Below are 114,841 nucleotides of genomic sequence, written 5' to 3'. Positions count from 1 at the left end.
TTGCGACTGGCCCGGGCCATCAGCAGGCCCATCGCCCAGAGAAGAAAGCGGAATTTCATGCACAACGCCTCGGCAGAAAAATGAAATGGCCGGCGCAGTGTAGCGGTTTGTTCGAGGAGCGCCACCGATCTTCTTCGTTACAAGAAGATCGGTTGGCGTTTGCCACTTATGTCAGCATTTTCGTGACCAGACGGTCACTCAGACGTTCGGGCAAGGGACCGGAGCCCAGTCGCCCAGGTCCGGGTTCTTGCACATGCTGTTGACCTGCGACTGGCCGGTGGCAGCCACTTGCTGGCTGGCGGCTTTCTTGGCATTGGCGTCCTGGATGGTCTTCTCGGTCGCTACCGCTTCCTTCGGCACGGTAGGCAGTGGCGGCTTCTTGGCTGCCTTGACCGGCTTCTTGCCCTTGCCGGTGGTCGGGGCGATCACCGGAGCCGTGTCGGCCGTGGCCACGGTCACCACGTCGGTACGCTGCACGCCTACGTTCTGCAGGTCTTTTTCGTAGGCCTGGGTGTAGTTGTTCAGGTCTTCAGCGGCCTTGCCATTCACCGCGACGATCAGGTCGTTGGACTCTTTCAGGCCGGCAACGATTTCCGCCAGGCGCTTGCGACCTTCGGCATCGCCGATGGTCTTGGCCTTGCGGGCGTTGACCAGGCTGGTGAACTCACGCTGGTAGCAGCTTTGCGATGCCTGGGCATAAGCGGTGCTGCGGTCGATATCGGCGGAACGCTTGCTGACATCGGCAGCGTAGGAACCAATGCGCTGGTTGTCATCGGCGATCTGCTTCTGCTTCTCGGTGTAGTAACCCGCCGCGCCGCCCGCCAATGCGCCACCGGCAGCACCGATGGCGGCATTGCGACCGCGCTTGCTCGAGTCGTCGCCGGTCAGCGCGCCGAGCGCTGCACCGCCCAGGGCACCGATCACCGCACCGGTGGCGATCGAACGGGTCATGTCGGAGTCGGTGGTGCGCAGGTGCTGTACCGGCTCATAGCAGGTCGGGTAGTACTCGACCTTGGTGCTCTGGCCGACCTTGGAGGTCGCGGAGGTGGCGCAACCGCCCATCAGCACGGTGCTGAATCCGGCGGCAACCCACAGCGTGGCACGGCACCACGAGGTTGAAACAAGGGGTTTGCTGGAGAAAATCATGCTCATGTTTCCTTTCTTGGTTTGACTTGGCCGAGCGGCATGGACCGCCCGGTTCCCCTCTACACTCGCCGGATTCCGAACGCTCAGGGCTTCTGGGCGTTCGATGCGAGTAACGCTTTCAAGATCGTCGCCGGGTCGGCCCGCTGTTGCTTGCGGTAATCCTCGACATGACGAACGAACAAGGTAGCCCGTGCCACCAGGCTGTTGCCGAGCACGGGTTTGCGATTGAGTTCTTCTTTCACCCGCTGGAACTGCGCCTGGATCACCGCATCGGTGTAGCGCGTGGCCGTTGCCAGGTTGTCGATGTAGATCGACACGGCGCCGTCCAGCGCGCTGGTGCCGTTGTCAATGGCGGTGGCGAACAACGCGGCGCTGGCCTCGTCCTTGGCATCGACGGCCTGTTGGCGGCTCTTCTTCAGGTTGGTCAGGCGGATGTTGTAGTTGTTGACGGTCTCGGCGACCAAGGCAGCCGACTGGATCAGGTTGCCGGCGGCTTCCTCACGCTGGCGGGCGATCAGCGACACGTTGCGCTTGAGCTCTTCGTTGACCAGTCCCAGCTCGGCCTGCTGGCGTGGGTCGGTGGTGGCGGAGATGATGCTGTCCAGGCGCTTGGTCGGGTCCTGGGCATCATCGATCGCATCGGTCAGGGCCGCCAGGCGACCTTCCTTCTTCCACTGCTCGAACAACTCCTTGTAGCGCGAGCGCGGCGCCGACAGCGCACCGATGGCGACACGGAAACCGGTGGTCTCGTTGCTCTGCTCGGTGCCATCGGCGGCGAACAGCGGGTACTCGCGACGCATGCCGGTGAACAGCGTGCCTTCACCCTCCAGGTAGTTGCCACCCTTGACCACGAAGCCGCCATAGGCGCCCTGGCGGCGCCCGGCGTGTACCAGCTGGAACGATTCCTGGACCATCTGCGCGGCGTTGCCGATCACGTCGAACAGGCCGATCGGGTTGGGCAGCTTGGTGCCCACCGGCATCAGCCGCGGCGCCTGGCCAGTACCGCCGGCGACCTGGTTGAACACCGCATAATCGGACAGCGGCCCGTCGGTGTCGCTGCCCGGCTGGCGACGCGGGAACAACCGGTCCTCCAGCTCCTGGCGACCAACCGCCTGGGCGCCACGGGCGGCGTATTCCCACTCGACCTCGGTCGGCAGGCGCACGAACCCGGCACCGCCATCCTCGGCCGAACTGCCACGGCCGCTGACCGGCAGCCGGTCGTGGTGATATTTCATCAGCCAGGCACTGTAGACTGCGGAAAACCGTTCGGCATCGAAACGCGACACCTTGACCTTGGGCAGCCGCCCGGCGATACCTTCCGGCGCCTCGCAGGCCGGCGCCGGCTCGCCGCTGGCCAGCGATTGCGCCTGGGACATGACCAACGCGTACTGGCGCGCCGTCACCGGGTACTTGCCCATGAAATAGAACATCGGCTTCAACGGCGAGCCGGCATCGGTCTTCGGCAGGGCCGGGGAAATCGCCTTCTGCCAATCACTCGGCAGGTCCTTGAGGGTGAACTGGCCGTTGATGAAGTCCCGGCGATAGCCGGAAATGAATGACTGCTTGTAGCCCGGCTCGTCTTCGCTGAACGGGTAGCCGAGGCTGATCTCGCGGTCGTCCAGGGTGCCCTGGGCGAGGATGTAGACGTAGCGGAACACCATCTCGCCGTCGCACGGCAGCGGCAGGCTGATATCGCCGCTGAGGGGCTTGGGGTTGTCCAGCTTGTTGGTGTCGTCGTCGGCCCGCACCAGGCCAGCCAGGCCCAGGCCACCGATCAACACCATGAGGGCCGCGCTGCGCAGCTTAAACATCTCTGATTCCTTCCGAAGCTTCTATCTGTGCCACTCGCCAGCCACCGAGGGCCGCAGCCAGAGCACAGACCGCCAACACCGAAAAAAGTGCCAGCATGTAATGGCGCAATAGCAAATGGCTGGCATATTCACCGGCCGCCTGCATGAATAGATGGTTCAGGCCCTGCTCCGCAACGACGTACAGCACGACGCTCAAGCCGGCGGCAAACAACCCGCTGTAGAGAGCCTGCAGTACCACGAACAGCAACAGGGCCCCGGTACCCAGGCCCAGCAGGCGCAGCACCGACAGCTCGCGACGCTTGCGCTCGACCGCCGCCAGCGCGCCGGCAAGGATCGCCGCGAACGCCCCGGCCAGGGCCAGGATGGCGATGATCCAGAATACGATGGACAGGTTGCGACTCAGCGACTGCACCTGGGCGATAGTCTGGGCCTGGGTCGAAACCAGCAGGCCACGTTCGGCGAAGTAGCGGCGCAACGGTTCGACGTCACCGAGTTCGCGGGCATACAGCCGGAAAGCCGGATACACCCGCTGCGCAGCGGAGCCCGCCGGCTCGCCGCTCCAGCCCAGCAATGGCACGCCACGACCGTCGCGATAATCCTCGGCAGCCTCCAGCAGTGCCAGTGGCGCAAACAGCGCATCACGACCGAAGGCTTCCAGCGGCAACACCGCCTGCACGCGGATCTGCGTGTGCTGGCTTTCCACCCGACCGGCCACCTGGCGCCCGAAGGACACCTCGAGCCAGTCGCCAGCCTTCACCCCGAGCTTTTCCGCAGCGGTGTAGCTGAGCAGCATCGCCACCATGCCGGCCGGCGCCGGCAGGCCACCGAGCAACGGGTCGCCTTCGGCGGTCGGCAGCATCTCGACATTCAACGCCGGCCCCTGGCGACTGATGGACAGATCGGCGGTGGCGGCGATCTGCCGGGTCCGTGGCAGGGCGAACGCCACATCCTCGCGACGGCCCAGCTCGGCGATATAGGCCGCACCGAAACGCCCGCCGCCCAGGGGAATGATTTCGCGCACGGCCGGGTCCCGCTCCAGCCGCTCGGTGAGGCTGCTGACCAGGCCGAACTTGAGCCCGAACAGCACCAGCAACGGCGCGATCACCGCCACCAGCGCCAACACCGAGCAGGCCGACAGGCGCGCATCGGCGCGGTAGTCCTGCCAGGCCAATGCCGCCACCAGGGCGCTGCGCCTCATGAGTCGGCCCCCAGGGTCGCGGTCACGCCGCCATCGGCGTCACGCTGGCAGGCAATCCGCAACACGCTCATGCCCAGGTCGCGCACCAGCGACTCGTCGTGACTGGCGACCACGCAACAGGCGCCCTGCTCCCTGGCCTGCGCGAGCAGCAATTGCATGACCCGCCCGGCATTCAGGGGGTCGAGCGCCGCCGTCGGCTCATCGGCCAGCAACAGCCGCGGGCCGTGGGCCAGGGCACGAGCACAACCGACCCGCTGGCGCTGGCCAACCGACAGGGCCTGGGGCCGCTTGTCCAGCTGATCGGCGATCTCCAACTGCTCCGCCAGCCGGCGCACGCTGCCATCGTCGGCCATGCCCAGCAACTTGCGCGACAGCTCGATGTTCCCGCGCACGTCAAGAAAACCCAGCAACCCACCCGTCTGCAGCACATAACCGAGATAGCGGCTGCGCAACTGCGCCAGCGCGTCATGCTGCCCCTCCCTCCAGAGCGCGGCGATATCCTGCGCGCCAGCGGCGCCGTCGAAGCTGAACAGGCCGACGCGGTCAGGCGCCGACACCAACGCCAGCAGATCGAGCAAGGTGCTCTTGCCGCACCCGCTGGGACCGACCACCGCCCACTGCTGGCCGGGCGCCAGGTCCAGGCGCGGGATCACCAGGCTGTAGCGCTGGGCGCCCTCGCCCCGCGTCTTGCGCACCTCACGCAGGCTGAGCATCACGGCAGCGTCGACAACGGAACGCGATACAACGCGTCACCCGGCTCGGCATCGCCGAACCGGACCCAGTTGGCCACATCGTTGTGGAAGGTTTCGTAGAGGCGGATTTTCGACTCCAGTTCGTCAATGAAGTCTTCCTGTTCGGCGACGCTGAGCGACAGCCACAGGTCCTGGGTCATGCTCAACGACTTGCTGCGATATGGCAGGCCCTCGAGGTACTCGCCAAGCACCCCGCCATCGGCGAGGTTGCCGCCCTTGCGCAGGGCCGCCGGATCGCGGCTCATGTAGGCACTGGCGCTGGCGATTTCCTGGAAGAAGTCCTTGGGCGAACTCTGGGTCTTGCGCGCGGCATCGACGATCAGCTTCAGCGACTGCTGCAGCTCGTTGAGTTGCAGCTTGGTCAGCATCACGCAGACCTGGAACGCCGGCAGTGCCGGGTTGGTCAGGTCGCGGTCGGCCGTCCAGGCACTCACCAGCTGTGGCGCCTGGCTGGCGCCCTTGTGGCCGAGGAAGTCCATGTGCATGGCATAACCGATGGCCGCCGACTTGTCGGCCAGGCTTGGCGCCGCCGCCAATACCGGCGCCGCCTGGGCCTGATTGCTGCGCACCTGGTGCACCAGGTTGGCGAACACCGAGCCGATCTCCTCGACCCGCTCGCCGAGCTTGCGCACGTCGCCGCCCTGGACCGGAATGTAGAGATCGCCGATCTTCGGGTTGGCATCGGCGGTCAGGGTGCGGTACTGCTGCTCGGCGAAGGCGTGGTTCTTCTTGCCGGCCTCGCTGCGCAAATGCAGCGCGTAGATCTTGATCTGCTTGCTCAGCGCCGCCTGGCGAATCTCCGCTTCGTTCATCCGGGTGCTGCTGTAGGGATCGTTCTTGCGCAGCGAACCGGCGTCGCTGACCAGCAGGATCAGCCGCCCGCCGTAGCCGGACCAGTCCATGCCATCGACCGCCTGCATGATCCCGGCGAACGAGTCTTCGTTGAACGAATGGCTCGACACCGTGGACGCCTTGACCTGCCGCGCCAGCTCCAGAAAGCGCTCCGGATCGCGGCCCTGGTCGAGGGTGATCAGGGTCTTGCTCAGGTACTCCAGGCCCGGAGTCTTCTGGATATTGTTACGGAAGCCCACCAGGCCGAAGCTGACGCTGTCCAGCTCGCCGCGTTCGGCGATCTTGCTCTGCAGCTCATGGACCACGTCGCGGACCTGGTCGATATAGGGCTGCATCGACACCGTGGTGTCCACCACCAGCACCACGGCGGTACGGAACTTGTCCGTTGCCGCCGCGACCGGAGCCGCGCCACTGGCGGTTTTCTGTGCGGCGCTGCCGGGGTCGATCGAGGCGACATTGAGCAACTGCACCGGCTGGCCGTTTTCGTCGAAGCTTTCCCGCGAATCGAAGATCGGCAGCAGGTAGAACTGGTTCTGCGGCACCGCGCTGGCGGTTGGCTCCAGGGCCAGTACCCGTTGGTTGTCAGCCGGATTCTTCTGCGCAGTCAGCAACAGGTTTTTTGCCGACGCCGGGTTGGCGAGCAACTTGTCGATATCGGCGGCGTCACGCAGGAACATCACCGGCTCACGCCCGGAACGCTCGGTGAACTTCAGCACCAGGCTCTGTTTCCATTCGCTGACCTTCGCACCTGGCAGCCAGCCTTCGTCACGTCCATCGCTGGCGGCACCGACACGCAGCCAGGTGGCGCCAGCGACGGTCTTGCGCTGGTACACGTACAGCACCGAGAACGCCGGCAGTGCCTTGTCGGCCTGGCCGCCCGGCGAACTGTGCAACTGCGCGCCGGGCTGGCTCAACACGCGCTGGAACAGGGTCTTCTTGCCGACCATCAGCAACGGTCGGTTGCCGCCATCGACATCGCCTTGCGCAGGCTGGACCGGCGGCCTCGCGCTCACCGGGTCCGCTGGTCGGTCCGAGGCAGGCGGCATAGTCGATACCGGCGTGGTGGAAGTCGGCGGCGTGGCATTGGTTGCCACGGGCGGCTTCACCGGCTTGTCGCTGCCCAGCCACCAGTAGCCGGCACCGGCGACACCCATGGCGGCCGCCACCGCGACAGCCAGCAGTGCCAGCACCGGGCCGCGGCGCTGCTGCGAGTCGGCGCTGTCGCGCAACATTGGTTGTGGACTTGGCGGCGGTGCAGGCTGGGGAGCCGGGCGCGGCGCCGGTTGCGCCGGCGCCTGGCTGGGGATGTCGATCGAAACCGGGGTCAAGCCGCCGAGGTCGGGGGTCGCCGGTTTTTCGGTAGCAGCCGTGGGCAGAGCCAGGGGCTGAATCAGGGTCGATTCCAGTTCCTCGGCCGGCAGATTGTCCAGCGCCGTCTGCAAGGCGGCGGCATCGGCGAAGCGCTCGGCCGGGTCCTTGGCCAGCAGCCGCTGCAGGATGTGCTGGTAGCGACCGTGCTGGATGGGCAACTCCGGCAGCGGTTCGGTAAGGTGCGCCAGCGCCGTCGACAGCGCGTCGGTGCCGGTGTAGGGCAGCTTGCCGACGAGGATTTCGTAGAGCACCACGCCCAGCGCGTAGAGGTCGGCGCGCCCGTCGATCTCCTGGCCACGGGCCTGCTCGGGGCTCATGTAGCTCGGCGTGCCGACGGCGAACCCGGCCTGGGTGAACTGGGTGCGGTCGTCCAGCGACTTGGCGATCCCGAAGTCCGAGAGCACCGCCGTGCCGTCGGCGCGAAACAGGATATTCGCCGGTTTCACGTCACGGTGCACCAGGCCCTGAGCATGGGCGTAACCCAGCGCCGAGGCGATCTGCCGAATGTACTGCACGCCCTGCTCCGGGCTCAGGCCCGCAGCGATGCGTTCCTTGAGCGTACCGTTGGGCAGGTACTCCATGGCCATGTAGTACAGCTCGCCGACATTGCCGATATCGTGGATGGTCACGGTATGCGGATGCGACAGCCGCGCAAGGGTCCGGCCTTCGCGCAGGAAACGCTCGCAGAAGGTCGGGTCGGCGGCCAGCGCGGCCGCCATGACTTTCAGCGCCACCTTGCGCTCCAGCGACCGTTGGGTCGCCAGATAGACGGTGGCCATGGCGCCTTCGCCAATCTCGCCGTCTATGTCGAATCCGGGAATCAATATGTCCATGTAGGAAAGTGTCTTCAGGTGGCTTTGACGACGATCGCCGTAATGTTGTCGGGGGCGCCACGGGTCAGGCCCAGGTGGACCAGGCTGCGTACCACCGCATAGGGTTCCGGATGGCCAAGCACGTCGCGGATTTCCGCATCCTCGGCGGTCTTGTTCAGGCCGTCGCTGCACAGCAGGAAGCTGTCGCCGGGGAGCACCTGGAAGTTGCTCGTCGACAGTTCCAGTTGCGCCTCGACACCGATCGCCCGGGTGACGATATTGGCTCGCGGATGCACCCGCGCCTCGGCCTCGCTGAGCAGGCCGCTGTCCTGCAGGTCCTGGACGTAGCTGTGGTCGCGGGAAATGCTCTCCAGCTGGCCATCGCGCAGGCGATACAGGCGGCTGTCACCGGCCCACAGGCAGATGGCGGCGTCACCGCGCACCGCCAGCAGCACCACGGTGCTGCCCATCATCTTCACGCCACGGTTGCCCGCCTCTTCGCGAACCGCCGCATTGACCTCGGCCAGGCAGGTGCGCAGGGCGTTGCCGTAGATCGCCAGGGAGTCCGACGGCGGAATGCGCCGCAGGGTGTCGACGATCAGGCTGGCGACATAGTCGCCCGCCGCATGCCCGCCCATGCCGTCGGCCACGGCCCACAGGCCGGCGTCGGCCAGATCGAGGCAAGCGTCCTCGTTGATCTGGCGAACCATGCCGACATGGCTGTAGCTGGCGGACTTGTAGGTGATTGCAGGGGTATTGGCCATTTAGCTCGCCGCTCCCTTGCCCAGCAGGAAGCTGCCGAAATCGGCGGTGGCCGGCAGGCCTTCGCAACGCATCAGGCCTGCCTCGATCCGCTGCGAACCACGGCCCCACCACAGGCTCGCGCCCACACAAGCCTGCTCGGCCAGGGCCTGGGCGCGGCTCTGTGCGTCGAGCGCGGCGAATCGCCGCAGGCTGGCGAACTCGCTGGCCGGGGTCTTGTTGGCAAACGGCAGCTTGCCGAGATGCTGCACGCCGTGTTCGAAGGCCTCGAAACTGGCCCCCTCCTCCAGCGTTGCCAGCAACAGCGACTCGGCCCGCTCGAACCAGTCATCGGCACCCCCGACCACCGCTGCCAGGGCATGCCCGGCATCCAGCGGCTGGGCCACCGTCAGCGGAAAGTAGCGGCCGACCCGGTCGATACTCGGCATCAACACACCGGCGACCGATTCCGGACCGCAAACCCCCGGCGCCAGCACGAAGCGCCAGAGCGGGCTGACCAGGTAGACATTCAACCAGTCGCTGCCCAACTGTTGCTGGCTGGCATGCAGGCCGGACGCCAGCCAGGCATCCCACGGCTGCACGAAACCCTGGGGCAGCCCACGGCTGACAAAGTCGCCGCGGCTGGCCAGCTTGCCGTAGTAACCCACCGTCGTCATAGGCGCTCCGGCAGACTGAAGCCGCTGAGCACGCGGCTCTTGAACGGGTTGAAGGCACTGTTGGCGCGCAACTCGTAGGAAATGCTTGCACCATCGACCCGCAGGCGCAGGTTGAAGCGGTCCGGCGAATTGCCGGCCACCAGGTCCGACTGCTCCAGCAGGCGGAACCAGGCCCACGGCCCATCCAGGGTCACGCCGGAGCGACCGGTCGCCGACGGCGGCGAGATCGACAGGCGCACCACGCCGATACTGCCCGGATTCGGCCATTGCATCGCCACCGGCCGGCTCGGGCCGTGGTCGTAGCTGATCTGCTGGCCGTCGAGGTCGAGCAGGAACTGGGTGATCGAGGCATCCATCGCCACCGGCTTGAGCTCGAAGCGCACGATCGGCTGGGTGCCGCCGGAGCGGAAGAACGCATCGCGAATAGACGCGGCGCGCTGGAAGGTCTGCAGTACGCCTGGGGAGATGCCCAGTTTCTGCGCCGCCCCCGGCTGCCAGCGCCAGGTCGCCGTCGAGGTGTCGACATAAGGTTGCAGGTACTTGCGAAAGTAGTTGTCCATCACCCCGCCGACGCCGAAAAACTGGCCGAAGTCGTCGAGGGTCGCATCCCGGGCACTGCCGGGGGACAGCGGATAACGGCCGCTGAGGGACTGCCGGTAAACGTTGACCACCTCGCTGACCCAGGCCGCGTTCAGTTGATTGCGCACCCCACCCATCATGCTGTTGGTGGTCGAGCTGACCACCGACTTGACCAGGCCCTGGACCAGCGGCGGCTGCCGCTCGGCATTCAGGCTGACCCGGGCGGCGGCGCCCGCAGCCTGGTTCTTGGCCTCGCCGAGCAGCGCGTCGCCGCTGGCACCGACCATGGCGCTGACCTGCACGTACAACGCGTTCATGTCCGCCAGCAGGCCATCGATGGCCGCCGGCTCGCCCTCGCCCTTGCTGACCAGCGCATTGAGTTCGGCAAAATGCGCGCTGACCGGATCTTCCGCCGGTGCCGCCGGGGCGTCGCTGGCCGCTTGTTCCTGGCCCAGCATCGAGCCCAGGCGCTGCTTGATCTGGTCGACGCTGCTGTCGACCTTCTTGCCCTGGGCCGCCAGCAGGCGTTCTTCCTGCTGCAGGTCGGTTTCCTTGGCCACCGCCACCAGCAACTTCTTCAGCGGCGAGGTCGGCCCGGAAATCACCCGCAGCACGTCGGCGGCCTGGGCCACGCTGGTGATGGGCACGAAGTCGATATCAGCCAGCAACGCATCCCACTGGCGCAGGTAATCCTGGAAGTACAGGCGACGCACATCCGCCGCCAGGCTGGCGACATTCTGCTGCTCGCCCTGGTCGCGACCCAGCACCCACTGCTCTTCAGCCAGGGTCCCGGCCTGATTCAGGCTGGCCAGCAGAAATGCCTCGCGATAGCCCTTGGCGGTGAAAAAACCGCTCAGCGGCTCGCTCAGCGGCTTGCCGCTCTTGCGGCTGAACACCAGCGCGGCATCACGGCCGGCTGCGTCGCTGATGCGAAAGTCACTCACGCCGGCCGGCAGCTTCTGGCGCTTGACCCGGTCGTAGACCCGCTGCGCCACCGGCAGTTGCTGCAACTGGCGGCGCAGGTCGTCGATCAGTCGCTCGTCCAGCCGGGCATTCGGCGGGTGCCGGTCGAACAGTGCCTTGAGATGCTCGCCCAGGGCCAGGCGCTGATCCGGCGGCAGGTCCCGTGGCAGGTTGCGGTCCCAATCGAGGGCAATCCAGGCCTTGATGAACTCGGGGTCGTAGTGCTCGTTGTCGGCCATCATCAGGTAGGCCTTCAGGCCCTCGTAGAGGAAGTCCGAACTGCCGCCGCTGCGCAACTGCTCCTCGACACGGGTCACCAGCCGCGGCGCGAACACCGCGATCAGCAACTTGCGATAGACGCTGGCCGATTCCGCTTCGAGCATGTCGCCCTGGTACAAGCCCAGGCCTTCGGACCAGCCCGGCGCATCACCGGCCAGGTGCCGGACCGCGTTGAGCAGCGGCAGCACCGCCAGCACGTCGCGCTGCGCCGGGCTGAGGTTCTGCACGCTCTGGCCCAGCGGCGCGACCTTCTGGTCGACCTGGGCAATATAGGCCTGGTTGGCCTTGTAGCTGATCAGCCACAGGGTGCTGACCAGCACCACCACCGCCACCGTCGCCGCCAGCACACCACGGGCCAGCCACTTGCGCCGCCGCTCGACCTTGGGATTGACCCCGACCAGCCCGCGCTCGGCGAAGGCCACGGCGGTGAACAGCTTCTCGATGAAGTAACTACGCCCGGTGCCGCTCTGGCGGGCCAGGTGCTGGCGGTCCAGGCTCATGCTCTGGGCCATGGCGCCGATCAGCCGATCGATCGGGCTGCCTTCCTGGGTGCCGCTGGTGAAGTACACGCCGCGCAACAGCGCCCGGTCTTCATAGGCATTGGGCTTGAACACGCCGTCGAGGAAACTCTGCAGGCACACACGCAACGCACCGAACTGCTGCGGGAAGCCGTAGATCAGGTCGCGGCGAGCCGGGTCGCGCTCCTGCTGCAGACGCTCCACCAGGCGTTCGTTGAGCCGCTGCTCCAGTGCATCGAATTCGCCCTTGAAGTGCACCAGCGGGCTTTCGGCGTGCTTGCCATCATCGAGGGTGAAGGTCGTGCCCCACACCTGGGCCCGCTCTTCCTTGCTCAGGGAGTCGAAGAACTCCATGAAGCCCGGTACCAGGTCGAGCTTGGTCAGCATCAGGTAGATCGGAAAACGCACACCGAGCTGGGTGTACAGCTCCTGGATCCGTGCGCGGATCGCCGCGGCATGGGCTGCCCGCTCGGCGTCGGTCCCCAGCAACAGGTCGGACAGGCTGATGGCGATGAACGCACCATCGATCGGCCGGCGCGAGCGCTGGGTCTTGAGCAGGTCGAGGAAGCCCAGCCAGGCCGCCTTGTCCACCTGGGCATGGCTGTCTTGGGTGGTGTAGCGGCCGGCGGTATCGAGCAGCACCGCTTCGTCGGTAAACCACCAGTCGCAGTTACGGGTGCCGCCGACACCGCGGATCGCCCCGGCGCCCAACTGCGCAGCCAACGGGAAGTGCAGGCCGGAGTTGACCAGTGCGGTGGTCTTGCCCGAACCGGGCGGGCCGATGATCACATACCACGGCAACTCATACAGGTTACGGCGCTCATCGCCGCCGAGGCGGGCCTTCTTCAGCAGCACCAGGGCCTCGTCCATGCGTTGGCGCAGGGTCGCCAGCTCTTCGGCGGTGGCGACGCTGGCCGCGTCCGGCGGCGTATCCGCAGCCAGGCTCTGCATGACCTTCGCCGCCTGGCGACGGGCCTGGATCAGGCGGAACACGCGATAGGCGATCCAGATCGCGAAGATCAGGATGATCAGCGCCCAGCGCCGGCCTTCCGGCACCAGCACTTCGAGCAGCGGGCCGACGAACCAGATGATCAGGCTCAGGGCGATCAGCCCGAGCACCGGGATCACCCAGCGAATGACAAAACCGAAAAACGCCTTCACTCGACTCCCTCCGCAAAGACTGTGATCTCTACCCGGCGATTCTTCGCCCGGCCCTCGGCCGTGGCGTTCGACGCCAGCGGCTCGGTGTCGCTGCGCCCTTCGGCACTGAAGCGCTCGGGCTGGCCGGTCTTGGCGGCGAGGATCTGCAGCACCTGCTCGGCACGCGCCTGGGACAGCGCCCAGTTCGACGGGAAGCGCAGGGTGGCGATCGGACGGTTGTCACTGTGGCCGGTGACCCGCACCTGGCCCTTGACCTTGCGGATGGCGTCGGCGATGCGCAGCATCAGCGGCTGGAAGTCATCGACGATGCTGGAGCTGCCCGAGGAAAACAGTTCGTCGCCGCGGATAGTCACCACCGAACGGTCGACCTTGTCCTCGACCGCAACCTTGCCGGCCCTGATCTCCTCGGCGAGGAAACCGGCCAGGCGCGGCCGCTCCACCACCTTCGGCTGCACCACCGGCCGATCTATGGTCTGCACCGGGATCTCGCCCAGGGCATGGATGTTCTTGAACACCGGCTCGGCGTCGGAAGCCAGCTTCATGCGCAGGCCGAACAGCAAGGCCAGCAACAGTGCCAGGCCGATCGCCACGCCAACCCAGGGCGGCATGAACTGGCTGAGGCGATCACGGGCCACGGTCAGGCCGCGCCAACGTGGCGACAGCTCGCGCTCATGCTCGCCACGGGCGCTGCGAATGGTCGCAGCGGTGCGTTCACGCAGGGCCTCCAGCTGGCTGCGCCCATCGTTCATCACCCGATAGCGGCCTTCGAAGCCCAGGCACATGCACAGGTACAGCAGTTCCAGCAGGTACAGGCGTTCGCGCGGGCTCTGCAGGCAGTGTTCGAGCAACTGGAACACCTTCTCGCCGCCCCAGGCCTCGTTGTGCACGGTGATCAGCAGGCTCTGCTTGCCCCACTCGCTGGTACTGCCCCAAGGCGTGCTGAGTACCGCTTCGTCGAGGGCGGTGCACAGCGCATAACGCGCCAGCAGCACTTCGTTACGGGCGACGCCGGCGGCTTCGGCGCGCTCCTCGAACTGGCGCAGGTAACCCAGCAACTGCGCCCGCAGGCTCGCCGGGGCCGGATGGGCAATGGTGTTGCGCAACCGGGTGAGCAGCGCCAGCAGCGGGCCGGCGGCGCTTTCCAGCGGGTTCAGGCCCTGGGATTGGCCAATCGGCAGCGGCGCGGCCGGCATCGACAACGGTGCGGCCTGCTCGGCCCGCGGCGCGGGCTGGGCCTCGCGACCACCGGGGCGTGGCATGAACTGGGTACGGTCGTTGGGGACAGGTGCAGGCTGGCCCAGCGGATCTTCATTGGAGTGCATCGCCACTTATCCTCGAATGGCCCAGAACGCCAGGTTCAACCCCGGGAACTCCCCGGCGACGTGGAACGCGAAGCCGCCGGAGTGCATCAGTTGTTTCCAGTGCTCGCTGCCACGGTCGAGTTCGTAGTAGGTCGAGCCGGCATGGAACGGGATCTGCCGCGGTGCCACCGGCAACGGCAGCAGGCCGATGCCCGGCAGTTGCAGGTTGACCAGGTCGCGAATGTGTTCCACCGAGCCGATCTTGCTCTGTTGGGCGAAGCGCCCGCGCAAGGTTTCGCTGGGAATGTCGGCCCGTACCACCAGGATGAAGCTTGCGTTGTCGATGAGCGTCCGGTCGGCCAGCATCGCCACGTGGATACCGTAGGCCTTTTCGACGATTGGGATCGGCGTCGCCTTACTGTCGATCAACATCGACAGTGCCTCGCGCAGCGCCTGCATGACCGGCGCGAAGCTGAGCGCCAGGGCGTCGTGCTGGTACTGCGGATACTCGGCCGGGCGCCGGCCGCTCTGGGAAAAGGTGGAAAACTCGCCGGCCAGGCTCACCAGCTCGCTGTAGAAGCGCTCCGGGTGCAGCGGGCTGAGCTGGCTCAGGTGGCTGACCAGCGGCTCGGCGCGGTTGACCAGTTGCAGCAGCATGAAATCGGCGATCTCCGAAGCGCCACCAGCGCCCGAGGCGACCACCCGCCCGGCAAGGGCTTCGCCGCGCTGGTGCAGCAGCCCCAGCAGCTCGCTGCGGAACGCCGCCAGCGGCTTGCTCGCGGCCACGTCGAGCACGGGCGGGATATAGCTCTCGTCCAGCACCAGGGCGCGATCGGCGCGTTTTTCCTTGATCCGCACCAGGCCAATGGCGGCGTAGTCGCTCAGGCCATCGCCCTCGGTCAACAGGCGCAGGGCACGCGAGCCCACGGCCACCGGTGCACGGTTCTCGAACGGCGCGTTGTCGTCGCGCACCTCGCGCACCTGGCTCAGGTAACGCGCGCCACCGAGTTCCTCGCCCTCGTCCACGGTATCGCGGGCCCCGGCGCGCTTGAGCGGCAGCGCCAGGTAGACCACGCCGTCACGCAGGCTGTCGTCGATGCTCAGCGGGCTGGGCGCCAGGTCATCGTGGGGAATGTTGAACGGCGTGCCGTCCGGCAGCAGCCCCTTGGCGGAAACGATGGCCAGCTTGCCCTGGGCCAGCAGGCCCTGGTCGATCAACAGTTCGCAGAACCCCCAGGCCCCGGCTGACAGCGGACGGCTGCGGGCGTCGATCAGGTTTTCCAGGTAACGGTCATGCTGCTGGAAGTGCTGCGTTCCGATGAACATGCCTTCCGACCAGACCACTCGATTGTTCCAGGACATGGCTTCTCCGTTTGCCTAAGGGGCGGAGCCTTCGACGGCGCTGCGTACCGCGCGCACATCGAGGCTGATCTGATAGTCGGTGACCTGGCGGGGCGGCACGTCGAGCACATTGCGCCACAACGCCTGGTCGATCTCGCGATAGCCCACCACCAACCCGACGTGGCGGGTCGCGGGATTGAGCGCGCGCTCGACGCTCAGTTGCTCGCCGGGTTGCACCAGCACTTCGTCCTGGTCGACCAGGTCGGCCCCGAGGGTCGCCTGGGCCCGTTCGGCCAGGGCGAAATAATCGGCGCGATTGAAGTTGGCGGTGTTCTTCAACTCGAAAATGCGCACGCGCACCGGTGCCGGGGCCCCGTTGGCGCCGGGGTTGAGACCGTAGATGGCATGAAAGTTCAGCACAGCGGTGGCGCTGTCGGCAGCCGGCTCTGCAGCAGGCGCTGGCGCGGCGGCGTCCTTGCTGCACGCGTTGAGCAGCAGCATCATGGCTGCGGCCAGTAAAACTCGATGAATCATCCTTCGTCCTCAGTGACGGTCTGGCTTTCCGTTGAATCCTGTGTTGCCTGTCAGCCCTTGCCCAGCCGGGCACTGTGTTCCTCGTAGGCCCTGCTGAACTCGCGCCCGAACAGGTCCTGGAAATCGTCCTCGGCCTCGCGGGAAATCCGCGAGTACAGCTCGGTGAACTGTTGCCAGTTCTGGGCCTGGCGCGAACCGCCGAACAGGTTCGACAGGCCGCCCGGGCGGCTCATGCGGGCTTCCAGCTCGGTCGGCTCGAAACGCTTGAGCAAGTGCTTGATCGCCGCTTCCACGCCGGCCATGACCGCCAGCTGGTGCGCACGCAGATCGTCGAAGCTGTCCTGTATCGCCTGGTCCGGCGCCATGAACGCCTGGTTGCCATGGCGCAACAGCAGCAGCAGTGCCTCGTCGGCATTCGGGGCGAATTTCAGCGGATTGTTTTCCACCGGGCGGATCATCGTCTGCTGCATGCGGAACTCGCCTTTGAGGCTGCTGCGGGCACGCAGGACATCGATCAGTCCTTCGACCATAAGCCGGTAGCTGCGACCGACGGCCTCCATCTGTGCCTCGACCTGGGCAGTGTCCAGGCGCAACTGGTCGAGCCCGGCACCGCGCAGGAAGGCCTGCAACAGGTTGGCCTGCTGGCCCACCTCGGCAACCGGGGCCGGTGGTGGCGTGGGCGTGGGCACGGGCACGGGCGCAGGTGCGGCGACCGGAGCCGGAGCCGGAGCCGGAGCCGGAGCCGGAGCCGGAGCCGGAGCCGGGACAGGCTCCATCGCCACGGGCGCCGGCGCAATGATCTCGGGGATCACCACCGGTATCGGTGCAGGTTGGCTGACCGGGGCTTTCGGTGTGTCGCCGAACAGGTCCCAGTCCTCCGGGATCATGCCCGCGCCAGCCGCGGTGGCGGCTGGCACCGAGCTGATCTCCGGAATCGGCGGAATCACCGGTGCTGGTGGAATCACGGGAGCTGGCGGGCGGAAGTCATGCTGCTGCGCCGGCACATGGTCCGGCACGGTCGCCGGCGGCACGCTGGTGGGCGTCAGGAAATCGAACAGGTCGGGGAAGGTATCCATCGCCGAACCGCCCTGGAAATGCGCCGGGATGCTCGCCGGCTGCGGCGTTGGCACCGGTGCGGCCGCAGCACGCCCCATCAGGGCTTCGAAACTGTTGGAGGCATCCACCCCGGACAACGGCGAATCGGCCAGTTGCAGGTTGAAGTCGATACGTGCACGGATTTCGTACTCGCCAATGCGGATAACTTCGCCATCCTGCAACGGCTCACTATTACCCCGGCGCAGGCGAATACCGGCATTGACCAGTTCCACCCCATTGGTACTGTTATCCGTCAGGTAGTAACGGCCATCCTTGTATTGGATAACACAATGACGGGAGGAAACCAGCCGCTCAGGATCAGGCAGCACCCAGTCATTTTCCGAACTACGGCCAATTGCCATCACCCCCTTGTCCATTGTCTTTTCAGGACATTGACCGGGGGTGATCTTGTGATAACTAGTGATAGTCAAGCACAGCGACATTGCGCCTCCTTGCAGTACATCCACGCACAGCCGGCCCGCTGCACTGTTGGCGCAGCAAGCGCGGTCCGGGTCTTGCGACCCTGGGTAAAACCCTATTGTTTTCAGCCGTTTCGGCGAAACTGACAGATTCTACCCACAATTTTCTTACAATCGTACAGGTCATGACCCGGTAGTCGACGGCCTTGCCGAGCCCGTCACAACTGTAACAAAGGCTGGATAGCTTACCTTGACAAGGTCGAACTACTACACCAAAAATGCACAACTTCCCGTTTATACATGATGGCCGTGTGATATCAAAGGCCGTATATCCACGGCAATTATGAGATTTTTCCTTGGGAACTTTTCCAAGGAAATATGCTCAGGAAATACCTGGCACTTTGCCAGATGATAAGGAGATCGAACTTGCTGGACCTGCCGTTGTTGCTTGCTGCTGTTTCCGCGAACTCGCCCTGCGGCGAGGATCTGGAATATGACGCGCAATTCCTGCAATTGGAACGTGATGCCCAGGGCAAGCCCGAGCGCATCATGGGCGATTCCGTGCAACCGGCAGAGCCCCCTGCCTGGCGGGTCATCGAGCAGTCGAGCACGACCCTGCTGCAACGCAGCAAGGACCTGCGCATCACCCATTTCCTGGCGCAAAGCAGCCTGGCCCTCGAAGGCTTCGCCGGCCTGCGCGATGTCCTCGAACTGATTCACCAGTTGCTCCAGCAATACTGGGGCGAACTCTATCCGCAGCTCGACGCCGATGACGACAATGATCCCACCGTACGGATCAATGCCCTGTCCGGCCTGGCTTGCGAAACCAATATACGGCTGCTGCGCGAAAGCGTGCTGACCCGCTCCCGGGCCTTCGGCACCGTCACCTTGCGTGCCGCCCTGAACGCCAGCGGCCTGCAGGGCTTCTCCGACGAAAGCCTCAATGCCGATGAACTGAGCGGCGCCCTGCGCGATACCAATCCGGAAGATCTGGAAGCCGTGCGCAGCGCCATCACCGAGGCGCGCAGCACCCTCGACGCCATCGAGCGCTTCGTCTCCGACCAGGTCGGCTCGGCCCAGGGCGTCGACCTCAGCGCCTTGCGCCAGCCGCTCAAGCTCGCCCTGCAGGTGTTCAACGAATACGCCCCAGGCGGTGCCGCCCCGGCTGGCGAAGACACCGACGGCAGCCTCGAATCCACCGACTCATCGTCCATGGACGCGCTCGCCAGCCCGGCGCCCCGCGCCACCGGCGAGATCGGCAACCGCGACGACGTGTTGCGCAGCCTCGACCGGATTCTCGCCTACTACACCCGCCACGAGCCTTCGAGCCCGCTGCCGGTGCTGTTGAACCGGGCGAAGAATCTGGTCCACGCCGACTTCGAGGCGATCGTGCGCAACCTGATTCCCGACGGCATGTCCCAGTTTGAAAACCTGCGGGGCCCCGAGGGCGAATAAGCCCGAGAAGTCCGCGCAGTTACGTTAACGGCCTATACCGATGACGCCTACACCGTCGCAGCAGCGACCAGGAGCAGCAACGTGGCGAAGCAAAGTTCTCAGAAATTCATCGCGCGCAATCGCGCGCCACGGGTCCAGATCGAGTACGACGTGGAACTCTACGGCGCCGAGAAAAAGGTCCAGTTGCCTTTCGTAATGGGCGTGATGGCCGACCTGGCCGGCAAGCCCGCCGAGCCTCTGGCCGCCGTCGCCGACCGCAAGTTCCTGGAAATCGACGTCGACAACTTCGACTCGCGTCTCAAGGCCATGAAGCCACGGGTCGCGTTCAACGTACCGAACGAGCTGACCGGCGAAGGCAACCTGAGCCTGGACATCACCTTCGAGAGCATGGACGACTTCAGCCCTGCCGCCGTGGCGCGCAAGGTCGACTCGCTGAACAAGCTGCTCGAGGCGCGGACCCAGCTGGCCAACCTGCTGACCTACATGGACGGCAAGACCGGCGCCGAGGAAATCATCATGAAGGCGATCAAGGACCCGGCACTGCTGCAGGCCCTGGCAAGTGCGCCAAAGCCCCAGGACTCCGAGCCCAGCGCTTAATCAGGACGAACGACCATGACCCAATTGCAGCAAGACAACCAGCCTCTGCAAAGCGGCAGCACCGAACCCAGCGAGTTCGCCAGCCTGCTGATGCAGGAGTTCAAGCCCAAGACCGAGCGTGCCCGCGAAGCCGTCGAAGGCGCCGTGCGCACCCTGGCCGAACAGGCCCTGGCGCAGACCGACCTGGTCTCCAACGACGCGATCAAGTCGATCGAATCGATCATCGCCGCCATCGACGCCAAGCTCACCGCCCAGGTCAACCAGGTGATCCATCACCCGGACTTCCAGCAGCTGGAAAGCGCCTGGCGTGGCCTGCACTACCTGGTCAACAACACCGAAAGCGATGAGCAGCTGAAAATTCGCGTGCTGAACATCGCCAAGCCGGAATTGCACAAGACCCTGAAGAAATTCAAGGGTACGGCCTGGGACCAGAGCCCGATCTTCAAGAAGATGTACGAAGAGGAATACGGCCAGTTCGGCGGCGAGCCATACGGCTGCCTGGTCGGCGACTACTACTTCGACCAGTCGCCACCGGATGTCGAGCTGCTGGGCGAGCTGTCCAAGGTCTGTGCGGCCATGCACGCGCCGTTCATTTCCGCAGCATCGCCTACCGTGATGGGCATGGGTTCGTGGCAGGAACTGTCGAACCCGCGTGACCTGACCAAGATCTTCACCACCCCGGAATATGCCGGCTGGCGCTCGCTGCGTGAATCGGAAGACTCGCGCTACATCGGCCTGACCATGCCGCGCTTCCTGGCGCGCCTGCCGTACGGCGCCAAGACCGACCCGGTGGAAGCCTTCGCCTTCGAAGAAGACACCGACGGCGCCGACAGCAACAAGTACACCTGGGCCAACGCGGCCTACGCGATGGCGGTGAACATCAACCGCTCGTTCAAACACTACGGCTGGTGCTCGCGGATTCGCGGCGTCGAGTCCGGCGGCGAGGTCCAGGACCTGCCGGCGCATACCTTCCCGACCGATGATGGCGGCGTGGACATGAAGTGCCCGACCGAGATCGCCATCTCCGACCGTCGTGAGGCGGAACTGGCGAAGAACGGTTTCATGCCGCTGCTGCACAAGAAGAACACCGACTTCGCCGCATTCATCGGCGCCCAGTCGCTGCAGAAACCGGCCGAGTACGACGATCCGGACGCCACCGCCAACGCCAACCTGGCCGCGCGCCTGCCGTACCTGTTCGCTACCTGCCGCTTCGCCCACTACCTGAAGTGCATCGTTCGCGACAAGATCGGTTCGTTCAAGGAAAAGGACGAAATGCAGCGCTGGTTGCAGGACTGGATCCTCAACTACGTCGACGGCGATCCGGCCCACTCCACCGAAACCACCAAGGCCCAGCACCCGCTGGCGGCGGCGGAAGTGGTGGTCGAGGACGTCGAAGGCAACCCGGGCTACTACACCTCCAAGTTCTTCCTGCGTCCGCACTACCAGCTCGAAGGCCTGACCGTGTCGCTGCGCCTGGTATCGAAGCTGCCGTCGGCGAAGGGGGCATAACCCGGCCCCCATGGGCGCCGCGTTATCCGTAACAACGGCGACCCCGCCATGACGGCGGGGTCCCGGCTAACAACCTCGTGGTGCAGACCACACTGGAGAAAACATGGCTGTTGATATCTTCATCAAGATCGGTGACATCAAGGGCGAGTCCATGGACAAGGCCCACAAGGACGAAATCGACGTCCTGAACTGGAGCTGGGGCATGTCCCAGTCCGGCAACATGCACATGGGCGGTGGCGGTGGCGCCGGCAAGGTCAACATCCAGGATCTGTCGCTGACCAAGTACGTCGACAAGGCCTCGCCCAACCTGATGATGCACTGCGCCAGCGGCAAGCACATCGACAAGGTTACCCTGGTGGTGCGCAAGGCCGGCGGCGAAAGCCAGGTCGAGTACATGAAGATCGACCTGGAAGAAGTGCTGGTCACTTCCCTGAGCACCGGCGGCTCGGGCAGCGATGATCGCCTGACCGAAAACGTCACCCTGAACTTCGCCCAGGTCATGGTCGAGTATCAGGAGCAGAAGGCCGATGGCTCCAAGCAAGGCGGCCCGGTCAAGTTCGGCTGGAACATCCGTTCGAACACCAAGCGTTGATCCCCGTGCCCCCGACGTCTGGCGTCGGGGGTGCATGGCGTTACCCCCGAATTCGATTCATTGCCGGTGTCCGAGCATGGCCAAGCCTTGGTTTCCCGATCAGCGGAGCTGCCGCCCCGCAGCGTCCAGCCCCTGTGACGTTGCACGATGAGCAGCGTGCCAAGCGACTTCGCCCTGCGCGAACGCCTGCAACCGTCGCTGCTTGATCGGCTGACCGACGACGAGCCTGGCCACCTGCAGGAAGGCACCGACAAACGCGTGCTCTCGCTGAACCAGCTCAAGGCCTCGGTCCTGCGTGACCTGACCTGGCTGCTCAACACCACCTCGCTGCTCGATGCCGATGCCACGCTGCACACGCCGGCCGGCACTTCGGTGGTCAACTACGGCCTGCCGGCCCTGGCCGGCTACAGCGCCTCGAGCATCGATATCCCGGCGCTGGAAAGCCTGATCCACAAGGCCATCGCCACCTTCGAGCCGCGCATCCTGCCCAGCACCCTGCGGGTCCGCGCCCAGGTCGCCCATGGCGAGATGAACCACAACGCCCTGAGTTTCGAGATCGAGGGTGACCTGTGGGCCCTGCCGGCACCGCTGCCACTGCTGCTGCGCACCGACCTCGACCTGGAATCCGGCCATGTGCGCGTGGTCCCGGCCGAGCAACGGAGACGTTAATGAACCCGCGCCTGCTCGACCTCTACAACCAGGAACTGCAGCACGTCCGCGAGAGTGCTGCCGAGTTCGCCAAGGAATACCCGAAGATCGCCGGCCGCCTGACGCTGTCCGGGATCGACTGCGCCGACCCGTATGTCGAGCGCCTGCTGGAAGGTTTCGCCTATCTCACCGCGCGCGTGCAACTCAAGCTCGACGCCGAGTACCCGACCTTTACCCACAACCTGCTGGAAATCGCCTACCCGCACTACCTGGCACCGACGCCGTCGATGACCGTGGTGCAGTTGCAGACCGACCCCGACGAGGGCTCGCTGGCCAGCGGCTTCACCCTGCCACGGGACAGCGTGCTGCGCGCCACCCTCGGCAAGGACACCCAGACCACCTGCGAGTACCGCAGCGCCCATGCGGTGACGCTGTGGCCGCTGCAGGTCAGCCAGGCCGAATACTTCGGCAACCCGGCAACGGTACTCGGCCGCCTGGCCGCCAGCGAACCCAAGGCCAAGGCCGGCCTGCGCCTGACCTTGCGCACCGGCGCCGAACTGCCGTTCAACCAGCTCGACCTGGACAACCTGCCGCTGTACCTCAACGGTGCCGACGAGCAACCATTCCGGCTCTACGAACAGTTGCTGGGCAACGCCTGCGCGGTATTCGCCCGGGCTCCGGGCGGCGACTGGGTCGAGCGCCTGCCCCAGGACGCCCTGCGCGCCTGTGGTTTCGACGACCGCGAGGCGGCGATGCCGGTGGTTGCCCAGGCTTTCCAGGGCTATCGGTTGCTGCAGGAGTACTTCGCCCTGCCCCAGCGCTACCTGTTCGTCGACTTTTCCAACCTGGGTCGCGCGGTCAAGCGTTGCGCCGGCCAGGAACTGGAACTGATCGTGCTGTTCGAGCGTTTCGACCCGAGCCTGGAAGGTAGCGTCGGCACCGCGCAGTTCGTGCCCTTCTGCACCCCGGCGATCAACCTGTTCCCGCGCCGGCTGGACCGTATCCATCTGTCCGAGCGGGTCAACGAGCACCATATGATCGCCGACCGGACCCGGCCGATGGATTTCGAGATCCACTCGCTGACCGGCGTTACCGGCCACGGTACCGGGCCCGACCAGCCGTTCCTGCCGTTCTACGCCGTACGCGACCCGTCGCGCTATGGCCGTGACCAGGCCTACTACATCCTGCGCCGCGAACCGCGGGTGCTGTCCAGCGAACAGCGGCGCAAGGGCACGCGCTCGACCTACATCGGCAGCGAAACCTTCATCAGCCTGGTCGACAGCCAGCAGGCGCCCTACCGCCATGACCTGCGCCAGCTGGGCGTCAGCGCCCTGTGCACCAACCGCGACCTGCCGCTGTTCATGAGCGTCGGCAGCGGCAAGAGCGACTTCACCCTGGCCGACAGCGCCCCGGTGTCGGCGGTGCGCTGCCTGGCAGGTCCAAGCCGGCCGCGGGCCAGCCACGCCCACGACAACAAGGCCTGGCGCCTGATCAGCCAGTTGTCGCTGAACTACCTGTCGCTGAGCGAGGCCGGCCAAGGCGCTGCCGCCCTGCGCGAACTGCTGCGGCTGTACGGCGAGAGCAACGATGCCGCCCTGCAACTGCAGATCGAGGGCCTGCGCGAGGTCAGCAGCAAGGCCTGCACCCGGCGGCTGCCGATGCCCGGGCCGATCGTCTTCGGGCGCGGCCTGGAAATCACCCTGGAATTCGACGAGAACGCGTTCCGCGGCACCGGGGTATTCCTCCTCGGCGCGGTGTTCGAACGCTTCCTGGCACGCTATGTGTCGATCAACAGTTTTACCGAGACGGTGATCCGTACCACCGAACGCGGCGAGATCATGCGATGGAAAGCCAAGCCCGGACGCCGTCCGACCCTGTGAGTACGCTCACGGCGATGCAATCCGAGCCCTGGGAATACGATTTCTTCCAGGCGCTGCGGCGTATCGAGTGCGAATCGCCGCACCTGCCGCGCTTCGGCCATTCGTTGCGCCTGGCGGACGACCCGCTGCGCCTCGGCCAACAGCTGGACTGCGCCTTCGCCCCGGCCACCCTGGCCTCGATGACGCCGGCCGAAGGCACCGCACCGGCGCGCCTGGAGCAGTTCTTCTTCGGTCTCGGCGGGCCCAACGGCCCGTTGCCGCTGCACCTCACCGAATACGTGCGCGAGCGCCAGCGCAACAATGCCGATAGCACCAGCAAGCGCTTCCTCGATGTGTTCCACCATCGCCTGCTGAGCCTGTTCTACCGGGCCTGGGCCGAGGCACGGCCGACCGTCAGCCATGACCGCCCGGATGACGACTACTGGTCCGGACGCCTGGCCGCCCTGAGTGGCCGCGGCATGCCGAGCCTGCTCGACCAGGGGCGGATCCCGGCGACCGCCAAGCTGCACTTCAGCGGCCACCTCGCCGCCCAGACCCGCTACCCCGATGGCCTCAAGGCGATTATCAGCGAGTACTTCGGCCTGCCGGTGGAGATCGAGGAGTACGTCGGCCAGTGGCTGGAACTGCCCGAGCGCAGCCGCCTCGGCGTCAGCGCCAGCCAACTGGGCGTGGACTTCTGCCTCGGGCGCCACGTGTGGGATCGCCAGCACAAGTTCCGCATCCGCCTGGGCCCGCTGAAACTCGACGAATACATGGGCATGCTGCCCGATGGAGAACCCTTCCACCACCTGGTGGCCTGGGTCGCCGAATACCTGGGACACGAGCTGGACTGGGACCTCAACCTGGTCCTGGAACAGCCCGAGGTCCCCAGGCTGCAACTCAACGGCCAATTCCGCCTGGGTTTCAACACCTGGGTCGGCCAACCCAAAGAGGACGCCAGGGACCTGATCCTGGCCCGGCATTACGCCGAACACGCCACACCAGCCCACCACTCAAGGAGCACAGAGCATGGGTGAAATCAGTCGCGCCGCGCTGTTCGGCAAACTCAACAGCGTCGCCTACAAGGCCATCGAAGCCGCCACGGTGTTCTGCAAGCTGCGGGGCAACCCGTATGTGGAACTCGCCCACTGGTTCCACCAGTTGCTGCAATTGCAGGACTCGGACCTGCACCGCCTGGTGCGTCAGTTCAACATCGAACCGGCACGCCTGGCCCGCGACCTGACCGAGGCGCTGGACCGCCTGCCGCGCGGCTCGACCTCGATCACCGACCTGTCCTCCCATGTCGAGGAAGCCGTTGAGCGCGGCTGGGTCTATGGCAGCCTGATGTTCGGCGAAAGCCAGGTGCGCACCGGCTACCTGGTGCTCGGCATCCTCAAGACCCCAAGCCTGCGCCATGCGCTGCTGGGGCTGTCGTCGGAATTCGACAAGATCAAGGCCGAGGCCCTGAGCGAGCGCTTCGACGAATACGTCGGCGACTCGCCGGAAAACAACCTCGGCGCCAGCGACGGCTTCAATGCCGGCGCCGTACCAGGCGAGGCCAGCGGTGCCATCGCGCCGAGCGCCATGGGCAAGCAGGAAGCGCTCAAGCGCTTCACCGTCGACCTGACCGAACAGGCCCGCAGCGGCAAGCTCGACCCGATCGTCGGCCGTGACGAAGAGATTCGCCAACTGGTGGACATCCTCATGCGTCGCCGCCAGAACAACCCGATCCTCACTGGCGAGGCCGGGGTCGGCAAGACCGCGGTGGTCGAGGGCTTCGCCCTGCGTATCGTCGCCGGCGACGTGCCGCCATCGCTCAAGGATGTCGAACTGCGCAGCCTCGACGTCGGCCTGCTGCAGGCCGGCGCGAGCATGAAGGGCGAGTTCGAACAGCGCCTGCGCCAGGTCATCGAAGACGTCCAGGCCTCGCCCAAGCCGATCATCCTGTTCATCGACGAGGCCCACACTCTGGTCGGCGCCGGTGGCGCTGCCGGTACCGGTGACGCCGCCAACCTGCTCAAGCCGGCGCTGGCCCGCGGCAGCCTGCGCACCGTGGCCGCCACCACCTGGGCCGAGTACAAGAAGCACATCGAGAAGGACCCGGCGCTGACCCGCCGCTTCCAGGTAGTACAGGTGCCGGAACCCTCGGAAGACAAGGCGCTGCTGATGATGCGCGGCGTCGCCTCGACCATGGAGAAGCACCACCAGGTGCAGATCCTCGACGAAGCGCTGGAGGCCTCGGTCAAGCTGTCCCACCGCTACATCCCTGCGCGCCAGTTGCCGGACAAGTCGGTCAGCCTGCTCGACACCGCCTGCGCCCGCGTCGCCATCAGCCTGCATGCGGTGCCGGCCGAGGTGGACGACAGCCGTCGGCGTATCGAGGCGCTGGAAACCGAGCTGCAGATCATCGCCCGCGAGCACGCCATCGGTATCGACACCAGCAGCCGCAAGAGCACCAGCGAAGGCCTGCTGGCCGCTGAGCGCGAGCGCCTGGCCGAACTGGAAAGCCGCTGGGCCGAGGAAAAGAGCCTGGTCGACGAACTGCTCGCCACCCGCGCCGAACTGCGTGAAAGCACCGGCGTGGTAGACAGCGACACCGGCAGCGAACAGGGCCACGCCCTGCGCGAGAAACTCATCGACCTGCAACAGCGCCTCAGCGCCCTGCAGGGCGAAAGCCCGCTGATCCTGCCGACCGTGGACTATCAGGCGGTGGCCTCGGTGGTCGCCGACTGGACCGGTATCCCGGTGGGCCGCATGGCGCGCAACGAGCTGGAAACCGTGCTCAACCTCGACCAGCACCTGAGCAAGCGCATCATCGGCCAGGACCATGCCCTGCGCATGATCGCCAAGCGTATTCAGACCTCCCGCGCCGGCCTCGACAACCCGAGCAAGCCGATCGGCGTGTTCATGCTCGCCGGCACCTCCGGCGTGGGCAAGACCGAAACCGCCCTGGCCCTGGCCGAAGCCATGTACGGTGGCGAACAGAACGTCATCACCATCAACATGAGCGAATTCCAGGAAGCCCACACCGTCTCCACCCTCAAGGGCGCCCCACCCGGCTACGTCGGCTACGGCGAAGGCGGCGTGCTGACCGAAGCGGTACGGCGCAAACCCTACAGCGTGGTGCTGCTGGACGAGGTGGAAAAGGCCCACCCGGACGTGCACGAAATGTTCTTCCAGGTGTTCGACAAGGGCGTGATGGAAGACGGCGAAGGCCGGGTGATCGACTTCAAGAACACCCTGATCCTGCTGACCACCAACGCCGGTACCGAACTGATCTCGCACCTGTGCAAGGATGCCGGCAACGTCCCTGATCCTGAAGACATCGCCAAGGCCCTGCGCCAACCGCTGCTGGAGATCTTCCCGCCAGCGCTGCTCGGGCGCCTGGTGACCATTCCGTACTATCCGCTCAGCGACACCATGCTCAAGGCGATCACCCGCCTGCAGCTGGGGCGCATCAAGAAACGCGTGGAAAGTACCCACAAGGTCGCGTTCGATTTCGACGACGAGGTGGTCGACCTGATCGTCTCACGCTGCACCGAAACGGAAAGCGGCGGGCGGATGATCGACGCGATCCTGACCAACAGCCTGCTGCCGGACATGAGCCGCGAATTCCTCACGCGCATGCTCGAAGGCAAGCCGCTGGCGGGCGTGCGGATCAGCGTGCGGGATAATGAATTGCACTACCAGTTCAGCGACGTGGAGGCCTGAGCCGGCCTCTTCGCGGGCAAGCCCTGCTCCTACAGATCGGTGTTGTACGCAGAGCGTGTGTACGACGCAGTATCTGTAGGAGCAGGGCTTGCCCGCGAAAGCGCCCGCCCAGCCACCACAAGACCCAGAGATAACCGATGCTATTCACACAAGCCACCCGCCTGGCCCAGGTCCACAGCCCCCTCGGGCCGGATGTGCTGCTGCTCAAGGATATGGGCGGCGGCGAGGAACTGGGGCGGCCGTTCGAATACGAATTGCACCTGACCTCCACCGACGGCGCCATCGACCTGAACCAGCTGCTGGGCAAACCCATGAGCCTCTCCCTGCAATTGCAGGGCGGGGCCAGCCGCTATTTCCACGGCATCGTCGCGCGCTGCAGCCAGAACGTCGACACCGGCCAGTTCGCCAGCTACCAGGTCACCCTGCGGCCCTGGCTCTGGCTGCTGACCCGCACGTCCGACTGCCGCATCTTCCAGCACATGACCATCCCGCAGATCATCAAGCAGGTGTTCCGCGACCTCGGTTTCTCCGACTTCGAAGACGTGCTCAGCCAGCCCTACCGCGAGTGGGAATACTGCGTGCAGTACCGCGAGAGCAGCTTCGACTTCATCAGCCGGCTGATGGAACAGGAAGGCATCTACTACTACTTCCGCCATGAAAAGGACCGCCACGTGCTGGTCCTGGCCGACGCCTACGGTGCCCACCACCCGGCGCCCGGCTATGAGTCGATTCCCTATTACCCGCCGGATGGCCAGCACCGCGAGCGCGACCATCTCAACGGCTGGCAGTTGGCCCAGGAAGTCCAGCCCGGCTCCCTGGAGCTCAACGACTACGACTTCCAGCGCCCCAGCGCGCGAATCGACGTGCGCTCGACCATGCCGCGCCCGCACAGCGCCGGTGACTACCCGCTGTACGACTATCCCGGCAGCTACGTGCAAAGCCAGGACGGCGAGCATTACGCCCGCACCCGCATCGAGGCGATCCAGAGCCTGCACGAGCGCGTGCAGCTCAACGGCAACGCCCGCGGCATCGGCGCCGGCAACCTGTTCAGCCTGACCGGCTTCGGCCGCCAGGACCAGAACCGGGAATACCTGATCGTCGCCGCGCGTTACTACATCGCCCAGGAAAGCCTGGAGTCCGGCACCGGCAGCGCCGGCTCGCAGTTCGAGAGCAGCCTGACCTGCATCGACGCCCAGCAGAGCTTCCGCCCACTGGCGAACACCACCCGGCCGATCGTGCGCGGCCCGCAGACCGCCGTGGTGGTCGGCCCTGCCGGTGAAGAAATCTGGACCGACCAGTTCGGCCGGGTCAAGGTGCACTTCCACTGGGACCGCCACGACCAGTCCAACGAAAACAGCTCCTGCTGGATCCGCGTGTCGCAGGCCTGGGCCGGCAAGAACTGGGGCTCGATGCAGATCCCGCGGATCGGCCAGGAAGTCATCGTCAGCTTCCTCGAAGGCGACCCCGACCGGCCGATCATCACAGGCAGAGTCTACAACGCCGAACAGACGGTGCCCTACGACCTGCCCGCCAACGCTACCCAGAGCGGCATGAAGAGCCGTTCGAGCAAGGGTGGCAGCCCGGCCAACTTCAACGAAATCCGCATGGAGGACAAGAAGGGCGCCGAGCAGTTGTACATCCATGCCGAGCGCAACCAGGACATCGTGGTCGAGGTCGACGAAAGCCACTCGGTGGGCCACAACCGCAACAAGAGCATCGGCCACGACGAGACCGTGCTGATCGGCAACAACCGGGTGCGCATCGTCCAGCACCAGGACGTGCTCACCGTCGGCCAGAGCAAGACCGACAGCATCAGCCAGAGCTACCTGATCGAGGTGGGCGACAACCTGCGGCTGGTCTGCGGCGCCAGCGTGCTGGAGCTCAACGCCAGCGGCCAGATCAACCTGTGCGGCGTGCAGATCAGTTTCCACGCCAGTGGCGACGCGCAATTCAACACCGGCGGCGTCCTGCATCTCAATAACGGCAAGGGCGCCGACGCCACACCGGAAGGTGACGGCGTGAAAAGCACGATCGACGCCAAGGTGGCATCGGCTTTTCCAAAGGCCAAGTAAAAAGGACTTCATGCCATGACCTATCGCCTCAACGAGTTCCAGTTCCAGCTACCCGACAGCGAGTTGCTCGACGCCTCGATCAACATCCTCAAGTTCCCGGAACTGGGCACTTCGCTGATCGTCAGCCGCAGCCTGCTGGCGGAGGGCGAGGATCTGCGCAGCAACTTCGACAGCCAGCTCAAGCGCCTCGAACAGCAGGTCCAGGAGCTGCGCTACCAGCCGCGCCAGGACATACGCCTGGGGGCGGATCAAACCCTCGACGCCATCGAGTCGCGCAGCCAGTACAGCAAGGGGGCGGACAAGGTCTACCAGTTCCAGCTGGCCTTCGTCCTGCCCGGCACGCGCAGGATGACCGCCCTCAGCTACGTCAAGGCGCAGCCGCTGGGCGATGCCGAAGCCGCCCACTGGGCCACGATCAAGCACAGCCTGGCACTGGCCTGAGCCATGTCCGACGCACTTTGGGCCGCCCGCCTGGGAGACGGGCTGGAACACACTTCGGTGATGGCCGACATCATCGGCGGCGTGCTGGAGGTGGCGGCCAACGTCGCCATCGGTGCGCTGGCGACGGCCGCGGTGGTGGCGGCCACCGGTATCACGGTGGCCACCGGCGGTATCGGTGCCTGCCTGCTGGGTGCGGTGGTCGGGGTGATCGTCGGTGTAGTCATGAGCAAGACCGGTGCTGACAAGGGCCTGAGCGACATGTGCGAAGGGATCGGCAATGCGCTGTTCCCGCCCACGGTGCAGGCGACCATCCTGACCGGCTCGAAAAATACCCTGACCAACTCGATTCCCGCCGCGCGAGCCGCAGGGACTGCGCCACCGCCGGCACCGGCTGGCGGCGTGCCCGGCAGTGAAGCCGCCGAAGAACCTGAGGAAGCCGCGTCGGAGGAGGAAGGTCCCGGTTTCCTCGACATGGCCAAGGGTTTCTTCTCGCAGATGTGGCGGCCCACCGTCGCCAGCCCGGCCCCCGGCACCGAGCCCAAGCCACTGGACCTGGTGACCTGCACCAAGCATGCGCCGATGCCGCAGCAATACCTTGCCGAGGGCTCGGAAAAGGTCAGCATCAATGGCCAGCCGGCCGTGCGCAGCGGCGATCGCAGCACCTGCGACGGCAAGGTGGTGTCCTCCGGCACCATTTCGCCGAACGTGACCATTGGCGGCAACTCGGTGGTGGTGCGCGAGATCCGCAGCGGCAAGACCCCGGGCATCGGCCTGGCGGTCACCGTGTTGATGATGCTCAAGGGCGGCAAGGGCAAGTTCATGAGCAACCTGCCGTGCATGCTGCTCTCGGGGGTGAACTCGTTCGTCGTCAGCCAGGCCACCGGGGCCCTGACCCAGGCCATCGCCGGCTCGCCCAACCCGGTGCACGCCGCCACCGGCGCCAAGGTGCTGGGCGGCGAGGACGAACTGGACTTCGTCCTCCCCGGCATCCTGCCCATCGACTGGCAACGCTTCTACAACAGCCGCGATGAACGCCAGGGCAGCCTGCTCGGCAGCGGCTGGAGCCTGCCCTATGAGACCTTCGTAGACATCGAGCCCCATCCAGAGGGTGGCGAGCGACTGATCTACACCGACGAACAGGCGCGACGCATCGACATGGGCTCGATCCCACTCGGTGGTGCGGTGTTCAGTGCCGGCGAAGGCCTGGCGGTGCGACGCAACAGCAATGGGCAACTGCTGATCGAGAGCGATGACGGCTTGTACCGCCTGTTCGAGCCGACCCTGGCCAATCCTGCCCATCTGCGCCTGAGCCAGCTGGGCGATCGCAATGACAACCGCATCTATCTCGACTACGACGAGTCGGGAAAGCTAGCCCGGCTGCGCGACACCTTCGACCTGGTTCAGGTAGAGCTGATCTACAGCCCGCAGTGGCCACGACGGGTCGAACAGATCGAACGCCTATACCCCGATCAACAGCGCGAAGTGCTGGTCAGCTATGCCTACGATAACGGCGGCGACCTGGCCGAAGTCCGCGATGCCCTCGGCCAGGTCCAGCGACGCTTCGCCTATGACGAACACCGGCGGATGGTCGAACACCAGTTGCCGACCGGCCTGCGCTGCTTCTACCAGTGGGCGGAGGTGGGCAACCGCGAGTGGCGGGTAGTTCGCCACTGGACTGACGATGGCGACGAGTACCTGTTCGACTACGACCTGGACAGCGGTACCACGCGAATCACCGATGGCCTGCGCCGGATCAGCCTCCGGCGCTGGAACCCGCAGCACCAGATCACCGAATACACCGACAACCTCGGCCAGACCTGGCAGTTCGAATGGAACGACGAGCGCCAGTTGCTCGGTGCCATAGACCCACAGGGCGGGCAGTACCGCTACAGCTACGACGAAGCCGGTAACCTCAGCGACAGCCTCGATCCGCTGGGTCGCAGCGAATCGACCGTGTGGCTGGAACACTGGTCCCTGCCCCTGGTAGAAACCGACAGCGCCGGCCACAACTGGCAATACCGCTACGACCCACGCGGCAACTGCACCCACGAGACCGATCCGCTGGGCCAGGTCACCCGATACCGCTATGACGCCCGAGGCCAGGTGGTGCAGATCATCGACGCCAGCGGCAAGCGCAAGACCCTGCAGTGGAACGACCTCGGCCAGTTGACCGAGCATATCGACTGCTCCGGCTACCCGACCCGCTTCGGCTACGACCGCCGCGGCTACCTGCAGGTGGTCACCGACGCCCTCGGCGAACGTACCACCTACCAGCATGATGCCCAGGGCAACCTGCTGCAGAGCACGCTGGCCGACGGCCGCGTCGAACAGTACCTGCGCGACAGCAGCGGCCAGTTGACCGGCCATATCGACCCGGCTGGCCACACTACCGCCTACCAGTACGACCGTCGCGGCCAGGTGCGCCAGCGCATCGATGCCGTCGGTCGCCAGGTGCAGTTCAGCTATGACGCCTACGGCCGCCTGCAGGCGCTGACCAACGAAAATGGCGAGAGCTATCGCTTCCTCTGGGATGCAGGCGACCGCCTGGTCGAACAGCAGGACCTCGACGGCAGCGCACGGCGTTATGCCTACAACGGGCTGGATGACGTTACCCGCGTGGAGTACATGCCGGCCCCATTCGGCAGCGGGCTGGCAGCAGTGCCGAACGAGCCGGTCAAACCTATCGTCCACCAGTTGGAACGCGATGCCGTCGGTCGCCTGGTAGCCAAGGTCACCGACGATGGCCGCACCGAATACACCTATGATCCGGTCGACCAACTGACCGCCGTCAACTTCACCGACAACGCCGGGCAGGCCCAGAGCCTGGGTTTCGCCTACGACGCCCTCGGCCAGTTGCTGGAAGAACAGAGCGCTGCGGGTAGCCTGCAGCACCATTACGACGAACTGGGCAACCTGCAGCAGACCCAATTGCCGGACGGTCGCTGGATCAACCGCCTGTACTACGGCAGCGGTCACCTGCACCAGCTCAACCTCGACGGCCAGGTGATCAGCGACTTCGAGCGCGATCGCCTGCACCGCGAGGTCCTGCGCACCCAGGGCCAGCTCAGCACCCGCAGCGACTACGACCGCAGCGGCCGCCTGCGCTCACGCCTGCGCCGGCCCGCCGGCCCGCCCACGGCGCTGCCGGCCCCGGTACAGAAACACTTCGACTACGACCCGGCCGACAACCTGGTCGGCCGCCTCGACCAGCAGCCACGCGGCGACCAGCGCCAACTGCTGCACTACGACGCCACCGGACGGATCATCGCCAGCCAGGACAACGTCCAGGGCCAGAGCGAAACCTTCGCCTACGACGCCGCCGCCAACCTGCTCGACGGCCCGGCGGCCGGAGCCGGCCTGGTGGTGCACAACAAGCTGCTGACCTACCAGGACAAGCGCTACCGCTACGACGCCTTTGGCCGGATGATCGAAAAGCGCAGCGGCAGCCGACGGGTGCAGCGCTTTGCCTATGACGCCGAGCACCGGCTGATCGAAGTCCACAATCAGGAAGGCGCCCGTGAGACCGTGGTGCGCATGCGCTATGACCCGCTGGGGCGGCGTATCGAGAAGACCGAGCAGGACAGCAGCGGGTATCCGCTGGGTGAGACACGTTTTACCTGGGATGGGTTGCGGCTGTTGCAGGAGCATCGCAATAGCCAGAGCAGCCTGTACCTATATGCAGAAGGTTACGAGCCGATGGCCCGGGTCGATGGCCTGGGTGCACTGCAAAAGATTCGTTACTACCACAACGACGTCAACGGTCTACCGCAGCAACTGACGGAGAGCGACGGCCATACGCTGTGGCAGGCGCGCTACAAAGTCTGGGGCAACACCCTGGAGGAAGTGCGCGAACCGTATTACATCGAGGAACAGAACCTGCGGTTCCAGGGTCAGTACCTGGACCGGGAAATTGGGCTGCACTACAACACCTTCCGGTTCTACGATCCGGACATCGGGCGGTTCACCACACCGGATCCGATTGGGCTGCTGGGTGGCTTCAATCTTTATCAATATGCTCCCAACCCATTCGAATGGATCGACCCGTGGGGCTGGGCTCCTTGCAGCGCAACAACGAAAAAGCTGCAGGGGCACGCAAACGCCGCTCGCAAGGCAATATATAAGAACCCGCAACGTTCCTTGACCGTCAAACAACGTGCGGCGGTCAAACGAGCCTACGACAGGGGTGATCTTGGACAGGCCCGCTCACGCTACAGACGTTATGTGGGCCAGCGAATCGACGCCGAATTCAAACGTCGCGTCCAGGCGGACCCAGAACTGGCACATCTCAACGTTTCAAAATCGGGTCAACGATTACCCGACGTATATGATCCGAAAGACAAGTCCTGGTGGGACCTGACAACCAAAGCTGACTGGGCCAGAGGCACACACCAGCGCCGGTATGGCGACTGGGGAAATGGCTACGAAGGAGTAACGTGGTGAGCAACCGAACCGAATCGCAACTGCTGTCGGGAATCAAACGCGAAGACTGGGCACTGCCCGAGAAAACCCGCTTCGAGCAGACCCTGATCAGGGAATGCGAGCTGAAGAAGACCAATCTTGCCTATCCAATCTTCGATCAGTGCCTGCTGGAAGACTGCATGTTCGATAAGAGCGACTTTTCCAACGCACGTCTCTTCAACACCACCGAACTTGTGCGATGTACTTTCAAGAACATCGACTTCCGAGCCGCAGGCCTCAATGACAGCGTGTTTCGCCAGTGCACCTTCATCAAGTGCGACTTTCGCCAGAGTCCTTTCAATGACTGCGCCTTGATCGATTGCGTGTTCGACACCTGCAAAATCATCGATAACACTTTTAATGTGGGGAAGCTGGAAAACTGCAGTTTTTCCGGCAAGCTCCAGGAAGTGAACTTCGTCGCCGAGCAACCGAACACTACGCTCCTGGCTGATTTCAGTGCCTGCATCCTGGACTACGTCACCTTCAAGAACTGCAACCTGGAACATATCTCACCGCCCACGGACAGCCGGCACCTCTACTTCCAGGACCTGGCCGAGCGGGCCAAAAAGGCTCTGGCCCAGGTAATGGTCCAACCTGAGAGCCCGATGAACAATCTACTCAAGCGCCGGTTGAAGAACCTGGCTATCCAGCGTGGTGGTATCTTCAACCTGAAGAACCTGATGGAGATCGAGGGGCAGGAATTTGCCGATCAACTCATCGCGCTGCTGCGGCAGCCCGGCTAGAAACCTCACACCCAGGCGCTACGCAACCATGAAAAGCCAGACAACACTCCATGCGCTACTGGCCCTGATACTCTGCGTCATGTGCCTACCCACACACGCCGCCACCTGGCAGATCTGCCACCTGGACCTGCGCGTCACCGAGGTTGTGAAGCAGCCCTACCCGCAGCTACAGGCCCAGGTCCTGAAAGCCAGCCCGCAAGCGACAACGGTCGAGTGTCCGGAGACAGGCACGAGCCTCACCTTCACCCCGGAAACGCCCGACTACCAAAACACCCTGCCACGCAAGCGCTGGCCTGGAAAGGGACAGACGGTACGGGTCGACTACCGCTACCTGGACGGCATCTGCAAGGGCGATGGCAACAGCCATCCGTGCCGTATCAAGCACTACCCCGTCGTGGGTCGCTGACGTCGATCAACGGGTGCGACTTCACGTCCCGATGTTCTGTTTGCGGGTTGTTCACAATCGTGGTCTATTCTTGAGTCTTCGGCAGGATCGTCAACATGGGAGATGGCGTATGGATGCACGAGAAAGAGCGTTGATGCGGGCCAGCGTAGCGCTGGGGTTGCTGGTCAGCACGCTGAAGAAGCATGACCTGGGCGCCCCGCTATCCCTGGATGATCCCCTGCTCAGGGACATGCTCAGGCAACTGCAGGAGAACCTGCAGGAAGCCGAGGCCAATCATGCGGTGTCCAGCGCCATGATCCCGTTGAACAAGGCGTTCGCCCAGGGCACGCTGCTCAATGCCGGCAACGTCGGCGCCCTGCTCAATCACCTGAAGAAGGTCGACGCCCTGCTCAAGGACGCCGGCCACCCCGCACAGGCAATGACGGCCTAGTCAGGCATTGGCCGGAACGAAATCCGGCCCACCGAGCTTGTCCCGTACCATCAGCGCCGACCGCATCAGCGGCGTCCACATGCCATCCGGACTGTTCCAGGCCGCGCCCGCCCAGCGGGTGTCGGCCTGCAGGTCGGCCTTGCGACTTTCCAGCTGGCGCTTGAGCGCCACCGCCACGCTGCCCAGGTCAATGTCGAACAGGTCGCCATAGGGGCCCTGCGGCTGCTTGCGCTGCTTGTCCTGGCAGAAGCGGTAGTACCAGACCCAGTCATGGGCGATGTAGATCGCCCGGTTGCGATCCGGATAGGTCGCCAGGATAGTCAGCAGGGCCGCGACGAAACGCGTCGGGAAGCTCGCATCGTAGGTCTGGCGCCAGTAAGGCAGGATCAGTTGGTCGAAGGCCGCCACCACGTTCTGCGGCTCGTCGTTGTCGACCTTGGCTTCGAGGAAGTAGAACGGCTCGCCGACCAGGAACTTGTCCAGTTCGTCGTTGGCCAGGGCCAGTTGCAGCACGTTGTCGAGCGGGTTGTTCATTGGATTTTCACTACATCGTGGGTCGACATCAGCACATTGACGTCATTACCGTGGGAAATCGGCACATTGTCCAGCACCGCCTCGCGCATGCCACCCGGATGGGTCAGGCCGCCCGGGCGCCAGAGCGAGTTGACACCACCCTCGTTGCCGGTGGGCATCAACACCTTGGGGTTGTCCAGGCTCACCATGTAGATGTCCTTGCCCACCAGCGATCCGGGATCGTAGCCCAGGGCCGACTCCAGCACCGAGACATCGCCGGCCTTCTGGTACTCGGCCACCACTGCCTGCAGGTCGGATTTTGCCATGACGAACTTGTTCGGGTTGAACGAGCCGTACTTGGGGTTGGAGATGTCGTCGGCGGTGAACAGAAAGCCACCCCCCTCGTCCTTGAAGGTCTGCAGGTGCTTGTCGATGTAGGGCCCCTCAAGGTAGTCACTCGGCGGAGGCCGACTGCCCTTGGGAATCGCCATGATATCGGCTTCGGTCATGCCGGCCTTGTACGCCGCCGCACGCGGCGTTGGCGTCTCGGCGAGGCGGGCCATCTTCGGCCCCATGCCCAGCAGGGCCAGGCCGGCGACACCCTGCAGCAGGTCGCGGTAGCCCGGCCCCAGGCGGTCGCCCAACTGGCCCAGCAGCTCCATGCCACCCATCATCGCCCCGCCAATCACGACGAAGCCGCCCAGGGCCGCGAGCCCGGTCATCGCCGCCAGGATCGCCGCCCCACCGAGCGCCGCCAGGCCCAGGGCTTCCAGGCCGGTGTGCAACCAGCCCTCGATGTCCAGGACGAACGCCACGGCCACCGTCGGCCCGCCGATGAAGGTGTTCGGGCTGCCGGTCTTGATGTGCGCGCCGCAGCTCATCTTGCTCTTCAGACGGGCTGCCGGCTGGCCGTTGATGTAGACCGTCGCGCTGCCTTCGGCGATCTCGACGTTGAACGGCCAGTACGGATGGTTCAGCGGCAGGCCCGAGCAGGAGTCCGCCGCGTCGACCCCGGCACGCATGGCGTTGCGGCTGTTGATGAAGACGTCCTGGCTACCGAGTATCAACGTCCCGGTCGTCGGTTCGGGCAGGTCGAAAATGGTGGTCAGGCCCTTGACGATCTGGAACATCGACAGCCCGCCAGCGGCGATCGAACCGGCCATGATCGCCAGTGCCACACCACCGGTGGCCACCGTGGCGGCCACCACTGCGGCGCCGATCAGGGCGCCGGCGACGGCACCAGCGACCATCGCGGCCACGCCGAAGCCATGGGCTATCTCATCGCCGAGACGGGCGGCGGCCAACATGTCCATGCTGTCGAGGGGCGCCGGTCAGGTCTGGGGTTGCAGCTTGAGCGTCTGCAGTGCCGCCTTCCAGGCCGGCTCGTGGTGCACGAGATCGTTCGGCGTGGTGGTCAGGGTGGCGATCAGCCCCACCGGCCTGCGGTCGATGAACACCTGGCGCAGCATCAGTTCACGGCCTTCGCGCTGCCAGCTGTAGTCGAGCAGCACGGCGGCATGGTCGCTCAGGACGAAGTCCCAGCGCTTGATCAGGTTGAAACCGGGCAACTGCTGTCCGGCACTTTTCAGCTGGGCATCGACATAGTCGGCGAACGGCAGGTCACCGCGGCTCGGGTCGCGGCTGATGACGAAGCTGGCTTCCCGCGCGCCACCGACGGCGGGCAGCTTGAAGATATTGATGCTCTGGTCCTGCCAGGTCTCGGGAATGTCCAGCTCGGCTTCCTGAAGGCGGTATGCAGTCATGGTCGAAGACGCTTTTCCATGCAGGTGGATGACTCGATGAGCCGCGAATCTTCAAGCAATAACTGGTAACAATCAAGGTAGCCAGCGGCGAGCCATGACGCCGCTCTCATTTTTTGTGCGGGCAATGAAAATGGGCACCCGATCCGATCGGCGTGCCCATTTTTCCCCAACGCTCCCCTTGCTCCGGGAGTACTGCCGCTTACGGGTTGACGCTGTCTTTGAGCGACTTGCCCGGCTTGAACGCTACGGTGTTGCTGGCCTTGATTTTCACTGGCTCGCCGGTTTGCGGGTTCTTGCCGGTGCGGGCGCCGCGATGACGCTGCAGGAAGGTGCCGAAGCCCACCAGGGTCACGCTGTCTTTGCGGTGCAGGGCGCCGGTGATTTCTTCGAGAACCGCGTTGAGTACACGGTTGGCTTGTTCTTTGGTGAGATCCGCTTTTTCAGCGATTGCAGCGGCGAGTTCTGGTTTACGCATAGTGAAGCCTCTTTGACGGTTTTTTGTTTTTATGTCCGTGCTGTTCTTCCGGAACAGCGCCCAAAGCGCCGCAGGCTCTACGCTGCGACAGACGGGAGGAGAATGGCACGGCGCCGAGCCCCGCGCCAGTCTGCCTGCGACCTTTGTAGAAGCAATAACCGGGTGTTTACGACAGAAGGAGCGTCATTTACGCCAGCAGCGCCGGCAGTTCCTTGTTCAAGGCCAGTTTTTCCGCGACCGCACCGCCGGTCAGGGCGTAACCGAGCAGGCGACCGCTGGCATCGCGGCACAACGCCTTGATATCGGCCCCCTGCCCCTCGACGGTCCATACCCCTTCCGTTCCCCGTGGCGGCGGTGACACCACCAGCGGGCAGACAGGCGTCTTGACCGTGATCGGCATCGCCCCGTAGGTCACGGCGGCGGGGTTGCCGGCCAGGGTCTGGGCCAGGGCACGGGCGCAGCTCATCAGCGGCATCACGTACAGCAGGTTCAAGCCGTCGACTTCGGCGCAGTCGCCGAGGGCGTAGATGTTGGCATGGGAGGTGCGCAGATGGCGGTCGACCACCACCCCACGGTTGACCTGCAGGCCGGCCGCCGCTGCGAGGTCGATACGCGGGCGCAGGCCGATGGCCGACACCACCACGTCGCAGTCCAGGGTTTCCCCATCGGACAGGTGCGCCTGCAGGTGATCGCCGACGCGCTGCAGGCGGGTCAGCACCGGCCCGAGATGGAACCGGGCACCAAGGCTTTCCAGGCCGGCTTGCACCGCCGTCGCCGCAGCCGGATGCAGCAGGGTCGGCATGACCTGTTCGCAAGGCGCCACCAGGTCGACCTCATAGCCGCCCAGGATCAGGTCGTTGGCGAACTCGCAGCCGATCAGCCCCGCGCCGAGCAGCAGCACCCGCTGCTTGCCGGCCACCGCGGCACGAAAGCGTGCGTAGTCTTCCAGGTCGTTGATCGGGAAGATCGCCTCGGGCGCATCGCCCTCGACCGGCACCCGCACGGTTTCCGCGCCCCACGCCAGGATCAGGTCGCGATAAATCACCGCTTCCTCGCCGATCCACAGGCGCTTGTGGCCGGGATCGATGCCACTGATGCGGGTATGGGTGCGCACTTCGGCCTTGAGTTGCTCGGCCATGGTGCCGGGCTCGGCCATGCTCAGGCCGTCGGCGTCCTTGTTCTTGCCAAAGCCGGTGGACAACATGGGCTTGGAGTAGGAACGCCCGTCATCGGCGGTAATCAGCAACAGCGGGGTTTCGCCATCGAGCTTGCGAAACTCCCGGGCCAGGTTGTAGCCGGCCAATCCGGTACCGATGATCACGACAGGTGCGCTCATGCCTTTCTCCACGTCCATGGTTGTTTGAATTTTGCTCAATCAGGCGATTTCGATCATTTCGAAGTCCGCCTTGCCGACGCCGCAGTCCGGGCACAGCCAATCCTCGGGCACATCTTCCCAGCGCGTACCGGCGGCGATGCCGTCGTCCGGCCAGCCCTCGGCTTCGTTGTAGATCAGGCCACAGACCACACATTGCCACTTCTTCATGCGTTACTTCCTCGTTTCCCAGGCTTGGTTGGCACGGACGATCGATGGGTGCCGCGTTGTCGTCCGGCTCAGGGCGTTTTGTACTGACCGAAGCCGGCAGATGCAAGCATGATCTAGTGGCCTGCGTGGCTAATTGGCCGGATACCCTGTGGTAAGCTCGCGGCCTCACTGGCTGCCGATCAACTGCCCATCGTGTCGCACAACGCCCCCATTCCGGCCTCTCCCGCCTGGTTCACCCGGAACCGACTGGAGTCTCCACCCAGCACTCGAACCCTCGACTGGCTGTTCGACGAAGGCTCACTGACCCGACGCCTGACCCGACTGAGCGACAACGCCTTCAGTGTCACGCCGCTGTTCGAAGGCTGGCAACCGCTGCGCGACGACGAGTGCACCGCCCTCGAACTGCCGCCGCAGAGCCTGGGCTGGGTGCGCGAGGTCTACCTGCGCGGCCACGGCCAACCCTGGGTATTCGCCCGCAGCGTGGCGGCACAGAGCGTCCTGCGCCAGGGCGGCCTGAACATGGATGAGCTGGGCAGCCGCTCACTGGGCGAACTGCTGTTCTGCGACCAGGCGTTCGAGCGCCAGGCGATCGAGGTCTGCCATTACCCGGCGCCATGGCTGCCGCTCGAACATCGAACCGACAATCTCTGGGGCCGGCGTTCGCGCTTCAATCGCGGGCCGTTGAGTCTGCTGGTGGCGGAGATTTTCCTGCCAAGCCTGTGGCACGCCGTCGATGCCACCCAGGAGCCTTGCTGATGTACCTGAACCTGCTCAGATCGCTGAATCGCCTGCACCCACGCGCCTGGGACTTCCTGCAGCTGACGCGGATGGACAAGCCCATCGGCATCTACCTGCTGCTGTGGCCGACCTTGAGCGCGCTGTGGATCGCCGCCAAGGGCGTTCCCTCGCTGAGCCACCTGCTGATCTTCGGGCTCGGCGTGGTACTCACCCGCGCCGGCGGCTGCGCGATCAACGACTTTGCCGATCGCAAGGTCGACGGCCACGTCAAGCGCACGGAGCAGCGGCCAATCGCGGCGGGCCGGATCAGCGGCAAGGAGGCGGTGGCGGTGTTCGCCCTGCTGATGGGCATCAGTTTCGTGCTGGTGCTGTGCACCAATGCCACCACCGTGTGGTTTTCCTTCGGCGCGTTGGCCCTGGCGGCCTGCTACCCGTTCATGAAGCGCTACACCTACTACCCGCAGGTGGTGCTGGGTGCCGCCTACTCCTGGGGCATCCCGATGGCCTTCACCGCCCAGGACGGCAGCCTGCCGGCGGCGGCATGGCTGTTGTACATCGCCAACCTGATGTGGACGGTGGCCTTCGACACCTACTACGCGATGACCGACCGCGAGGACGACCTGAAGATCGGGGTGAAATCCACCGCCATCCTGTTCGGCGATGCCGACCGGGCGATCATCCTGACCCTGCAGGGGCTGATGCTCGGCTGCCTGTTGCTGGCCGGCTCGCGCTTCGAGCTGGGCGTCTGGTTCCACGTGGGGCTGCTGGTGGCGGCGGCATGCTTCGCCTGGGAATTCTGGATGACCCGCGATCGCGATCCGCAGCGCTGCTTCAAAATGTTCCTGCACAACCATTGGGCGGGGATGGCGATCCTTATCGGGGTGGTGCTGGATTACGCGCTGCGCTGAGCCGGGAAAGCCGGTGTAGGAGCAGGGCTTGCCCGCGAATGGGCCCTTGAGGCCGCTAACAGCTTCGCGGGCAAGCCCTGCTCCTACAGGGTTCGGGGGGCCCCTTCGCCCTCAGGGCTTGGCCACGTGCCAGACGCCACCTTTGCCATCACCGGTCTTGTCGCCGTCCTTCTTGTCAGCCTTGAAGGTGTACAACGGCTTGCCGTCATAGGCCCACTGCAGCTTGCCATCGTCGCGCTTGATCACACTCCACTTGCCCTCGGCCTTGTCCGCTGCGGCGGCAGCCAGCGGTGGCCAGTTGGTCTCGCAGGGGTCGCCGTTGCACACCGACTTGCCGGCGGTATCCTTGTCAAAGGTATAGAGGGTCATGCCGTGGTGATCGACCAGCATTCCACCCTTGGCCATGGCGGGCTCGGCGGCGGAGGCCAGCGCCGGCAGGGCCAGTACGGCGGCAACCATCAGGGCCTTGAGCGAAAACGAAGAGTTAGTCATCAGAACCTTCCTTTTGTGGTTGTAGATTCGAACCCCCAGCTTAGTTCATGGATGCGGCTATCGTTGGCCACGGGGAAAAGCTGTCACATGACTGCAATAATTTCGTTATCTAATGCGGCGCAAGACAGTTAAATGACAAGAGGATTAAGGGACATGGTTGGCAGGAGCATTCTGATCGTCGACGACGAAGCCCCGATCCGGGAGATGATCGCCGTCGCCCTGGAAATGGCCGGCTATGACTGCATGGAAGCCGAAAACTCCCAGCAGGCCCATGCGATCATCGTCGACCGCAAGCCTGACCTGATCCTGCTCGACTGGATGCTACCCGGCACCTCGGGCATCGAGCTGGCCCGGCGCCTCAAGCGCGACGAACTGACCGGCGACATCCCGATCATCATGCTCACCGCCAAGGGTGAGGAAGACAACAAGATCCAGGGCCTGGAAGTCGGTGCCGATGACTACATCACCAAGCCGTTTTCCCCACGGGAACTGGTCGCCCGCCTGAAAGCCGTGCTGCGTCGCGCCGGTCCGACCGACGGCGAAGCGCCGATCGAAGTCGGCGGCCTGCTGCTCGATCCGATCAGCCACCGCGTGACCATCGACGGCAAGCCGGCCGAGATGGGCCCGACCGAATACCGCCTGCTGCAGTTCTTCATGACCCACCAAGAACGCGCCTACACCCGCGGCCAACTGCTGGACCAAGTCTGGGGCGGCAACGTCTATGTCGAAGAGCGCACCGTCGACGTGCATATCCGCCGCCTACGCAAAGCCCTCGGCGACGCCTACGAAAATCTGGTACAAACCGTGCGCGGCACCGGCTACCGGTTTTCCACCAAGGGCTGAACCGACTTTCGCGCACTGACTGCTGACAAGGACGCATGTTGAAGTGAATCAAAACTGGCATGGCACCCTTATCCGCCATCTGTTGTTGCTCGTCACCGGCTGCCTGCTGGTCGGCCTGGTCACCGGCTACTACAGCTGGGCACTGGCCGCAGGCCTGGGGATCTACCTGGTGTGGACCCTCAAGCAACTGATGCGCCTGCACGAGTGGCTGCGCCTGCACAAGCCCGACGAAGCGCCCCCGGATGGCTACGGCCTGTGGGGCGACGTGTTCGACAGCATCTACCACCTGCAACGCCGTGACCAACGCGTCCGCGGTCGCCTGCAGGCGGTGATCGACCGGGTCCAGGAGTCCACCGCAGCCCTCAAGGATGCCGTGGTGATGCTCGACAGCGACGGCAACCTGGAATGGTGGAACCGCGCCGCCGAAACCCTGCTCGGCCTCAAGACCCCGCAAGACAGCGGCCAGCCAGTGACCAACCTGGTCCGTCATCCGCGCTTCAAGGAATATTTCGAGCAGGAAAACTACGCCGAGCCGCTGGAAATCCCCTCGCCGACCAATGATCGCCTGCGCATCCAGTTGCACATCACCCGCTACGGCAACAACGAACACCTGATGCTGGTACGCGACGTCACCCGCATCCACCAGCTGGAACAGATGCGCAAGGACTTCATCGCCAACGTCTCCCACGAACTGCGCACCCCGCTCACGGTAATCTGCGGCTACCTGGAAACCCTGCTCGACAATGTCGAGGAGGTCAACCCACGCTGGGGTCGAGCCCTGCAACAGATGCAGCAGCAAGGCGGGCGCATGCAGACCCTGCTCAACGACCTGCTGTTGCTGGCCAAGCTGGAGGCGACCGACTACCCATCGGATAACCATCCGGTACAGGTCGATACCCTGCTGCAGACGATCCGCAACGATGCCCAGGCGCTCTCCGGGCAACGCAACCAGACCATCACCGTCGAAGCCGACCCGGACATCCGCCTCAAGGGCAGCGAAGGCGAGCTGCGCAGCGCCTTCTCCAACCTGGTGTTCAACGCCGTCAAGTACACCCCGGCCGAAGGCAACATCCGCGTACGCTGGTGGGGCGACGAGCATGGCGCGCACCTGAGTGTGCAGGACTCCGGGATCGGCATCGACAACAAGCACCTGCCGCGCCTGACCGAACGTTTCTACCGCGTCGACTCCAGCCGCAACTCCAACACCGGCGGCACCGGCCTGGGCCTGGCCATCGTCAAGCATGTGCTGCTGCGCCATCGGGCACGCCTGGAGATCAGCAGCGTGCCGGGCCACGGCAGCACCTTCACCTGTCATTTCGCCCCGGCCCAGGTCGTGCGCGCGCAAAAGAACGAACTCTCCGTCTGAAGACGAGGTCCCAATAGTGCCCTGTACGGTTGATTCGAGTGTTCGAATTAGCCACACGGGCCACTAGTCAAGGGGCCCATGTGCCGCTACATTGGATGGCTGTGCCTACCATTCAGGCCAAGAAACACACCTTCAAATTGAAATATGGAACCCGTAAAACTCCATCATGGACCCTTCCCCTAGTAGTTTGACCCTCGCTTCGATATTCGCCGATTTCGGCATGATTCTGTTTGCTCTGATCCTGGTACTGCTCAACGGCTTCTTCGTTGCGGCCGAGTTCGCCATGGTCAAGCTGCGCTCGACCAGGGTTGAAACCATCGCCCAGGAAAACGGCTGGCGCGGACAGATCCTGCGCACCGTACACAGCCAGCTGGACGCCTACCTGTCGGCCTGCCAGTTGGGTATCACCCTCGCCTCCCTCGGCCTGGGCTGGGTCGGTGAGCCAGCGTTCGCCCATCTGCTGGAGCCGGTGCTCGGCGCCGTCGGCGTGAACTCCCCGGAAGTGATCAAGGGCGTGTCGTTCTTCACCGCCTTCTTCATCATTTCCTACCTGCACATCGTGGTGGGCGAGCTGGCACCCAAATCCTGGGCCATCCGCAAGCCGGAGCTGCTGTCGCTGTGGACGGCAGTGCCGCTGTATCTGTTCTACTGGTTGATGTACCCGGCCATCTACCTGCTCAACGCCAGCGCCAACGCCATCCTGCGGATCGCCGGCCAGGGTGAGCCCGGCCCGCATCACGAACATCACTACAGCCGTGAAGAGCTCAAGCTGATCCTGCACTCCAGCCGAGGCCAGGACCCCAGCGACCAGGGCATGCGCGTACTGGCCTCGGCCGTGGAGATGGGCGAACTGGAGGTGGTCGACTGGGCCAACTCCCGCGAAGACCTGGTCACCCTGGACTGCAACGCCCCGCTCAAGGAAATCCTGGCGCTGTTCCGTCGCCACAAGTTCAGCCGCTACCCGGTGTACGACGCCGAGCGCAACACGTTCGTCGGCCTGCTGCACATCAAGGACCTGCTGCTGGAATTGGCGGCGCTGGACCACATTCCCGAGTCGTTCAACCTGGCCGAACTGACCCGCCCGCTGGAGCGCGTCTCCAAGCACATGCCGCTGTCGCGCCTGCTCGAACAGTTCCGCCAGGGCGGCTCGCACTTTGCCCTGGTGGAGGAAGCCGACAGCAAGGTCATCGGCTACCTGACCATGGAAGACGTGCTTGAAGTGCTGGTCGGCGATATCCAGGACGAACACCGCAAGGCCGAACGCGGCATCCTCGCCTACCAGCCGGGCAAGCTGCTGGTACGCGGCGACACGCCACTGTTCAAGGTCGAGCGCCTGCTGGGTATCGACCTGGACCATATCGAGGCCGAAACCCTCGCCGGCCTGGTCTATGAGAGCCTGAAGCGGGTGCCGGAAGAAGAAGAGGTGATGGAAGTCGAAGGCCTGCGCATCATCATCAAGAAGATGAAGGGACCGAAGATCATCCTGGCCAAGGTCCTCAAGCTGGACTGATCACCAACACGATCTTTGTGGGAGCAGGCTTGCTGGGGATCCGCCGAAGACGGCCATCCCAGCAGGTTCTGCGGCGATATCGAGATTGCTATCGCCAGCAGGCCGGCTCCTACAGGGCCAGAGCTCAGCCAGTCATATCACTGCCCGCCCACTGCAAAGTTCGGCAGCGCCTCCATCGGCTGGCTGAACTGATATGGAATCGACACCAACCCCAGGCCGGTATTGCGCTGCACCACGAAATGCAGGTGCGGTCCGGTGCTGTTGCCGGTATTGCCCGACAGCCCCAGCGGGCTGCCCACAGCCACCCGCTGGCCCTCGCGCACGCTCACCGAGCCCTGTTTCAGGTGCAGATAGACGCCCATGGTGCCGTCGTCGTGCAGGATCCGGACGAAATTGCCCGCCGGGTTCTTGCCGCGCCCGGACTGCTCATTCTCGGTCTTGACCACCACCCCACCCCGCGCCGCAATGATCGGCGTGCCCACCGGCATGGCGATGTCCATCGCATAGCGGCTCTTGGCACCATGGTGGCTGTATTCGCCGTTCGGCCCCTGGGTCAGGCGAAACGGCCCGCCCCGCCACGGAAACGGATAACGATAGCCCTGGGCCTGGCCGGAGGGATCACCGAGGGAATAGCGGAACTTCGGGGTATACAGGAATGGTTGCCCGGCCTGGGTCGCGCTGAGCAGCGCCAGGCGCTGGTTGCTGCGCGCCGGCAACACCTTGCGAATCGGCTGCATGGGCGCGCCGCTGACGTTTTTCAGCGCACCGAAGCTCAACTCGATCTCCACCGGCGCATACAGGTCGTTGCGCACGAAAACTTCGTCGCCGCCCTTCTGCTTGCGGATATCCAGGCGCACCTGGCGCTCGAGGTGCTCGACCATCCGGTCGCGGAACACGAAAACCTCGGCCCCCGGCGCCGGACGGTCGCTGTAGGTGACCACGCCATTGGCGTCCACGTACTTATAGACCGTCATGGCCGCAGCCGAGGTGGCGACCATCAACAGGCCACAGGACAACAACAGGCGCAGGAACAACATAGGGCAAGTCGCCAAGCGAAACGTGGCGAGCAGATTAGCAGGCCGCCAAGATGTTTGTATGACTCAGGCCGACTGGATCGCGCCCTGGCCGAAGCACAGGTCGACGTCCAACTGTGCCGGTTCCGACAAGTTCACCAGTGCATCCAGGGAGAACTTGTCGATCTTGCCATTGAGCAGGTCGTTCAACCTGGGCTGGCTGATTCCCAGGCGCTTGGCCGCATCCTTCTGGGACAGCTCCCAGGTATTGATCCTGCCGATCAGCGCCATCATCAGCCTGGAGCGCAGGCGCATGTTGGCTGCCTCCCGGGGGGGCTCTTCCAGCGCATCCCAGACGGAGGAAAAACGCTCGGTATTGGCATGATCAATCATGGTTTTGCTCCTATCTCCCGATATCTCGCCCTGGCCAGCTAGATATCCCGAGCCTGGGTCTTCTGGGTCGTTTTCCTGTCCAACTGAAAACCCACCGCTCTTTTCGCCTCCAGCGGGAAAGCCCTCAGATCACTGAGCGAGCTCCCTACGAATACCACGTCCTTGTGCCTTGCCATCGATACCTCCTGTGCTTGCCAGGAAAAGCGTAATCAACGGCCGAGACGTTCGTGGTGCGAGGTTGTTGCAAGACTTGGCTGGTTCCCATGCCTCGCCGATCAATTTATATCAAAACAGATATAATAAAATCGGACGAGAGAATATTCGGACGAAAGGCTTTTCGATACGCAATGTAGGAACGGGCAAAAGCAACCCGGTGCAGTCAGCCGCACCGGGTTGTCAGGCGGGCATCATGCGCCAGGAACGAAGTGTTTCTGGGCGGTGCCGCGGGCGATCAGGCGGGAAATGTAGTCGAGCTTCTGGGCATCCTGGTCGATGAACCGGAAGGTCAGCTGCAGCCATTCGCTATCCGGCTTCGGCTCATGGGCGACGATCGCATGCAGGTAGCCGTTGAGGCGGGCGACCTCGGCGTTGTCACCCTGCTCCAGGTCGAGCACGGCGCTTTCCAGGACCTGTGGCAGGGCGTCGCTGCGACGAACCACCAGCAGGGCTTCCTTGATGCTCAAGGCCTTGATCACGCACTGCTGGGTGCCGCTGGCGAGGCGCAACTGGCCCTGGCCACGACCACCCGTCGCGGCGCTGGCCGGTGCCGCGGCAGCAGCCGGGCGCACCGGTGGGCTGTTGAGGATGCCCTTGGAAGCAGCAGGTGCCGCAGCGGCAGGCGCAGGGGCGGCAGACGGCACGACTGCCGGCTTGCCACCGGTCAGCGCGCTCAACGAGTCGTTGCCGAACGCCGAGGCCGACTTCGGCGCGCTGCTCATCAGTGCATCGAGCTTGCCGACCTTGTGCAGTGCCTGCTTGACCTTGGTCAGCAGCTGTTCGTTGGTAAACGGCTTGCTGACGTAGCCGGACACCCCGGCCTGAATCGCCTGCACCACGTTTTCCTTGTCGCCACGGCTGGTGACCATCACGAACGGCATATTCTTGAGGGCGTCCTGCGAACGGCACCACGTCAGCAGTTCCAGGCCGGACATTTCAGGCATTTCCCAGTCGCACAGCACCAGGTCGAACGCCTCGCGCGCCAGGATAGCCTGGGCCTTGCGTCCGTTGACGGCGTCTTCGGTCCGCACACCCGGGAAGTAGTTGCGCAGGCACTTTTTCACCAGGTCGCGGATGAACGATGCGTCATCCACCACCAACACACTGACTTTGCTCATTGACCATTCCTCTAAAAATCCCGGCCAGCATACTGGCTAATGGCCATTTGCAAAACTGATCAGTCACGCCGGGATTTCATCGCTCGCAAGGCGCGTAAAATTCGTACGCCACAAACAAGAACGCCCGACCATTGGCCGGGCGTTTCTCTCGGGCAATCTTACTTATCGTCAGCTTTGTCCGGAACATTAGCAGTTTCGGGGGCCAATCCCTCAACTTCCTGACGCATGCGCTTGAGGCCCATGTGCCGTACGTCGGTACCACGTACCAGATAGATTACCAGCTCCGAGATATTGCGCGCGTGGTCGCCGATCCGCTCCAGCGAGCGCAGCACCCAGATGATGCTCAGGACCCGCGAGATAGAGCGCGGGTCTTCCATCATGTAGGTGGCCAGCTCACGCAACGCGGTCTTGTACTCGCGGTCGATGATCTTGTCGTACTGCGCCACGGACAACGCCAGCTCGGCGTCGAACCGAGCGAAGGCGTCCAGCGCGTCACGCACCATGTTACGCACCTGGTCGCCGATGTGCCGGACTTCGACATAACCGCGCGGGGCTTCGCCTTCTTCGCACAACTGGATGGCACGACGGGCGATCTTGGTGGCTTCGTCGCCGATTCGCTCGAGATCGATCACCGACTTGGAGATGCTGATGATCAACCGCAGGTCGGATGCCGCCGGCTGGCGACGGGCGAGGATGCGCAGGCACTCCTCGTCGATGTTGCGTTCCATCTGGTTGATCTGTTCATCGATCTCGCGAACTTGCTGGGCCAGGCCGGAGTCGGCCTCGATCAGCGCGGTGACCGCGTCGTTGACCTGCTTCTCCACCAGACCGCCCATGGCCAGCAGGTGGCTGCGTACTTCTTCCAGCTCCGCGTTGAACTGTGCGGAAATGTGATGGGTAAGACCTTCTTTATCAATCATCGGTGTTTGGCTCCGCGAAACTTGCAGGCTTCAAGCCGCGCGTTTCAAGCAGTTATGGGTTGATCCGGGGTTCGCACAGCATCTGCCTTGCCGCCTCCGGCGTGCGGCACACAGCCGCTCCTAGCCATAACGACCGGTGATGTAGTCCTCGGTCTGCTTCTTCGCGGGATTGGTGAACAGGGTATCGGTATCACCGAATTCCACCAGCTTGCCCATGTACATGAACGCGGTGTAGTCGGAGACTCGAGCGGCCTGCTGCATGTTGTGGGTCACGATGACGATAGTGAACTTGGATTTCAGTTCGTAGATCAGCTCCTCGACCTTGAGGGTCGAGATCGGGTCGAGTGCCGAGCACGGTTCGTCGAGCAGCAGGACTTCCGGCTCCACGGCGATGGTCCGGGCAATCACCAGGCGCTGCTGCTGGCCGCCGGAGAGACCGAGGGCGGAGTCGTGCAGGCGGTCCTTCACTTCATCCCACAATGCGGCACCCTTGAGTGCCCATTCCACGGCTTCGTCGAGCACGCGCTTCTTGTTGATGCCCTGGATGCGCAGGCCGTAGACCACGTTCTCGTAGATAGTCTTGGGGAACGGGTTGGGCTTCTGGAACACCATGCCGACCTTGCGGCGCAGCTCGGCCACATCCTCGCCCTTGCGGTAGATGTTGTTGCCGTAGAGGTTGATCTCGCCCTGTACGCGGCAGCCGTCGACCAGATCGTTCATCCGGTTGAAGGTACGCAGCAGGGTCGACTTGCCGCAACCGGACGGGCCGATGAAGGCGGTCACGCGTTGCTTGGGAATGTTCATGCTGACATCGAACAGGGCCTGTTTCTCACCGTAGAACAGGCTCAGGCTCGGTACTTCGATGGCCACGGTCTCGCTGGCCAGGTCCAGACTCTGCTTGCTGCGACCCAGGGCGGACATGTTGATGCCGTGGGGTTGGGTTTCGTGCTGCATGGGTAAACTCCCTGCGCTAACAAATTCGTTTCGATACGCCGCTTGGCGGCGTGTGCAATCAATCCCTGTGTAGGAGCCGGGCTTGCCCGCGAAGAGGCCCTTGAGCCGTCAAAAGCTTCGCGGGCAAGCCCTGCTCCTACAGGTAATGCGTCATCAGCTATCCAGCGCCTTGTACTTCTCGCGCAGGTGGTTACGGATCCACACGGCCGACAGGTTCAGCGTGGCGATCACCAGCACCAGCAGCAACGCGGTGGCATACACCAACGGGCGCGCCGCCTCGACGTTGGGGCTCTGGAAGCCGACGTCGTAGATGTGGAAGCCCAGGTGCATGATTTTCTGGTCCAGGTGCAGGTACGGGTAGTTGCCGTCCAATGGCAGCGACGGCGCCAGTTTCACCACGCCGACCAGCATCAGCGGTGCCACTTCGCCAGCGGCACGGGCCACGGCGAGGATCATGCCGGTCATCATCGCCGGGCTGGCCATCGGCAGGACGATCTTCCACAGCGTCTCGGCCTTGGTTGCGCCCAGTGCCAGCGAACCTTCACGGACCGTACGGGGAATCCGCGCCAGGCCTTCCTCGGTGGCCACGATCACCACCGGCACCGCCAGCAGCGCCAGGGTCAGCGAGGCCCAGAGCAGGCCCGGCGTACCGAAGGTCGGCGCCGGCAGGGCCTCGGGGAAGAACAGCCGGTCGAGCGAACCACCGAGCACATAGACGAAGAAGCCCAGGCCGAACACACCGTAGACGATCGCTGGAACGCCGGCCAGGTTGTTCACCGCGATGCGGATCACCCGGGTCAGGGCGTTCTGCTTGGCGTACTCACGCAGGTAGACCGCCGCCAGCACGCCGAACGGCGTGACGATCATGGCCATGATCAGGGTCATCATCACGGTACCGAAGATCGCCGGGAAGATCCCGCCTTCGGTGTTCGCTTCACGCGGGTCGTCGCTGAGGAACTCCCAGACCTTGCTGAAGTAGAACCCCAGCTTGGTGAAGGTGCCCATGGCGTTCGGCTGGTAGGCATGCACCACCTTGCCGATGCCGATCTCCAGTTCCTTGCCGTTGCCATCGCGGGCCGTGAGGCTGTCGCGGTTGAACTCGGTATGCAGGTCGCTCAGGCGCGCCTCGATGGCCTGGTAGCGGGCGTGCAACTCGGCCTTCTCGGCTTCCATGTCGGCTTGGGCGGCAGCGTCCAGCTTGCCGTCGAGTTCCAGCTTGCGGCCGTGCAGGCGGATGCGTTCCAGACCGGCGTTGATCGCGCCGATATCGGTCTTCTCCAGGCTCTTGAGCTGCTTGGCCAGACCATTCACGCGCTCGATGCGCGCCTGCAGTTCGGGCCAGGCAGCTTCGCCCTCGGCGACGACCTTGCCGTTTTCCTTGACGTTGACCAGGGTGCCGTAGAAGTTGCCCCACTCACGACGCTCGAGGGTCATCAGTTCGGCCGGCGTGGTCAGGTCGCCCAGCCAATCGCCGACGATCCACGTGAAGTCGTTGCCGTTCAGGTCGCGGTTGCCGACCTTGACCAGCTCGCGGGTCATGAACTCGGGGCCGTTTTCCGGCACCGGCAGGCCCGCCGATTTCAGGCGTGCACGCGGTACTTCTTCCTTCTGTACCACTTCGCCGACCACGACCTGCGAGGCCTGGCCAGGAATGGTGTACTGGGCGTGGATCACGTCCGCCGGCCAGAAGTGGCCCAGCCCACGCACCGCGATCACCGCCAGCAAGCCGATGGTCATGATGACCGCGATGGACACCGCACCACCGCTGATCCAGACGCCAGGGGCGCCGCTCTTGAACCAGCCATTCAGGGAGTTCTGTTTCACAGACTTCTACCTTTATTAAAGCGACGAGTATTTCTTGCGCAGACGCTGACGAATCAGCTCCGCGAGGGTGTTCATGACGAACGTGAACAGCAGCAGCACCAGCGCCGAGAGGAACAGCACGCGGTAGTGGCTACCGCCCACTTCCGACTCCGGCATTTCCACCGCGACGTTCGCTGCCAGGGTACGCAGCCCCTCGAACAGGTTCATCTCCATGACCGGCGTGTTGCCGGTGGCCATCAGCACGATCATGGTCTCGCCGACGGCGCGACCCAGGCCGATCATCAGCGCCGAGAAGATGCCCGGGCTGGCGGTGAGGATCACCACCCGCGTCATGGTCTGCCATGGCGTGGCGCCCAGGGCCAGGGAGCCCAGGGTCAGGCTGCGCGGCACGCTGAACACGGCGTCTTCGGCGATCGAGTAGATGTTCGGGATGACCGCGAAGCCCATCGCCAGGCCCACCACCAGGGCGTTGCGCTGGTCGTAGGTGATGCCCAGGTCGTGGGAAATCCACAGGCGCATGTCACCGCCGAAGAACCACGATTCCAGGTGCGGGCTCATGAACAGCGAGAGCCAGCCGACGAACAGGATCACCGGGATCAGGATCGCGCTTTCCCAGCCGTCCGGCACCCGCAGGCGCAGCGACTCGGGCAGGCGGCTCCAGGCGAAACCGGCGACCAGGATGCCGATCGGCAGCAACAGCAGCAGGCTGAAGATCCCCGGCAGGTGTCCTTCGACGTACGGCGCCAGGAACAGGCCGGCGAAGAAGCCGAGGATCACCGTCGGCATCGCTTCCATCAGCTCGATCACCGGCTTGACCTTGCGGCGCATACCCGGAGCCATGAAGTAGGCGGTGTAGATCGCCGCGGCAATGGCCAGCGGTGCCGCCAGCAGCATGGCGTAGAACGCGGCCTTCAGGGTGCCGAAGGTCAGCGGCGACAGGCTCAGCTTGGGTTCGAAGTCGGTGTTGGCGGCGGTCGACTGCCAGACGTACTTGGGTGCGTCGTAGTTTTCGTACCAGACCTTGCTCCACAGCGCGCTCCAGGACACTTCCGGGTGCGGGTTGTCGAGCAGCAGCGGCTGGATCTTCCCACCTTGTTCGATGAGCACCCGGTTGGCCCGCGGCGACAGGCCGAACAGGCCCGGACCATCGACCACCTGCTCCACCAGCAGGGTGCGGTGCGCAGTACTGTGGAACACGCCGAACTTGCCCGAGGCATCCAGGGCGACGAAGCCCTTGCGACGTTCTTCGGCAGTGATCTCGACGATTGGCGTGGTGCCCATCTGGAAGCTGCGGATCGGCTTGAGGCGCAATTCACCATCGGTGTCGCGAGCCATGAACCACTGGCCGAGGCCACCCTTGGAGTCACCGATGATCAGCGAGATACCACCGACCAGCTGTGCACTGGCGGTGACTTCGGTGTTGGCGTCCTCGAGCAGCTTGTAGCGACCGTTCAGGCTCTTGTCGCGCAGGCTGAACACGTCGGCCTGGGCGCGCCCGTTGATCACGTACAGCCACTGCTGGCGCGGATCGATATAGATAGCCTTCACCGGCTCGGTCATCTGCGGCAGATCGATAGTCTTCTGCTCGCTGGTGACCTCGCCGGTCATCATGTTCTCTTCCTTGGTCAGCGCCAGCACATGCAGTTGCGCACCATTGGAACCGACGGCGATCAGCGTCGAATCGCTGGCATTGAGGTTCACGTGTTCGAGGGCATGCCCCTGCTCGTCCAGGGTGATCGGCGTTTCACCGTACGGGTACTCGATGACCGGCGTGATGGTCTTCTTGCCATCCGGGTAGGTCACCTTGTAGCTGTGACGGAACACCAGCGCCTGGCCGTTGGACAGGCCGACGATGACCAGGGGAACGCCCGGCTGGTCCTTGCTGATGGCGGTGACCTTGGTCCCGGCCGGAATAGGCAGGCTCACGCGGGACAGCTCGGCGGCGCCTTCGACGGCGAAGAACAGCACCTGGCCCTGGTCGGAAACCCGCATGCCGACCTGGTTCTGCTCTTCCAGGGAGATCATCAACGGGTTGCCGGCATCGCGCATCCAGGCCGGGCTGACCGCTTTTTCGGCGGTCAGCGAAGCGCCCTGGAACAGTGGCATCACCACATAGCCGAGGAAGAAGAAAATCAGCGTGATTGCCGCCAGGACGGCCAGGCCGCCGACAAATACATACCAGCGGGTCAGACGGTCCTTGAGCGCGCGAATTTGGCGCTTGCGCTTGAGTTCAGGCGTATTGAAGTCAATGCGCTTGGGAGGAGAAGTCGTAGTCATGGTGGAATTGGCCAGATCGTTCATGCGCACACCCTAGCGATCCTGTATGACAGAAAGATGACAGTGCAGTGACGCACGGAAGCCGCCGCCCAGCATGGCTGGCAGCGGATTCGGAAATTGAGGGTGTGGGGTGCGGGCTGCTCGCGAAGCGTCCTTCCAGGATCACCTTCGCGGGCAGGCCCGCTCCCACATACCGGGGTTCAAGACCCCGGCCCGGTGCTTACTTCTTGGCGCCTTCGCTCAGGCCCAGGTCAGCCAGTGCCTTGGCGGCAACCTTGGCTGGCAGCGGGATGTAGCCGTCTTTCACTACGACTTCCTGACCCTGCTTGGACAGGACCAGCTTCACGAACTCGGCTTCCAGCGGGGCCAGAGGCTTGTTCGGAGCCTTGTTGACGTAGACGTAGAGGAAACGCGACAGCGGGTATTTGCCGTTCAGTGCGTTTTCTTCGCTGTCTTCGATGAAGTCGGTGCTGCCTTTCTTGGCCAGGGCAACGGTTTTCACGCTGGCGGTCTTGTAGCCGATACCCGAGTAGCCGATACCGTTCAGCGAGGAGCTGATGGACTGGACCACGGAAGCCGAACCAGGCTGTTCGTTCACGTTAGGCTTGTAGTCGCCCTTGCACAGGGCTTCTTCCTTGAAGTAGCCGTAGGTGCCGGATACCGAGTTGCGGCCGAACAGTTGGACTGGCTTGTTGGCCAGGTCGCCGGTCACGCCCAGGTCACCCCAGGTCTTGACGTCGGCCTTGGCACCGCACAGGCGAGTCGAGGAGAAGATCGCGTCGACCTGTTCCATGGTCAGCTGCTTGATCGGGTTGTCTTTGTGCACGAATACCGCCAGGGCATCGACAGCGACCGGGATGGCGGTCGGCTTGTAGCCGTACTTCTGCTCGAAGGCAGCCAGTTCGGTGTCCTTCATCTTGCGGCTCATCGGGCCGAGGTTCGAAGTGCCTTCAGTCAGGGCGGGCGGCGCAGTCGCGGAGCCGGCGGCCTGAATCTGGATGTTCACGTTCGGATATTCTTTCTTGTAGTTCTCTGCCCACAAGGTCATGAGGTTTGCCAGGGTATCGGAACCGACGCTGGACAAGTTGCCCGATACGCCTTGTACCTTGGTATAGGCGGGAATGGACGGGTCTACACCAGCGGCCACCGCGTGGGCAGTCGCGACGCCAGCAGCGACAAACGTCATTGCCGCCATCAAACGTTTCAGTTTCATGCCTTGCTCCTAGCAGAGAGGGTTATGTTAAGTCGGGGCCAAGTATCAGCAGGCCGCATGAACACTCTATGACTGGTATGTGACAATTAGATGAAAGGCCAGCATCCGAAAAGATGGCTGACCTTTCTCAGTGAAACGCGCAAAACCCTTGATATACGTGGCTTAGCGGGACTTCGACCAGAGGTAGCCGCCCACCAGCACACCGACGCTGCAAATTATTGCAACATAATACGCCGGCCCCATCGGGCTCTCCTTGAGCAGCAGGGTGACCACCATCGGCGTCAGGCCGCCGAAGATCGCGTAGGCCAGATTGTAAGAGAACGACAGGCCGCTGAAGCGCACCACCGCCGGGAACGCCTTGACCATCACATAAGGCACGGCGCCGATGGTGCCGACAAACAGGCCGCTCAGGGCGTACAGCGGGAACAGCCACTCGGGGTGGGTCGCCACGGTGGCATAGAAGGTCCAGAAGGTGGCCATCAGCGCCAGGCTGCCAATCACGAACACCCGGCCCGCGCCGAAACGGTCGGCCAGGGCACCGGAAGCGATGCAACCCAGGGTCAGGCACACGGTCGCCAGGCTGTTGGCCTGCAGGGAGAGCGTCGGCGCGAAGTGGAAGGCTGTCTGCAGCACGGTCGGGGTCATCAGGATCACCACCACCACACCTGCGGAAAGCAGCCAGGTCAGCAGCATCGAGATGAGGATCGCACTGCGGTGGTCACGCAGCACCGCACCCAGCGGAATGCCATCGGACAGCGCCTTGCGCTGCTGCAGCTCGGCGAAGACCGGGGTCTCGTGCAGCCAGCGACGCAGGTACACCGAGAACAGGCCGAACACGCCACCAAGCAGGAACGGGATACGCCAGGCGTAGTCGCTCACCTCCACGGGGCTATAGACGCTGTTGATCAGGGTCGCGACCAGCGAGCCGAGCAGGATGCCGGCGGTCAGGCCCGAGGTCAGGGTGCCGCAGGCGAAGCCGATCTGCCGCTCCGGCACGTGTTCGGCGACGAACACCCAGGCGCCCGGTACTTCACCACCAATGGCCGCGCCCTGAATCACCCGCATCAACAACAGCAGGATCGGCGCCCAGATGCCGATCTGCGCGTAGGTCGGCAGCAGGCCCATGATCAGGGTCGGCACGGCCATCATGAAAATGCTCAGGGTGAACATCTTCTTGCGACCCAGCAGGTCGCCGAAGTGCGCCATGACGATACCGCCCAGCGGCCGCGCCAGGTAGCCGGCGGCGAAGATCCCGAAGGTCTGCATCAGGCGCAGCCATTCCGGCATCTCGGCGGGGAAGAACAGCTTGCCGACCACCGCCGCGAAAAACACGAAGATGATGAAGTCATAGAACTCCAGCGCGCCTCCCAGGGCCGAGAGCGACAGCGTCTTGTAGTCATTACGGGTCAGCGGGCGCGCAGGCTGCGCAAGGCTGGGCGACACAGTACTCATGCAAGGCTTCTCTTATATATATTTACGAATAGGTCTTGTAGGCGGCCCGGACGTGACGGCTACCGGCGTCGATCTAGCAAAGATCGCACAAGCCGGGTTGTAGGAAAACGCCAAAGCGGTAAAACATGTCGCCAGCGAGGAAAGCCTGGAAAGATAATAAAATGTTTCAGAAAGTAAGTGATGGCCCGATATAGAGCGATCGAAAGGCCTTTCTGATGGTCGAAGTCAAGCGGGTCGCTCGATATACTGGTGAATGTCGCCCTGCAGGGGTGCTGTGCAAAAACGTCGTTGGCCCACCGCCCCAGCCGATTTTGCAGAGTTTCCCTTTAGTACGCCTTAGAGAAACGTGACGAACGTAGCATGTTCGGGCTGAATCGTTTTTCCTGAAGACGGCTATTCACCTGCAATACCCACGTAGCGTCATGGGTCAGAGGCCCTGCATATGATCGAACTCGAACAAGAAGACCCTATCCCGCAAGGCGACCTTGCCCTGCAAATCACCGCCCTACCCCGTGAAACCAACGGTTTCGGCGATATCTACGGCGGTTGGCTGGTCAACCAGATGGACCTGGCCGGCACTGCCATGTCCAGCAAGATCGCCGGAGGCCGGGTGGCCACGGTGGCCATCGACCGCATGGCGTTCCTCGTGCCGGTGGCGGTCGGCGCGCAGTTGTCCTTTTATACCCAGGCCCTGGAAATCGGCCGCAGCTCGATCCGGATGATGGTCGAGGTATGGAGTGACGACCCGCTGTCCAGCGAATGGCGCAAGGTCACCGAAGCGGTATTCGTCTTCGTCGCCATCGACGGCAGCGGTCGCACCCGCTCCGTGCCACGGCGCACCTAAACCGGCGCCGTTTTTTGCGGTCCATTGCAGTCCATGTTGCCGAGCGAGAACACCATGAGCACGCCCCACGTTGAAACGGTCAAGCTGGATGAACTCAATTGCTGGCGAATCCGCCACGGCCAGGCCGAGTTGCTGGTCGCCCAGCAAGGTGCGCATATCCTCAGTTACCAGTTGGCTGGCGAACCGCCGGTCATCTGGCTCAACGACCAGGCCCAGTTCAAGCACGCCAAGAGCATCCGTGCCGGTGTGCCGGTGTGCTGGCCCTGGTTCGGCGTGTTCCAGCGCAACCCCGACAGCGTCCAGGCCATGCGCCAGGGCAGCGAGGCGCCGACGGCCCACGGTTTCGTCCGGACCATGGAGTGGAGCCTGCTGGGTATCCAGGCCGACGACGACGGCGTGCTGGCCGAGTTCGCCCTGCCACTGCCTGAAGACGGCCTGCCGGGCTGGCCGCACAAGGTCGGGCTGAAGCTGGCGGTGCACCTGGGCGAAAAACTGCACATCAGCCTCACCAGCGAGAACCTCGATGATCATCCGGTAACCCTGAGCCAGGCACTGCACACCTACTTCGCAGTCAGTGACGTGCGCAATGTGCATGTCGAAGGGGTCGATGGCCTGACCTACATCGATACCGCGCACGAGTGGAAACATGTCCAGCAGCAGGGTGAGCTGCGTTTCAGCGGCGAAACCGACCGCATCTACCTGGATACGCCGGCACGGCTGAGCATCGTCGACCCGACCTGGGAGCGGCGTATCGAGCTGACCGCCGAGAACTCGCGTTCGGCAGTGATCTGGAACCCGTGGATCGACCGCGCCAGCCAACTGGCCGACCTGGCCGACGATGGCTGGCAGAAGATGCTCTGCATCGAGACGGCGAACGTGATGGATGACGTGGTGACCCTGGCGCCAGGGGCCAGTCATGCGCTGGGCGTGACCATCGGCAGCCGCCGCCTGGCCTGAAGACACGGGCCTGCGGTGAGGCCCTGTGTGGCGAGCGGGCTTGCCCGCGCTGGGCCGCCAAGCGGCCCTGAAGCCTGCGAACTCAGCGTGTCAGGATAGTCCAGTCGGTGGATTTAGACGGCTTTGCTGTCAAGCGCGGCGCTGCGACGAGCCTGCTCGCCACCACAAGAGACGGGCAATCTCTTGAAAGGATGGACCCCACAACGCTACAGATCCGACTCTTTCACCACTCGCACTTTCGCCGCATCCAGCGCATACGCCGCATCGGCCAGGTCATTGTTGACCTTCTCGATCTTCAGGGTGCCCACCACCCACAGCGGCGTATAGATGTCGTCCAGCTTCAAGCCCTTGGGATAACGCACCAGCACCAGCTGGTTCGGCGGTGGCGGCGGCACGTGGATGCAGGCGCCCGGATAGGGAACCAGGAAGAACAGCGTGCTGCGCCCCTTCGCGTCGGTTTCCAGCGGCACCGGGTAACCGCCGATGCGGATGTCCTTGCCGTTCATGGCCGCGACGGTCTTGGTCGAATACATCACCGCCGGCAAGCCCTTGGCCTGCTTCAACCCGCCCTTGGCCGTGAAGGTGCCATTGGCTTCCGGGGAGTTGTGGGTGATTTCCGGCATTTGCTCGAGGGCTTTCTGGTCCGACTTGGGCATCAGCTCCAGCCAGTCGGTTTCCGGGAGCTCGGCCGCATGGGCCAGGCCGCTGCCCAGCAGAAGAAGTGTCAACAGGAGACGACGCATGAGGAACTCGGCAGGAGGGAATCTGGGCCGGCATTCTAGCCCCTCTGCGCGCGATGCGCAGAGGGGATTGCCCAGTTGTCGATCAGTTCTTCTTGATCAGGCCGTAAATCACCAACAGGACGATGGCACCGACCACCGCGCCAATGAAACCGGCACCCTGCCCGGCCTGGTAGATGCCCAGGGCCTGGCCCCCGTAGGTCGCGGCGACCGAGCCGCCGATACCCAGCAGGATGGTCATGATCCAACCCATGCTGTCATCGCCCGGCTTGAGAAAACGTGCCACGAGGCCAACGATCAAGCCGATGAAAATGGTTCCGATGATACCCATGACGTTTCCTCTGAATGGTTGCCCCCAACTGAAGCCTAGACAGGCCACAGCATCTTGCCATCAGAGGACGCCGGGAACCGATGGTTCCCGTTCGTCCGGATAACTTTATTCGGCGATCAGCGCCTCGACCCGCAGGATCTGCTGCTGCAGCGTCGCGCGATCGGCACAGCGCAGGTTGGCGTGACCGACCTTGCGCCCGGCCTTGAACGCCTTGCCGTAGTGGTGCAGATGGCAGTCGGCGATCGCCACCACGCGCTCCACCGGCGGTACGCTGCCGATGAAGTTGAGCATGGCGCTCTCGCCGATCTTGGCGGTCGAGCCCAGTGGCAGTCCGGCAACCGCCCGCAGGTGGTTCTCGAACTGGCTGCACTCGGCACCATCGGTGGTCCAGTGCCCGGAGTTGTGCACGCGCGGGGCGATTTCGTTGGCCTTCAGGCCACCGTCGACCTCGAAGAACTCGAACGCCATCACGCCGACGTAGTCCAGTTGCTTGAGCACCCGGCTGGAATAGTCTTCGGCCAGGGCTTGCAGCGGGTGGTCGGTACTCGCCACCGAGAGCTTGAGGATGCCGCTCTCGTGGGTGTTGTGCACCAGCGGGTAGAAACGGGTTTCGCCATCACGGGCACGTACGGCGATCAGCGAAACTTCGCCGGTGAACGGCACGAAGCCTTCCAGCAGGCACGGCACGCTGCCCAGTTCGGCGAAGGTGTCGACCACATCGGCGGCGGTGCGCAGGACTTTCTGGCCCTTGCCGTCGTAACCCAGGGTGCGGGTCTTGAGCACGGCCGGCAGGCCGATGCTGGCTACCGCGGCATCGAGGTCCGCCTGGGACTGGATGTCGGCGAAGGCCGGGGTCGGGATCCCCAGGTCCTTGAACATGCTTTTCTCGAACCAGCGGTCACGGGCGACGCGCAGGGCCTCGGCACTCGGGTAGACCGGGACGAACTGCGACAGGAAGGCCACGGTTTCCGCCGGCACGCTTTCGAATTCGAAGGTCACCAGGTCGACTTCGTCGGCCAACTGGCGCAGGTGATCCTGATCGCCGTAATCGGCTCGCAGATGTTCGCCCAGGGCGGCTGCGCAGGCATCCGGCGCCGGGTCGAGGAAAGCGAAGTTCATCCCCAGCGGAGTGCCCGCCAGCGCCAACATGCGGCCCAACTGGCCGCCACCGATTACACCGATCTTCATCGTCAAAAACCTCAGGCGACGCGTGGGTCTGGATTGTCCAGGACGCTGTCTGTCTGCTCAGTACGGAATTTTTTCAGCACGGCATGGAACTGCGGGTGCTTGGCGCCGAGGATGCTCGCCGACAGCAGCGCAGCGTTGATCGCACCCGCCTTGCCGATGGCCAGGGTGGCGACCGGGATGCCGGCCGGCATCTGCACGATCGACAGCAGCGAGTCCACGCCCGAGAGCATCGACGACTGGACCGGCACGCCGAGTACCGGCAGGTGGGTCTTGGCCGCGCACATGCCTGGCAAGTGGGCTGCGCCGCCAGCGCCGGCGATGATCACCTCGATACCGCGGCCTTCGGCCTCTTCGGCGTACTGGAACAGCAGGTCCGGGGTGCGGTGGGCCGATACCACTTTCACCTCGTAGGGAATACCGAGCTTCTCCAGCATATCGGCGGTGTGGCTAAGGGTGGACCAATCGGACTTGGAGCCCATGATCACGCCAACCAGTGCGCTCATCGTCGTGCCTCTTCTCTTGGGCGCCCGCAGGCGCGTCAAAAAACAACAAGCCACGCGGGGGGACCGGCGTGGCTTGTCATACGAATCATGGCCGGCTAAACCGACCGAAGGCCGCGCAGTATACCGAAAATTCCGCGTCATACGCACTTTCTGCAACCGCCTGTCGTTCAGGCTGCCAACGGCCCGAAGTGGCGGTTTTACTGACTTCCAGGTCAATTCAAGCCGACGCTTCCCTGTGGTGAGCGGGCTTGTCGGACCGCCGCATCGCCGCGCTGGGGCGCGAAGCGGCCCTGACGGTGTTGTCTACCCGATATACCCCGCCCTCTGGTTTTGGGACTGCTTTGCAGCCCCGCGCGGCGGTGCGGCGGTCCGACAAGCCCGCTCGCCACGCTGCTCAAACAGTGCCTTGAGCCCCCGTCCCACTCTCCAGCTTGCGCCACAGCAGCCGCACGTTGGCCTTGCGTACCAGCGCGCAGCGGTACAGGCGAATCTCCAGCGGCACGTGCCATTGCGGACCGCCGCACACCACCAGTTCACCACGGGCCAGCTCGGCGCGCACGCTCAGTTGCGGCACCCAGGCGATCCCCAGCCCTTCAAGCGCCATGCCCTTGAGACTGTCGGCCATGGCCGTCTCGTATACGGTGGTAAAGCGCAGGTTGCGCTGGCGCAGCAACAGGTTCACCGAACGCCCGAGAAAGGCCCCGGCACTGTAGGCCAGCAACGGCACGCTGCTCTCGCTTTCCAGGTCGAACAGCGGCGTGCCATCCGGCCCTGCCGCACACACCGGCAGCATCTCGGTGTGCCCCAGGTGCAGCGACGGGAAGATCTCCGCATCCATCTGCAACGCGGCGTCCGGGTCGTAGAAGGCCAGCATCAGGTCGCAGCCGCCTTCGCGCAGGGCGTGCACGGCGTCACCGACGTTGGTCGCCACCAGGCGCGTGGCGATGTTCAGGCCCTCGTTGCGCAACTGGGCGATCCAGCGCGGAAAGAACCCCAGCGCCAGGGAGTGCGCGGCGGCCACCTGCATCACCTCGCCCTGCCCGCTTTCCAGGTGATGCAGGTGCCGCACCACCTCGCCCAACTGCTCGACCACCGTGCGCGCGGTCACCAGGAACAGCTGCCCCGCCGCCGTCAGTTCGATCGGCGTGCGCGAGCGATTGACCAAGGTCAGCCCCAGTGCCGCCTCCAGGCTGCGGATGCGCCGGCTGAAGGCCGGCTGCGTGACGAAGCGGCGTTCGGCAGCCTGGGAAAAGCTGCGAGTGGCCGCCAGGGCACTGAAATCTTCCAACCATTTGCTTTCGAGATTCATCAACTTCTCCGTCACGCGCACCATTTTGGCGCGCACGTTCGCCACGCAAGCCACGTCACACCTGCATTATGCCGTTTATGCATGGGGCAGTGTGCAACAGCATTGGCCCAAAAAATCGCCCAGGCCTAGCATTGGCGACGTTCCGGCACCGACCGGGTTCATATCGAGATGATTTCTATCATGTCCTCCGCTGCATCCTTCCGCACAGAAAAAGACCTCCTTGGCGTACTTGAAGTACCCGGCGACGCGTACTACGGCATCCAGACCCTGCGAGCGGTGAACAACTTCCGCCTCTCCGGCGTCCCGATCTCGCACTACCCGAAATTCGTCGTGGCCCTGGCCATGGTCAAGCAGGCCGCCGCCGACGCCAACCGCGAGCTGGGCCACCTGAGCGAAGCCAAGCATGCAGCGATCAGCGAGGCCTGTGCCCGCCTGATCCGCGGCGACTTCCACGAGCAGTTCGTGGTGGACATGATTCAAGGCGGCGCTGGCACTTCGACCAACATGAATGCCAACGAAGTCATCGCCAACATCGCGCTGGAGGCCATGGGCCACAGCAAGGGCGAATACCAGTACCTGCACCCGAACAACGACGTGAACATGGCACAGTCGACCAACGACGCCTACCCGACGGCCATCCGCCTGGGTCTGCTGTTGGGCCACGACGCCCTGCTCGCCAGCCTCGACAGCCTCATCCAGGCTTTCGGCGCCAAGGGTGAAGAATTCAGCCACGTCCTGAAAATGGGTCGTACCCAGCTGCAGGACGCCGTACCGATGACCCTCGGCCAGGAGTTCCACGCTTTCGCCACCACCCTGAGCGAAGACCTGGCCCGCCTGAAGACCCTGGCACCGGAAGTACTCACCGAGGTCAACCTGGGCGGTACCGCCATCGGTACCGGTATCAACGCCGACCCACGCTACCAGAAGCTGGCGGTGGATCGCCTGGCAACCATCAGCGGCCAGCCGCTGGTACCGGCTGCCGACCTGATCGAAGCCACTTCCGACATGGGCGCCTTCGTACTGTTCTCCGGCATGCTCAAGCGTACCGCAGTCAAGCTGTCGAAAATCTGTAACGACCTGCGCCTGCTGTCCAGCGGTCCACGTACCGGCATCAACGAGATCAACCTGCCAGCGCGTCAGCCAGGCAGCTCGATCATGCCCGGCAAGGTCAACCCGGTTATCCCGGAAGCGGTCAACCAGGTGGCATTCCAGATCATCGGCAACGACCTGGCCCTGACCATCGCTGCCGAAGGCGGCCAACTGCAACTGAACGTGATGGAACCGCTGATCGCCTTCAAGATCTTTGACTCGATCCGCCTGCTGCAACGCGCCATGGACATGCTGCGCGAGCACTGCATCGTAGGCATCACCGCCAACGAAGCCCGCTGCCGCGAACTGGTGGAACACTCCATCGGCCTGGTCACCGCACTGAACCCGTACATCGGCTATGAAAACGCCACCCGTATCGCCCGTGTCGCCCTCGAAAGCGGCCGCGGCGTACTGGAACTGGTCCGCGAGGAAGGCCTGCTCGACGAAGCGATGCTCGCCGACATCCTGCGTCCGGAAAACATGATTGCTCCACGTCTGGTGCCCCTGAAGGCCTGATCTTCAGCACCTGACCGCAATACGCTCACCAGGTCGAGGGACTAGACACCTCTCACCTTTTGAGGGCTTGAAGGGCCACCCTTCAAGCCCTTTTTTTTGACTGGATTTTTCATAGTGAAAACGCCCTGTCATTCGTTTATCAGGCAGCGGTACTCGCCATCCGACTGGCGAGGTGTCTGGGACAACGGTTACAGGGACATTCATGAAAAATGACGGGCTGTGCAGACGCTGGCAGTCCTGATCGGTATAGTGCCGCCCCTCTTCGCGTAAGCGATCCGCGGCACAGCGGCACTGAAACACGCGAAACAACACTAAAAACAACCCGCGCAAGCTCGGGAGACCTGTCGCCAGCCCACACTGCCCGCAACACCGGGTGTCAACGCGACCGGCCTGATCGAGCCGCCTTTGCAAAAGAAAGCGAGGAACCATCCATGCTTGAAGTCATCAACGACTTCCTCTCGGGGAAATTGCTGATCGTGCTCATCGTCGGACTCGGCAGCTACTTCACGATCCGCTCGCGGTTCGTCCAGTTCCGCCATTTCGGCCACATGTTCGGGGTTTTCAAGGAATCCCTGCGCGGCCAGGCCGGCCAACTCAGCTCGTTCCAGGCCCTGATGCTCAGCCTCGCCGGCCGCGTCGGCGCCGGTAACATCGCCGGTGTCGGTATCGCCGTGACCCTCGGTGGTCCGGGCGCCGTGTTCTGGATGTGGGTCACCGCCCTGGTCGGCATGTCCAGCAGCTTCTTCGAATGTACCCTGGCCCAGGTCTACAAGCGCGCCGATGGCGATGGCCTGTACCGTGGTGGTCCGGCGTACTACATTCTGCACGGCCTCAAACTCAAGAGCATGGCCATCGTGTTCTCGGTCCTGCTGCTGGTCACCTACGGCTTCGCCTTCATCGGCCTGCAGTCGTACACCGTGACCCATTCGCTGCAGAACGCCTTCGCCTTCGATCCGAAGCACACCGGCATCGTCCTGGCCGTGCTGCTGGCCATCACCTTCATCGGTGGCATCAAGCGCATCGCCGCGGTGTCGGACCTGCTGGTACCGGTCAAGACCCTGGCCTACATCGGCGTGACCCTGTACGTGATCGGCACCCAGATCGAACACGTGCCGGCCATGCTGGAAACCATCTTCAAGAGCGCCTTCGGCCTCGACCCGGCGTTCGGCGGCCTGCTCGGCAGCGCCATCGTCATGGGCGTGAAGCGTGGCGTGTTCGCCAACGAAGCCGGCCTGGGCAGTGCACCCAACGTGGCCGCCGTAGCCGCCGTGAAACATCCGGGTGCCCAGGGCGTGGTCCAGGCGTTCAGCGTGTTCCTTGATACCTTCGTCATCTGCACCTGCACCGCGCTGCTGATCCTGCTGTCGGGCTTCTACACCCCGGGCTTCGAAGGTGACGGCATCGTCCTGACCCAGAACTCCCTGGCCGCGGTAGTCGGTGACTGGGGTCGGATCTTCGTCAGCGTCGCGCTGTCGCTGTTCGTCTTCACCTGCATCCTCTACAACTACTACCTGGGCGAGAACAGCCTGCAGTTCCTCAGCCGCAACCGTGCCGTGCTGATGGCCTTCCGCGGCCTGGTACTGGCTCTGGTGGTCTGGGGTTCGATGCAGGACCTGTCGACCGTGTTCGCCTTCGCCGACATCACCATGACCTGCCTGGCGTTCGTCAACCTGGTCGCCCTGGCCCTGCTGTTCAAGGTCGGCCTGCGCGTGATGCGCGACTACGACGAACAGCGCCGTGCCGGCGTCAAGCAGCCAGTGTTCGACTCCAGCAAGTTCAACGACCTGGACCTGGACCGTGCCGCCTGGCCAGCCAACCCTCAGGCTGAAGCCACCGCGCAAGACGTGCCGGCTACGCAACGCTGATTGCGGCCGTCGGGCGGCGCCCTGCCGCCCGATGCGGCCCCGGACCTTACTGGGGCCACAACTCCTTCCTACAAACTCCGCGCATATCCTCCCGATATATATGTAGGGTAATTCCTATAGGCCATCCAGCTACTACACCCCGCCACAACGCCTCGGTTAGGCTTGCTCCAAGTTGCCGTGGACAGACAGGAAAGTTCTTGCCGGTTGTTTGAATGCACTGTCTTCCAACAATAAGAAAGATGCCAGGCCAGTAGCACACAAGAGCAACTTGTTACGTTCCAGTAGCAACTTCGGGCCAGACGTCGACGCCTTGTCATGCCTGCAAACAGGTACCGACAGCCGTATGCGTCGCGTCTGCCCATTACCTCGAGAGCCAGTTGGGACGGGCAGCCTGCCCCGAACGGATTGAGTGTGCCGGTCACGGAAGTATTGGCTCTTTCTTATTTGAACAGCTGCCCAGGCAGCCATAGGAAAACCATGAAAAAGCAAATCGTACTGGCTGCAGTGTGCAGCCTTGTTTCCGTGCCGGCCTTTGCCGACAAACCGCAGATGTGTGTGCCTGTGAAACCTGCACAGATAGAAGCCCTGTTCGACGACTGGAACGCCGCGTTGCAGACCGGTGACGCGAAAAAGGTAGCGGACAAGTACCTGCAAGATGCCGTGCTGCTGCCCACCGTATCGAACAAACCGCGCCTGACCGATGCCGAGCGGATCGACTACTTCGAGCATTTCCTGGCCAACAAGCCGATGGGCAAGATCGACAGCCGCACCCTCCGCCTCGGCTGCAACGAAGCGATCGACACCGGCACCTACACCTTTGCCTTCAAGGACATGTCGAGCGTCTCCGCCCGCTACACCTTCACCTACGCCTGGAACGGCCAGGACTGGAAAATCTCGACGCACCACTCTTCGGCGATGCCAGAGAAGTAACCACCCGCAAACACACCACCTACCTGTAGGAGCCGGGCTTGCCCGCGAAGCTTTTAGCGGCCTTGAGGTCCCCTTCGCGGGCAAGCCCGGCTCCTACAGGTTGTGTGTTCAGCCTTGATGGCCCTGCCTCCCCCTGATCGCCAAAACCTGAATACTCAAGATCGAGACAAATCCCTTTTACTTGAAGGACATTTCCGAGAAAATCCCAACGTATTGCGCCTGTTCGGTCACGTGACTATCTTCGTTGCGTCACCGCCCTTTTGCGGTGATCGGGTTTAGCAGCCCACGCTCAATAGGCGCACAGCGCCCCCATGGCTCATGGCCGGCGTTTTTTCACGCCCCCGTTTCATGGCGGCTGTGCGTGGGGCACCTTCGGGTGCGCCGGTTTCCTATTGGCCGGTCTGCTAACCCGCGTACAGCTGCCACCCATTCGTTTAGCAGCGACAGGTGCCGGCTCCCATGCAGCAATAGGAGTTACACCATGAACAAGCCAGTCCCCGATCCACCCAGCCAAACCACCCGCCGCCGCATCACGGCGATCCTGCAACAAGCCAACGCCGACCTTTTGCAAGTGCTCAACAGCCAGCGCGACGAACCGTCGTTGCTCGAAACCCTGAAGGAAACCGCCGCCCGCCCCGGCAACCTGCGCGACGGCCGCCATCGCTCGCTGTTCGACGTCAAGGCCGGTATCAACGCTGAAACCACCCTCAACCATGTCTCGCTGCTGCTGCGATGCGCCGAAGAGGTCTCCGATGAAATCACCGAACAGGGCAGCGGCATCGAACGCGGGCTGATCTGGTCGATGGTGCATTCGGTGGAAATGGCCCGGGCCTTGGTGGACGCGCTGCTGGAGGGATCATCGCCACCGACGGAGCCCTGCTGCTGAAATACAACCTCTGTGGGAGCGATCATCACTCTTCGGCGATGCCGGAGAAATGATGGGTTCCGGGGCCGCAAGCTAAGCCAAGCCCCAGGAGCGACTCCATCTTGTGGCGAGCGGGCTTGCCCGCGCTGGGCTGCGAAGCGGCCCCCAAGCCTGCACACTCGGCGTACCAGACGGAACGGGGGTTCAGGTTTTGCGACTGCTTCGCAGCCGAGCGCGGCGGTGCGGCGTTCCGACAAGCCCGCTCGCCACATGGCCGCGTCCAAGACACAGCCCCCCCTATAAAACCTGTCACCGCGCAGCGGCACGCAACTTGCTCGATTCCATAATTTTCCAAGGCCGGAATCGAGCATGCTCCACTCCCACCTGACCACCCTCAACGCCGTCTCCCTGGTGCTCAACACCTTCCGCGAACAGGGCCTGCCCGACGACACGCTGCTGGCCGGCAGCGGCATCAGCGCCGCCGACCTGAGCCGCGCCGACACCCGCATCACCACCAACCAGGAGATGCAGGTCTGCGCCAACGCCGTGGCCCTGCGCCGGGAAATCGGCCTGGAACTGGGCCGGCGCATGCACGTGTCGTCCTACGGCATGCTCGGTTACGCCCTGCTCACCAGTGCCACCTTCGGTGACGCCTTGCGCCTGGCACTGCGTTATCCGGCGCTATTGGGAACACTTTTCGAACTGAGCCTGGAAGAAGACGGCGAACGCATCTGGTTCACCGCCGCCGACTACCGGGAGAATCCACAGCTGGCGACGTTCAACGTCGAGTTCTGCCTGGTCTCGCTGAAGGTCATCTGCGACGACCTGCTCGGCCGCCCCCTGCCGCTTTTGGCCGCGCGTTTCGAACACGACGCGCCGGACTATCAGGCCGACTACGCCGACAGCTTCGACTGCCCGCTGCAATTCTGCGCCACCCGCAACGCCTTCGCCTTCGACCGCGCCTGGCTGGACCAGCCGTTGCCGCTGGCCGACCCGATCACCCACCAGGCCATGGCCGAGCGCTGCCGCAAGCAGAACCTGGAGTTCACCGGCCGCCAGGCCTGGCTCGGGCGTATCCGCCAGTTGCTAGCCGCCCAGTTGCACACTGCCCCCGGCCTGGAGGGCCTGGCCGAACAGATGAACTGCTCGGCACGCACCCTGCGCCGACACCTCAAAGACCTAGGTTGCAGCTATCAGGACCTGCTGGACGAGCTGCGTTTCGAAAGGGCCAAACAGATGCTCTGCGAGGACCAGTTGCCGATCTACCAGATCGCCGAGACCCTGGGCTTCAGCGAGACTGCCAGCTTTCGCCATGCCTTCATCCGCTGGAGCGGCGTAGCACCGAGCCAGTTCCGCCCCTGACCCTACCGCCCACAGCCTTCTCGAAAGGCACCGTCAAAAAATGCATAAATGCATAAATATTGCTTGAATGCATTACTGTTTTTTTATACAGTTATCTCGTCGACAGGATCCAGCCGACTCGCAAAGCAAATAAACGACCCATCCGCGGGCCAGGAACAAGGCCGGGTGCCATTAAGGAAATAGCGCTTCTGGCTGCATGTTTCAATTTGAAAGAGTGCCATGGCCCACGGTTGTACGTTTTTTTGCATCGAGATGCATATAAGCCCAAGTGAGCTCAAACACTCTCTGACAGGGCTTTAAAATTACATGGAGTTTCAATGAGTAATCAGATAACCCTACCACCTATTGTGGTAACCCCCGATTTCCCCCTACCCAAACCACCTGTCCTCCCACCTACCCCCGTGGCAAAACCGCTGCCATGGAATGGACAGGTCGTTGCACTATCAAACCTTGATGGCTTTTTCAGCCAAAAAGGCATCAAATCCGACTACTACACATTCACCATCGTCGTCAGCATTGCTTCGGCACAACAAAGTGTCGAGCAATCATATCTTGCCTACTTGCCAAACTTGCGCTCTGACGTTGACGTTGAAATTGCAACGGCTATTGGCAGCAACAACCTTTCTCCTCTGGAGAAAGTCATGTTTGAGAAATCAGTCGTCGATAGCATGCTCAAGCAGAGCAATGCCGATCTTGTCAGCAGTCGTGCTACGGCCAATGCCTTTTTCGGCAGGGATCCGCTAGCCCGAGATATCAAGAATAGCGCCGTAGACTTTGTCAACATCCTGCAGAATCCACGCAACCCATCCTCTCCCGTGGAGACCTACAGAAAATGGTCTGCATCGATAACCGCAGTCTACAAGGCAAAGATTCTTGCAGAAAAAATCAAGATCCTGACTGAAAAATCCAATGCCTTGACTACCAGCATTGCCAATGCGCAGGCCGAAGCGATCAAGGCTGCAAACACTTTTCGCGCCCAAGGTTCCGTTGCAGCCACACGGCCACTGTTTGTAACGTCCACGGGAATCATCACCGTCATCGAAGCCGCCGCCATTACCCTGCAAGCGGCGATTCGCTCTGCCATCACCACCCTCACAGGCTTCGCTGCTGCCACTGCATCGGGGTTGCTGGTAGGCGTCACCGCTCTGGTGTACTCCCCCAAGCTGGCCAATGGCGAGCTACCCGAGCGCTACACCTTCAGCACGCCGCTGTCCGACCTGGCGCCTGACTTGAGCCGCGCCCTGCAGGCTTCGCCAGTCGCTGGCGAAGTCGACCTGCCTTTCCGCTTCAGCTCGAAAACGGCTGCAGATGGTCGATCCGAAGTATTCGTCGTTAAAACCGACGGTGTAACCGTGCCCTCCAAGGTACGCGTGGTCACAGCGACCTATGACGCCGCCCACAAGGTTTACACCGCAACGACTGCTGACGTTCCCTCCCGTACGCTGACCTGGACACCGCAGGTTTCTCCAGGCGACAGTTCAACCAGCCTGCCAGGAGAAACGCCGGAACCTGCCGTTTATGCCGGGGCCACGATCACGCCGGTAGAAGGACGAATCGACACCTTCCCAAGCGTAGCGGAAGCCGGCTTTAATGACTTCATCACGGTGTTTCCGGCAGACTCTGGCCTGCCTCCAATCTATGTGATGTTCCGGGATCGGAGGGAAGATCCAGGTATCGTTACAGGTACCGGGCAACCTGTTTCGGGGCTCTGGCTCGGAGCAGCCTCCCAAGGTGAAGGTGCACCGATTCCGACGCAGATCGCAGATCAGTTGAGAGAAAAAGAGTTCAAAAACTTCAAAACATTCCGAGAAAGTCTTTGGATAGCAATCGCAAATGACCCAACTCTCTCACAACAATTTGATCCAGGTAGCCTGGCCACAATGAAAAATGGTCGGGCACCTTATGCAAGAAGAAGCGAGCAGGTGGGTAGCCGAGTAAAAATCGAACTACACCATAAGAAATACATTTCTTTGGGCGGCGCTGTGTACGATATCGATAACATCAACGCCATGACCCCCAAGCGTCATTTGGAAACTCATCGGGAGAACAAATAATGGCAAAATCCGTAAGCGACATCACAGAATCCGAATTCCTTGAATTCGTGAAGAAAGTCTATAACGATGAATATCCAACAGAGGATGCTCACGTCCAGGCAGTTCTAGAGTTCGAAAGTATGTCCGAGCATCCTGCCGGGTCAGACCTCTTGTACTACCCGGAAAATGGAAAATCCGGACCGGAGGCAGTGGTCAAGGAAGTAAAAGAGTGGAGAGCAGCCAACGGAAAACCAGGTTTCAAAGCTGAGTAGCTTATAGTTTAACCTCTAACAGCCCTGCCATCAAAAAAATGATGGCAGCGGTAATTGTTAAATATATGATCTATCGTCTTAATGACAAGGAATGAGAAACCATCATGGAGAAAATCAAAGAAGATATCTCTCACTATACAGAAATAGAGTTTCTCGAACTCACAACAAACATATACACCAATGACAAATCAGTCTTTACGACTGAAGAATCTCACATAAATGCTGTTCTCGAGTTTAAACGACTGACAGAACACTCCAGCGGCTCCGACCTGATTTATTACCCAGATGAAAGCAGAGAATACAGCCCAGAAGGAATTGTGAAGCAAGTTAAAGAATGGCGCACTGCAAATGGCCTTCCCGGTTTCAAGGTAAGCTAACCATCAACGATGTCTCGTTCCTACAGGGTTCGTCGCCACTAAAAATTCATCGCACTGGATTAAATGTGAAAAGCAAAAACATCACTGATTACACCGAATCAGAATTTCTCTATCTTGTGAAAAAAATAATTGATGACGAAGGATCAGAAAGCGAGCAAGACAAAATGCTGGAAGACTTCATCTCTATAGCTGCCCACCCTGCCGGATCAGATCTCATCTACTACCCAGAAGGTAGGAACGATGGAAGTCCCGAGAAAGTGGTCGATGAAGTAAAAGAATGGCGCCTTGCTAACGGACTTCCAGGCTTCAAGGCAGGTTAACCATTAATAAGCCACGCTATGGCCGGTTTTTCTCCGCCACGGGTTACGATTAGCCCGGCTGTTCAAAGCTCACCCGCTCCTGACCACGCTCCCTAGTGGAGCACCATGCCCCTTCAAGGGGCGAATTTCGGTCAATCAATTTGGCCATATTCATCCCCTTTTGGCCGTTCCTGCCGTTCTCCAAAAGCCCACCTGCCGCAAGACTGTATTCCACCGAATCAGCCTCCGGAGAACAAGAAAATGCTGACGATCTACTCAGACGATCACCACCTGCACCACGGCCGCTGCGAGCTGATCGACGGGCAACTGATGCCCTGCTTCGAAATGCCTTCGCGCGCCGACCATGTGCTGGCCCGCGTTCGCCACCAGGCCCTGGGGCCGGTGCGCGAACCCGAAGACTTCGGCCTCGACCCGATCCGCCGCATCCATGGCGATGCCTACCTGGAATTCTTCAAGGGCGCCTGGGACCGCTGGGCCGAACTCGGCCAGGACGGCGACCTGCTGCCCTTCACCTGGCCGGCCCGCACCCTGCGCCAGGTCATGCCCAAGAGCCTGCACGGCCAGCTCGGCTACTACAGCTTCGACGGCGGCGCGCCGATCACCGCCGGCACCTGGCAAGCCGCCTACAGCGCGGCCCAGGTTGCCCTCACCGCCCAGGCCGCGATCCAGCAAGGCGCCCACAGCGCCTTCGCCCTCTGCCGGCCACCAGGGCACCACGCCGCCAGCGACCTGATGGGCGGCTACTGCTACCTGAACAACGCCGCCATCGCCGCACAGGCCTTTCTCGACCAGGGCCGCGCCAAGGTGGCGATCCTCGACGTCGACTACCACCACGGCAACGGTACCCAGTCGATTTTCTACGAGCGCAGCGACGTGCTCTTCGCCTCGATCCATGGCGACCCGGAAGCGGAGTTCCCGTTCTTCCTCGGCTATGCCGACGAGTTGGGCGAAGGCCCCGGCGAAGGCTTCAACTTCAACTACCCACTGGTCGCCGGCAGCGGCTGGGAGCGCTGGAGCGCCGCCCTGGAAAAGGCCTGCCACGAGATTGAGCGTTATGACGCCGACGTGCTGGTGGTCTCCCTCGGCGTGGACACCTTCAAGGACGATCCGATTTCCCAGTTCAAGCTCGACAGCCCCGACTACCTGCGCATGGGCGAACGCATCGCCCGCCTGGGCAAGCCGACGCTGTTCGTGATGGAAGGCGGTTATGCGGTGGAAGAAATCGGCATCAATGCCGTGAACGTACTCGAAGGTTTCCAGAACGCCCAATGAGGAATTAGAAGAATGGACAGACTCAAGCGTTTCATCGCCCCGGCCCTGTGCGCCATCGCGCTCAGCGGCGCAGCGCAGGCCGAGGACCGCACCCTGCGGGTCTACAACTGGTTCGACTACATCACGCCCAAGGCCCTCGACGACTTCAAGGCGCAGAACAGCCAGGTCAAGCTGGTCTACGACATCTTCGACACCAACGAGGCACTGGAGGCCAAGCTGCTCGCCGGCAACTCCGGTTACGACGTAGTGGTGCCGTCCAACGTGTTCCTCGCCAAGCAGATCGAGGCCGGGGTGTTCCAGCCGCTGGACCGCGGCAAGCTGCCCAACTGGAACCACCTCGATCCGAAGCTGATGAAGCTGCTGGAGGCCAACGATCCGGGCAACAGGTTTGCCGTGCCCTACATGTACGGCACCATCCTGATCGGCTTCAACCCGGCCAAGGTCAAGGCAGCGCTGGGCGACAACGCCCCGGTGGACAGCTGGGACCTGATCTTCAAGGAGGAGAACATCAGCAAGCTCAAGCAGTGCGGCGTCGCCCTGCTCGACTCGCCCTCGGAGATCCTGCCGCTGGCGCTGCAACACCTGGGCCTGGACCCCAACAGCAAGAACCCCAAGGACTATGAAAAGGCCGAGGCGTTGATGCTCAAGATCCGCCCGTATATCACCTACTTCCACTCGTCCAAGTACATGGCCGACATCGCCAACGGCGACATCTGCGTCGCCGTCGGCTACTCCGGCAGCTTCTCCCAGGCCGCCAACCGCGCGAAGGACGCCAAGAACGGCGTAGTGGTGGACATGCGCCTGCCGAAAGAAGGCGCGCCGATCTGGTTCGACATGCTGGCGATCCCCAATGGCGCCAAGGACCCGGAAGACGCCTACACCTTCATCAACTACCTGCTGCAACCGCAGGTGATCGCGCCGATCAGCGACTTCGTCGGCTACCCGAACCCGAACAAGGACGCCACCGAAATGGTCGATCCGGCGATCCGCCACAACCCCAACCTGTACCCGAGCGAAGCGGCGATGAAGACCCTCTACACCCTGCAGCCGCTGGACCAGAAGGCCGAGCGTGCGCGGACTCGGGCCTGGACGCGGATCAAGTCCGGCACCTGAACGTAGCCGCACCCGGCGTGACGCCGTCACGCCGGCAAGCACACACCAGTGGCCTGTCATGCGAATTAGCCACACAGGCCACTAGGGCGTCGGCGGCAGAAACAGTTTCGCGGCCGAAGCCGCATCGATCGGGGCCCGCCAGATCGCTTCGACATGTTGTCCGGAAACCTCCTGGGCCCGCTGGGCATTGATCCCCTTGAAGCGCTGCCGGGGTGTCTTGAGATGGGCCTTGGTAAAGCGACTGGCGTCAGCCGCCAGGCTCGAATAGTGAAAGTGCGCGTACCACAGCGGGGTGCGCTGCAGATCCGCGATCTCGTACTCCTGCAGAAAGTCTCGGCCCTTTCCGGCGGAAATGTCCTTGCGCGGGCCGAGGGGGCGAATCCTGATCTGCTGCTTGCCGTTGAGGTACGACACACCAGCGACCGTGGGCAGGTCCAGCTTGATACGGGCGATACGCAGGCTCACGCCATGGGCCCGCAACAGCTTCGCGCCGGCTTCGAGCTTGCTGATCAAGGCCTGCGGGTATTCGGCCAGGCCCGCCGTCAGATCCTGCAGGTCACGCGACAAGTCGCTGAACAGCTTGGCATCGTTGCGCAACCGCGTCTCGATGTCGGCCGGGCCCTGGACGATGCGCATGTCGCGCTCGCCCCTGGCCAGCCGGCCCGGTAGCGAGTCGAGCAACTGGTTGGCGTTCTTTTTCAGCGTGTTGAGCTTCTTCCGGGCCCGCACGCTCAGTTCGCCGGCGCCGCCCAGCAGCCGGGGACCGCTATCGAGCTGCCAGTCACCTGCCGCGCCCCGTTTCAACCAGGGACCCTGCCGCGCCGGATGATGCTCATCGATGATCACCACGCCATCGAGTTGGCGCGAGACACGGAACCAGTCACCCTCGACAAAGGCATAGAAAAGCTCGTCACGCTGGAACAACCCGCGCCACTCACCGTCGACCAGCATGATGCCGTAAGACTTGGCAGCCTCCAGCTTGAATCTGTCCAGCCGCTCCAGTTCGCTCAAGGATAAACCGCGTCCCTGGCGGCCCCAGATGAAGGCCAGTTGACTGCCATTTGCCGAGACCGGCGTGGCGGCCACCGCGTCGTCGATGATGACGGTGGCCTGCACCGGCTTCGCTTCAGCGACGGTCGCCGGCAGGCCGATCCGCAGTCGGCGGTGATAGACCAGCACCGCCGCCAGGTTCAACAGGACGTCGGCGAAGGCCGCCCATGGATGCAGGTTCTGCGGGTCGGTGAAGGTCTTGAGGCTCGACGCCAACTGCACGATCAGGCCGACACTCACCAGCGGGCCGGGAGCCAACGGGACCAGCAGGTTGAACAGCGCCCAACCGAGATCGCTGAAACGCTTCCAACGCTCCTGGGCATTGGACACCGCAACCGCCTCGGCCTGCCCGATCAACGCCTGCACGCTGGCGGCGAACAGCTCGGCCCCGGCCGATCCGGGCAGCACGGCGGTATCGAGCGAGGGCGGTTCGGGAATTTCGGGCGCTTCCCAGTCGGAAATGATCATCCGGGCCAGGTGCGGCTCCAGGAAACCACCGCGATCGTAGATCGGCCGCGTGCTGCCATCCAGGCCGGCCAGCACCGATCGTTGCAACTCTCCCTCCGCCTGGATGGCCACCAACAGGTGGGCGAACGAGGCGAATTCGAGCAAGGGTTCCGGCGCACCGGGCCGCAACAGCACCTGCGGCCCCCGCTCGCTGGCCTGCGGGCCGATCACGAACTGGTTGAGCACCCGATGCCCTGCCGCGCCGGGATGGGCCACCAGTGCCAGGGGGCGAAGCACGATGGTTTCACCCTGCACCGGGTGCGTGTCACTGTCCTGGGACACCACCGCCGCCAGGTAAAGATGCGCGGTCTCCGTCAACCGTTGCCTGAGCCGCATTTCCAACGCGAGCATCGGCAGCAGCGCGCGCAGATAGTCGGTGAACAGCCCCTGTTGGCGTGCCCGCTCGGGGCCGTCGTGCTGAAGCTTCTGCCTGAGCAACTCGGGATAGTGCTTGCCGATATCGGCGTCGCTTACCGCCGCGCGCAGCACCTCGTAGGTCATCCAGGACGGTGCCGCCTGGCCCAGGTAGTGAACCTGCGTCACGGTGGACCGTGGAAAGGCCCCGAGGTTGCGCAGCGCCATGGCCACATAGTCCAGGGAAATCGATTCGGTCCGCACGTCTGAACTCACGAAACCCGGCGCAGCCACTTCCCAGCTGGTGTTGGCGCTGCGTGTCAGGGTGATGCGGATATCGCCCACCGACACCCCCTTGGCCTCGGGGTTTCGTTTGAGCAGGGCGTCGGACAGCGCTTGCGCGGCAAACGCGAGAACGTCCGGAATGCCGTCGAGAAACGCCTTGCCAGCATGACGGCGATGCACTGCCGCCAGTTCGGTGACGTAGCGGCCATAGGTCGTGCGGTCGACGGTCGAGGCCTGTCGCAACCAGGCGGGCAGCAAGTCATGCAGCCGCCCCAGCTTCGCCTCGTGACCGGAGCGGAAGGCGCCCACCAGGGCCTGCGGGCCGGTCAGTTCGTGCAACTGCCGGTCGAGTGCCGCCGCCTCGCTGAAGTCGCCCGGCCTGATCGCGCCAATGCTTTCCAACTGGCGGGTCAGCAGGGTCACGGCCATGGCATCGAACAGATGATAGTCCGGCGAGTAATTCCTCAGGTCCGTGTCCTGCCCGTCCAGGGTCTGGCCCAGCGAGGTTTCCAACGCGTCGACGGAGTCGAATGTCTCGATCCCGCCCAGCAGCGTGTAGAGCAGCGCGACCTGCCGCTTGCCGACCCAGCGTGTCAGGGCCAGCGCCTGGAGGTGCAAGGGCTCGGGATCCCGGGCGCCATTGTCGATGATCGGGATATAAGCCTGCGTGCAGCCCTCGCCGAGCCGCTGGCGGCGCTCCTGCTGATCGGGAAAGTCGAGGACCGCCTGCACCGTGGCCAACTCCTCGCCCGATAGCGCGGCACTGGCCCGACGTAACTGCACCGAGATGAAGGCCGACAATTGTTGCCAGGGTGAGGCGCCCTGGGGTGATGGCCGGCTCCAGAAGTCGACCAGACGCTGCTTGTAGGCGTCCATCAACAACGGGGCCCACTCCCTTGGCCCGTCGTTCACAAGGTCGAGTTGCGAAGACAGCATCTGCGGATACTCGGCGCCCGGATAAAGCGTCAGGTAGCTGCCAAGCCCGGGAGCCGGCAGCACCTTGCCCTGCCAGCACTCGATGATCCGTTGCGTCAGCGGCACGATGCGGGCCACCGCCGGCGCATCGCGCCCCTTGCTCAAGCTGAACTCGATGAGCGCGGCATGGCGCAGTTGCGCCCCCAAGGCCGGGAAACTGTCCTCCAGCATCGCCTGCACCAGATAGGCGGCGGCGCTCTGCAGGTCGGGACGGGCGGCCAGGCAGCCGTTGAGGCTGTAGACCAGATAGGCCTGTTCGCTTTCGCTGACAGGCACCTTGGCGAGCGGCGCGCTCATACGTCGCTCCCGATGCGGGGAAAGGCGGGCTTCGAAGGGTGGGGCATGGCAACGGTCCTCTGGACGAAAGAGTCTCGCCATCGCCCGGTCGAACAGGGTCGGCGACGGCATCGTCCGCGACAGTAGCCAGGCTCCGTACCCGGCGTGCGGTAACTAAGTAGGCCGGCGGCCTCAGTCGCGCCAGGCCTCGCGCAAACGCCCCAGCGCCGCCACGATATCCGCCTCCGCTACCCCGGCGAACCCCAGGACCAGACCGGCGTGGTTCTCGGCCGGTGCGGCGGGTGGCTGGACCCAGAAGTGGCTCAGGGGACTGATCTCGACCCCGACGCCCGCCGCTTGCGCGATCAGCGCCTGCTCGCGCTCCAGGCTCTCGACCGGCACCGTCAAGTGCAGGCCGGCGGCCGCTTCCGGCAGGCGGCCGCAACCGCGGATATCCGTCGGCCAGTGGGCCAGCAGGGTGTTACGTCGGCTGAGGGCGGCACGGCGCATGCGCCGGATATGTCGCTGGAAATGCCCGGTGGCCATGAACTCGGCCATCACCACCTGGGTGCTGACCTCCGAATGCCGCATGTCCAGCGCCCGACGCTGCGAGAACGCCTCGACCAGGGTCGGTGGCAGCACCAGGTAGCCCAGGCGCAATGCCGGGAAGGCGATCTTGCCGAACGTGCCGACGTACAACACCCGCCCCAGCCGATCCAATGCCGCCAGGGGCGCCAGGGGTGCGCCGCTGTAGCGGTACTCGCCGTCGTAGTCGTCCTCGACGATCCAGCCGCCGGTACGCTCGGCCCAGGCCAGCAGTTCCAGGCGCCGCGCCAGGCTCATGATCACTCCGGTGGGGTACTGGTGGGACGGTGTCACATAGGCCAGCCGGCAATCCGGCAACTGCGCCAGGGCCGCGCAGTCCAGCCCATCCTGGTCCACCGCCACGCCATGAAGGGTGGCCCCTGCCACCGCGAAGGCCAACCGTGCCGCGCGGTAGCCGGGGTTTTCCACCGCCACGCCGTCGCCGGGGTCCACCAGCAACTGTGCACAAAGGCTGATGCCTTGTTGCGCGCCGCAGGTGATCACAATTTGTTCAGCGGTACACGACAATCCCCGCGAGCTGCGCAGGTAAGCCGCGATCAGTCCGCGCAAGCGCTCGTCGCCCGCCGAGGCGCCGTAACACAGCTGGCCCAGGTCGGGCTTGCGCCAGAAAGCCGCCTGCAGCTTGGCCCAGACGCCAAAGGGAAACAGATCGAAGGCCGGTACACCGACGCGAAAAGCACGCGGCGGACCACTCGGCGGCTTGTTCAACGGGTTCTCGTCGATACGCGCCAGCGCCTGATTGTGGATAACTTTACTGGATGTAATCCCAGCAGTTTCGCTCGATTTTGTGGATAAACCTGTGGGTAAGCTTGTTGAAAAGCCTGTGGATACTTTTGTGGACAACTTTTTGATCGGCAATGCCTTGTCCGGCAGGTGCGCGACATAGGTGCCATCACCGATCCGCCCTTCGATGAAGCCCTCGGCATACAACTGGTCATAGGCCCGCACCACGCTGTTACGGGAAATCCCCAGCGCATTGGCCAGGTCGCGGCTGGCCGGCAGGCGACTGCCACTGGCCAGGCGCCCGTCCAGCACTCGCACGCGCAAGGCCTGATAGAGCTGGCGACTGAGGCCCTTGCTCGGGTCAAGCACGATGCCAGCGGGATCGAACGACAGGGGAAGCGAAGGGTTGGACATGTCATTGGACCTATGAAAATCACCAACAATGGCTCTTACAACCAACCAATAGCCTGCCTAGGATGCCGGTATTCGCCAAGGAAAATTTCCATGTACACACCCAGCAGCTTCGCCGAACACGACCTGCCCACCCTGCACCGGCATATCCGGGAAACCCGCCTGGCGATGCTGGTCACCCACGGCAAGCTGGGCCTGCAGGCCAGCCACCTGCCGCTGATGCTCGACGCGGACCAGGGACCGCATGGCACCCTGCTCGGGCATCTGGCCCGTGCCAATCGGCAGTGGCAGGATCTGGCCGAAGGCGCCGAGGCGCTGGTGATCTTTCCCGGCGCCGATGCCTATGTCAGCCCGTCCTTCTATGCGAGCAAGGCCGAGCACGGCAAGGTCGTGCCGACCTGGAACTACGTGGCCGTGCACGCCTACGGCCAGGCCGAGGTGTTCGAGGATGCCGAACGCTTGCGCCAACTGGTCGGTGCGCTTACCGACCGCCATGAGGCCGGCCGGGCCAAGCCCTGGAGCGTCGACGATGCCCCCGAGCCGTACATCGCCGCTATGCTCAAGGCCATCGTCGGCATTGCCTTGCCGATCCAGCGCCTGGAGGGCAAGCGCAAACTCAGCCAGAACCGCAGTGCCGTCGATATCGCCGGCGTACAACAAGGGCTGGCGGCCAGTGCCGACAGCCAGGACCAGGCCCTCGCCCACTTGATGCGTTAAGGAGTCAGCATGAGTTCCATCGAAATCCGTCCGGTCACCGCCGCCGACCAGGCTGTCTGGCACCCGCTGTGGCAGGCCTACCTGAGGTTCTACGAAACCGAGTTGCCGGCAAGCGTCTACCAGTCGACCTGGCAGCGCTTGCTCGACCCCGCCGAGACCACCCATGCCGCCCTCGCCTGGCAGGACGGCAAGGCCGTGGGTCTGGTGCACTTCATCTACCATCGCTCGAACTGGAGCATCCAGGACTCCTGCTACCTGCAGGACCTGTTCGTCGCCGCCGACGTACGCGGCACCGGTCTCGGCCGGCGGCTGATCGAGCACGTGTATGCCACCGCGACCCAGGACGGCTGCAGCAAGGTGCACTGGCTGACCCACGAAACCAACGCCACGGCCATCCAGTTGTACGAACGGATTGCCGAGCGCCCCGGTTTCATTCAATTTCGCCACGGCCTGTGAACCCGAGGACCACCCCATGTCGACACCCGTAGCAAACTGGAACGGCGCACCGGCGCCGTCCACCCGGCGCCTCGAGGGGCGCTTCATCGTCCTGGAAAAACTCGACGTCGCCCGCCACGGCGACGACCTGTATCGCGCCTTCGAAGGTCCCGATGCCGACCCCAAGCTGTGGGATTACCTGCCGTACGGGCCATTCCCGGAGCGTGCGACCTTCAACGATTGGCTCAGCGGCAACGCGGCGGCCACCGATCCGTACTTTTTCGCCATCGTCGACAAGGCCAGCGGCGAGGTCCAGGGCGTTCTCAGCCTGATGTCGATCGTCCCGGCCCAGGGCCGTATCGAGATCGGCCACGTGACCTTCGGCGCACCGATGCAGCGCTCGCCCAAGAGCACCGAGGCGGTCTACCTGCTCGCCAGGGAAGCCTTCGCCCTCGGCTACCGGCGGCTGGAGTGGAAGTGCAACAACGACAACGCCCGCTCCCGGGCGGCCGCCGAACGCCTGGGCTTTCGCTTCGAGGGCGTGTTCCGCCAGCACATGGTGGTCAAGGGCATGAACCGCGACACCGCCTGGTACAGCATCATCGATGGCGAGTGGCCGACGGTGAACGCCGGGTTCGAGCGCTGGCTGTCGGAAGACAACCTGACTACGGCCGGACAGGTGCGAACCCTGGCCGAGTGCCGGGGCTGAGCCGACGCCACGGCGGACCTTGTAAAAAACAACGGGAAAACGCTGACATATCCCGCAAATCCAGGGTAAATGCGCCGACATTTACCGAGTACATGGGTCGATACATTTCCTCCTCGTTCAATACCGAGGATGAAATGGAATGCTCCCCGAAAAGACCCGCCTTGCCGTCACCCTGACCCTGCTCCTGAGCAGCCTGCTGGCCCAGCAGGCCCAGGCCCAGTACCCGTATTCCCCTTATTTTCCGGAGCGACCGTCCGCCCCCGACACGCAGCCAGGTACCAATGATCGAAACTGGACGATAGCGCCTCCCAAGCCGGAGAACCTGCCCACCTATCGACCCAACGGCACCTGGATCCCGCCATTCGAACCACCGAAGGGCGGACAGGGCGGCAACTACACGCCACCAATCCCCCGTCCGATCGAATCGCCCCTGCTGCACGCGCTGAGCCAGCTCGACCCGGCGGCCAAAGAGGCCGCCTGGGCCCAGCTGGCCGGCGCGGAACACGCGCACCTGGCCAACTCCACCCTGGCCAGCACCCGCCTGGTCGGCAACAGTGCCCTTGACGCCATGCGCCTGGGCGCAACCGACCCGACCGTCCTGTCGGGACAGGGGTCTGCCCGTCCCGAGGAAAGCCGCCTGTGGCTGCAGAGCCTGAACAGCGCCGGCCGATTCGAGCAAACGCGGGGCCGCAAGGATTTCGAACACGGCACCAAAGGCCTGGTGCTCGGTGCCGACTGGTCCCTGGGCGAGGCATGGCGCCTGGGCCTGCTGGGCGGCCAATCGCGCTCGACGCTGGAAGGCAGCCGCTTCAAGGGCGAACTGGACAGCTGGCACCTGGGTGCCTACGCCTTGCGCCAGAGCGGCCCCGCCGCCTTGCGCCTCGGCGTTATCCACAGCGACCACGATGGCCACACCCGCCGCAACGTGGCCTTCGCCGGTTACCAGGACCGGCTCGCCGGCGACTACAGCGCCACCAGCCAGCAAGCCTTCGCCGAGTTCGGCTACACCCTGGGCGGCGCCCGACTGAGCGTCGAACCCTTCGTGGGCCTGGGCTACGAACGCTACTCAGGCAAGGCCCACCGGGAAAAAGGCGGCGAAGCGGCGCTGCACAACAGCGCCCAGCGCCAGGACAACTTCAGCACCACCCTGGGCCTGCGTGCCGCCAGCGTGCTGCGCCTGGACCACGGCCTCAGCCTGACCCCGCACCTGAGCACAGGCTGGAAACACCTGTATGGCGAACCGGGCGGCAGCACGCACCAGACGAACCGGGTCACCGGCAAAACCTTCAGCAACGCGGGCATCGCCCAGGATCGCGACCGCCTGGCGATCGGTACCGGACTGGACCTCAAGCTCTCCGCCGGACACGCGATCGGCATCGCCTATACCGCAGAGATGGGTAAGGACAGCCACAGCCACGGCATCACGGGCCAGTGGCAGATGACGTTCTAGACCAGGACAGGACTCTCGCCCCGTGACCGTTGATCAGGACTGTCATTTCTGACAGTAGCTGGGCCTTTCCCAACCCTCGTAGCCTGAAGACGTCGCCCGCTCGCCCACACGGGAGCGGACATGGATGAACTTCAGCAATGAGGTGTGAAATGTTTGAGCAAACACAGGAAAACAGACCACAAGTCGACCTGCCGGAGGAGGCGGTCGTCGGGAAGATAGTCACCATCACGGGACGGGCCGTCAGCGTATTCAGCGGGATCTATGAGCTCGAATTTCGCGGCCCTGGCGAACCCTACTTCGTCACCATCCATCGCACGTCCTGGGACAGCATCGCTTTTACCGTTCCCGACAAAGTCGGCGAGCACGTGGTCGAGGGGTACTACACCTGGGGCACCTCTGTGCCGGATGACGCGCAGATCTTCGGAACCCTCGACATCAAGCCAGATTGAACCCACCGGAACCTGATCATCAATGAATGTTCGATGCCGTCTCCAGGCCCGACCATTGATCGGGACTGTCATTTCTCAGGAGGTGCAAAATGATCAACAAAAAACTGCAGGCAAAACCCAGGGTGGAACTGCCGGAGCAAGCGACCGTGGGGCAGGTCCTCACCCTCAGGGGACCGACCGTGAACACATTCAGCGGGCTCTATCGGTTCCACTTCACGAAAGGTGGGAATGACGCCCCAACCATCAGCGGTTTCAATATCGTCGACTGGGAAACCGTCTCTTTCACCGTTCCCGACAAGGTCGGCCAGGTCACTGTCTCAGGCCTCTATGTCAGCCTCACGTCCTTGCCGGAGGACGTACAGCTCTCGGCGACGCTCACGATCGTGCCGGCATGAACCCGCCGGGGCTCTGCTGCACACCCCCCTAACGACAGGTAACCCCTGCATGCCTGCGAGCCATCTCTACGTCGACGCCGTTGCACCGGGTAAAATCCGCATAAAAAAAGGGGGCACATGCCCCCCGAGGATTAAGCGTTACAGATGAAGGCCTTGTTCAGCCCTCGATCTCGATCAGGATCTCGCCCGGGTTGACCCGGTCGCCCTTGGCCACATGGATGGCGGTGACCTTGCCGGCAACCGCGGCCTGCACTTCGGTCTCCATCTTCATGGCTTCGGTGATCAGCACGGCCTGGCCGGCTTTCACGCTGTCGCCTTCCTTGACCAGCACATCGACGATGTTGCCCGGCATGGTGGTGCTGACGTGGCCCGGTGCGCTGGCCTGCTTGCGCTTGCTGCTGCCACCGCCGACGAACTCGTTGAGCGGCTCGAACACCACTTCTTCCGGCATGCCGTCGATGGACAGGTAGAAGTGGCGCTTGCCTTCGGCCTTGACGCCGACACCGGTGATGTCCACGCGGTAGGTTTCGCCGTGCACGTCGATGACGAACTCGGTCGGTACACCCTCGCCGCCCGGCGCACGCACACCGCCGGCCTCGGGGATCGGCAGCAGTACTTCAGGCACGAGAGTGCCGGCTTCGCGCTCTTCGAGGAACTTGCGCCCGATGTCCGGGAACATGGCGAAGGTCAGCACGTCTTCCTCGGACTTGGCCAGGGTGCCGACGTCGTTGCGCAGCTTGGTCATTTCCGGCTTGAGCAGGTCGGCCGGACGCACGTCGATCACGTCTTCGCTGCCGATGGCCTGGCGACGCAGCTTCTCGTTGACGGTGCCCGGCGCCTTGCCGTAGCCGCCTTGCAGGTACAGCTTCACCTCGTTGGTGATGGTCTTGTAGCGCTCGCCGGCCAGCACGTTGAAGAACGCCTGGGTGCCGACGATCTGCGACGTCGGGGTCACCAGCGGTGGGAAGCCGAGGTCTTCACGCACGCGCGGGATCTCTGCCAGCACTTCGTTCATGCGGTTCAGGGCACCCTGCTCTTTCAGTTGGTTGGCCAGGTTGGAAATCATCCCGCCCGGCACCTGGTTGACCTGCACGCGGGTATCGACCGCAGTGAATTCGCTTTCGAACTGGTGGTACTTCTTGCGCACGGCGTAGAAGTACAGGCCGATTTCCTGCAGCAGTTCCAGATCCAGGCCGGTGTCGAACTCGCTGCCTTTAAGGGCGGCGACCATCGACTCGGTACCCGGGTGGCTGGTGCCCCAGGCGAAGCTGGAGATCGCGGTGTCGATATGGTCGGCACCGTTTTCCACCGCCTTGAGCTGGCACATCGCGGCCAGGCCGGCGGTGTCGTGGGAATGGATGAACACCGGCAACGACTGCTCGGCCTTCAGCGCCTTGACCAGCTCGCCGGTGGCGAACGGTGTCAGCAGGCCGGCCATGTCCTTGATCGCCACCGAGTCGCAACCCATGGCTTCCATCTGCTTGGCCTGGGCCACGAACGCCTCGATGGTGTGCACCGGGCTGGTGGTGTAGGCGATGGTGCCCTGGGCGTGCTTGCCCGCCGCCTTCACCGCCTCGATGGCCACGCGCAGGTTACGCACGTCGTTCATGGCGTCGAAGATACGGAACACATCGATACCGTTGACCGCCGCCTTGGCGACGAAGGCCTTGACCACGTCGTCGCTGTAGTGGCGGTAGCCCAGCAGGTTCTGGCCACGCAGGAGCATCTGCAGGCGGGTGTTGGGCAGCGCGGCGCGCAGCTTGCGCAGGCGCTCCCACGGGTCTTCCTTGAGGAAGCGCACGCAGGCGTCGAAGGTCGCGCCACCCCAGACTTCCAGCGACCAATAGCCGACCTTGTCGAGCTTGTCGCAGATCGGCAGCATGTCTTCGGTGCGCATGCGGGTGGCGAGCAGCGATTGGTGGGCGTCGCGCAGGATCGTGTCGGTTACATGAATTTTCTTGGACATTGTTCTCTTCCTCACAGGCCTGCGTGGGCGGCGATGGCGGCGGCGATGGCCAGGGCCAGCTCTTCGGGTTTGCGCTTGATCGAGTAGTTGGTCAGTTCCGGATGGCTTTCCACGAAGCTGGTATTGAACTGGCCACTACGGAATTCCGGGTTACGCAGGATTTCCTGGTAGTAGGCGGCGGTGGTCTTCACGCCTTGCAGGCGCATGTCGTCCAGGGCCCGCAGGCCGCGGTCCATCGCCTCTTCCCAGGTCAGCGCCCAGACCACCAGTTTCAGGCACATGGAGTCGTAGAACGGCGGAATGGTGTAGCCGGTGTAGATCGCCGTGTCGGTGCGCACGCCGGGGCCGCCGGGCGCGTAGTAGCGGGTGATCTTGCCGAAGCTGGGCAGGAAGTTGTTCTTCGGGTCCTCGGCGTTGATCCGGAACTGCAGGGCAAAGCCGCGATGGATGATGTCTTCCTGCTTGACCGACAGCGGCAGGCCGGACGCGATGCGGATCTGCTCACGAACGATGTCGATACCGGTGATTTCCTCGGTGATGGTGTGTTCCACCTGCACCCGGGTGTTCATTTCCATGAAGTACACCTCGCCATCGGCGAGCAGGAACTCCACGGTGCCGGCGTTCTCGTAACCCACCGCCTTGGCCGCGCGCACCGATAGGTCGCCGATGTAGGCGCGCTGTTCAGGGGTCAGCTGGGGGCTGGGGGCGATTTCGATCAGTTTCTGGTTGCGGCGCTGGATCGAGCAGTCACGCTCGAACAGGTGCACCACGTTGCCGAAGCTGTCGCCGAGAATCTGCGCCTCGATGTGCTTGGGATTGACGATGCATTTTTCCAGGAAGACTTCCGCCGAACCGAAGGCCTTGGTTGCCTCGGAGATGACACGGGGGAACGCCTGCTCCAGTTCCTCGCGGCTGTTGCAGCGACGAATGCCGCGGCCGCCACCACCGGACGTGGCCTTGAGCATCACCGGATAACCGATGCGATCACCTTCGCTCAGGGCTTCCTCGATGCCGGAGACGTTGCCTTCGGTACCTGGAGTGACCGGCACGCCCGCCTTGATCATGCTGCGGCGCGCTTCGGTCTTGTCGCCCATGCGGCGAATCACGTCCGCCGATGGGCCAATGAATTTCACGCCACGTTCGGCGCAGATTTCTGCCAGCTCGGCATTTTCCGAGAGAAAACCATAGCCGGGATGCAAGGCATCGCAGCCGGTTTCCACTGCCAGGTTCACCAGCTTGCGCGGGTTGAGGTAGCCGGCCAGGGGCTCGGCGCCAATGCTGTAGGCCTCGTCCGCCCGTTTGACATGCAGGGCATGACGGTCGGCGTCGGAGAAAATCGCCACCGAGCGAATGCCCATTTCGGCACAGGCTCGCACGATGCGGACGGCAATCTCACCACGGTTGGCGATCAGGATCTTTTTTATCACTTGGAAATTCCTAAGCCGCTGGAACGAAACAACCTGCTGGAACCCCACGCGATCTCGGGAACGCATGGAGACAGGAAGGACCTGGGCCAGCCCACGATGATGTCCGTCAAAACACCAAAAGCCTCGCGGGCCGGCCCTCTGTCCACGACCCGATATCTGTCCCACAGAGCGGGTCGACGAGTGACCAAATGTTTCAAGCCAGTCGCGTCACCACACTAGCTCCCGCCATCGATAAACTAAAATCAATAATTATTGGGTTGGCTATAAGTAATGACTTATAGTCTAGTGACCCGCCGCCCGAGAGTGTTCGCAAAAAATGCGTAAGTCCTTGATGCGTATGACATTACGTCAGCTGAAAATCTTCAACGAGGTCTGCGATTTGCGCTCCTATAGCCGGGCGGCTGAAGAAATGTCGCTCACACAACCGGCCGTAAGCCTGCAAATTCGTCAGTTGGAAGAGCTGATTGGCCAGCCGCTGTTCGAATATGTCGGCAAAAAGCTCTACATGACTGAGGCAGCTGAAGCGTTACAGCGGGCCAGCCGGGATATTTTCGGCCGGCTGGAAAACCTCGATATGCAGCTCTCGGACATGCAAGGGTCACTGCAGGGGCAACTGAAACTGGCGGTGGAATCCAGTGCGAAATACTTCGTGCCGCACCTGTTCGCGGCGTTCAAGCGCCAGCATCCGGAGGTCAGCCTGCACCTGACGGTGGTCAACCGCGCCCAGGCCCTGCGACGCCTGTCGGACAACCGCGACGACCTGCTGATCATGTCCATGGTGCCCCAGGACATGGGCCTGGAATTCCTGCCATTCCTGAACAACCCGATCGTCGCGGTTGCGCCGCCCGATCATCCGCTGTGCCACCAGGGCCCGCTGCGCCTGCAGGACCTGGAGCCCTATCCGCTGCTGATCCGCGAACCGGGGTCGGGTACCCGGATGGCCTGCGAGGAGTACTTCAAGGAAAAGCGCGTGCACTTCTCGCAGACACTCGAGGTGACCTCTGGCGAGGCGCAGTGCGAAAGCGTGGTGGCGGGGCTGGGCCTGGCGCTGTTGACGCGCCATGCCCTGAGCCTGGAACTGGCGACCGGCGTGCTCCGGGAACTGCCGGTGGAAGAACTGCCGCTCTATCGCAGTTGGTGCGTGGTTCAGGCCAGGGATAAACGCCTGTCACCGGTCGCGCATGCGTTCCTGGGGTTCATCCGAAGTGAGAGGCTGCAGATCAGTGGGCTCGCTGAGCGCTTCGACGGTCGACTGCCGAGTCCATCTGCCAGTAATTGAGAGCGGCTATTTCCGCTTGCAGCTGACGCAGTTCGTTGCGGTCTTCGATTGCGCGACGGAACTCCATGCGACGCTGGTCTTCCTGCTGCCGACGGGTCTTTACGCTGCTTTGCTCTTCGTGGTGCCGGGCCATTTCGAGTCTCCCAGGTTGGGTTGGAGACTCCAAGATGGCTGCCGGTCGTTACGATTTGGCGGCAGCCGGGTGACAGGCAGATGAATTCAGTCTTCGAGGTTCTTCAGCGACTTGGGCGATAGCCGCAAGCTGCGCAGGCTGCGCTTGACGCTCTTGAGGTGGTTGACCAGGCTCGGACCACGGGCCATCGCCACGCCCATCGCCAGCACGTCGATCACCACCAGGTGGGCGATACGCGAGGTCAGCGGCGTGTAGATCTCGGTGTCTTCGTGCACGTCGATCGCCAGGTTGATCGTCGACAGCTCGGCCAACGGTGTCTGGCTCGGGCACAGGGTGATCAGCGTCGCGCCGCTTTCACGAACCATGTTGGCGGTGATCAGCAGGTCCTTGGAACGCCCCGACTGGGAAATGCAGATCGCCACATCGCTGGGCTTGAGGGTCACCGCCGACATGGCCTGCATATGCGGGTCGGAATAGGCCGCGGCGGTCAGCAGCAGGCGGAAGAACTTGTGCTGGGCATCCGCCGCCACCGCGCCCGACGCACCGAAGCCGTAGAACTCCACACGCTGCGCCGCCGACATGGCCGTCACTGCCCGTTGCAGGGCCGCCGGGTCGAGCTTCTCGCGCACTTCCATCAGGGTGTGCAGGGTGGTGTCGAAGATCTTCAGGCTGTAGTCGGCGACCGAATCGTCTTCGTGGATCGCGAACTGGCCGAAACTGGCACCCGCCGCCAGGCTCTGCGCCAGCTTGAGTTTCAGGTCCTGGAAGCCCGAGCAACCGATGGCCCGGCAGAAGCGCACGATGGTCGGTTCGCTGATCCCCACGCTGTGGGCCAGGTCGGCCATGGAGCTGTGCATCACCGCCGCCGGGTCGAGCAGCACGTGATCGGCAACCTTGAGCTCCGATTTGCGAAGCAGGGTGCGGGACTGGGCGATGTGTTGCAACAGATTCACGGGCTGGACTCGATTGTTATGGGCGAATGCCGAGGATGTAGCATTCTTGTAGTTATACTACATGAATTCGTCGATTGCCTGTTCCATTGCGTGGTGGATACGTTCTCAGGAGGCGGGTTTTGTGGCGGATGGCCGCCTTTGGCGGTTCGCGGGCAAGCCCGGCTCCTACAAGGGAGCGGTGCGCTGATCGTCGCGCAGCAGTTGCACCAGTGCCGCCACCTCCACCGGCCGGCTGATCAGGTAGCCCTGTACCTCGTCGCAGCCATGCTCCTTGAGGAACTCCAGTTGTTGCGGGTTCTCGACGCCCTCGGCCACCACCTTCAGGCCCAGGCTATGGGCCATGGCAATGATCGCCCGGGTGATCGCGGCGTCTTCGCTGCCCTCGTCGAGGCCGCGGATGAAGGCCTGGTCGATCTTCACGTAGTCCACCGGGAAGCGCTTGAGGTAGCTCAGCGACGAATAACCCGTACCAAAATCGTCGATCGCCAGCTTCACGCCCAGGGCACGCAGTTGCTGGAAGGTCGCGATGATGTGCTCGACACTGTCGAGCAATTGGCTCTCGGTCAATTCGAGTTCCAGCAGATGCGGCGCCAGTCCGCTTTCCTCGAGTACCTGGCGGACCAGGCTGACCAGCTTGCCCTGGCGCAGCTGATGCACCGACAGGTTCACCGACACCCGCATTGCCGGCAGGCCCTGGCGCTGCCATTCGCAGGCCTGCCAGCAGGCCCGGCGCAGCACAAACTCGCCGATCGGACCGATCAGCCCGGTCTCCTCCGCCAGACCGATGAAATCCCCCGGCGGCACCCGGCCCATGGTCGGGTGCTCCCAGCGCACCAGCGCCTCGGCGGCGTTCAGGCGGCCGGTGGCCAGGCACAGCTTGGGTTGGTAAAACACATTCAGTTGCTGCTCCTCGATGGCCTTGCGCAACTGGTTTTCCAGTTGCAGGCGCTCCAGGGTGCTGGCCTGCAGGCTGTCGGTGTAGAACTGGAAGTTGTTCCCACCCAGATGCTTGGCGTGCTGCATGGCGATGTTCGACTGGCTGACCAGCGCCAGGATTTCCCGAGCGCTGTCCGGCAACAGGCTGATGCCCATGGACGCGCTCACCACCAGTTCGTGCCCTTCTATGGTCAACGGCAGGCGCAGCTTGCCGAGCAGGCGCGTCGCCACCCGGGCCAGGCTGGACAGGCTGCCGTAGGCATCGAACAGCACCGCGAATTCATCGCCGGACAACCGGGCGATGGTGTTCGCCTCCGGCAACGCGTTCACCAGCCGCCGGGACATTTTCTGCAGCAGTTGGTCGGCCACTTCATGGCCCAGGCTGTCGTTGAGCAGCTTGAAGCGATCCAGGTTGATGTGCAGCAACGCCAGGCTGCGGCCTTCCTGGCGGGCACGCTGGTTGGCCTCGCGCAGGCGCTCCTTGAACAGCGAGCGGTTGGCCAGGCCGGTCAGTTCGTCATAGTGGGTGAGAAAGCGCATGCGCTCTTCAGATTCGCGCCGTGCTGACAGATCAGCGAAGAAGCCCACGATATGGCTGACTTTTCCCCGAGCATCGCGCACGACATTCAACTGCAGCCATTGCGGGTAAAGCTCGCCGTTCTTGCGCGCCTCCACCAACTCGCCCTGCCAATTGCCGTACTGTTCCAGCGATTGGTGGATCATCGAAAAATGCCGACGGGCATCGCGACTGCACGGCAGTTCGACGACGTTACGCCCCAGCATGTCTTCCATCTGATAGCCGGTGACCCGGCTGAACGCCTGGTTGACCGCCAGCAACGAGTAGTTCGGGTCGAAGATCACGATGCCTTCGCTGGCCGCCTCGAACACCGTCGCCGCCAGTTGCCGCTGCCCCTCCAGCTCCTTGTGGGAGCTGATATCACGGCGGGTACCGACCATGCGTAGTACCCGGCCGCTGGCACTACGTTCCACTGCCCGGCCACGGTCCTCGATCCAGACCCAGTGGCCACTGCCATGGCGCACGCGGTATTCGATGACATAGTCCTCGCTGCGACCCTTGAGGTGTTCCACCAGGGCGCGCTTGAGCGCCGGCACGTCTTCGGGATGCAACCGCGGCTTGAGGTGGCCGAGCATGGCCGTGACGTACTGGGGATCAAGGCCGAACAGCTCCTTGATGTGAGTGTGATGAACCTCGTCGGTCTGCAGGTTCCAGTCCCACAGGCCCAGCTCACTGGCCTGCAAGGCCAGCGCCAGGCGGGTTTCGCTCTTGGTCAGGGCGCGGTTCGCCAGGTCCAGTTCCTGGCTGCGCTGGGCGACGCGGCTTTCCAGTTCTACGTGGGCCTCGCGCAGCTCCAGCTCGGCTCGACGACGTTGCTCGACCTCGCGCGCCAACTCCTGGTTGAGCTGCTCGCTGCGGGCCTGGGCCTGCTGCAGGTTCTCGATCAGGGCCTGGTTCTGGAAGCGCCGCAGCAGGCCGCGCTCGATCAGCCGATTGACCTGCAAGGCCACCACACTCAGCGATACCAGCAGGATCAGCCCGAGCCAGCCCCACCCCTGGCGCGCGCCGTCGCCGTCCCAGAACAGATAGCCGATCGCTGGCAGCAGGCAGGGCAAGGTGAAGGTCAGGAATGCCTGGAAGCTCACGGCATAGGCAATGCTGGCGGACAAGGTGGCCGCGCCGATCAGGCCGAACACCCAGGCCTGCTGGAGAAAGCTGTCGGTGGGCACCAGGGCGATGCCGGCACAGGCCAGGGTCAGGCCGCTGACGGCAGAGCCGAGCAGAAACATGCGGCGCCAGATCGGCTGCGCCTGGCGGCTGGAGATGGCCGAATCGAATGCCGCGACCTGGATCACGCGCAAGGCCACCAGTGCCATCAGCCAGACCATCCAGACGCTGACCAGCAGGTAGCGTTGCGGGCTCCAGAGCAGCCAGGCACAGACCAGGCCATTGATCAGCATGAACAGAGTGGGCAGCAACGAGCCCTGGTACAACAGGCGCGTGCGCTCGACCGCCAACTCGGTGGCGAACTGCTTGCGAATAACCCGCCCGGCCTCCGCAGAGGGGCTCAGCGCGTCGGAGCTGTGAGTCATATGGGCATTGTTCTTATAGTTGAGCCATAAATGTCGCAGGAGCATACACAAGCCTCCGGCCGGACCAAACTGCTCCAAGTCATAAAATGTAATGGATTTGCCCGCAATAGACCCTTCCGAAAGGTACAAGGTCAGGTGCTGCACCGCCTGTAGGCCATGACCCACCGGTCGTCATCACGCGAGTTTTTTCACCGGCCACGATGTCGACCGCCCGGCAATAGGGTTTGCCCGCCCGTAGCCAGCACCCTAGAATGCGCCGATGCGCAACGATGACCTCTCCCTCCTGCTGAACTCCCTCAACGATGCCCAACGCCAGGCCGTAGCCGCCCCCGTTGGTCGTCAGTTGGTCCTGGCTGGCGCCGGCTCCGGTAAGACCCGGGTGCTGGTGCACCGTATCGCCTGGTTGATCCAGGTCGAGAACGCCTCGCCCTACTCGATCCTGTCGGTGACCTTCACCAACAAGGCCGCTGCCGAGATGCGCCACCGCATCGAGCAGCTGATGGGCATCAGCCCGGCCGGCATGTGGGTCGGCACCTTCCACGGCCTGGCGCACCGCCTGTTGCGGGCGCACTGGCAGGAAGCCGGGCTGAGCCAGACCTTCCAGATCCTCGACAGCGACGACCAGCAGCGGCTGGTCAAGCGGGTGATCCGCGACCTGGGCCTCGACGAGCAACGCTGGCCGGCCCGCCAGGCGCAGTGGTTCATCAACGGGCAGAAGGACGAGGGCCTGCGGCCGAAACACATCCAGGCCAGTGGCGACCTGTTCCTGGCGACCATGCGCAGCATCTACGAAGCCTACGAGGCGGCCTGCGCACGGGCCAACGTGATCGACTTCTCCGAACTGCTGCTGCGCGCCCTCGACCTGTGGCGCGACAACCCGGGCCTGCTCGAACACTACCAGAAGCGTTTCCGGCACATCCTGGTGGACGAGTTCCAGGACACCAACGCCGTGCAGTACGCCTGGTTGCGCCTGCTGGCCAAGGGCGGCGACAGCCTGATGGTGGTCGGCGACGACGACCAGTCGATCTACGGCTGGCGCGGCGCGAAAATCGAGAACATCTACCAGTATTCCGATGATTTCCCGGACGCCGAGACCATCCGCCTGGAGCAGAACTACCGCTCCACCGCCGGCATCCTCAAGGCCGCCAACGCCCTGATCGCCAACAACACCGGGCGCCTGGGCAAGGAGCTGTGGACGGACGGCGGCGATGGCGAGGCGATCAACCTCTACGCCGCCTTCAACGAACACGATGAAGCGCGCTACGTGGTGGAAACCATCGAAAGCGCGCTGAAGACCGGCCTCGCACGCAGCGACATCGCCATTCTCTATCGCTCCAACGCCCAGTCGCGGGTGCTGGAAGAAGCCCTGCTGCGCGAGCGCATTCCCTACCGGATCTACGGTGGCCAGCGCTTCTTCGAACGGGCCGAGATCAAGAACGCCATGGCCTACCTGCGCCTGCTCGAAGGGCGTGGCAACGATGCGGCGCTGGAGCGGGTGATCAACGTCCCGGCCCGCGGCATCGGCGAGAAGACCGTCGAAGCCATCCGCGACCATGCGCGCCATAGCCATGTGTCGATGTGGGAAGCCATGGCCCAGTTGATCGCCAACAAGGGCGTGACCGGCCGTGCCGCCAGCGCACTCGGGGCCTTCATCGAGCTGATCGAGAACCTCGCCGCGAAGACCAAAGAGAGCCCGCTGCACCTGATGACCCAGATCGTCATCGAACAGTCCGGGCTGATTGCCTATCACGAAGCGGAAAAGGGTGAAAAAGGCCAGGCTCGGGTGGAAAACCTTGAAGAACTGGTGAGCGCGGCGCGCAACTTCGAAGCCGCCGAGGGCGAGGAAGACTTGTCGCCGCTGGCCGCGTTCCTTGGCCATGCCTCGCTGGAGGCCGGCGATGCCCAGGCCGACGAGCACGAAGACAGCATCCAGCTGATGACCCTGCACAGCGCCAAGGGCCTGGAATTCCCCTACGTGTTCCTGGTGGGCATGGAAGAAGGCCTGTTCCCGCACAAGATGAGTCTGGAAGAGCCTGGCCGCCTGGAGGAGGAACGCCGGCTGGCGTACGTGGGCATTACCCGGGCGATGCAGAACCTGGTCATGACCTATGCGGAAACCCGCCGCTTGTACGGCAGCGAGACCTACAACAAGGTATCGCGCTTCGTGCGCGAGGTTCCGAAAGGCCTGGTGCAGGAAGTGCGCCTGTCCAACAGCGTCAGTCGCCCATTCGGCGGCGGCCAGCAGCAGAGCAGCAGCCTGTTCAGCGGCAGCGCCATTCCGCAGACCGAGTTCAGCCTGGGCCAGGCGGTGCGCCACAGTATCTTCGGCGACGGCGTGATCCTCAACTTCGAGGGCTCCGGCGCCCAGGCGCGGGTCCAGGTGAACTTCAGCGAAGGCAGCAAGTGGCTGATGCTCGGCTACGCCAAGCTGGAAGCCATCTGAGGCATTGGGCTTGGCGCCTTCGGGCGCCCATGCCCTGCGGCGCCGCACAAGCAATCCTCGCCATCAGCCACCGGAGTAGACAGCACATGGGCCACAGCTTCTTTTCTTCGTGGACATTCTGGGCACTGCTGTCGGCAACTTTTGCCGCGTTGACTGCGATTTTCGCGAAGATCGGCATCGATAACGTCAACTCTGACTTCGCGACCCTGCTGCGCACGGTGGTGGTGCTGATCAGCCTGACCTTGATTGTGTACGCGACGGGCCAATATCAGTCCATGGGTTCGATCTCGGGCAAGAGCTACCTGTTCCTGTTGCTGTCGGGCCTGGCCACCGGCGCTTCCTGGCTGTGCTATTTCCGCGCGTTGAAAGCCGGCCCGGCCTCGCTGGTGGCGCCGGTGGACAAGCTCAGCGTGGTGCTGGTGGCGATCATCGGCGTCCTGCTGCTGGGCGAAAAACTCGACCTGCGTCAATGGGCCGGCATCGGCATGATCACCGGCGGCGTGGTCCTGCTAGCCCTGCGACGCTGACACCGCTCTCTGGGCACCTGCGCCACCTTTTCCCTGTGGGAGCCGGCTTGCTGGCGGTAGCGATCTGCTTGGCGCAACAGTATCCGCTGGATTGCCGCGCCTCTGTAGGAGCAGGGCTTGCCCGCGAAGCTTTTGGCGTTATCAAGGCCCCCTTCGCGGGCAAGCCCTGCTCCTACAGGTTTGGCGACGAACTGAAAATTTCATACAGAATTTAAAGACGAGCCAACAACCCAATAAGCATTGGCCCTACTGGCTTTCATGAAATATTCAGCATTGGAATGAGAGGATTCAGGCAAAAGCCGGAAACACTCTCTCGCTAGCCAGTCACACTTCACCTGTGCAGTATGACACGCGTGCACTCCACAAACGGGAATACCCTTTATGCAACGTTTTCTTAGCATCGCCCTGGCGCTCTGCATCGGCCTGACGATGAGCCTCGACGCCAACGCCAAGCGCTTTGGCGGCGGTAAAAGCGCGGGCTCGGCCCCGACCCACCAGACCAGCCAGATGGCCCCTGCCGCTGGCGCAGCCGGCGGTGCAGCCGCCACGGCGGGCGCAGCCGGTGCCGCAGGCGCGGCAGCCAAGGCCGGCGGCGCCTCGCGCTGGCTGGGCCCATTGGCCGGTATCGCCGCTGGCGGCCTGCTGGCGTCCATGTTCATGGGCGGCGGCTTCCAGGGCATGCAGTTCTTCGACATCCTGATCATGGCAGTCATCGCCTTCGTGATCTTCCGCTTCATTGCCGCCCGTCGCCGCAAGCAGCAGGAGCAGATGGCTCCAGCCGGCGCGCCGTACCAGCGTGAAGTCTTCGAGCAACCGGCGCCTGCGCAGAACTCGATCTTCGGTGGTTCCGCCGCTCCTGCCGCACCACGCCGTGTGATCAACGCGCCGGCCTGGTTCAACGAGCAGAACTTCCTGGAAGCCGCCCGCAACCACTTCCAGACGCTGCAGCAGCACTGGGACGCCAACGAGATGGACAAGATCGCCGAGTTCGTCACCCCGCAAATGCTGCAGTTCCTCAAGCAGGAACGCGCCAGCCTGGGCGACGGTTTCCAGTCCACCTACATCGACAACCTGCAGGTGCAACTGGACGGCGTGGATGACCGTGCCGACAAGACCATCGCCACCCTGACCTTCAGCGGCGTGTCGAAAACCTCGCGGTTCGACCAGGGCGAAGCCTTCAGCGAAAGCTGGAACATGGAACGCCCGCAAGGCGAAAACCAGCCTTGGCTGGTCGCGGGTATCCGCCAGAACGGCTGATCCAGGCGCGTCACGCAGTACACCAGAACCCCGGACTTGTCCGGGGTTTTGCATTTCACGATTGCACTTGTAACGAGCTACTGTATAAAACGCGTCATACCAAACCGCGCCATGCAGCAAGAGGATTGAGGCCGTGGAAGAAGTTATCGAACAATTGCGTGAAGCCAACGAACCCGTACCGGTGCCACTGGAGTTGCCCGACGAAGACCAGTTGGTCGAGATCGAAGAGGAGTTGTTCATCAACATCCCCTTTGTCTTCAAGGAATTCCTGCTGACCGTCAGCGACGTGGTCTACGGCAGCCTGGAGCCGGTGACCGTCACCGACCCGCAATCGCACACCTACCTGCCGGAAGTGGCAGCCAATGCCTGGGACAGCGGTGTGCCACGGGACCTGATCCCGATCTGCCAGGACGGTGACGACTACTACTGCGTCGAGGAAGACGGCACCGTGGTGCTGTGGTCCGGCGAAGAAGAGCTGATCACCGAAGAGTCCTGGGAATCGGTCTGGCACTGGGCACGGGACGTCTGGCTGGAAAGCTGACACCCCGCCGACTCGACGGGGCACCCTGGGGCCTCAGTGCCCCGCCGAGTCCTTGTTGTTCTCCAGCGTCTCCAGCAGAGCGACCTGCATCCGCGTATGCACGCGCACGAACCAGCGCCAGAGCAACGCCGCCACCGCCGCCGCGACCACCGCGATCAGCACCAGCAGTTCGTTGGTCGGCAGGATGCTCGCCGACAACGCCGACAGCAGCAGGAAGATCACCAGCAGCGACAACAGCGGAATCACCTCGGCAATCACCCGCCGTACGCGCTGGGTATGCCGCCCGGCCATGTCCGGCTTCACCCCCATTTCCGCCAGCAGCATCGACAGCGCCTTGAGCTTGCGATAGGCGGCAATCAGGAAAGGCAGCGACAGCAGCAGCGCGCCGCCCCAGATCAATGCCTTGTGCCAGCTCGGCTCGCCGACCCAGCCTTCCAGGTAAAGGGCAATCGGCTGGGCAAAAAAGCCGCCGGCAAAAAAGATCGCTACCACCAGCGCCAGGTTGACCCCGACCTGCAGCAGGATCTTGCGGATCAGCGAGGCCAGCAACGCACCTTCGCCCTGGGGCTGGATGCTGCGCAGCCATTCGCCGTACAGGCCGAACACCCGCCCCATTCGTCGTGGCATCACCGCCGCGAGCTTCAGCGACAGCGGGTCCGCGGCACGAATCAGGTACGGCGTAAGCAAGGTGGTGATGACCGACACCGCCACGGCCACCGGATACAGGAAATGGCTGGTGACCTGCAGGGTCATGCCCAACGAGGCGATGATGAAGGAAAACTCGCCGATCTGTGACAGCCCCATCCCAACCCGCAATGAGGTCCGTCCGTCATTACCGGCGATAAACGCGCCCAGGCCGCAGGACAACATTTTTCCCAGCACCACCGCCACGGTGATCACCGCGATCGGCCAGGCATAGTCGAGCAGCACCGCCGGATCGAGCATCAGGCCGATGGCGACGAAGAAGATCGCACTGAACAGGTCGCGAACCGGCTCGATCAGGCGCTCGATCTTCAGCAACTGCCGCGACTCGGCCATGATCGCACCGATCAGGAACGCTCCCAGCACCATGCTGTATTCAAGCTTCACCACCAGCAGGCAGAAACCGAAGCACAGCCCCAGCACGGTGATCAGCAGCATTTCGTTACTTTCGAAACGGGCGACGTAGGCCAGCAGGCGCGGCACCAGCAAAATGCCGATCACCAGCGCGACGATCATGAACAGCGACAGCTTGCCGACCGTGGAGAACACCTCGCCGGAACTCACCGTGCCGCTGACGGCGATGCTCGACAGCAGGGCGATGATGCCGATACCGAGGATGTCCTCGACGATCAGCACGCCAAAAATCAGCTGCGCGAAACGCTGGTTCTTCATCTTCAGGTCATTGAGTGCCTTGACGATGATGGTGGTCGAGGAGATCGCCAGGATCGCCCCGAGAAACAGCGAGTCCATGGTGTTCCAGTCGAACCAGCGGCCGATCTCGTAGCCGATCCAGATCATCAGCACGATTTCCAGGAACGCGGCGATAAACGCCGTCGCGCCGACCTTGAACAGCTTGCCCAGGCTGAACTCCAGCCCCAGGCAGAACATCAGGAAGATCACCCCGAGTTCGGCCAGGGTCTTGATGGTGTCCTCGCCGTGGATCAGGCCGAACGGCGGGGTGTGCGGGCCGATGATGAACCCGGCGATGATGTAGCCGAGAACCACCGGCTGCTTGAAGCGATGGAACAGGATGGTGACCACGCCCGCCACCAGCATGATCACGGCCAGATCCTGGATAAAACTGATGGCATGCATGGCGGACGCTCCTTGTGGCTGGCGGATGCCGGGGAAAACCGCCCACCACTCCAAGGAGCCGTCAGCGATCACCGTTCCAGGTGTAAGAATTTTCTATGGCATGGCTTTTTGAAGGTTAACACCGGGGCTTCCGACAAAAAGCCGGTGCAATATGTAGAAACAGATCGCTTGGCGCGTGACGATGGCTCCACGGCTGGCGTCCCGTAATCGAGGTGTCTGAAAAATACCGAAAGCGCCCGCAGAGGTGCCTGAACTTGTCCCTACCTACCGTGAGCGTGCTATGGAACCTGGAAATGCCCAGCTGTCGATGACCGTTTTGATGACCCCGGATATGGCCAACTTTTCTGGCAATGTCCACGGCGGCACCCTGCTCAAGTACCTGGATGAAGTGGCCTATGCCTGCGCCGCCCGTTATGCCGGCAGCTACGTGGTGACCCTGTCGGTGGACCAGGTGATTTTCCGTGAGCCGGTGCATGTCGGCGAACTGGTAACCTTCCTGGCCTCGGTCAACTACACCGGCAACACCTCGATGGAGGTCGGTATCAAGGTGGTGACGGAGAATATCCGCGAGCGCTCGGTGCGCCACTCCAACAGCTGCTTCTTCACCATGGTTGCGATCGATGACCAGCGCAAGCCGGTGTCAGTGCCGCCATTGCAGCCGGAGACCAGCGAGGGCAAGCGCCGCTACGCCCAGGCGAAGCAGCGTCGGCAGATCCGCCAGGAGCTGGAAAAACGCTACCAGGAGATCAAGGCCGACGCACCTTGAGTTCAAGGCGTGATCGGTAACGCCTCGAAGCGTACCCGTGGATGGGCGATGCGATCCTGGGCCCGCACCAGTTCCAACTCGTAACTGGCGCAGGCCTGGGTTTCCAGCAACACCTCGTGCACCGCCGCCGCAGTGAACTCGAACGCCGCCACCAGGCTGTCGCCCAGCAGTACACGGGCCAGGAACAGCCCCGACGTCAGGTCGCCGACGCCCACCGGCTGGCGCGGAAAAGCCAGCAGCGGCCGGCGCAGGTGCCAGTTGCCTTCAGCCGTCACCAACAGCATCTCGAAACTGTCTTCGGGTTTGCCCGGATAGGACAGGTGCTTGACCAGTACCACCTTCGGCCCACGGGCCAACAGGCTGCGAGCCATCGCCAGGCAATCGAACAGCGATTGCGGCGAACGGCCACAGAAGCTGTCCAGCTCCAACTGGTTGGGGCAAAGAATGTCGGCCTGGGCCACCGCCTCCTGCAGCAGGAAGTCACTGACTTCCACCGGCACGCTGCAACCCTTCTCCGGATGGCCCATCACCGGGTCGCACAGGTACAGGGCCTTGGGGTTGGCCGCCTTGATCCGCGCCACGCCACTGAGAATCGCCCGGCCCTGGGCCGCGCTGCCCAGGTAGCCGGACAGCACCGCGTCGCAGTTGCCCAGTTCGCCGATGGCGGCAATGCCTTCGACCAGTTCCGGAATCCGATGAGGGGCCAGCACTTCCCCGGCCCACTGGCCATACTGGGTGTGGTTGGAGAACTGTACGGTGTTCAACGGCCAGACATTCACCCCGACGCGCTGCATGGGGAAAACCGCCGCGCCATTGCCGGCATGACCGAAAACCACGTGGGACTGAATGGCAAGCAGATGAAGAGTGCGTTTCATTCCGAATTCCAGCAAGGCAAAAAGATTCAAGCCGCGCAGTATGCGACGAAACAGAGCCTGTACGACAGACCGGAGAGCCAGTTAAGCTTCTATCAACTTGTTGGAGTGGCGTTCATGCTGACCCTCGGAAATATGTTCGTGCTGATGTTGCTGGCCACCGGCGCTGCCTGGCTCTGGCATAACCATGGCCTGCGCGAACGGGCGCTGGAACGGGTCAAGCAGCACTGCGCCAGGCTCGACCTGGAACTGCTCGACGGCGCCGTGGCGCTCAAGCGCATCGGTTTCGTTCGCCACGCCAACGGTCGGCGGCGCCTGGCGCGGATCTACCACTTCGAGTTCACCGTCACCGGCGAGCAACGGCACGTCGGTACCATCACCCAGTTCGGCGCCCACAGCGCGCAGATCGAACTGCCGCCCTACCCGTTCGAGGCCCGCTCCGAACTGCCGAGCGCCGAGATCATCGAGCTGAGCCAGTGGCGCCAGGATCACCCCAAGGACCACAGCCAGTCCCGTCACTGACCCGCTAAAGCCGACAGGCCTGCATACCGGCCTTCAACCGCTCGACGTCGCCGGGCTCGCTGAAGATCAACTCAAGCCGCGAGTCCCGTCGCCATTCGCTGGGCTGCCAGTCCAGCGGCGAGTTATCCACAGCGTTGCTCGAGACCCAGCCACTCGGGCTGTGGATAACCAGCTTGGCCCTCGACCAGTCCAGGCCCGCCAGCCACTGGCGAATACGTTCCGGATCCAATTGCTGGCTCGGGTGCCAGCGCCAGCCGATGCTCCAGTTGCCCTCCTGCGCATGCTCCTGGCAGATCGGCTGGGTCGGATCGGTCCAGATCGCCGGCAGTGTCACGCTCGCCGTTACGGCGGGCAATACGCCCGGTACGGCCGACTCATCCGGCACCGAGGACTCCAAGGCCAGCAGCTCGTCCAGCGCCAACACGCCCTGCTCGGTCCAGCGCAGTGGGCGCTCCGGCAAACGCGCCAATACCCGGGCGCGCTCGGTTTCGTCCAACCCTTGCGCCTTGTTCAGCAGGAGTAACCCGGCCAGCGCCAACGCCTCCTGCTGGGACTCCGGCAGCGGTTTGCCTGCGGCCAGGGCCGGGGCATCCAGCACCATCACGCACGGCTGCAGGGCCAGGACACCGAGCCACGGCGCCGCGCCCAACTGCCGGAGAATCTGCGCCGGATGACCGAGGCCGGAAGGCTCGATGAACAGCCGATCGGGCCGGGCCTTGCGCAGCAACCGGCCGAGGCCGATCTGGAACGGCGCGCCATTGACGCAGCAGACACAGCCGCCAGCCACCTCGCCCAGTGCGATACCATCGTCAGCCTGGGTCAGCAGCACGGCATCCAGGCCGATCTGGCCGAACTCATTGATCAGCACGGCCCAGCGCTCGGCCCCAGGCTTTTGCGCCAGCAGGTGGCGGATCAGGCTGGTCTTGCCGGCACCAAGGGGACCGGCGATGACATGCGTGGGAATGTTCTGCAACATAAGTGGGCCGATAGGTCTGAAGAGGTGGGTAAATGATGCGGTCGATTGGCCTGGCGCTGCTCATGGCGCTGGGCTCAAGCCAGGTCCTGGCGCAAGCCTGTGTGGTCCACAGCCACGGCGAGCGGCTCGACGTAAAGGTTTGCCAGGAAAACGTAAGCATCCCGGCCAAGCTGTTCAACGACGGTTTCTGCCAGCCGAACCTGGCGGGCCAGAAGGTCGAGGTCGAATACGTCGAGCAGTGCCCGGGCGGTTCATTCGGTGTCTGCCGGAACGCCCAGGTTGCCAATATGCCCTACCGGCAGAATATTCACTATTACGGCGTGGCGACGGATGCGGCGTATCTCAAGCCGTTTTGCGAGGGCCAGAGTGGCGGGCAGTGGCAGGTGCCCTGATCAAGACCTGAAGATTTGGGGCGCCTGGTTCGCGGATAAATCCGGCGCCCACGGAACGCATGCCTTCAGAGCAGCGCTGCCCTTGTGGGAGCAGGATTTATCCGCGAAAGGGCCAGACCAGACAACACCTCAAGCCAACCAATCCAATGTCAGAATCAGTCGCCGCTCCCCCGCCACTACCTGCGGCGAACGATGCACCAGGCCAAACCCCTCGTTGCCCTGCCAGCGCTCGCCCTTGAGCAGGGCCACCGCGCCGCTGTCCATCCGCCTGATCACAAGCGTATCCAGCGGCTCCGCCTCCGGGCTGCCGAGTTGTCGCCGGTCCATCGCCCCCTCCTCCAACCACTCACTACCCGTTCCCGCATAGGTGGTGATCAGCCTGACCGGCACATGGTCGACGTGAAACCGCGGGCACATCGCCTTGTCCAGCACTCGCAGGCGCAAGCCGATGCGCCGTGCACCGAGCAGGCAGGCATAGGCGCTGACCAGCCAGGACACGTCGCTGATAAAACCCTCGTAGCCCTCCAGGTCGCTGAAACCCGAGGCCAGGCCGTGCAGGTTCGGCCGGGACTCGTCATCAGGCATTTCCAGGCTCAGCGACTCCGCCAGCGGCTCGCCCAGCGACAGCAGCAAGTGGGCAAAATCGGCGATATGGCTGGGCAGGCGGCGCTGCCACACCGCCAGGTTCACCCCATCCTCGAGAATATCGCCCAGCACGGTCGGAGCCTCGCCCAGGGTCTGACGGATCGAGGGTTGCGCCGGCATGCGCGGCGCCAACATCAGGCCGCGACCTCTTCGTCGTGCCACGAGCCGAACGGGTCGTGCAGCAACTGCCAGCCCTCGACCCCCAGGGCCATCTCGTCATCCGTCAGCAGGCAGTTGTCCAGGCGCGCCGTCAGTTGCGCAAAATCGATGCCCTGGCCGATGAACACCAGCTCCTGGCGGCAATCGCCAGTCGCGGCGGTCCAGTTCTGCATGATTGCCGCGATGCTTTCCTGATCCTGCGGCCAGTGCTGTTTCGGTACGAAGCGCCACCAGCGTCCGGCGAAACCATGGCGCATCAGGCCACCGGCCTGGGACCAACTACCGGCTTCCTGGTACTTGCTCGCCAGCCAGAAGAAACCCTTGGAGCGCAGCAGCTTGCCGTTCACCCAGGGCTGGTTGATGAAGTCGAAGAAACGCTCGGGGTGGAACGGTCGCCGCGCCCGGTAGGCGGTCGAGGCAATGCCGTACTCCTCGGTTTCCGGCACATGCTCGCCACGCAGTTCCTGTAGCCAGCCCGGCGCCTGGGCCGCTCGTTCGAAGTCGAAGCGGCCGGTGTTGAGGATCTTCGCCAACGGCACCTCGCCCATTACCATCGGGATGACCTCGGCCTGGGAGTTCAGCCGCGCGAGGATCGCCATCAGCTCCTCGCGCTCCTGGCTGGAGATCAGGTCGATCTTGCTGACCAGGATCACATCGGCGAACTCGACCTGCTCGATCAACAGGTCGGTAATCGAGCGCTCGTCCTCCTCACCGAGGGTTTCACCACGGGAGGCCAGGCTTTCCGCCGCCTGGTAGTCGAGCAGGAAGTTCATGCCATCGACCACCGTGACCATAGTGTCGAGGCGGGCGATATCGGCCAGGCTCTGGCCGGTCTCGTCACGGAAGGTGAAGGTCTCGGCCACCGGCAGCGGTTCGGAAATGCCGGTGGATTCGATCAGCAAGTAGTCGAACCGACCGTCGCGGGCCAGCCGGCCGACCTCTTCCAGCAGGTCCTCGCGCAGGGTGCAGCAGATGCAGCCGTTGCTCATCTCGACCAGCTTTTCCTCGGCCCGGTTGAGGCTGACGTCACGCTGGACCTCGCTGCCGTCGATGTTGATCTCGCTCATGTCGTTGACGATCACCGCTACCCGCAGATTGTCGCGGTTACGCAGGACATGGTTGAGCAAGGTGCTCTTGCCGGCGCCGAGAAAGCCCGACAGCACGGTCACGGGAAGACGTTGGGTCATGATTGGTTCCTCATCAGGTCGGCCGGGTCACAGCGCCCGTTTATGGCGCTCGCGCAGCTCTTCACGTTCTTTGGCTTCGATGCACAGGGTCGCGGTAGGCCGCAGCAGCAGGCGCTTGAGACCGATCGGCTCACCGGTCTCGCGGCACCAGCCGTATTCACCACGGGCCAGGCAGTCGAGGGTCTGGTCGATCTTGTCGAGCAGCTTCTTTTCCCGCTCCAGCAGGCGCAGTTGCCACTGGCGCTGTTCCTCGGCGCTGCCGATATCCGCCGGGTCACTGTTGGGCTCCTGTTCACGCAGCACGACGAATTCGCCGCTGATGCGCTCCTGCAGTTCACGCCGCTGCTGCAACAGCAGTTCACGAAAGAAACCCTGCTGTGCATCGTTCATGTAGTCCGCCTCGGGCTGGGCGAGCAGTTCGTCTTCGGTCATGGAGAGGTCGCCGTCGGGGGATTGATTTAATGTTATATTATAACAATGCATTTTAGCCACTCCCCGCTTGCTCCCGGCGACGAAGGGAGTGATGCTGAAGCCAACCCCGCCCTTGAGAATGCCGATGCGCCCCACCCTGAAGCTCTCGTTGCTGAGCCTGCTGCTGTTCGCCACCGGCGCCTCGGCCCAGGTCCCCGGCCCCTTGGCCAACTGCACCCGCAGCGCCACCCTGCTGGCGTGCAAGGACGCCGCCGGCAACGCCTATGGCGTCGCCACGGTGGGCAAGACGATTTACCTGCAGGGGTTCGAAGTGAACGGCAAGCGCTACTGGTCGCAAACCAGTAGCCGCTATGGGCAACTGACCTTCTTCACCGGCATCGCCTCGGATGGCGAGGCCTGGGTGGGCTACAGCCGACGGGTGGGCTGGACCACGGTGAACCGCTTCTCCAGCTCTGGCGGGCTGAGCAAGAAGTTCACCTGTGATCGCCTGGTGGGCTGCTGAGCAGAGCCTGAGGCTCCCGATGAAGTGGCCAGGACACTTTGTGGTTGTGGCGAGCGGGCTTGCCCGCGTTGGGCCGTGAAACGGCCCCAAACCCAGGCAACTCGGCCTATCGGTTGGACCGCGCTGGCTGGTTTTACGGCTGCTTTGCAGCCGAGCGCGGGCAAGCCCGCTCGCCACAGAGTTGTGCTAGGCCAGCACCTCATCTGGTTGCTGCGGCGGTGCGGCGTTCCGACAAGCCCGCTCGCCACGACAAGCCCCATTCACTACAGCACAACAAGGCACTAGACCAGGACCTCATCGGTTTGCTGCTGCCGCCAGGCAATGTAGCTGTCCTGCGGTGGATTCTTCTCGAAGTAGGTTTTAAGGCCCTGGAACAACCCGTCGGCGATCGCCTGCTGGTGCCGGGCGGTGACCAGGCGCTCGCTGTCGCGGACGTTGGAGATGAAACCGGTCTCGACCAGGATCGATGGTACGTCCGGTGACTTGAGTACCGCGAAACCGGCCTGCTCCACGCGTTTCTGGTGCAGGGTGGTGATGCCCTCCAGGCTGCCGAGTACGGTATGCCCCAGTTGCAGGCTGGCGGCGATGGTCGCGTTCATCGACATGTCGAGAATCACCCCGGCCAGCATCGGGTCCTTGTCCTTGAGGTTGAGCAGGCTCTGCGCACCGATCAGGTCGGCGCCGTTCTCGCGCTGGGCCATGAAGCGCGCGGTGGTCGAGGTCGCGCCACCTTCGGACAGGCAGTACACCGAAGCGCCCGACGCAGTGATCCGCGGCGCGGCATCGGCGTGCACCGAGATGAACATGTCGGCGTTGTGCTTGCGGGAAAATTCGACGCGCTTGCGCAACGGCACGAAGAAATCGTCGTTACGCACCAGCCGCACATCGAAGCCCTTTTCACGCTTGAGCCGCTTGGCCAGGAGTTGGGCGATGGACAGCACCACGTCCTTCTCGCGCTGGCCCTTGGACCCCACCGCGCCGGGGTCCTTGCCGCCATGCCCAGGGTCGACCACCACCATGATGTCGCGCTTGGGATGGGCCTTGCCCGGCGCCGGCTCATGCCTGGCCTGGGGCGCGGCGGCCGCTGCGAGTACCTGTGGCGGCGCGGCTGTCGTACCACCGCTGGCCAGGTCGAGCACCAACCGATGTCCCTGGCCATCGCCGGGCGGCAGCAGGAAGCTGTTCAACTGCACCGGGTTGGCCAGATCGAGGACGATCCGCGTGTCGCCCTGGCCGAAATGCCCCGAGCGGATCGAGCGAATCACCGTATTTTTCAAGGCCAGCTGACTGAAGTCCCCCGTCAGCTTCGCTCCGCTCAGGTCGATGATCAGACGCTCGGGCGCACCCAGGGAAAACGTCTTGTACTGCACCGGACCACTGAGATCGAGCACCAGTCTCAGCTTGTCGCCGGAGCGCCAGAGCCGGGCGTTCTGGATCTGGGCCGCCGATACGCCCAGGGGAATGAAGGCCGCGCTGGCCAGCAGGAAGTTGAGTAATTGACGTCTATGCATGAACCGATAACCACAAATTGAGGGAGCGTCCCTGCTCGATATGGCTGTGTAGAGCCCTGGCAAAAAAAGCCTTCGTCGAATCAATTGTTATAATATAACATGACATTTTATTTCCAACGATGGACCTGCTCATGAATGCGTTGACGCTGCCGGATATCGCCGCGCAGTCATCCCGGCAAGCCTTGCCCCTTGAGTGGGTGGGCATGTGCGGCATTGCTCTACCCATCACCCTCGACAGCCAGCGTCTCAGCGCCACGGCCGACGCCGGAGTCAGCCTCGACGACGGTGAAGCCCGTGGCATCCACATGTCACGCCTGTACCTGGCCCTGGAACGGTTGCAACAAGAGGACCTGACACCCGCGCTGATCCGCGAGGTACTGCAACAATTCCTAGACAGTCACGACGGGCTGTCCAGCAATGCCTACCTACGTATTCACACCGATCTGCTGCTCAAGCGCCCGGCGCTGGTCAGTCCGCTGGCAGGCTGGAAAACCTATCCAGTCAGTGTGTTAGCCGAACTGAAAAGCGGAGTGTTCCACGTGGAACTGAAAATTGACGTGGCCTACTCCTCCACCTGCCCCTGCTCGGCAGCCCTCGCCCGCCAGTTGATCCAGCAACAATTCAACCAGGACTTCGCCAACCAGCCACTGGAGCACGGCAAGGTTCTCAACTGGCTCGGCAGCACCCAAGGCATCGTCGCCACGCCTCATAGCCAGCGAAGCATTGCACACCTGCAAATCCGGCTTGATGAAAAAACGTATCGGTTTCCCTTCGAGGCGCTGATCAACGATGCCGAGGCGGCCCTCGGCACCGCCGTGCAGACTGCGGTGAAGCGTGCCGACGAGCAGGCTTTCGCCCTCGCCAACGGCCAGAACCTGATGTTCTGCGAAGATGCCGCGCGTCGCCTGAACCTGGCGCTGAAACGCTCGGACTCGGTGCAGGGGTTCCATCTGCGAGTGGTCCACGCCGAAAGCCTGCACGCCCATGACGCCGTGGCCGAAAGCCGCTGGAACTGGGGGCAGGCATGATCCGCTGCCAGAACCTGCGCTGGGGCCCGCCCGGCCAACCGTTGACGCCCGCAGTGGATTTCGAATTGGCGAGCGGCAGCCTGACCGCCGTGATCGGCGCCAACGGCACCGGCAAGAGCAGCCTGCTCAAAGTCCTCGCCGGCTTGCAGAAGCCACTGGCCGGCAAGGTGCAGCTGGATGTTCCACGCCGCGGAGGGCTGTCGTTCCTGCCACAACAACAGCACCTCGACCGGCAGTTTCCGATCAACCTGCAGGAACTGATCGTCGCCGGGTTGTGGGGCATCAAGCTGACCCCGCAACAGCGCAGTGAACGCCTGCAGGCGGTGATCGCCGACTGGAACCTCGCCGGCCTGGAGCAACGCCCCTTGATGGCCTTGTCCGGCGGCCAATTGCAACGCGCCCTGCTCGCGCGCCTGAGCCTCGCCGAGGCGCCACTGCTGCTGCTCGACGAGCCCCACGCCGCCCTCGACGAGGAAGGCCAGGCGCTGCTGTGGAAACATATTCATGCCTGGCACGCGGCGGGTCGCACGCTGGTGGTGGTCTGCCATGACCTCGCCGCCGTGCGCCAGCATATTCCCGACGCCCTGCGGATCAAGGACAGTGGCTGTGTCCTCGCGCCGAGCCGCGAACTGATCGTGCAACAACCGATCACGCAGGTGGCTTGATGCTGATGTTCACCCAGCACCTGTGGCAGCCGTTCCACGATTTCGTGTTCATGCGCCGGGCCCTGCTCGGTGGCCTGGTGCTGGCCTGCAGCACGGCGCCGCTGGGGGTGTTCCTGATCCTGCGGCGCATGAGCCTGATCGGTGACGCGGTGGCCCATGGCATCCTGCCAGGCGCCGCCATCGGCTTCTGGATCGCCGGCCTGAGCCTGCCGGCACTGACTCTCGGCGGCCTCGGCGCCGGCATGGGCATGGCCGGCCTGTCAGCCTGGATCACCCGCCGCACCGGCCTGCGCGAGGACGCCAGCCTGGCGGCGATCTATCCGATCTCGCTGGCCAGCGGCGTGCTGCTGCTCGGCATCGCCGGCAAGCGCCTGGATCTCCTGCACCTGCTGTTCGGCTCGGCGCTTGCCGTGGACGGCCCGACCCTGACCGGCATGCTCTGGGTCTGCGGCATCAGCCTGGTGCTGCTGGCGGCGATCTACCGGCCGCTGATGCTGGACACCCTCGACCCGCTGTTCCTGCAAACCGTCAGCCGCCTAGGCCCACTGGCCCACGGCGTGTTCCTGACCCTGGTGGTACTCAACCTGGTGATCGGTTTCCAGGCCATCGGCGCGCTGATGGTGGTCGGTCTGATGATGCTGCCGGCGATCGCCTCGCGCTTCTGGAGCCGCCGCCTGCCGGTACTGATGCTGATCGCCGCGCTGCTCGGCTGCATCTCGGTCACCGCCGGCCTGCTGCTGTCGTTCTACTACTCGCAACCCAGCGGCCCGGCGATCGTGCTGGTCGCCGGCTGCCTGTACCTGCTGTCCGTGGTCTTCGGTCCGGTGCACGGGCTGCTGCGCCGCCCACCCCTGCCATCCCAATGAGGTGTCACCCGATGCGCGCTTTACTCGTACTGTTCAGCTCCGTGCTGGCCCTGTCGTTGCACCTGTCCAGCGCCCAGGCGGCGGATAAGCTGCCGGTGGTTGCCAGCTTCAGCATCCTGCGGGACATCACCCAGCAGATCGGCGGCGACCACATTCAGGTCAGCGCCATGGTCGGCCCGGACGCCGACGCCCACATCTACGAGCCGACCCCGGATGACGCCCAGGCGCTGCTCAAGGCCAAGCTGATCGTCAAGAACGGCCTGGAGTTCGAGCCCTGGCTCGACCGCCTGGTGACCAGCACCGAGACCAAAGCCCCGGTGGTCACCGCCAGCAAGGGCGTGCTCTCGCACACCATGGAAGAGGACGGCGAGACCGTTCCCGATCCGCACGCCTGGCACAACCTGGCGAATGTCGAGCTGTACGTGAACAACATCACCAAGGCACTGATCCAGGTCGACCCGGCCCACAAGGACGACTACACCCGCAACAGCCAGGATTACCTGAAGCAGATCTACCGCCTGCTGGCCGAAGCCAAGATCAAGCTCGGCAACCTGCCGGCCGGCAACCGTCGCATCGTCACCTCCCATGACGCCTTCGGCTACCTGGGCCAGGCCTATGGCATCCAGTTCATGGCGCCCCAGGGCCTGTCCACCGAGCGCGAGCCATCGGCCGCCGAAGTCGCCAGCCTGATCCGGCAGATCCGCAAGGACAAGGTCAAGGCGGTGTTCATGGAGAACATCAAGGACTCGCGCCTGCTGCAGCAGATCGCCGACGAAAGCGGCGCGAAGATCGGTGGCACGCTGTACTCCGACGCCCTCGCCGCCGAAGGCCCGGCCAGCACCTTCATCGGCCTGTTCGAATACAACATGAACACCCTGCACGCGGCGCTGAGCAAATGATCGCCCGGCCGCCCCTGTCGATGCTCGATCTGGAGAGCGCCGCCCTGGGCAGCCGCTGGCCCCTCACGGCCGTGCTCGATGCACTGCCGTGGAACGACGACGGGCTGATCGCCGCCATCGCCCAGCAACACGACACCGGTGAGGTGCTGATGCTGGCCTGGATGAACCGCCAGGCCCTGGCCGAAACCCTCGAACGTGGCCAGGTCTGCTACTGGTCACGCTCGCGCCGCCAGCTGTGGCGCAAGGGTGAAAGCTCCGGGCATCGCCAGCGCCTGGTCGAGGCCCGGCTCGACTGTGATGGCGACGCCGTCCTGCTGCGGGTCGAGCAACACGGCCCGGCCTGCCACACCGGTCGCCCCAACTGTTTCTACAACGCCATCCGCGATGGCGCGGTGGAAGTCATCAGTGCCCCCCAGGAGACCCCTGCATGATCCGCAAGAACCCTTCCGGCGACCTGCCGGTGATCGCCGAATCCGCCTACGTGGACAAGACCGCGATCATCTGCGGTAAGGTCGTGATCGGTGACAACGTGTTCGTCGGCCCCTACGCGGTGATCCGCGCCGACGAGGTCAACGAACACGGCGAGATGGACCCGATCATCATCGGCGCCAACTCGAACATCCAGGACGGCGTGGTCATCCACTCCAAGTCCGGCGCGGCCGTGACCATCGGCGAGTTCAGTTCCATCGCCCACCGTTCGATCGTCCACGGCCCGTGCACGGTCGGCAACCGGGTGTTCATCGGTTTCAACAGCGTGCTGTTCAACTGCGCGGTCGGCGACGGCAGCGTGGTGCGGCACAACTCGGTGGTCGACGGCCGCGACCTGCCACCGGGCTTCTACGTGCCCTCCACCACCCGCATCGGTCCCAACACCGACCTGTCGCAATTCCCGCCAGTCAGCGTCAGCGCCTCGGAATTCTCCGAAGACGTGGCGCGCACCAACGTCGACCTGGTCCGGGGCTACAAGGCCCTGCAAAACGAGTTCTGAGCATGAGCAGCCTGCTGATCCGCAATGCCCGCGTGGTGAACGAGGGTCGTCAGTTCGACGCCGATGTCCGGGTGATCAATGGCCGCATCGACACCATCGCGCCACAGATCGGCAATGCCAGTGCCGACGTCGAGATCGATGCCGACGGCGACTGGCTGCTGCCGGGGATGATCGACGACCAGGTGCACTTTCGCGATCCGGGCGCGCCGGCCAAGGGCAGCCTGCACAGCGAATCGCGGGCCGCAGTAGCCGGCGGCATCACCAGCTACATGGACATGCCCAACACCCGCCCGGCAACCCTGACCCTTGATGCCCTCGCCGACAAGAAGCGTCGGGCGGCCAGCGCCTCGGTCGCCAACTACGCTTTCCACTTCGGCGTCAGCAACGACAATCTCGACACCGTGGCGGCCCTCGATCCCACCCAGGTGGCCGGGGTCAAGGTGTTCATGGGCGCGTCCACCGGCAACATGCTGGTGGATGACCCGCACATTCTCGAACGGCTGTTCGCCGAAGTGCCGACCATCCTGCTGGCCCACTGCGAACACACGCCGACCATCGATACCCGCCTGAAGAACCTGAAGGAACTGCTGGGCGGCATGATCCCACCAGTCGCCCATCCGCTGATCCGCAATGCCGATGCCTGCTACCGCTCCTCGTCGCTGGCAGTCGAGCTGGCCAGAAAGCACGGTACCCGCCTGCACGTGCTGCACCTGACCACCGAGCGCGAACTGGAACTGTTCGAAAACAGACCGCTGGGCGAAAAGCGCATCACCGCCGAAGTCTGCCTGCACCACCTGCTGTTCGACGATCGCGACTACCCCCGCCTGGGCAACCGGATCAAATGCAACCCGGCGATCAAGCAGCAGTCCGACCGCGATGCCTTGCGCAAGGCCCTGTTGAGCAACCGCCTGGATGTGATCGGCAGCGATCACGCGCCACACACCTGGGAAGAAAAGCAGCGGCCCTATGAAGACGCGCCGTCCGGCCTGCCGCTGGTCCAGCATGCGCTGCCGGCGCTGATGGAACTGGTGGCGGACCAGGTGCTGCCACTGACCACCCTGGTGGACAAGACCAGCCACCGGGTCGCCGACCTGTTCGCCATCGCCGAACGCGGTTACCTGCGCGAGGGTTACTGGGCCGACCTGGTGCTGCTCAATCGCCAACCCCGGCCACGGCCGGTCAGCAGCGAACCGGTCCTCTACGAGTGCGGCTGGACGCCGTTCGTCGAACACAGCTTCCGCCATCACGTCCACACCACCGTCGTCTCCGGGCAGCTCGCCTGGCATGCCGGGCGGATTCATGACGGCTGCCAGGGCCTGCCCCTGCAGTTTCTCCGTTGATACGCCTCCCACAGCTCGAAGGACCCAATCGATGATCCGCATCACCCTCCCCGACGGCTCGCAACGCGAGTACGACCAGCCGCTCTCGGTCTTCGAAGTGGCCGCCAGCATCGGCGTCGGCCTGGCCCGGGCGGCGGTGGCCGGGCGGGTCGATGGCGTGCTGGTCGATTGCGGCACCCTCATCGAACGGGATGCGGCAGTAAGCATCGTCACCCCGCGGGACGACGAGGGGCTGGAGATCCTCCGCCATTCCTGCGCGCACCTGTTGGCGATGGCGGTCAAGCAGCTCTATCCCTCGGCCCAGGTCACCATCGGCCCGGTGATCGAGGATGGCTTCTTCTACGACTTCGCCTACGAACGCTCCTTCACCCCCAAGGACCTGGAATTGATCGAGGCGCGGATGCAGGCCCTGGCCGCGACCAACCACTCGGTACGGCGGCGCACCTTGCCACGCGCCGAAGCCATCGAGTATTTCGAGAGCCTGGGCGAGTAC

103 protein-coding genes (2 of these 103 running past the window's edge) are annotated in these 114,841 nt (G+C 63.7%); 55 read left to right on the top strand and 48 right to left on the bottom strand.

The window, feature by feature from the left end:
- From AC6I6U_RS04245 to tagH, 13 genes are all read right to left on the bottom strand, one after another.
- Positions 1-59, bottom strand: the 5' portion of a protein-coding gene (locus AC6I6U_RS04245; RefSeq protein WP_497880805.1) for a helicase. The gene continues 319 nt to the left of window position 1, outside the view; the window shows 59 of its 378 coding nt (coding positions 1-59); its start codon is at positions 57-59; its stop codon lies off the left edge, out of view.
- Positions 60-198: 139 nt separating this feature from the next.
- Positions 199-1,146, bottom strand: coding sequence for a type VI secretion system-associated lipoprotein TagQ (gene tagQ, locus AC6I6U_RS04240; protein ID WP_497882979.1), 948 nt, complete (start codon positions 1,144-1,146; stop codon positions 199-201).
- Between the two features lie 83 nt (positions 1,147-1,229).
- A complete protein-coding gene (locus tag AC6I6U_RS04235; RefSeq protein WP_497880804.1) occupies positions 1,230-2,957 on the bottom strand; it encodes a formylglycine-generating enzyme family protein in 1,728 nt (575 codons plus the stop codon).
- Positions 2,950-4,155, bottom strand: a complete 1,206-nt coding sequence (locus AC6I6U_RS04230; protein WP_497880803.1) for an FtsX-like permease family protein — start codon at positions 4,153-4,155, stop codon at positions 2,950-2,952. Before AC6I6U_RS04230 ends, AC6I6U_RS04235 begins: the two co-directional genes overlap by 8 nt.
- Positions 4,152-4,868 (bottom strand): ABC transporter ATP-binding protein, encoded by a 717-nt coding sequence (locus AC6I6U_RS04225; RefSeq protein ID WP_497882978.1) that lies wholly within the window; start codon positions 4,866-4,868, stop codon positions 4,152-4,154. The genes AC6I6U_RS04230 and AC6I6U_RS04225 overlap by 4 nt, the downstream gene beginning before the upstream one ends.
- The gene (locus tag AC6I6U_RS04220) at positions 4,868-7,963 is read right to left on the bottom strand and encodes a serine/threonine-protein kinase (protein ID WP_497880802.1); all 3,096 of its coding nucleotides are present in this window, start codon (positions 7,961-7,963) and stop codon (positions 4,868-4,870) included. Before AC6I6U_RS04220 ends, AC6I6U_RS04225 begins: the two co-directional genes overlap by 1 nt.
- A 14-nt stretch (positions 7,964-7,977) precedes the next feature.
- Entirely contained in the window at positions 7,978-8,706 is a 729-nt protein-coding gene (locus AC6I6U_RS04215) for a PP2C family protein-serine/threonine phosphatase (RefSeq protein ID WP_497880801.1), read from the bottom strand.
- Positions 8,707-9,360: a type VI secretion system-associated protein TagF gene (gene tagF, locus AC6I6U_RS04210; RefSeq protein ID WP_497880800.1), complete on the bottom strand. Its 654-nt coding sequence runs from the start codon at positions 9,358-9,360 to the stop codon at positions 8,707-8,709. It abuts the gene before it with no gap.
- Positions 9,357-12,860 (bottom strand): type VI secretion system membrane subunit TssM, encoded by a 3,504-nt coding sequence (gene tssM, locus AC6I6U_RS04205; protein ID WP_497880799.1) that lies wholly within the window; start codon positions 12,858-12,860, stop codon positions 9,357-9,359. The genes tagF and tssM overlap by 4 nt, the downstream gene beginning before the upstream one ends.
- Positions 12,857-14,182, bottom strand: coding sequence for a DotU family type VI secretion system protein (locus tag AC6I6U_RS04200; protein WP_497880798.1), 1,326 nt, complete (start codon positions 14,180-14,182; stop codon positions 12,857-12,859). Before AC6I6U_RS04200 ends, tssM begins: the two co-directional genes overlap by 4 nt.
- Positions 14,183-14,188: 6 nt before the next feature.
- Entirely contained in the window at positions 14,189-15,523 is a 1,335-nt protein-coding gene (gene tssK, locus AC6I6U_RS04195) for a type VI secretion system baseplate subunit TssK (protein ID WP_497880797.1), read from the bottom strand.
- Between the two features lie 15 nt (positions 15,524-15,538).
- A complete protein-coding gene (tssJ, locus tag AC6I6U_RS04190) occupies positions 15,539-16,036 on the bottom strand; it encodes a type VI secretion system lipoprotein TssJ (RefSeq protein ID WP_497880796.1) in 498 nt (165 codons plus the stop codon).
- A gap of 50 nt (positions 16,037-16,086) precedes the next feature.
- Positions 16,087-17,574, bottom strand: a complete 1,488-nt coding sequence (tagH, locus tag AC6I6U_RS04185) for a type VI secretion system-associated FHA domain protein TagH (protein ID WP_497880795.1) — start codon at positions 17,572-17,574, stop codon at positions 16,087-16,089.
- A gap of 405 nt (positions 17,575-17,979) precedes the next feature.
- Between tagH and tssA the strand changes: the two genes are divergently transcribed.
- The 14 genes from tssA to AC6I6U_RS04115 all read left to right on the top strand — a co-directional run bounded on the left by tssA (position 17,980) and on the right by AC6I6U_RS04115 (position 36,471).
- Positions 17,980-19,005, top strand: coding sequence for a type VI secretion system protein TssA (tssA, locus tag AC6I6U_RS04180; protein WP_497882977.1), 1,026 nt, complete (start codon positions 17,980-17,982; stop codon positions 19,003-19,005).
- Positions 19,006-19,086: 81 nt separating this feature from the next.
- The gene (gene tssB, locus AC6I6U_RS04175; RefSeq protein WP_497880794.1) at positions 19,087-19,602 is read left to right on the top strand and encodes a type VI secretion system contractile sheath small subunit; all 516 of its coding nucleotides are present in this window, start codon (positions 19,087-19,089) and stop codon (positions 19,600-19,602) included.
- Positions 19,603-19,617: 15 nt separating this feature from the next.
- Complete coding sequence (gene tssC / locus AC6I6U_RS04170) at positions 19,618-21,111, top strand: type VI secretion system contractile sheath large subunit (RefSeq protein WP_497880793.1); 1,494 nt, start codon at positions 19,618-19,620, stop codon at positions 21,109-21,111.
- Positions 21,112-21,214: 103 nt separating this feature from the next.
- The gene (locus tag AC6I6U_RS04165) at positions 21,215-21,703 is read left to right on the top strand and encodes an Hcp family type VI secretion system effector (protein WP_497880792.1); all 489 of its coding nucleotides are present in this window, start codon (positions 21,215-21,217) and stop codon (positions 21,701-21,703) included.
- 147 nt (positions 21,704-21,850) lie between these two features.
- A complete protein-coding gene (gene tssE, locus AC6I6U_RS04160) occupies positions 21,851-22,372 on the top strand; it encodes a type VI secretion system baseplate subunit TssE (RefSeq protein ID WP_497880791.1) in 522 nt (173 codons plus the stop codon).
- Positions 22,372-24,231, top strand: a complete 1,860-nt coding sequence (tssF, locus tag AC6I6U_RS04155) for a type VI secretion system baseplate subunit TssF (protein ID WP_497880790.1) — start codon at positions 22,372-22,374, stop codon at positions 24,229-24,231. The genes tssE and tssF overlap by 1 nt, the downstream gene beginning before the upstream one ends.
- Positions 24,195-25,247 (top strand): type VI secretion system baseplate subunit TssG, encoded by a 1,053-nt coding sequence (gene tssG, locus AC6I6U_RS04150; RefSeq protein ID WP_497880789.1) that lies wholly within the window; start codon positions 24,195-24,197, stop codon positions 25,245-25,247. The genes tssF and tssG overlap by 37 nt, the downstream gene beginning before the upstream one ends.
- Positions 25,240-27,921, top strand: a complete 2,682-nt coding sequence (gene tssH, locus AC6I6U_RS04145) for a type VI secretion system ATPase TssH (protein ID WP_497880788.1) — start codon at positions 25,240-25,242, stop codon at positions 27,919-27,921. Before tssG ends, tssH begins: the two co-directional genes overlap by 8 nt.
- A 137-nt stretch (positions 27,922-28,058) precedes the next feature.
- The gene (locus AC6I6U_RS04140; RefSeq protein ID WP_497880787.1) at positions 28,059-29,993 is read left to right on the top strand and encodes a type VI secretion system Vgr family protein; all 1,935 of its coding nucleotides are present in this window, start codon (positions 28,059-28,061) and stop codon (positions 29,991-29,993) included.
- Between the two features lie 15 nt (positions 29,994-30,008).
- Positions 30,009-30,434, top strand: a complete 426-nt coding sequence (locus tag AC6I6U_RS04135) for a DcrB-related protein (protein ID WP_497880786.1) — start codon at positions 30,009-30,011, stop codon at positions 30,432-30,434.
- 3 nt (positions 30,435-30,437) lie between these two features.
- Positions 30,438-34,874 carry an RHS repeat-associated core domain-containing protein gene (locus tag AC6I6U_RS04130; RefSeq protein WP_497880785.1) on the top strand — a complete coding sequence of 1,479 codons (4,437 nt, stop codon included), beginning with the start codon at positions 30,438-30,440 and terminating at the stop codon, positions 34,872-34,874.
- Complete coding sequence (locus tag AC6I6U_RS04125; RefSeq protein WP_497880784.1) at positions 34,871-35,635, top strand: pentapeptide repeat-containing protein; 765 nt, start codon at positions 34,871-34,873, stop codon at positions 35,633-35,635. Before AC6I6U_RS04130 ends, AC6I6U_RS04125 begins: the two co-directional genes overlap by 4 nt.
- Positions 35,636-35,663: 28 nt before the next feature.
- Positions 35,664-36,041, top strand: a complete 378-nt coding sequence (locus AC6I6U_RS04120) for a hypothetical protein (protein ID WP_497880783.1) — start codon at positions 35,664-35,666, stop codon at positions 36,039-36,041.
- Positions 36,042-36,150: 109 nt separating this feature from the next.
- On the top strand, positions 36,151-36,471 hold the full coding sequence (locus AC6I6U_RS04115) for a hypothetical protein (RefSeq protein WP_497880782.1): 321 nt from the start codon (positions 36,151-36,153) through the stop codon (positions 36,469-36,471).
- On the opposite strand, the gene AC6I6U_RS04110 is transcribed toward AC6I6U_RS04115, so the two are convergent.
- From AC6I6U_RS04110 to AC6I6U_RS04085, 6 genes are all read right to left on the bottom strand, one after another.
- Entirely contained in the window at positions 36,472-37,005 is a 534-nt protein-coding gene (locus AC6I6U_RS04110; RefSeq protein ID WP_497880781.1) for a hypothetical protein, read from the bottom strand.
- Positions 37,002-38,297, bottom strand: a complete 1,296-nt coding sequence (locus tag AC6I6U_RS04105) for a PAAR domain-containing protein (protein ID WP_497880780.1) — start codon at positions 38,295-38,297, stop codon at positions 37,002-37,004. Before AC6I6U_RS04105 ends, AC6I6U_RS04110 begins: the two co-directional genes overlap by 4 nt.
- Before the next feature lie 18 nt (positions 38,298-38,315).
- Positions 38,316-38,747: a DcrB-related protein gene (locus AC6I6U_RS04100; protein ID WP_497880779.1), complete on the bottom strand. Its 432-nt coding sequence runs from the start codon at positions 38,745-38,747 to the stop codon at positions 38,316-38,318.
- 199 nt (positions 38,748-38,946) lie between these two features.
- A complete protein-coding gene (locus AC6I6U_RS04095) occupies positions 38,947-39,222 on the bottom strand; it encodes an HU family DNA-binding protein (protein ID WP_003213368.1) in 276 nt (91 codons plus the stop codon).
- A gap of 187 nt (positions 39,223-39,409) precedes the next feature.
- Positions 39,410-40,558, bottom strand: a complete 1,149-nt coding sequence (locus AC6I6U_RS04090) for an NAD(P)/FAD-dependent oxidoreductase (protein ID WP_497880778.1) — start codon at positions 40,556-40,558, stop codon at positions 39,410-39,412.
- A 39-nt stretch (positions 40,559-40,597) separates the two neighbouring features.
- Entirely contained in the window at positions 40,598-40,765 is a 168-nt protein-coding gene (locus AC6I6U_RS04085) for a rubredoxin (protein WP_497880777.1), read from the bottom strand.
- A 192-nt stretch (positions 40,766-40,957) separates the two neighbouring features.
- On the opposite strand from AC6I6U_RS04085, the gene AC6I6U_RS04080 reads away from it, so the two are divergent.
- A complete protein-coding gene (locus AC6I6U_RS04080; protein WP_497880776.1) occupies positions 40,958-41,521 on the top strand; it encodes a chorismate--pyruvate lyase family protein in 564 nt (187 codons plus the stop codon).
- Positions 41,521-42,411 carry a 4-hydroxybenzoate octaprenyltransferase gene (gene ubiA, locus AC6I6U_RS04075; RefSeq protein ID WP_497880775.1) on the top strand — a complete coding sequence of 297 codons (891 nt, stop codon included), beginning with the start codon at positions 41,521-41,523 and terminating at the stop codon, positions 42,409-42,411. Before AC6I6U_RS04080 ends, ubiA begins: the two co-directional genes overlap by 1 nt.
- 111 nt (positions 42,412-42,522) lie before the next feature.
- Here the strand turns inward: ubiA and AC6I6U_RS04070 are convergent, their stop codons facing one another.
- The gene (locus tag AC6I6U_RS04070; protein ID WP_497880774.1) at positions 42,523-42,903 is read right to left on the bottom strand and encodes a COG4315 family predicted lipoprotein; all 381 of its coding nucleotides are present in this window, start codon (positions 42,901-42,903) and stop codon (positions 42,523-42,525) included.
- A gap of 153 nt (positions 42,904-43,056) precedes the next feature.
- Here AC6I6U_RS04070 and phoB point away from each other — a divergent pair, with 153 nt between their 5' ends.
- The 3 genes from phoB to AC6I6U_RS04055 all read left to right on the top strand — a co-directional run bounded on the left by phoB (position 43,057) and on the right by AC6I6U_RS04055 (position 46,622).
- Positions 43,057-43,746 (top strand): phosphate regulon transcriptional regulator PhoB, encoded by a 690-nt coding sequence (phoB, locus tag AC6I6U_RS04065; protein WP_010447794.1) that lies wholly within the window; start codon positions 43,057-43,059, stop codon positions 43,744-43,746.
- Positions 43,747-43,789: 43 nt separating this feature from the next.
- Positions 43,790-45,112 (top strand): phosphate regulon sensor histidine kinase PhoR, encoded by a 1,323-nt coding sequence (phoR, locus tag AC6I6U_RS04060; RefSeq protein ID WP_497880773.1) that lies wholly within the window; start codon positions 43,790-43,792, stop codon positions 45,110-45,112.
- 166 nt (positions 45,113-45,278) lie between these two features.
- The gene (locus AC6I6U_RS04055) at positions 45,279-46,622 is read left to right on the top strand and encodes a hemolysin family protein (protein ID WP_497880772.1); all 1,344 of its coding nucleotides are present in this window, start codon (positions 45,279-45,281) and stop codon (positions 46,620-46,622) included.
- A gap of 137 nt (positions 46,623-46,759) precedes the next feature.
- Here AC6I6U_RS04055 and AC6I6U_RS04050 read toward each other — a convergent pair whose 3' ends face one another.
- The 9 genes from AC6I6U_RS04050 to AC6I6U_RS04010 all read right to left on the bottom strand — a co-directional run bounded on the left by AC6I6U_RS04050 (position 46,760) and on the right by AC6I6U_RS04010 (position 58,002).
- Positions 46,760-47,659: a peptidoglycan DD-metalloendopeptidase family protein gene (locus AC6I6U_RS04050; protein WP_497880771.1), complete on the bottom strand. Its 900-nt coding sequence runs from the start codon at positions 47,657-47,659 to the stop codon at positions 46,760-46,762.
- A gap of 63 nt (positions 47,660-47,722) precedes the next feature.
- Complete coding sequence (locus AC6I6U_RS04045) at positions 47,723-48,028, bottom strand: helix-turn-helix domain-containing protein (RefSeq protein WP_497880770.1); 306 nt, start codon at positions 48,026-48,028, stop codon at positions 47,723-47,725.
- 407 nt (positions 48,029-48,435) lie between these two features.
- A complete protein-coding gene (locus tag AC6I6U_RS04040) occupies positions 48,436-49,362 on the bottom strand; it encodes a response regulator (protein WP_497880769.1) in 927 nt (308 codons plus the stop codon).
- Between the two features lie 158 nt (positions 49,363-49,520).
- Entirely contained in the window at positions 49,521-50,282 is a 762-nt protein-coding gene (gene phoU / locus AC6I6U_RS04035; protein ID WP_017901743.1) for a phosphate signaling complex protein PhoU, read from the bottom strand.
- 120 nt (positions 50,283-50,402) lie between these two features.
- On the bottom strand, positions 50,403-51,236 hold the full coding sequence (gene pstB, locus AC6I6U_RS04030) for a phosphate ABC transporter ATP-binding protein PstB (protein ID WP_497880768.1): 834 nt from the start codon (positions 51,234-51,236) through the stop codon (positions 50,403-50,405).
- A 153-nt stretch (positions 51,237-51,389) separates the two neighbouring features.
- Positions 51,390-53,060, bottom strand: coding sequence for a phosphate ABC transporter permease PstA (pstA, locus tag AC6I6U_RS04025; RefSeq protein WP_497880767.1), 1,671 nt, complete (start codon positions 53,058-53,060; stop codon positions 51,390-51,392).
- A 15-nt stretch (positions 53,061-53,075) separates the two neighbouring features.
- Positions 53,076-55,109, bottom strand: coding sequence for an ABC transporter permease subunit (locus AC6I6U_RS04020; RefSeq protein WP_497882976.1), 2,034 nt, complete (start codon positions 55,107-55,109; stop codon positions 53,076-53,078).
- 448 nt (positions 55,110-55,557) lie between these two features.
- Positions 55,558-56,550 carry a phosphate ABC transporter substrate-binding protein PstS gene (locus AC6I6U_RS04015; protein WP_497880766.1) on the bottom strand — a complete coding sequence of 331 codons (993 nt, stop codon included), beginning with the start codon at positions 56,548-56,550 and terminating at the stop codon, positions 55,558-55,560.
- Positions 56,551-56,712: 162 nt separating this feature from the next.
- Positions 56,713-58,002, bottom strand: coding sequence for an MFS transporter (locus AC6I6U_RS04010; protein ID WP_497880765.1), 1,290 nt, complete (start codon positions 58,000-58,002; stop codon positions 56,713-56,715).
- Positions 58,003-58,444: 442 nt separating this feature from the next.
- Here AC6I6U_RS04010 and AC6I6U_RS04005 point away from each other — a divergent pair, with 442 nt between their 5' ends.
- Both AC6I6U_RS04005 and AC6I6U_RS04000 read left to right on the top strand, forming a co-directional pair.
- Positions 58,445-58,846: an acyl-CoA thioesterase gene (locus tag AC6I6U_RS04005; RefSeq protein ID WP_010447769.1), complete on the top strand. Its 402-nt coding sequence runs from the start codon at positions 58,445-58,447 to the stop codon at positions 58,844-58,846.
- Positions 58,847-58,900: 54 nt separating this feature from the next.
- On the top strand, positions 58,901-59,803 hold the full coding sequence (locus tag AC6I6U_RS04000) for a D-hexose-6-phosphate mutarotase (protein ID WP_497880764.1): 903 nt from the start codon (positions 58,901-58,903) through the stop codon (positions 59,801-59,803).
- 206 nt (positions 59,804-60,009) lie between these two features.
- On the opposite strand, the gene AC6I6U_RS03995 is transcribed toward AC6I6U_RS04000, so the two are convergent.
- From AC6I6U_RS03995 to AC6I6U_RS03975, 5 genes are all read right to left on the bottom strand, one after another.
- Positions 60,010-60,546, bottom strand: coding sequence for a DUF3299 domain-containing protein (locus AC6I6U_RS03995; protein ID WP_497880763.1), 537 nt, complete (start codon positions 60,544-60,546; stop codon positions 60,010-60,012).
- A gap of 82 nt (positions 60,547-60,628) precedes the next feature.
- Positions 60,629-60,874 (bottom strand): GlsB/YeaQ/YmgE family stress response membrane protein, encoded by a 246-nt coding sequence (locus AC6I6U_RS03990; RefSeq protein WP_497880762.1) that lies wholly within the window; start codon positions 60,872-60,874, stop codon positions 60,629-60,631.
- A 105-nt stretch (positions 60,875-60,979) separates the two neighbouring features.
- Positions 60,980-62,062, bottom strand: coding sequence for a 5-(carboxyamino)imidazole ribonucleotide synthase (locus AC6I6U_RS03985; protein WP_497880761.1), 1,083 nt, complete (start codon positions 62,060-62,062; stop codon positions 60,980-60,982).
- Between the two features lie 11 nt (positions 62,063-62,073).
- Entirely contained in the window at positions 62,074-62,565 is a 492-nt protein-coding gene (gene purE / locus AC6I6U_RS03980) for a 5-(carboxyamino)imidazole ribonucleotide mutase (protein WP_186683708.1), read from the bottom strand.
- A 394-nt stretch (positions 62,566-62,959) separates the two neighbouring features.
- A complete protein-coding gene (locus AC6I6U_RS03975; RefSeq protein WP_497880760.1) occupies positions 62,960-63,874 on the bottom strand; it encodes a LysR substrate-binding domain-containing protein in 915 nt (304 codons plus the stop codon).
- A 180-nt stretch (positions 63,875-64,054) separates the two neighbouring features.
- Here AC6I6U_RS03975 and aspA point away from each other — a divergent pair, with 180 nt between their 5' ends.
- From aspA to AC6I6U_RS03920, 11 genes are all read left to right on the top strand, one after another.
- A complete protein-coding gene (gene aspA / locus AC6I6U_RS03970; protein WP_497880759.1) occupies positions 64,055-65,479 on the top strand; it encodes an aspartate ammonia-lyase in 1,425 nt (474 codons plus the stop codon).
- Between the two features lie 431 nt (positions 65,480-65,910).
- Positions 65,911-67,344, top strand: coding sequence for an alanine/glycine:cation symporter family protein (locus AC6I6U_RS03965; RefSeq protein ID WP_497880758.1), 1,434 nt, complete (start codon positions 65,911-65,913; stop codon positions 67,342-67,344).
- 477 nt (positions 67,345-67,821) lie between these two features.
- Positions 67,822-68,274, top strand: coding sequence for an SgcJ/EcaC family oxidoreductase (locus AC6I6U_RS03960; protein WP_497880757.1), 453 nt, complete (start codon positions 67,822-67,824; stop codon positions 68,272-68,274).
- Between the two features lie 481 nt (positions 68,275-68,755).
- Positions 68,756-69,160: a DUF6124 family protein gene (locus AC6I6U_RS03955; RefSeq protein ID WP_497880756.1), complete on the top strand. Its 405-nt coding sequence runs from the start codon at positions 68,756-68,758 to the stop codon at positions 69,158-69,160.
- Positions 69,161-69,508: 348 nt separating this feature from the next.
- Positions 69,509-70,501, top strand: coding sequence for an AraC family transcriptional regulator (locus AC6I6U_RS03950; protein ID WP_497880755.1), 993 nt, complete (start codon positions 69,509-69,511; stop codon positions 70,499-70,501).
- 317 nt (positions 70,502-70,818) lie between these two features.
- A complete protein-coding gene (locus tag AC6I6U_RS03945; protein WP_497880754.1) occupies positions 70,819-72,555 on the top strand; it encodes a pyocin-S2/colicin E7-DNase domain-containing protein in 1,737 nt (578 codons plus the stop codon).
- Entirely contained in the window at positions 72,555-72,806 is a 252-nt protein-coding gene (locus tag AC6I6U_RS03940) for a bacteriocin immunity protein (RefSeq protein ID WP_497880753.1), read from the top strand. The genes AC6I6U_RS03945 and AC6I6U_RS03940 overlap by 1 nt, the downstream gene beginning before the upstream one ends.
- Positions 72,807-72,910: 104 nt before the next feature.
- Positions 72,911-73,183, top strand: coding sequence for a bacteriocin immunity protein (locus tag AC6I6U_RS03935; RefSeq protein WP_497880752.1), 273 nt, complete (start codon positions 72,911-72,913; stop codon positions 73,181-73,183).
- A gap of 65 nt (positions 73,184-73,248) precedes the next feature.
- Positions 73,249-73,503 carry a bacteriocin immunity protein gene (locus AC6I6U_RS03930; protein ID WP_497880751.1) on the top strand — a complete coding sequence of 85 codons (255 nt, stop codon included), beginning with the start codon at positions 73,249-73,251 and terminating at the stop codon, positions 73,501-73,503.
- 240 nt (positions 73,504-73,743) lie between these two features.
- Positions 73,744-74,775 (top strand): histone deacetylase family protein, encoded by a 1,032-nt coding sequence (locus tag AC6I6U_RS03925; RefSeq protein WP_497880750.1) that lies wholly within the window; start codon positions 73,744-73,746, stop codon positions 74,773-74,775.
- 12 nt (positions 74,776-74,787) lie between these two features.
- Positions 74,788-75,888 carry a polyamine ABC transporter substrate-binding protein gene (locus AC6I6U_RS03920; protein ID WP_497880749.1) on the top strand — a complete coding sequence of 367 codons (1,101 nt, stop codon included), beginning with the start codon at positions 74,788-74,790 and terminating at the stop codon, positions 75,886-75,888.
- An 81-nt stretch (positions 75,889-75,969) separates the two neighbouring features.
- On the opposite strand, the gene AC6I6U_RS03915 is transcribed toward AC6I6U_RS03920, so the two are convergent.
- Entirely contained in the window at positions 75,970-79,356 is a 3,387-nt protein-coding gene (locus tag AC6I6U_RS03915; protein WP_497880748.1) for a dermonecrotic toxin domain-containing protein, read from the bottom strand.
- A 171-nt stretch (positions 79,357-79,527) separates the two neighbouring features.
- Positions 79,528-81,078, bottom strand: coding sequence for a MocR-like pyridoxine biosynthesis transcription factor PdxR (pdxR, locus tag AC6I6U_RS03910; protein WP_497880747.1), 1,551 nt, complete (start codon positions 81,076-81,078; stop codon positions 79,528-79,530).
- 90 nt (positions 81,079-81,168) lie between these two features.
- On the opposite strand from pdxR, the gene AC6I6U_RS03905 reads away from it, so the two are divergent.
- The 6 genes from AC6I6U_RS03905 to AC6I6U_RS03880 all read left to right on the top strand — a co-directional run bounded on the left by AC6I6U_RS03905 (position 81,169) and on the right by AC6I6U_RS03880 (position 85,230).
- Positions 81,169-81,792, top strand: a complete 624-nt coding sequence (locus tag AC6I6U_RS03905; RefSeq protein ID WP_497880746.1) for an FMN-binding negative transcriptional regulator — start codon at positions 81,169-81,171, stop codon at positions 81,790-81,792.
- A 9-nt stretch (positions 81,793-81,801) separates the two neighbouring features.
- The gene (locus AC6I6U_RS03900) at positions 81,802-82,248 is read left to right on the top strand and encodes a GNAT family N-acetyltransferase (RefSeq protein WP_497880745.1); all 447 of its coding nucleotides are present in this window, start codon (positions 81,802-81,804) and stop codon (positions 82,246-82,248) included.
- A 16-nt stretch (positions 82,249-82,264) separates the two neighbouring features.
- Entirely contained in the window at positions 82,265-82,936 is a 672-nt protein-coding gene (locus AC6I6U_RS03895; protein WP_497880744.1) for a GNAT family N-acetyltransferase, read from the top strand.
- 139 nt (positions 82,937-83,075) lie between these two features.
- A complete protein-coding gene (locus AC6I6U_RS03890; RefSeq protein WP_497880743.1) occupies positions 83,076-84,386 on the top strand; it encodes an autotransporter outer membrane beta-barrel domain-containing protein in 1,311 nt (436 codons plus the stop codon).
- A 149-nt stretch (positions 84,387-84,535) separates the two neighbouring features.
- Positions 84,536-84,835: a hypothetical protein gene (locus tag AC6I6U_RS03885; RefSeq protein WP_497880742.1), complete on the top strand. Its 300-nt coding sequence runs from the start codon at positions 84,536-84,538 to the stop codon at positions 84,833-84,835.
- Positions 84,836-84,924: 89 nt separating this feature from the next.
- The gene (locus tag AC6I6U_RS03880; protein ID WP_497880741.1) at positions 84,925-85,230 is read left to right on the top strand and encodes a hypothetical protein; all 306 of its coding nucleotides are present in this window, start codon (positions 84,925-84,927) and stop codon (positions 85,228-85,230) included.
- 157 nt (positions 85,231-85,387) lie between these two features.
- Here AC6I6U_RS03880 and oadA read toward each other — a convergent pair whose 3' ends face one another.
- Complete coding sequence (gene oadA, locus AC6I6U_RS03875) at positions 85,388-87,196, bottom strand: sodium-extruding oxaloacetate decarboxylase subunit alpha (RefSeq protein WP_497880740.1); 1,809 nt, start codon at positions 87,194-87,196, stop codon at positions 85,388-85,390.
- Between the two features lie 11 nt (positions 87,197-87,207).
- Complete coding sequence (locus tag AC6I6U_RS03870; RefSeq protein ID WP_497880739.1) at positions 87,208-88,623, bottom strand: acetyl-CoA carboxylase biotin carboxylase subunit; 1,416 nt, start codon at positions 88,621-88,623, stop codon at positions 87,208-87,210.
- Positions 88,624-88,939: 316 nt separating this feature from the next.
- Between AC6I6U_RS03870 and AC6I6U_RS03865 the strand changes: the two genes are divergently transcribed.
- Positions 88,940-89,902: a LysR family transcriptional regulator gene (locus tag AC6I6U_RS03865; RefSeq protein WP_497880738.1), complete on the top strand. Its 963-nt coding sequence runs from the start codon at positions 88,940-88,942 to the stop codon at positions 89,900-89,902.
- Here AC6I6U_RS03865 and AC6I6U_RS03860 read toward each other — a convergent pair.
- From AC6I6U_RS03860 to AC6I6U_RS03850, 3 genes are all read right to left on the bottom strand, one after another.
- Entirely contained in the window at positions 89,844-90,035 is a 192-nt protein-coding gene (locus AC6I6U_RS03860) for a PA3496 family putative envelope integrity protein (protein ID WP_497880737.1), read from the bottom strand. The two genes, AC6I6U_RS03865 and AC6I6U_RS03860, sit on opposite strands and share 59 nt — an antisense overlap.
- Before the next feature lie 86 nt (positions 90,036-90,121).
- Entirely contained in the window at positions 90,122-90,988 is an 867-nt protein-coding gene (hexR, locus tag AC6I6U_RS03855; RefSeq protein ID WP_017902205.1) for a transcriptional regulator HexR, read from the bottom strand.
- A 165-nt stretch (positions 90,989-91,153) separates the two neighbouring features.
- Positions 91,154-94,033, bottom strand: coding sequence for a putative bifunctional diguanylate cyclase/phosphodiesterase (locus AC6I6U_RS03850; RefSeq protein WP_497880736.1), 2,880 nt, complete (start codon positions 94,031-94,033; stop codon positions 91,154-91,156).
- A gap of 259 nt (positions 94,034-94,292) precedes the next feature.
- Here AC6I6U_RS03850 and uvrD point away from each other — a divergent pair, with 259 nt between their 5' ends.
- From uvrD to AC6I6U_RS03830, 4 genes are all read left to right on the top strand, one after another.
- Complete coding sequence (gene uvrD / locus AC6I6U_RS03845; protein WP_497880735.1) at positions 94,293-96,476, top strand: DNA helicase II; 2,184 nt, start codon at positions 94,293-94,295, stop codon at positions 96,474-96,476.
- Positions 96,477-96,562: 86 nt separating this feature from the next.
- On the top strand, positions 96,563-97,003 hold the full coding sequence (locus tag AC6I6U_RS03840; protein ID WP_497880734.1) for an EamA family transporter: 441 nt from the start codon (positions 96,563-96,565) through the stop codon (positions 97,001-97,003).
- A gap of 381 nt (positions 97,004-97,384) precedes the next feature.
- A complete protein-coding gene (locus tag AC6I6U_RS03835) occupies positions 97,385-98,260 on the top strand; it encodes a Tim44 domain-containing protein (protein WP_497880733.1) in 876 nt (291 codons plus the stop codon).
- Positions 98,261-98,393: 133 nt separating this feature from the next.
- Positions 98,394-98,801, top strand: coding sequence for an SMI1/KNR4 family protein (locus tag AC6I6U_RS03830; RefSeq protein ID WP_017903741.1), 408 nt, complete (start codon positions 98,394-98,396; stop codon positions 98,799-98,801).
- Positions 98,802-98,834: 33 nt separating this feature from the next.
- Here the strand turns inward: AC6I6U_RS03830 and AC6I6U_RS03825 are convergent, their stop codons facing one another.
- Positions 98,835-100,598, bottom strand: a complete 1,764-nt coding sequence (locus tag AC6I6U_RS03825) for a cation:proton antiporter (protein WP_497880732.1) — start codon at positions 100,596-100,598, stop codon at positions 98,835-98,837.
- Positions 100,599-100,878: 280 nt separating this feature from the next.
- Here AC6I6U_RS03825 and AC6I6U_RS03820 point away from each other — a divergent pair, with 280 nt between their 5' ends.
- The gene (locus AC6I6U_RS03820) at positions 100,879-101,364 is read left to right on the top strand and encodes an acyl-CoA thioesterase (protein ID WP_497880731.1); all 486 of its coding nucleotides are present in this window, start codon (positions 100,879-100,881) and stop codon (positions 101,362-101,364) included.
- 2 nt (positions 101,365-101,366) lie between these two features.
- Here AC6I6U_RS03820 and pdxY read toward each other — a convergent pair whose 3' ends face one another.
- Positions 101,367-102,239 carry a pyridoxal kinase PdxY gene (gene pdxY, locus AC6I6U_RS03815; protein WP_497880730.1) on the bottom strand — a complete coding sequence of 291 codons (873 nt, stop codon included), beginning with the start codon at positions 102,237-102,239 and terminating at the stop codon, positions 101,367-101,369.
- A gap of 114 nt (positions 102,240-102,353) precedes the next feature.
- Between pdxY and AC6I6U_RS03810 the strand changes: the two genes are divergently transcribed.
- Positions 102,354-102,758 (top strand): DUF3301 domain-containing protein, encoded by a 405-nt coding sequence (locus AC6I6U_RS03810; RefSeq protein ID WP_497880729.1) that lies wholly within the window; start codon positions 102,354-102,356, stop codon positions 102,756-102,758.
- 4 nt (positions 102,759-102,762) lie between these two features.
- Here AC6I6U_RS03810 and AC6I6U_RS03805 read toward each other — a convergent pair whose 3' ends face one another.
- A complete protein-coding gene (locus AC6I6U_RS03805; protein WP_497880728.1) occupies positions 102,763-103,734 on the bottom strand; it encodes a CobW family GTP-binding protein in 972 nt (323 codons plus the stop codon).
- Positions 103,735-103,769: 35 nt separating this feature from the next.
- Between AC6I6U_RS03805 and AC6I6U_RS03800 the strand changes: the two genes are divergently transcribed.
- Positions 103,770-104,126: an NADH:ubiquinone oxidoreductase gene (locus AC6I6U_RS03800; protein ID WP_497882975.1), complete on the top strand. Its 357-nt coding sequence runs from the start codon at positions 103,770-103,772 to the stop codon at positions 104,124-104,126.
- A 129-nt stretch (positions 104,127-104,255) separates the two neighbouring features.
- Here AC6I6U_RS03800 and AC6I6U_RS03795 read toward each other — a convergent pair whose 3' ends face one another.
- From AC6I6U_RS03795 to dksA, 3 genes are read right to left on the bottom strand one after another with little or no spacing between them, the layout of a single operon-like run.
- Positions 104,256-104,906, bottom strand: coding sequence for a DUF1826 domain-containing protein (locus AC6I6U_RS03795; protein WP_497880727.1), 651 nt, complete (start codon positions 104,904-104,906; stop codon positions 104,256-104,258).
- Positions 104,906-106,117, bottom strand: coding sequence for a zinc metallochaperone GTPase ZigA (gene zigA / locus AC6I6U_RS03790; protein WP_497880726.1), 1,212 nt, complete (start codon positions 106,115-106,117; stop codon positions 104,906-104,908). The genes AC6I6U_RS03795 and zigA overlap by 1 nt, the downstream gene beginning before the upstream one ends.
- Before the next feature lie 27 nt (positions 106,118-106,144).
- Positions 106,145-106,549, bottom strand: coding sequence for an RNA polymerase-binding protein DksA (dksA, locus tag AC6I6U_RS03785; protein WP_497880725.1), 405 nt, complete (start codon positions 106,547-106,549; stop codon positions 106,145-106,147).
- Between the two features lie 124 nt (positions 106,550-106,673).
- Here dksA and AC6I6U_RS03780 point away from each other — a divergent pair, with 124 nt between their 5' ends.
- Positions 106,674-107,051, top strand: a complete 378-nt coding sequence (locus AC6I6U_RS03780) for a glutamine synthetase (protein ID WP_497880724.1) — start codon at positions 106,674-106,676, stop codon at positions 107,049-107,051.
- Between the two features lie 281 nt (positions 107,052-107,332).
- Here the strand turns inward: AC6I6U_RS03780 and AC6I6U_RS03775 are convergent, their stop codons facing one another.
- On the bottom strand, positions 107,333-108,562 hold the full coding sequence (locus AC6I6U_RS03775; RefSeq protein WP_497880723.1) for an N-acetylmuramoyl-L-alanine amidase: 1,230 nt from the start codon (positions 108,560-108,562) through the stop codon (positions 107,333-107,335).
- Positions 108,563-108,693: 131 nt separating this feature from the next.
- On the opposite strand from AC6I6U_RS03775, the gene folE2 reads away from it, so the two are divergent.
- The 8 genes in view from folE2 to thrS are tightly spaced (at most 31 nt apart) and all read left to right on the top strand, a layout consistent with a single transcriptional unit that may run on beyond the window.
- Entirely contained in the window at positions 108,694-109,590 is an 897-nt protein-coding gene (gene folE2, locus AC6I6U_RS03770; RefSeq protein WP_497880722.1) for a GTP cyclohydrolase FolE2, read from the top strand.
- Complete coding sequence (locus AC6I6U_RS03765; RefSeq protein ID WP_497880721.1) at positions 109,587-110,255, top strand: metal ABC transporter ATP-binding protein; 669 nt, start codon at positions 109,587-109,589, stop codon at positions 110,253-110,255. The genes folE2 and AC6I6U_RS03765 overlap by 4 nt, the downstream gene beginning before the upstream one ends.
- Entirely contained in the window at positions 110,255-111,121 is an 867-nt protein-coding gene (locus tag AC6I6U_RS03760; RefSeq protein ID WP_497880720.1) for a metal ABC transporter permease, read from the top strand. The genes AC6I6U_RS03765 and AC6I6U_RS03760 overlap by 1 nt, the downstream gene beginning before the upstream one ends.
- An 11-nt stretch (positions 111,122-111,132) precedes the next feature.
- Positions 111,133-112,020 (top strand): metal ABC transporter substrate-binding protein, encoded by an 888-nt coding sequence (locus AC6I6U_RS03755; RefSeq protein WP_497880719.1) that lies wholly within the window; start codon positions 111,133-111,135, stop codon positions 112,018-112,020.
- Complete coding sequence (gene hisI, locus AC6I6U_RS03750) at positions 112,017-112,451, top strand: phosphoribosyl-AMP cyclohydrolase (RefSeq protein ID WP_497880718.1); 435 nt, start codon at positions 112,017-112,019, stop codon at positions 112,449-112,451. The genes AC6I6U_RS03755 and hisI overlap by 4 nt, the downstream gene beginning before the upstream one ends.
- Positions 112,448-113,008 carry a gamma carbonic anhydrase family protein gene (locus AC6I6U_RS03745; RefSeq protein WP_497880717.1) on the top strand — a complete coding sequence of 187 codons (561 nt, stop codon included), beginning with the start codon at positions 112,448-112,450 and terminating at the stop codon, positions 113,006-113,008. The genes hisI and AC6I6U_RS03745 overlap by 4 nt, the downstream gene beginning before the upstream one ends.
- A gap of 2 nt (positions 113,009-113,010) precedes the next feature.
- Complete coding sequence (locus tag AC6I6U_RS03740) at positions 113,011-114,348, top strand: dihydroorotase (RefSeq protein WP_497880716.1); 1,338 nt, start codon at positions 113,011-113,013, stop codon at positions 114,346-114,348.
- 31 nt (positions 114,349-114,379) lie between these two features.
- On the top strand, positions 114,380-114,841 hold the 5' end (the start) of the coding sequence (thrS, locus tag AC6I6U_RS03735) for a threonine--tRNA ligase (protein ID WP_497880715.1). It continues 1,431 nt past the right edge of the window; the window shows 462 of its 1,893 coding nt (coding positions 1-462); it begins with the start codon at positions 114,380-114,382; its stop codon lies off the right edge, out of view.

It is taken from the genome of Pseudomonas sp. UTLPPB19802, from assembly GCF_059730225.1.
This window is presented reverse-complemented; position numbering and strand designations above follow the sequence as displayed.

Excerpts from the sequence above, each read along its gene's own strand:
- tssG (WP_497880789.1), top strand. The coding sequence starts at position 24,195 with ATGGAAAGCCAAGCCCGGACGCCGTCCGACCCTGTGAGTACGCTCACG.
- AC6I6U_RS04055 (WP_497880772.1), top strand. The coding sequence starts at position 45,279 with ATGGACCCTTCCCCTAGTAGTTTGACCCTCGCTTCGATATTCGCCGAT.
- tagF (WP_497880800.1), bottom strand. The coding sequence starts at position 9,360 with ATGACGACGGTGGGTTACTACGGCAAGCTGGCCAGCCGCGGCGACTTT.
- tagQ (WP_497882979.1), bottom strand. The coding sequence starts at position 1,146 with ATGATTTTCTCCAGCAAACCCCTTGTTTCAACCTCGTGGTGCCGTGCC.
- AC6I6U_RS03850 (WP_497880736.1), bottom strand. The coding sequence starts at position 94,033 with ATGACTCACAGCTCCGACGCGCTGAGCCCCTCTGCGGAGGCCGGGCGG.
- AC6I6U_RS03865 (WP_497880738.1), top strand. The coding sequence starts at position 88,940 with ATGCGTAAGTCCTTGATGCGTATGACATTACGTCAGCTGAAAATCTTC.
- AC6I6U_RS04200 (WP_497880798.1), bottom strand. The coding sequence starts at position 14,182 with ATGCACTCCAATGAAGATCCGCTGGGCCAGCCTGCACCTGTCCCCAAC.
- AC6I6U_RS04000 (WP_497880764.1), top strand. The coding sequence starts at position 58,901 with ATGAGCACGCCCCACGTTGAAACGGTCAAGCTGGATGAACTCAATTGC.
- AC6I6U_RS04115 (WP_497880782.1), top strand. The coding sequence starts at position 36,151 with ATGGATGCACGAGAAAGAGCGTTGATGCGGGCCAGCGTAGCGCTGGGG.
- AC6I6U_RS03995 (WP_497880763.1), bottom strand. The coding sequence starts at position 60,546 with ATGCGTCGTCTCCTGTTGACACTTCTTCTGCTGGGCAGCGGCCTGGCC.
- AC6I6U_RS04140 (WP_497880787.1), top strand. The coding sequence starts at position 28,059 with ATGCTATTCACACAAGCCACCCGCCTGGCCCAGGTCCACAGCCCCCTC.
- AC6I6U_RS03990 (WP_497880762.1), bottom strand. The coding sequence starts at position 60,874 with ATGGGTATCATCGGAACCATTTTCATCGGCTTGATCGTTGGCCTCGTG.
- AC6I6U_RS04215 (WP_497880801.1), bottom strand. The coding sequence starts at position 8,706 with ATGGCCAATACCCCTGCAATCACCTACAAGTCCGCCAGCTACAGCCAT.
- AC6I6U_RS03955 (WP_497880756.1), top strand. The coding sequence starts at position 68,756 with ATGAACAAGCCAGTCCCCGATCCACCCAGCCAAACCACCCGCCGCCGC.
- AC6I6U_RS04040 (WP_497880769.1), bottom strand. The coding sequence starts at position 49,362 with ATGAGCAAAGTCAGTGTGTTGGTGGTGGATGACGCATCGTTCATCCGC.
- purE (WP_186683708.1), bottom strand. The coding sequence starts at position 62,565 with ATGAGCGCACTGGTTGGCGTGATCATGGGCTCCAAGTCCGATTGGTCC.
- AC6I6U_RS04120 (WP_497880783.1), top strand. The coding sequence starts at position 35,664 with ATGAAAAGCCAGACAACACTCCATGCGCTACTGGCCCTGATACTCTGC.
- AC6I6U_RS03965 (WP_497880758.1), top strand. The coding sequence starts at position 65,911 with ATGCTTGAAGTCATCAACGACTTCCTCTCGGGGAAATTGCTGATCGTG.
- AC6I6U_RS04085 (WP_497880777.1), bottom strand. The coding sequence starts at position 40,765 with ATGAAGAAGTGGCAATGTGTGGTCTGTGGCCTGATCTACAACGAAGCC.
- tssC (WP_497880793.1), top strand. The coding sequence starts at position 19,618 with ATGACCCAATTGCAGCAAGACAACCAGCCTCTGCAAAGCGGCAGCACC.
- AC6I6U_RS03805 (WP_497880728.1), bottom strand. The coding sequence starts at position 103,734 with ATGTTGCAGAACATTCCCACGCATGTCATCGCCGGTCCCCTTGGTGCC.
- AC6I6U_RS04130 (WP_497880785.1), top strand. The coding sequence starts at position 30,438 with ATGTCCGACGCACTTTGGGCCGCCCGCCTGGGAGACGGGCTGGAACAC.
- AC6I6U_RS03950 (WP_497880755.1), top strand. The coding sequence starts at position 69,509 with ATGCTCCACTCCCACCTGACCACCCTCAACGCCGTCTCCCTGGTGCTC.
- AC6I6U_RS04095 (WP_003213368.1), bottom strand. The coding sequence starts at position 39,222 with ATGCGTAAACCAGAACTCGCCGCTGCAATCGCTGAAAAAGCGGATCTC.
- AC6I6U_RS03825 (WP_497880732.1), bottom strand. The coding sequence starts at position 100,598 with ATGCATGCCATCAGTTTTATCCAGGATCTGGCCGTGATCATGCTGGTG.
- tssJ (WP_497880796.1), bottom strand. The coding sequence starts at position 16,036 with ATGATTCATCGAGTTTTACTGGCCGCAGCCATGATGCTGCTGCTCAAC.
- AC6I6U_RS03880 (WP_497880741.1), top strand. The coding sequence starts at position 84,925 with ATGATCAACAAAAAACTGCAGGCAAAACCCAGGGTGGAACTGCCGGAG.
- AC6I6U_RS03810 (WP_497880729.1), top strand. The coding sequence starts at position 102,354 with ATGCTGACCCTCGGAAATATGTTCGTGCTGATGTTGCTGGCCACCGGC.
- uvrD (WP_497880735.1), top strand. The coding sequence starts at position 94,293 with ATGCGCAACGATGACCTCTCCCTCCTGCTGAACTCCCTCAACGATGCC.
- AC6I6U_RS04010 (WP_497880765.1), bottom strand. The coding sequence starts at position 58,002 with ATGAGTACTGTGTCGCCCAGCCTTGCGCAGCCTGCGCGCCCGCTGACC.
- AC6I6U_RS04070 (WP_497880774.1), bottom strand. The coding sequence starts at position 42,903 with ATGACTAACTCTTCGTTTTCGCTCAAGGCCCTGATGGTTGCCGCCGTA.
- AC6I6U_RS04015 (WP_497880766.1), bottom strand. The coding sequence starts at position 56,550 with ATGAAACTGAAACGTTTGATGGCGGCAATGACGTTTGTCGCTGCTGGC.
- AC6I6U_RS03945 (WP_497880754.1), top strand. The coding sequence starts at position 70,819 with ATGAGTAATCAGATAACCCTACCACCTATTGTGGTAACCCCCGATTTC.
- AC6I6U_RS03795 (WP_497880727.1), bottom strand. The coding sequence starts at position 104,906 with ATGTTGGCGCCGCGCATGCCGGCGCAACCCTCGATCCGTCAGACCCTG.
- tssE (WP_497880791.1), top strand. The coding sequence starts at position 21,851 with ATGAGCAGCGTGCCAAGCGACTTCGCCCTGCGCGAACGCCTGCAACCG.
- AC6I6U_RS03885 (WP_497880742.1), top strand. The coding sequence starts at position 84,536 with ATGTTTGAGCAAACACAGGAAAACAGACCACAAGTCGACCTGCCGGAG.
- zigA (WP_497880726.1), bottom strand. The coding sequence starts at position 106,117 with ATGACCCAACGTCTTCCCGTGACCGTGCTGTCGGGCTTTCTCGGCGCC.
- AC6I6U_RS04235 (WP_497880804.1), bottom strand. The coding sequence starts at position 2,957 with ATGTTTAAGCTGCGCAGCGCGGCCCTCATGGTGTTGATCGGTGGCCTG.
- AC6I6U_RS03760 (WP_497880720.1), top strand. The coding sequence starts at position 110,255 with ATGCTGATGTTCACCCAGCACCTGTGGCAGCCGTTCCACGATTTCGTG.
- AC6I6U_RS03775 (WP_497880723.1), bottom strand. The coding sequence starts at position 108,562 with ATGCATAGACGTCAATTACTCAACTTCCTGCTGGCCAGCGCGGCCTTC.
- AC6I6U_RS03940 (WP_497880753.1), top strand. The coding sequence starts at position 72,555 with ATGGCAAAATCCGTAAGCGACATCACAGAATCCGAATTCCTTGAATTC.
- AC6I6U_RS03860 (WP_497880737.1), bottom strand. The coding sequence starts at position 90,035 with ATGGCCCGGCACCACGAAGAGCAAAGCAGCGTAAAGACCCGTCGGCAG.
- AC6I6U_RS03985 (WP_497880761.1), bottom strand. The coding sequence starts at position 62,062 with ATGAAGATCGGTGTAATCGGTGGCGGCCAGTTGGGCCGCATGTTGGCG.
- AC6I6U_RS04165 (WP_497880792.1), top strand. The coding sequence starts at position 21,215 with ATGGCTGTTGATATCTTCATCAAGATCGGTGACATCAAGGGCGAGTCC.
- AC6I6U_RS03840 (WP_497880734.1), top strand. The coding sequence starts at position 96,563 with ATGGGCCACAGCTTCTTTTCTTCGTGGACATTCTGGGCACTGCTGTCG.
- AC6I6U_RS03740 (WP_497880716.1), top strand. The coding sequence starts at position 113,011 with ATGAGCAGCCTGCTGATCCGCAATGCCCGCGTGGTGAACGAGGGTCGT.
- AC6I6U_RS04050 (WP_497880771.1), bottom strand. The coding sequence starts at position 47,659 with ATGTTGTTCCTGCGCCTGTTGTTGTCCTGTGGCCTGTTGATGGTCGCC.
- phoB (WP_010447794.1), top strand. The coding sequence starts at position 43,057 with ATGGTTGGCAGGAGCATTCTGATCGTCGACGACGAAGCCCCGATCCGG.
- AC6I6U_RS04105 (WP_497880780.1), bottom strand. The coding sequence starts at position 38,297 with ATGGACATGTTGGCCGCCGCCCGTCTCGGCGATGAGATAGCCCATGGC.
- dksA (WP_497880725.1), bottom strand. The coding sequence starts at position 106,549 with ATGACCGAAGACGAACTGCTCGCCCAGCCCGAGGCGGACTACATGAAC.
- oadA (WP_497880740.1), bottom strand. The coding sequence starts at position 87,196 with ATGTCCAAGAAAATTCATGTAACCGACACGATCCTGCGCGACGCCCAC.
- AC6I6U_RS04020 (WP_497882976.1), bottom strand. The coding sequence starts at position 55,109 with ATGCGCGATGCCGGCAACCCGTTGATGATCTCCCTGGAAGAGCAGAAC.
- AC6I6U_RS03765 (WP_497880721.1), top strand. The coding sequence starts at position 109,587 with ATGATCCGCTGCCAGAACCTGCGCTGGGGCCCGCCCGGCCAACCGTTG.
- AC6I6U_RS03920 (WP_497880749.1), top strand. The coding sequence starts at position 74,788 with ATGGACAGACTCAAGCGTTTCATCGCCCCGGCCCTGTGCGCCATCGCG.
- AC6I6U_RS03900 (WP_497880745.1), top strand. The coding sequence starts at position 81,802 with ATGAGTTCCATCGAAATCCGTCCGGTCACCGCCGCCGACCAGGCTGTC.
- AC6I6U_RS04110 (WP_497880781.1), bottom strand. The coding sequence starts at position 37,005 with ATGAACAACCCGCTCGACAACGTGCTGCAACTGGCCCTGGCCAACGAC.
- AC6I6U_RS04045 (WP_497880770.1), bottom strand. The coding sequence starts at position 48,028 with ATGATTGATCATGCCAATACCGAGCGTTTTTCCTCCGTCTGGGATGCG.
- pdxR (WP_497880747.1), bottom strand. The coding sequence starts at position 81,078 with ATGTCCAACCCTTCGCTTCCCCTGTCGTTCGATCCCGCTGGCATCGTG.
- AC6I6U_RS03935 (WP_497880752.1), top strand. The coding sequence starts at position 72,911 with ATGGAGAAAATCAAAGAAGATATCTCTCACTATACAGAAATAGAGTTT.
- AC6I6U_RS03835 (WP_497880733.1), top strand. The coding sequence starts at position 97,385 with ATGCAACGTTTTCTTAGCATCGCCCTGGCGCTCTGCATCGGCCTGACG.
- AC6I6U_RS03745 (WP_497880717.1), top strand. The coding sequence starts at position 112,448 with ATGATCCGCAAGAACCCTTCCGGCGACCTGCCGGTGATCGCCGAATCC.
- AC6I6U_RS04225 (WP_497882978.1), bottom strand. The coding sequence starts at position 4,868 with ATGCTCAGCCTGCGTGAGGTGCGCAAGACGCGGGGCGAGGGCGCCCAG.
- AC6I6U_RS04100 (WP_497880779.1), bottom strand. The coding sequence starts at position 38,747 with ATGACTGCATACCGCCTTCAGGAAGCCGAGCTGGACATTCCCGAGACC.
- tssF (WP_497880790.1), top strand. The coding sequence starts at position 22,372 with ATGAACCCGCGCCTGCTCGACCTCTACAACCAGGAACTGCAGCACGTC.
- phoU (WP_017901743.1), bottom strand. The coding sequence starts at position 50,282 with ATGATTGATAAAGAAGGTCTTACCCATCACATTTCCGCACAGTTCAAC.
- pdxY (WP_497880730.1), bottom strand. The coding sequence starts at position 102,239 with ATGAAACGCACTCTTCATCTGCTTGCCATTCAGTCCCACGTGGTTTTC.
- folE2 (WP_497880722.1), top strand. The coding sequence starts at position 108,694 with ATGAATGCGTTGACGCTGCCGGATATCGCCGCGCAGTCATCCCGGCAA.
- hisI (WP_497880718.1), top strand. The coding sequence starts at position 112,017 with ATGATCGCCCGGCCGCCCCTGTCGATGCTCGATCTGGAGAGCGCCGCC.
- AC6I6U_RS03925 (WP_497880750.1), top strand. The coding sequence starts at position 73,744 with ATGCTGACGATCTACTCAGACGATCACCACCTGCACCACGGCCGCTGC.
- AC6I6U_RS04005 (WP_010447769.1), top strand. The coding sequence starts at position 58,445 with ATGATCGAACTCGAACAAGAAGACCCTATCCCGCAAGGCGACCTTGCC.
- pstB (WP_497880768.1), bottom strand. The coding sequence starts at position 51,236 with ATGCAGCACGAAACCCAACCCCACGGCATCAACATGTCCGCCCTGGGT.
- AC6I6U_RS03905 (WP_497880746.1), top strand. The coding sequence starts at position 81,169 with ATGTACACACCCAGCAGCTTCGCCGAACACGACCTGCCCACCCTGCAC.
- AC6I6U_RS04230 (WP_497880803.1), bottom strand. The coding sequence starts at position 4,155 with ATGAGGCGCAGCGCCCTGGTGGCGGCATTGGCCTGGCAGGACTACCGC.
- AC6I6U_RS03890 (WP_497880743.1), top strand. The coding sequence starts at position 83,076 with ATGCTCCCCGAAAAGACCCGCCTTGCCGTCACCCTGACCCTGCTCCTG.
- AC6I6U_RS04220 (WP_497880802.1), bottom strand. The coding sequence starts at position 7,963 with ATGGACATATTGATTCCCGGATTCGACATAGACGGCGAGATTGGCGAA.
- tssK (WP_497880797.1), bottom strand. The coding sequence starts at position 15,523 with ATGTCCTGGAACAATCGAGTGGTCTGGTCGGAAGGCATGTTCATCGGA.
- aspA (WP_497880759.1), top strand. The coding sequence starts at position 64,055 with ATGTCCTCCGCTGCATCCTTCCGCACAGAAAAAGACCTCCTTGGCGTA.
- AC6I6U_RS03820 (WP_497880731.1), top strand. The coding sequence starts at position 100,879 with ATGGAACCTGGAAATGCCCAGCTGTCGATGACCGTTTTGATGACCCCG.
- tagH (WP_497880795.1), bottom strand. The coding sequence starts at position 17,574 with ATGTCGCTGTGCTTGACTATCACTAGTTATCACAAGATCACCCCCGGT.
- ubiA (WP_497880775.1), top strand. The coding sequence starts at position 41,521 with ATGTACCTGAACCTGCTCAGATCGCTGAATCGCCTGCACCCACGCGCC.
- AC6I6U_RS03915 (WP_497880748.1), bottom strand. The coding sequence starts at position 79,356 with ATGAGCGCGCCGCTCGCCAAGGTGCCTGTCAGCGAAAGCGAACAGGCC.
- AC6I6U_RS03975 (WP_497880760.1), bottom strand. The coding sequence starts at position 63,874 with ATGAATCTCGAAAGCAAATGGTTGGAAGATTTCAGTGCCCTGGCGGCC.
- AC6I6U_RS04090 (WP_497880778.1), bottom strand. The coding sequence starts at position 40,558 with ATGAGCGCACCTGTCGTGATCATCGGTACCGGATTGGCCGGCTACAAC.
- AC6I6U_RS03895 (WP_497880744.1), top strand. The coding sequence starts at position 82,265 with ATGTCGACACCCGTAGCAAACTGGAACGGCGCACCGGCGCCGTCCACC.
- AC6I6U_RS03960 (WP_497880757.1), top strand. The coding sequence starts at position 67,822 with ATGAAAAAGCAAATCGTACTGGCTGCAGTGTGCAGCCTTGTTTCCGTG.
- AC6I6U_RS03800 (WP_497882975.1), top strand. The coding sequence starts at position 103,770 with ATGCGGTCGATTGGCCTGGCGCTGCTCATGGCGCTGGGCTCAAGCCAG.
- AC6I6U_RS03780 (WP_497880724.1), top strand. The coding sequence starts at position 106,674 with ATGCGCCCCACCCTGAAGCTCTCGTTGCTGAGCCTGCTGCTGTTCGCC.
- AC6I6U_RS03755 (WP_497880719.1), top strand. The coding sequence starts at position 111,133 with ATGCGCGCTTTACTCGTACTGTTCAGCTCCGTGCTGGCCCTGTCGTTG.
- tssH (WP_497880788.1), top strand. The coding sequence starts at position 25,240 with ATGGGTGAAATCAGTCGCGCCGCGCTGTTCGGCAAACTCAACAGCGTC.
- AC6I6U_RS04135 (WP_497880786.1), top strand. The coding sequence starts at position 30,009 with ATGACCTATCGCCTCAACGAGTTCCAGTTCCAGCTACCCGACAGCGAG.